This is a genomic window from Cryobacterium sp. MP_3.1 (genome assembly GCF_035984795.1).
Taxonomy (GTDB): domain Bacteria; phylum Actinomycetota; class Actinomycetes; order Actinomycetales; family Microbacteriaceae; genus Cryobacterium; species Cryobacterium zongtaii.
Genome location: NZ_JAXCHV010000011.1, coordinates 1 through 113,724, shown reverse-complemented (window position 1 = coordinate 113,724; position 113,724 = coordinate 1). Strand labels below are relative to the sequence as shown.

105 protein-coding genes, 4 tRNA genes and 1 riboswitch are annotated in these 113,724 nt (G+C 68.8%); of the genes, 40 read left to right on the top strand and 69 right to left on the bottom strand.

The window, feature by feature from the left end:
* Positions 1-132: 132 nt before the first annotated feature.
* From ndk to RCH12_RS09545, 5 genes are all read right to left on the bottom strand, one after another.
* Positions 133-552: a nucleoside-diphosphate kinase gene (gene ndk / locus RCH12_RS09565; protein WP_088456374.1), complete on the bottom strand. Its 420-nt coding sequence runs from the start codon at positions 550-552 to the stop codon at positions 133-135.
* Entirely contained in the window at positions 549-905 is a 357-nt protein-coding gene (locus tag RCH12_RS09560; protein ID WP_103431971.1) for a DUF4233 domain-containing protein, read from the bottom strand. Before RCH12_RS09560 ends, ndk begins: the two co-directional genes overlap by 4 nt.
* On the bottom strand, positions 902-2,272 hold the full coding sequence (locus RCH12_RS09555) for a bifunctional folylpolyglutamate synthase/dihydrofolate synthase (protein WP_327016723.1): 1,371 nt from the start codon (positions 2,270-2,272) through the stop codon (positions 902-904). The genes RCH12_RS09560 and RCH12_RS09555 overlap by 4 nt, the downstream gene beginning before the upstream one ends.
* A complete protein-coding gene (ileS, locus tag RCH12_RS09550) occupies positions 2,265-5,693 on the bottom strand; it encodes an isoleucine--tRNA ligase (protein WP_327016722.1) in 3,429 nt (1,142 codons plus the stop codon). The genes RCH12_RS09555 and ileS overlap by 8 nt, the downstream gene beginning before the upstream one ends.
* Positions 5,694-5,946: 253 nt before the next feature.
* Positions 5,947-6,567 (bottom strand): TetR/AcrR family transcriptional regulator, encoded by a 621-nt coding sequence (locus tag RCH12_RS09545; RefSeq protein WP_243399227.1) that lies wholly within the window; start codon positions 6,565-6,567, stop codon positions 5,947-5,949.
* Positions 6,568-6,692: 125 nt separating this feature from the next.
* Between RCH12_RS09545 and RCH12_RS09540 the strand changes: the two genes are divergently transcribed.
* The 5 genes from RCH12_RS09540 (at position 6,693) to RCH12_RS09520 (ending at position 13,308) form a co-directional block, all read left to right on the top strand.
* Positions 6,693-8,375: an ABC transporter substrate-binding protein gene (locus RCH12_RS09540; protein WP_327016721.1), complete on the top strand. Its 1,683-nt coding sequence runs from the start codon at positions 6,693-6,695 to the stop codon at positions 8,373-8,375.
* The gene (locus tag RCH12_RS09535; protein ID WP_442784572.1) at positions 8,360-9,349 is read left to right on the top strand and encodes an ABC transporter permease; all 990 of its coding nucleotides are present in this window, start codon (positions 8,360-8,362) and stop codon (positions 9,347-9,349) included. The genes RCH12_RS09540 and RCH12_RS09535 overlap by 16 nt, the downstream gene beginning before the upstream one ends.
* 80 nt (positions 9,350-9,429) lie before the next feature.
* The gene (locus RCH12_RS09530; RefSeq protein ID WP_103432148.1) at positions 9,430-10,230 is read left to right on the top strand and encodes an ABC transporter permease; all 801 of its coding nucleotides are present in this window, start codon (positions 9,430-9,432) and stop codon (positions 10,228-10,230) included.
* Positions 10,227-11,993 carry an ABC transporter ATP-binding protein gene (locus tag RCH12_RS09525; RefSeq protein WP_327016720.1) on the top strand — a complete coding sequence of 589 codons (1,767 nt, stop codon included), beginning with the start codon at positions 10,227-10,229 and terminating at the stop codon, positions 11,991-11,993. The genes RCH12_RS09530 and RCH12_RS09525 overlap by 4 nt, the downstream gene beginning before the upstream one ends.
* A gap of 52 nt (positions 11,994-12,045) precedes the next feature.
* A complete protein-coding gene (locus RCH12_RS09520) occupies positions 12,046-13,308 on the top strand; it encodes a hypothetical protein (protein WP_327016719.1) in 1,263 nt (420 codons plus the stop codon).
* 15 nt (positions 13,309-13,323) lie between these two features.
* Here RCH12_RS09520 and RCH12_RS09515 read toward each other — a convergent pair whose 3' ends face one another.
* The 3 genes from RCH12_RS09515 to RCH12_RS09505 are packed head-to-tail and all read right to left on the bottom strand — an operon-like array spanning position 13,324 to position 15,139.
* On the bottom strand, positions 13,324-13,902 hold the full coding sequence (locus RCH12_RS09515; protein WP_327016718.1) for a hypothetical protein: 579 nt from the start codon (positions 13,900-13,902) through the stop codon (positions 13,324-13,326).
* Positions 13,899-14,492 carry a hypothetical protein gene (locus RCH12_RS09510; protein ID WP_327016717.1) on the bottom strand — a complete coding sequence of 198 codons (594 nt, stop codon included), beginning with the start codon at positions 14,490-14,492 and terminating at the stop codon, positions 13,899-13,901. The genes RCH12_RS09515 and RCH12_RS09510 overlap by 4 nt, the downstream gene beginning before the upstream one ends.
* Positions 14,489-15,139 carry a hypothetical protein gene (locus RCH12_RS09505; RefSeq protein ID WP_327016716.1) on the bottom strand — a complete coding sequence of 217 codons (651 nt, stop codon included), beginning with the start codon at positions 15,137-15,139 and terminating at the stop codon, positions 14,489-14,491. Before RCH12_RS09505 ends, RCH12_RS09510 begins: the two co-directional genes overlap by 4 nt.
* 184 nt (positions 15,140-15,323) lie before the next feature.
* Here RCH12_RS09505 and RCH12_RS09500 point away from each other — a divergent pair, with 184 nt between their 5' ends.
* The 4 genes from RCH12_RS09500 (at position 15,324) to RCH12_RS09485 (ending at position 20,318) form a co-directional block, all read left to right on the top strand.
* Positions 15,324-16,943 carry an HNH endonuclease signature motif containing protein gene (locus RCH12_RS09500; protein ID WP_327016715.1) on the top strand — a complete coding sequence of 540 codons (1,620 nt, stop codon included), beginning with the start codon at positions 15,324-15,326 and terminating at the stop codon, positions 16,941-16,943.
* 66 nt (positions 16,944-17,009) lie between these two features.
* Entirely contained in the window at positions 17,010-19,592 is a 2,583-nt protein-coding gene (valS, locus tag RCH12_RS09495; protein ID WP_327016714.1) for a valine--tRNA ligase, read from the top strand.
* Between the two features lie 10 nt (positions 19,593-19,602).
* Positions 19,603-20,049, top strand: a complete 447-nt coding sequence (locus RCH12_RS09490; RefSeq protein ID WP_327016713.1) for a GNAT family N-acetyltransferase — start codon at positions 19,603-19,605, stop codon at positions 20,047-20,049.
* Between the two features lie 2 nt (positions 20,050-20,051).
* Entirely contained in the window at positions 20,052-20,318 is a 267-nt protein-coding gene (locus RCH12_RS09485) for a hypothetical protein (RefSeq protein ID WP_327016712.1), read from the top strand.
* Between the two features lie 36 nt (positions 20,319-20,354).
* Here the strand turns inward: RCH12_RS09485 and RCH12_RS09480 are convergent, their stop codons facing one another.
* The 3 genes from RCH12_RS09480 to RCH12_RS09470 all read right to left on the bottom strand — a co-directional run bounded on the left by RCH12_RS09480 (position 20,355) and on the right by RCH12_RS09470 (position 23,933).
* Entirely contained in the window at positions 20,355-21,566 is a 1,212-nt protein-coding gene (locus tag RCH12_RS09480) for a thiolase family protein (RefSeq protein ID WP_442784571.1), read from the bottom strand.
* Positions 21,547-22,992 carry a class I adenylate-forming enzyme family protein gene (locus RCH12_RS09475; protein ID WP_327016711.1) on the bottom strand — a complete coding sequence of 482 codons (1,446 nt, stop codon included), beginning with the start codon at positions 22,990-22,992 and terminating at the stop codon, positions 21,547-21,549. The genes RCH12_RS09480 and RCH12_RS09475 overlap by 20 nt, the downstream gene beginning before the upstream one ends.
* Positions 22,993-23,087: 95 nt before the next feature.
* A complete protein-coding gene (locus tag RCH12_RS09470) occupies positions 23,088-23,933 on the bottom strand; it encodes a class I SAM-dependent methyltransferase (protein ID WP_327016710.1) in 846 nt (281 codons plus the stop codon).
* A 67-nt stretch (positions 23,934-24,000) separates the two neighbouring features.
* Between RCH12_RS09470 and RCH12_RS09465 the strand changes: the two genes are divergently transcribed.
* Complete coding sequence (locus RCH12_RS09465; protein ID WP_327016709.1) at positions 24,001-26,046, top strand: M3 family metallopeptidase; 2,046 nt, start codon at positions 24,001-24,003, stop codon at positions 26,044-26,046.
* Between the two features lie 135 nt (positions 26,047-26,181).
* Here RCH12_RS09465 and clpX read toward each other — a convergent pair whose 3' ends face one another.
* The 5 genes from clpX to RCH12_RS09440 all read right to left on the bottom strand — a co-directional run bounded on the left by clpX (position 26,182) and on the right by RCH12_RS09440 (position 30,619).
* Positions 26,182-27,462, bottom strand: a complete 1,281-nt coding sequence (clpX, locus tag RCH12_RS09460; RefSeq protein ID WP_088456390.1) for an ATP-dependent Clp protease ATP-binding subunit ClpX — start codon at positions 27,460-27,462, stop codon at positions 26,182-26,184.
* Between the two features lie 158 nt (positions 27,463-27,620).
* The gene (locus RCH12_RS09455) at positions 27,621-28,307 is read right to left on the bottom strand and encodes an ATP-dependent Clp protease proteolytic subunit (protein ID WP_370028119.1); all 687 of its coding nucleotides are present in this window, start codon (positions 28,305-28,307) and stop codon (positions 27,621-27,623) included.
* Between the two features lie 12 nt (positions 28,308-28,319).
* The gene (locus RCH12_RS09450; RefSeq protein ID WP_088456392.1) at positions 28,320-28,919 is read right to left on the bottom strand and encodes an ATP-dependent Clp protease proteolytic subunit; all 600 of its coding nucleotides are present in this window, start codon (positions 28,917-28,919) and stop codon (positions 28,320-28,322) included.
* Positions 28,920-29,084: 165 nt separating this feature from the next.
* Complete coding sequence (tig, locus tag RCH12_RS09445) at positions 29,085-30,488, bottom strand: trigger factor (protein ID WP_103431985.1); 1,404 nt, start codon at positions 30,486-30,488, stop codon at positions 29,085-29,087.
* Between the two features lie 54 nt (positions 30,489-30,542).
* A tRNA-Pro gene (locus RCH12_RS09440) sits at positions 30,543-30,619 on the bottom strand.
* A 207-nt stretch (positions 30,620-30,826) separates the two neighbouring features.
* On the opposite strand from RCH12_RS09440, the gene RCH12_RS09435 reads away from it, so the two are divergent.
* Positions 30,827-30,900: transfer RNA gene (locus RCH12_RS09435), tRNA-Gly, on the top strand.
* 28 nt (positions 30,901-30,928) lie between these two features.
* Here the strand turns inward: RCH12_RS09435 and RCH12_RS09430 are convergent.
* Complete coding sequence (locus RCH12_RS09430) at positions 30,929-31,882, bottom strand: oxidoreductase (protein WP_327016708.1); 954 nt, start codon at positions 31,880-31,882, stop codon at positions 30,929-30,931.
* Positions 31,883-31,885: 3 nt separating this feature from the next.
* On the bottom strand, positions 31,886-32,872 hold the full coding sequence (locus RCH12_RS09425) for an L-lactate dehydrogenase (RefSeq protein WP_103431987.1): 987 nt from the start codon (positions 32,870-32,872) through the stop codon (positions 31,886-31,888).
* Between the two features lie 151 nt (positions 32,873-33,023).
* Here RCH12_RS09425 and RCH12_RS09420 point away from each other — a divergent pair, with 151 nt between their 5' ends.
* Positions 33,024-33,713 (top strand): hypothetical protein, encoded by a 690-nt coding sequence (locus tag RCH12_RS09420; protein ID WP_103431988.1) that lies wholly within the window; start codon positions 33,024-33,026, stop codon positions 33,711-33,713.
* Between the two features lie 21 nt (positions 33,714-33,734).
* Here RCH12_RS09420 and RCH12_RS09415 read toward each other — a convergent pair whose 3' ends face one another.
* From RCH12_RS09415 to RCH12_RS09385, 7 genes are all read right to left on the bottom strand, one after another.
* On the bottom strand, positions 33,735-34,433 hold the full coding sequence (locus RCH12_RS09415; protein WP_103431989.1) for a response regulator: 699 nt from the start codon (positions 34,431-34,433) through the stop codon (positions 33,735-33,737).
* Positions 34,433-35,884 (bottom strand): sensor histidine kinase, encoded by a 1,452-nt coding sequence (locus RCH12_RS09410; protein ID WP_327016707.1) that lies wholly within the window; start codon positions 35,882-35,884, stop codon positions 34,433-34,435. The genes RCH12_RS09415 and RCH12_RS09410 overlap by 1 nt, the downstream gene beginning before the upstream one ends.
* Before the next feature lie 79 nt (positions 35,885-35,963).
* Entirely contained in the window at positions 35,964-37,445 is a 1,482-nt protein-coding gene (locus RCH12_RS09405; RefSeq protein WP_327016706.1) for an amidohydrolase, read from the bottom strand.
* Complete coding sequence (locus RCH12_RS09400) at positions 37,442-38,128, bottom strand: FMN-binding negative transcriptional regulator (RefSeq protein WP_327016705.1); 687 nt, start codon at positions 38,126-38,128, stop codon at positions 37,442-37,444. Before RCH12_RS09400 ends, RCH12_RS09405 begins: the two co-directional genes overlap by 4 nt.
* Before the next feature lie 65 nt (positions 38,129-38,193).
* Positions 38,194-39,180, bottom strand: a complete 987-nt coding sequence (locus tag RCH12_RS09395; RefSeq protein ID WP_327016704.1) for an Fpg/Nei family DNA glycosylase — start codon at positions 39,178-39,180, stop codon at positions 38,194-38,196.
* A 41-nt stretch (positions 39,181-39,221) separates the two neighbouring features.
* Positions 39,222-39,710 carry a ribose-5-phosphate isomerase gene (locus RCH12_RS09390; RefSeq protein ID WP_103431994.1) on the bottom strand — a complete coding sequence of 163 codons (489 nt, stop codon included), beginning with the start codon at positions 39,708-39,710 and terminating at the stop codon, positions 39,222-39,224.
* A 41-nt stretch (positions 39,711-39,751) separates the two neighbouring features.
* Positions 39,752-40,378: a mycothiol-dependent nitroreductase Rv2466c family protein gene (locus tag RCH12_RS09385; protein ID WP_103431995.1), complete on the bottom strand. Its 627-nt coding sequence runs from the start codon at positions 40,376-40,378 to the stop codon at positions 39,752-39,754.
* 283 nt (positions 40,379-40,661) lie between these two features.
* Here RCH12_RS09385 and RCH12_RS09380 point away from each other — a divergent pair, with 283 nt between their 5' ends.
* From RCH12_RS09380 to RCH12_RS09370, 3 genes are all read left to right on the top strand, one after another.
* Positions 40,662-42,236 carry an MFS transporter gene (locus RCH12_RS09380; RefSeq protein ID WP_103431996.1) on the top strand — a complete coding sequence of 525 codons (1,575 nt, stop codon included), beginning with the start codon at positions 40,662-40,664 and terminating at the stop codon, positions 42,234-42,236.
* A 167-nt stretch (positions 42,237-42,403) separates the two neighbouring features.
* A complete protein-coding gene (locus RCH12_RS09375; RefSeq protein WP_327016703.1) occupies positions 42,404-43,948 on the top strand; it encodes an SDR family NAD(P)-dependent oxidoreductase in 1,545 nt (514 codons plus the stop codon).
* 107 nt (positions 43,949-44,055) lie between these two features.
* The gene (locus tag RCH12_RS09370; RefSeq protein WP_327016702.1) at positions 44,056-44,811 is read left to right on the top strand and encodes an exonuclease domain-containing protein; all 756 of its coding nucleotides are present in this window, start codon (positions 44,056-44,058) and stop codon (positions 44,809-44,811) included.
* A gap of 7 nt (positions 44,812-44,818) precedes the next feature.
* On the opposite strand, the gene RCH12_RS09365 is transcribed toward RCH12_RS09370, so the two are convergent.
* On the bottom strand, positions 44,819-45,856 hold the full coding sequence (locus RCH12_RS09365; RefSeq protein WP_327016701.1) for a DUF2332 domain-containing protein: 1,038 nt from the start codon (positions 45,854-45,856) through the stop codon (positions 44,819-44,821).
* Between the two features lie 102 nt (positions 45,857-45,958).
* Between RCH12_RS09365 and pepN the strand changes: the two genes are divergently transcribed.
* From pepN to RCH12_RS09345, 4 genes are all read left to right on the top strand, one after another.
* Complete coding sequence (pepN, locus tag RCH12_RS09360; RefSeq protein WP_327016700.1) at positions 45,959-48,502, top strand: aminopeptidase N; 2,544 nt, start codon at positions 45,959-45,961, stop codon at positions 48,500-48,502.
* A gap of 116 nt (positions 48,503-48,618) precedes the next feature.
* On the top strand, positions 48,619-49,764 hold the full coding sequence (locus RCH12_RS09355) for a mechanosensitive ion channel family protein (RefSeq protein ID WP_327016699.1): 1,146 nt from the start codon (positions 48,619-48,621) through the stop codon (positions 49,762-49,764).
* On the top strand, positions 49,754-50,194 hold the full coding sequence (locus tag RCH12_RS09350; protein ID WP_088456408.1) for a globin: 441 nt from the start codon (positions 49,754-49,756) through the stop codon (positions 50,192-50,194). The genes RCH12_RS09355 and RCH12_RS09350 overlap by 11 nt, the downstream gene beginning before the upstream one ends.
* A 54-nt stretch (positions 50,195-50,248) precedes the next feature.
* Positions 50,249-51,934, top strand: a complete 1,686-nt coding sequence (locus tag RCH12_RS09345; protein WP_327016698.1) for an FAD-binding dehydrogenase — start codon at positions 50,249-50,251, stop codon at positions 51,932-51,934.
* 25 nt (positions 51,935-51,959) lie between these two features.
* On the opposite strand, the gene RCH12_RS09340 is transcribed toward RCH12_RS09345, so the two are convergent.
* Entirely contained in the window at positions 51,960-52,637 is a 678-nt protein-coding gene (locus RCH12_RS09340; RefSeq protein ID WP_103432002.1) for a hypothetical protein, read from the bottom strand.
* 64 nt (positions 52,638-52,701) lie between these two features.
* On the opposite strand from RCH12_RS09340, the gene RCH12_RS09335 reads away from it, so the two are divergent.
* On the top strand, positions 52,702-53,577 hold the full coding sequence (locus tag RCH12_RS09335) for an acyl-CoA thioesterase (protein WP_103432003.1): 876 nt from the start codon (positions 52,702-52,704) through the stop codon (positions 53,575-53,577).
* 60 nt (positions 53,578-53,637) lie between these two features.
* The gene (locus tag RCH12_RS09330) at positions 53,638-54,054 is read left to right on the top strand and encodes a QcrA and Rieske domain-containing protein (protein ID WP_103432004.1); all 417 of its coding nucleotides are present in this window, start codon (positions 53,638-53,640) and stop codon (positions 54,052-54,054) included.
* 23 nt (positions 54,055-54,077) lie between these two features.
* On the opposite strand, the gene RCH12_RS09325 is transcribed toward RCH12_RS09330, so the two are convergent.
* Genes RCH12_RS09325 through RCH12_RS09310 form a run of 4 tightly spaced genes read right to left on the bottom strand, consistent with a single transcriptional unit; the run spans position 54,078 to position 57,315 of the window.
* Positions 54,078-54,554: an acyl-CoA thioesterase gene (locus RCH12_RS09325; RefSeq protein ID WP_103432005.1), complete on the bottom strand. Its 477-nt coding sequence runs from the start codon at positions 54,552-54,554 to the stop codon at positions 54,078-54,080.
* A gap of 7 nt (positions 54,555-54,561) precedes the next feature.
* Complete coding sequence (ettA, locus tag RCH12_RS09320) at positions 54,562-56,244, bottom strand: energy-dependent translational throttle protein EttA (RefSeq protein WP_088456413.1); 1,683 nt, start codon at positions 56,242-56,244, stop codon at positions 54,562-54,564.
* 5 nt (positions 56,245-56,249) lie between these two features.
* Positions 56,250-56,762 (bottom strand): DUF6993 domain-containing protein, encoded by a 513-nt coding sequence (locus RCH12_RS09315; protein ID WP_327016697.1) that lies wholly within the window; start codon positions 56,760-56,762, stop codon positions 56,250-56,252.
* A gap of 46 nt (positions 56,763-56,808) precedes the next feature.
* Positions 56,809-57,315: a single-stranded DNA-binding protein gene (locus tag RCH12_RS09310; protein ID WP_103432008.1), complete on the bottom strand. Its 507-nt coding sequence runs from the start codon at positions 57,313-57,315 to the stop codon at positions 56,809-56,811.
* Positions 57,316-57,513: 198 nt separating this feature from the next.
* On the opposite strand from RCH12_RS09310, the gene RCH12_RS09305 reads away from it, so the two are divergent.
* The 4 genes from RCH12_RS09305 to RCH12_RS09290 all read left to right on the top strand — a co-directional run bounded on the left by RCH12_RS09305 (position 57,514) and on the right by RCH12_RS09290 (position 60,637).
* Positions 57,514-58,521: an aldo/keto reductase gene (locus tag RCH12_RS09305; protein WP_103432009.1), complete on the top strand. Its 1,008-nt coding sequence runs from the start codon at positions 57,514-57,516 to the stop codon at positions 58,519-58,521.
* Positions 58,522-58,614: 93 nt separating this feature from the next.
* Positions 58,615-58,956, top strand: coding sequence for a hypothetical protein (locus RCH12_RS09300; RefSeq protein ID WP_327016696.1), 342 nt, complete (start codon positions 58,615-58,617; stop codon positions 58,954-58,956).
* 32 nt (positions 58,957-58,988) lie between these two features.
* Positions 58,989-59,807 carry an EI24 domain-containing protein gene (locus RCH12_RS09295; RefSeq protein ID WP_327016695.1) on the top strand — a complete coding sequence of 273 codons (819 nt, stop codon included), beginning with the start codon at positions 58,989-58,991 and terminating at the stop codon, positions 59,805-59,807.
* Positions 59,808-59,950: 143 nt separating this feature from the next.
* Entirely contained in the window at positions 59,951-60,637 is a 687-nt protein-coding gene (locus RCH12_RS09290) for a hypothetical protein (protein ID WP_243399229.1), read from the top strand.
* A 102-nt stretch (positions 60,638-60,739) separates the two neighbouring features.
* On the opposite strand, the gene nadE is transcribed toward RCH12_RS09290, so the two are convergent.
* Complete coding sequence (gene nadE, locus RCH12_RS09285) at positions 60,740-61,561, bottom strand: ammonia-dependent NAD(+) synthetase (protein ID WP_103432011.1); 822 nt, start codon at positions 61,559-61,561, stop codon at positions 60,740-60,742.
* 159 nt (positions 61,562-61,720) lie between these two features.
* Here nadE and RCH12_RS09280 point away from each other — a divergent pair, with 159 nt between their 5' ends.
* The gene (locus tag RCH12_RS09280; protein WP_327016694.1) at positions 61,721-62,809 is read left to right on the top strand and encodes a YeeE/YedE family protein; all 1,089 of its coding nucleotides are present in this window, start codon (positions 61,721-61,723) and stop codon (positions 62,807-62,809) included.
* A 63-nt stretch (positions 62,810-62,872) separates the two neighbouring features.
* On the top strand, positions 62,873-63,100 hold the full coding sequence (locus tag RCH12_RS09275) for a sulfurtransferase TusA family protein (protein ID WP_088456421.1): 228 nt from the start codon (positions 62,873-62,875) through the stop codon (positions 63,098-63,100).
* 55 nt (positions 63,101-63,155) lie between these two features.
* On the opposite strand, the gene RCH12_RS09270 is transcribed toward RCH12_RS09275, so the two are convergent.
* From RCH12_RS09270 to RCH12_RS09260, 3 genes are all read right to left on the bottom strand, one after another.
* Positions 63,156-63,228, bottom strand: a tRNA-Arg gene (locus RCH12_RS09270).
* A 54-nt stretch (positions 63,229-63,282) separates the two neighbouring features.
* A complete protein-coding gene (locus tag RCH12_RS09265) occupies positions 63,283-63,543 on the bottom strand; it encodes a thioredoxin domain-containing protein (RefSeq protein ID WP_103432013.1) in 261 nt (86 codons plus the stop codon).
* Between the two features lie 8 nt (positions 63,544-63,551).
* Entirely contained in the window at positions 63,552-63,770 is a 219-nt protein-coding gene (locus RCH12_RS09260; RefSeq protein WP_103432153.1) for an SCO4848 family membrane protein, read from the bottom strand.
* A 74-nt stretch (positions 63,771-63,844) separates the two neighbouring features.
* On the opposite strand from RCH12_RS09260, the gene orn reads away from it, so the two are divergent.
* The 4 genes from orn to RCH12_RS09240 all read left to right on the top strand — a co-directional run bounded on the left by orn (position 63,845) and on the right by RCH12_RS09240 (position 66,347).
* Positions 63,845-64,465: an oligoribonuclease gene (gene orn, locus RCH12_RS09255; RefSeq protein ID WP_088456424.1), complete on the top strand. Its 621-nt coding sequence runs from the start codon at positions 63,845-63,847 to the stop codon at positions 64,463-64,465.
* Between the two features lie 46 nt (positions 64,466-64,511).
* Positions 64,512-64,587, top strand: a tRNA-His gene (locus RCH12_RS09250).
* Between the two features lie 67 nt (positions 64,588-64,654).
* Complete coding sequence (locus RCH12_RS09245; RefSeq protein ID WP_103432014.1) at positions 64,655-65,005, top strand: metallopeptidase family protein; 351 nt, start codon at positions 64,655-64,657, stop codon at positions 65,003-65,005.
* A gap of 34 nt (positions 65,006-65,039) precedes the next feature.
* Positions 65,040-66,347, top strand: coding sequence for a D-alanyl-D-alanine carboxypeptidase family protein (locus tag RCH12_RS09240; RefSeq protein WP_327016693.1), 1,308 nt, complete (start codon positions 65,040-65,042; stop codon positions 66,345-66,347).
* Between the two features lie 78 nt (positions 66,348-66,425).
* Here RCH12_RS09240 and RCH12_RS09235 read toward each other — a convergent pair whose 3' ends face one another.
* The 9 genes from RCH12_RS09235 to RCH12_RS09195 all read right to left on the bottom strand — a co-directional run bounded on the left by RCH12_RS09235 (position 66,426) and on the right by RCH12_RS09195 (position 73,950).
* The gene (locus RCH12_RS09235) at positions 66,426-66,686 is read right to left on the bottom strand and encodes a hypothetical protein (RefSeq protein ID WP_103432016.1); all 261 of its coding nucleotides are present in this window, start codon (positions 66,684-66,686) and stop codon (positions 66,426-66,428) included.
* 9 nt (positions 66,687-66,695) lie between these two features.
* Positions 66,696-67,313, bottom strand: coding sequence for an ATP-binding protein (locus tag RCH12_RS09230; RefSeq protein ID WP_327016692.1), 618 nt, complete (start codon positions 67,311-67,313; stop codon positions 66,696-66,698).
* A complete protein-coding gene (locus RCH12_RS09225; protein ID WP_442784570.1) occupies positions 67,300-68,094 on the bottom strand; it encodes an energy-coupling factor transporter transmembrane component T family protein in 795 nt (264 codons plus the stop codon). Before RCH12_RS09225 ends, RCH12_RS09230 begins: the two co-directional genes overlap by 14 nt.
* Complete coding sequence (locus tag RCH12_RS09220; protein WP_327016691.1) at positions 68,091-69,653, bottom strand: ABC transporter ATP-binding protein; 1,563 nt, start codon at positions 69,651-69,653, stop codon at positions 68,091-68,093. The genes RCH12_RS09225 and RCH12_RS09220 overlap by 4 nt, the downstream gene beginning before the upstream one ends.
* A gap of 10 nt (positions 69,654-69,663) precedes the next feature.
* Positions 69,664-70,266, bottom strand: coding sequence for an ECF transporter S component (locus RCH12_RS09215; protein WP_327016690.1), 603 nt, complete (start codon positions 70,264-70,266; stop codon positions 69,664-69,666).
* Positions 70,267-70,373: 107 nt separating this feature from the next.
* Positions 70,374-70,482, bottom strand: a riboswitch (TPP riboswitch).
* Positions 70,483-70,565: 83 nt separating this feature from the next.
* Positions 70,566-70,892: a hypothetical protein gene (locus RCH12_RS09210; RefSeq protein ID WP_088456430.1), complete on the bottom strand. Its 327-nt coding sequence runs from the start codon at positions 70,890-70,892 to the stop codon at positions 70,566-70,568.
* Between the two features lie 9 nt (positions 70,893-70,901).
* Complete coding sequence (gene dinB / locus RCH12_RS09205; protein ID WP_327016689.1) at positions 70,902-72,185, bottom strand: DNA polymerase IV; 1,284 nt, start codon at positions 72,183-72,185, stop codon at positions 70,902-70,904.
* An 84-nt stretch (positions 72,186-72,269) separates the two neighbouring features.
* Positions 72,270-72,887, bottom strand: coding sequence for a hypothetical protein (locus RCH12_RS09200; RefSeq protein ID WP_103432020.1), 618 nt, complete (start codon positions 72,885-72,887; stop codon positions 72,270-72,272).
* Positions 72,888-72,915: 28 nt separating this feature from the next.
* Entirely contained in the window at positions 72,916-73,950 is a 1,035-nt protein-coding gene (locus tag RCH12_RS09195) for an LLM class flavin-dependent oxidoreductase (protein ID WP_327016688.1), read from the bottom strand.
* 229 nt (positions 73,951-74,179) lie between these two features.
* On the opposite strand from RCH12_RS09195, the gene RCH12_RS09190 reads away from it, so the two are divergent.
* Positions 74,180-74,770: a TIGR03086 family metal-binding protein gene (locus RCH12_RS09190; RefSeq protein WP_327016687.1), complete on the top strand. Its 591-nt coding sequence runs from the start codon at positions 74,180-74,182 to the stop codon at positions 74,768-74,770.
* A 111-nt stretch (positions 74,771-74,881) separates the two neighbouring features.
* Here RCH12_RS09190 and RCH12_RS09185 read toward each other — a convergent pair whose 3' ends face one another.
* The 11 genes from RCH12_RS09185 to RCH12_RS09135 form a co-directional block, all read right to left on the bottom strand.
* A complete protein-coding gene (locus tag RCH12_RS09185; protein ID WP_442784573.1) occupies positions 74,882-75,988 on the bottom strand; it encodes a VIT1/CCC1 transporter family protein in 1,107 nt (368 codons plus the stop codon).
* A complete protein-coding gene (locus RCH12_RS09180; RefSeq protein WP_103432023.1) occupies positions 75,988-76,299 on the bottom strand; it encodes a hypothetical protein in 312 nt (103 codons plus the stop codon). The genes RCH12_RS09185 and RCH12_RS09180 overlap by 1 nt, the downstream gene beginning before the upstream one ends.
* A complete protein-coding gene (gene gatB / locus RCH12_RS09175) occupies positions 76,299-77,834 on the bottom strand; it encodes an Asp-tRNA(Asn)/Glu-tRNA(Gln) amidotransferase subunit GatB (protein WP_103432024.1) in 1,536 nt (511 codons plus the stop codon). The genes RCH12_RS09180 and gatB overlap by 1 nt, the downstream gene beginning before the upstream one ends.
* Positions 77,834-79,381 carry an Asp-tRNA(Asn)/Glu-tRNA(Gln) amidotransferase subunit GatA gene (gene gatA / locus RCH12_RS09170; RefSeq protein ID WP_327016686.1) on the bottom strand — a complete coding sequence of 516 codons (1,548 nt, stop codon included), beginning with the start codon at positions 79,379-79,381 and terminating at the stop codon, positions 77,834-77,836. Before gatA ends, gatB begins: the two co-directional genes overlap by 1 nt.
* A 4-nt stretch (positions 79,382-79,385) precedes the next feature.
* Positions 79,386-79,682 carry an Asp-tRNA(Asn)/Glu-tRNA(Gln) amidotransferase subunit GatC gene (gene gatC / locus RCH12_RS09165; RefSeq protein ID WP_088456438.1) on the bottom strand — a complete coding sequence of 99 codons (297 nt, stop codon included), beginning with the start codon at positions 79,680-79,682 and terminating at the stop codon, positions 79,386-79,388.
* A 36-nt stretch (positions 79,683-79,718) separates the two neighbouring features.
* A complete protein-coding gene (locus RCH12_RS09160; protein WP_327016685.1) occupies positions 79,719-81,167 on the bottom strand; it encodes an alpha/beta hydrolase in 1,449 nt (482 codons plus the stop codon).
* 245 nt (positions 81,168-81,412) lie between these two features.
* Positions 81,413-81,643, bottom strand: a complete 231-nt coding sequence (locus RCH12_RS09155) for a hypothetical protein (RefSeq protein ID WP_103432027.1) — start codon at positions 81,641-81,643, stop codon at positions 81,413-81,415.
* A 153-nt stretch (positions 81,644-81,796) separates the two neighbouring features.
* A complete protein-coding gene (locus tag RCH12_RS09150; RefSeq protein ID WP_327016684.1) occupies positions 81,797-82,801 on the bottom strand; it encodes an NAD-dependent epimerase/dehydratase family protein in 1,005 nt (334 codons plus the stop codon).
* A gap of 87 nt (positions 82,802-82,888) precedes the next feature.
* Positions 82,889-85,210: an NAD-dependent DNA ligase LigA gene (gene ligA, locus RCH12_RS09145; protein ID WP_327016683.1), complete on the bottom strand. Its 2,322-nt coding sequence runs from the start codon at positions 85,208-85,210 to the stop codon at positions 82,889-82,891.
* Complete coding sequence (gene mnmA, locus RCH12_RS09140; protein ID WP_207795530.1) at positions 85,203-86,384, bottom strand: tRNA 2-thiouridine(34) synthase MnmA; 1,182 nt, start codon at positions 86,382-86,384, stop codon at positions 85,203-85,205. Before mnmA ends, ligA begins: the two co-directional genes overlap by 8 nt.
* Positions 86,385-86,387: 3 nt before the next feature.
* A complete protein-coding gene (locus RCH12_RS09135) occupies positions 86,388-87,596 on the bottom strand; it encodes a cysteine desulfurase family protein (RefSeq protein ID WP_103432031.1) in 1,209 nt (402 codons plus the stop codon).
* An 89-nt stretch (positions 87,597-87,685) separates the two neighbouring features.
* On the opposite strand from RCH12_RS09135, the gene glgX reads away from it, so the two are divergent.
* From glgX to RCH12_RS09120, 3 genes are read left to right on the top strand one after another with little or no spacing between them, the layout of a single operon-like run.
* On the top strand, positions 87,686-89,743 hold the full coding sequence (gene glgX, locus RCH12_RS09130) for a glycogen debranching protein GlgX (protein WP_327016682.1): 2,058 nt from the start codon (positions 87,686-87,688) through the stop codon (positions 89,741-89,743).
* Entirely contained in the window at positions 89,740-90,231 is a 492-nt protein-coding gene (gene ybaK / locus RCH12_RS09125) for a Cys-tRNA(Pro) deacylase (protein ID WP_103432033.1), read from the top strand. The genes glgX and ybaK overlap by 4 nt, the downstream gene beginning before the upstream one ends.
* Positions 90,228-90,725, top strand: coding sequence for a hypothetical protein (locus RCH12_RS09120; RefSeq protein ID WP_327016681.1), 498 nt, complete (start codon positions 90,228-90,230; stop codon positions 90,723-90,725). Before ybaK ends, RCH12_RS09120 begins: the two co-directional genes overlap by 4 nt.
* Here RCH12_RS09120 and glgP read toward each other — a convergent pair.
* Positions 90,647-93,235: an alpha-glucan family phosphorylase gene (gene glgP, locus RCH12_RS09115; protein WP_327016680.1), complete on the bottom strand. Its 2,589-nt coding sequence runs from the start codon at positions 93,233-93,235 to the stop codon at positions 90,647-90,649. The two genes, RCH12_RS09120 and glgP, sit on opposite strands and share 79 nt — an antisense overlap.
* A 94-nt stretch (positions 93,236-93,329) precedes the next feature.
* Here glgP and RCH12_RS09110 point away from each other — a divergent pair, with 94 nt between their 5' ends.
* The gene (locus RCH12_RS09110) at positions 93,330-95,408 is read left to right on the top strand and encodes a maltotransferase domain-containing protein (RefSeq protein ID WP_207795531.1); all 2,079 of its coding nucleotides are present in this window, start codon (positions 93,330-93,332) and stop codon (positions 95,406-95,408) included.
* Positions 95,405-97,621, top strand: coding sequence for a 1,4-alpha-glucan branching protein GlgB (gene glgB / locus RCH12_RS09105; RefSeq protein ID WP_327016679.1), 2,217 nt, complete (start codon positions 95,405-95,407; stop codon positions 97,619-97,621). Before RCH12_RS09110 ends, glgB begins: the two co-directional genes overlap by 4 nt.
* Before the next feature lie 83 nt (positions 97,622-97,704).
* On the opposite strand, the gene RCH12_RS09100 is transcribed toward glgB, so the two are convergent.
* Positions 97,705-98,670 carry a tetratricopeptide repeat protein gene (locus RCH12_RS09100; protein WP_103432037.1) on the bottom strand — a complete coding sequence of 322 codons (966 nt, stop codon included), beginning with the start codon at positions 98,668-98,670 and terminating at the stop codon, positions 97,705-97,707.
* The gene (locus RCH12_RS09095; RefSeq protein WP_327016678.1) at positions 98,667-100,475 is read right to left on the bottom strand and encodes a hypothetical protein; all 1,809 of its coding nucleotides are present in this window, start codon (positions 100,473-100,475) and stop codon (positions 98,667-98,669) included. Before RCH12_RS09095 ends, RCH12_RS09100 begins: the two co-directional genes overlap by 4 nt.
* 269 nt (positions 100,476-100,744) lie before the next feature.
* Between RCH12_RS09095 and RCH12_RS09090 the strand changes: the two genes are divergently transcribed.
* Both RCH12_RS09090 and RCH12_RS09085 read left to right on the top strand, forming a co-directional pair.
* Complete coding sequence (locus RCH12_RS09090; RefSeq protein WP_327016677.1) at positions 100,745-102,358, top strand: hypothetical protein; 1,614 nt, start codon at positions 100,745-100,747, stop codon at positions 102,356-102,358.
* 28 nt (positions 102,359-102,386) lie between these two features.
* Positions 102,387-103,436 carry an AI-2E family transporter gene (locus tag RCH12_RS09085; RefSeq protein ID WP_327016676.1) on the top strand — a complete coding sequence of 350 codons (1,050 nt, stop codon included), beginning with the start codon at positions 102,387-102,389 and terminating at the stop codon, positions 103,434-103,436.
* A gap of 120 nt (positions 103,437-103,556) precedes the next feature.
* Here RCH12_RS09085 and RCH12_RS09080 read toward each other — a convergent pair whose 3' ends face one another.
* The 9 genes from RCH12_RS09080 to rpsB form a co-directional block, all read right to left on the bottom strand.
* The gene (locus RCH12_RS09080) at positions 103,557-104,285 is read right to left on the bottom strand and encodes an alpha/beta hydrolase (RefSeq protein ID WP_327016675.1); all 729 of its coding nucleotides are present in this window, start codon (positions 104,283-104,285) and stop codon (positions 103,557-103,559) included.
* Positions 104,286-104,339: 54 nt separating this feature from the next.
* On the bottom strand, positions 104,340-104,639 hold the full coding sequence (locus RCH12_RS09075; RefSeq protein ID WP_327016674.1) for a hypothetical protein: 300 nt from the start codon (positions 104,637-104,639) through the stop codon (positions 104,340-104,342).
* A 55-nt stretch (positions 104,640-104,694) separates the two neighbouring features.
* Positions 104,695-105,405: a lytic transglycosylase domain-containing protein gene (locus RCH12_RS09070; RefSeq protein ID WP_327016673.1), complete on the bottom strand. Its 711-nt coding sequence runs from the start codon at positions 105,403-105,405 to the stop codon at positions 104,695-104,697.
* A 105-nt stretch (positions 105,406-105,510) separates the two neighbouring features.
* Positions 105,511-106,059, bottom strand: a complete 549-nt coding sequence (locus tag RCH12_RS09065) for a DivIVA domain-containing protein (protein ID WP_240632194.1) — start codon at positions 106,057-106,059, stop codon at positions 105,511-105,513.
* Between the two features lie 46 nt (positions 106,060-106,105).
* Positions 106,106-107,086, bottom strand: a complete 981-nt coding sequence (locus RCH12_RS09060; protein ID WP_103432042.1) for a phosphatidate cytidylyltransferase — start codon at positions 107,084-107,086, stop codon at positions 106,106-106,108.
* Positions 107,087-107,100: 14 nt separating this feature from the next.
* Positions 107,101-107,655, bottom strand: coding sequence for a ribosome recycling factor (gene frr / locus RCH12_RS09055; protein WP_088456457.1), 555 nt, complete (start codon positions 107,653-107,655; stop codon positions 107,101-107,103).
* A gap of 31 nt (positions 107,656-107,686) precedes the next feature.
* On the bottom strand, positions 107,687-108,403 hold the full coding sequence (gene pyrH, locus RCH12_RS09050) for a UMP kinase (RefSeq protein WP_088456458.1): 717 nt from the start codon (positions 108,401-108,403) through the stop codon (positions 107,687-107,689).
* Positions 108,404-108,594: 191 nt separating this feature from the next.
* Positions 108,595-109,422: a translation elongation factor Ts gene (tsf, locus tag RCH12_RS09045; protein WP_103432043.1), complete on the bottom strand. Its 828-nt coding sequence runs from the start codon at positions 109,420-109,422 to the stop codon at positions 108,595-108,597.
* A gap of 11 nt (positions 109,423-109,433) precedes the next feature.
* The gene (rpsB, locus tag RCH12_RS09040) at positions 109,434-110,360 is read right to left on the bottom strand and encodes a 30S ribosomal protein S2 (RefSeq protein ID WP_088456460.1); all 927 of its coding nucleotides are present in this window, start codon (positions 110,358-110,360) and stop codon (positions 109,434-109,436) included.
* Between the two features lie 324 nt (positions 110,361-110,684).
* On the opposite strand from rpsB, the gene RCH12_RS09035 reads away from it, so the two are divergent.
* Positions 110,685-111,410 (top strand): M23 family metallopeptidase, encoded by a 726-nt coding sequence (locus RCH12_RS09035; RefSeq protein ID WP_327016672.1) that lies wholly within the window; start codon positions 110,685-110,687, stop codon positions 111,408-111,410.
* Between the two features lie 24 nt (positions 111,411-111,434).
* On the opposite strand, the gene RCH12_RS09030 is transcribed toward RCH12_RS09035, so the two are convergent.
* Both RCH12_RS09030 and RCH12_RS09025 read right to left on the bottom strand, forming a co-directional pair.
* Positions 111,435-112,406, bottom strand: a complete 972-nt coding sequence (locus RCH12_RS09030) for a tyrosine recombinase XerC (RefSeq protein WP_327016671.1) — start codon at positions 112,404-112,406, stop codon at positions 111,435-111,437.
* Between the two features lie 112 nt (positions 112,407-112,518).
* Complete coding sequence (locus RCH12_RS09025; protein ID WP_327016670.1) at positions 112,519-113,487, bottom strand: phosphodiesterase; 969 nt, start codon at positions 113,485-113,487, stop codon at positions 112,519-112,521.
* Between the last annotated feature and the right edge of the window lie 237 nt (positions 113,488-113,724).

Below are 113,724 nucleotides of genomic sequence, written 5' to 3'. Positions count from 1 at the left end.
TCTCACCCGAAGACGGGTTTCCACTCGTTAACGAAGACACGGTCGTTGCAACTCCCAGAAGTACGGGGTGTTGCAACGACCGCTAGAACCCAAGCGACGTTTTCGGGGCCTTTCTCGCGGTTCGGGAGGTGTTCAGGCGAACCAGAGAGCCAGCTCGCGGGCCGCGGACTCGGGCGAGTCCGAACCGTGCACGAGGTTCTGCTGAACCTTCAGGCCCCAGTCCCGGCCGAGGTCGCCACGGATGGTTCCCGGTGCGGCCGTGGTGGGGTCGGTGGTGCCGGCCAGGGCGCGGAAGCCCTCGATGACGCGGTCGCCGGCAACACGCAGGGCCAGGATCGAGCCGCTTTCCATGAATTCGACGAGGGGTTCGAAGAACGGCTTGCCGGCGTGCTCGGCGTAGTGCTCGGCGAGGAGCGAGCGCTCGGCCTGCACGAGCTTGATATCGACGAGGGAGTACCCCTTCGCCTCGATCCGGCGGAGGATCTCGCCGGAGAGGTTGCGGGCCACGCCGTCGGGCTTGACCAATACGAGTGTTTCCTGAACGTTCGTCATGAGTTCTCCTTGTTGTGTCTTTCGACGTTCTGTCTGTCGATCCGTGTGCCGGTGATCATGCAGTAGACCCACATGCCGGCGAAGAGCGCCCCGACGAAGAACATCGCCGGGTTGAGGAATCCGGTGGCGACGACGACGACCTGGACGGCCCAGCCGATCAGGTAGGCCCAGTTGTACCGTAGCAACCCGAGGGTGGCGACCATGATCAGGCAGAGCAACGCTCCACCGCCCAGGGTGACCCAGGCTGGCAGATCGCTCAGCCCGAAGATCACGAGGGTGGCCAGGAACACCACGATCAGCTCGAAGCCGAGCACGATCGAGGCGAGTGAGCGGCGAACCGATCCGCTTCTCATACGGTCATCCAGTCCCCCGCGTCGGCCAACGCGACGGCGTCACCGACGAGGGTGATCGACCCGGCGACGAGCACGGCGCGCTTGGGGGCGTCCTGGGCCCAGCCGCGAGCTGCGTCGAGGGCCTGGGCGAGGTCGCCGAACCTGAACGTGTCCGCGTCGCCGACGTGTTCAGCGACGAGGTCGGCGAGGTCGTCGACCGGGATCGCCCGCTCGGAGTGTGACTGGGTCACGTGGAAGCGGGCCACGGCGGGACGCAGGGCCTCGATGATGCCCGCGGCGTCCTTGTCGGCGAGGATGCCGACGACCACGACGATCTCGTCGAAGTCGAAATAGCTCTCCAGCGCCGCGGACAGGGCCAGGGCCCCGTGCGGGTTGTGCGCGGCGTCGACGAGCACTGTCGGCTCGATGCCGACCAACTGCAGCCGTCCGGGCGAGGTCGCGGTGGCGAGCCCTTCCACCAGGATGTCTTCGACCAGGGCCTGGCTGCCCGCGCCCAGGAACGACTCGACGGCGGCGATGGCCACGGCGGCGTTCTGGGCCTGGTGGGTGCCGTAGAGCGGCAGGAACAGTTCGGAGTAGGTGCCGGCGATGCCGCGCACGGAGATGAGCTGGCCGCCGACGGCCACGTGGCTGGCGAGGAGGGCGAATTCGCTGCCCTCGCCCACCAGGGTCGACTCGGTGAGCTCGGCGGCCCGGGTCAGCTCGGTCATGGCCTCCGGCGGCTGCGCTGCGGTCACGACGGCCGCCGCGGGCTTGATGATGCCGGACTTGGTGCGCGCGATCTCGGCGATGGTGCTGCCGAGCCGCTTGGTGTGGTCCAGGGCAATCGGGGTGAACACGGCCACCTGGCCGTCGGCGACGTTGGTGGAGTCCCATTCGCCGCCCATGCCGACCTCGAGCACGACCACGTCGACCGGCGCATCCGCGAAGCAGGCGAAGGCCAAAACGGTGAGGGCCTCGAAGAAGGTGAGGGGTTCGTCACCGGCGGTGGCGAGTTCGGCGTCGACCATGAGCAGGTAGGGCTGGATGTCCGCCCAGTTCGCGGCCAGGGCCTCGTCGGTGATGGACTGCCCGTCGATCACGATGCGTTCGTTGAGTCGCACGAGGTGCGGGCTCACCAGCAGGCCGGTACGCAGGCCGTAGGCGCGCAGGATGCTCTCGATGATGCGGCCGGTGCTGGTCTTACCGTTCGTGCCGGTCACGTGGATGATCGGGTACGAGTTCTGCGGGTCGCCGAGCAGTTCGACCGCCCGGCGGGTCGCCTGCAGCCGCGGCTGGGGAGATCCCTCGCCCACCCTTTCGAGCAGTGCGGCGAGCACGGCGTCGCCGGCGTCACGGAATTCGTCGGGGTAGTAATCGTCAGACATTGATGGTTCCTTTGTCGCGGGCGACGGCAACGATGACCGGTCCGTGGTTCGCGTAGTGGTTGGCCTCGAAGCGCACGTAGTGCTCCACGATCGAGCCGGTCAGACCGGGCAGCCATTCGGACGGGGTGCCGGCGGCATCGGCCGGCGCCGAGTGCGTGCTGAACCGGATGGCCAGGGTTTCGCCGGCGACGTCGACGCCTGTCGCCAACGAGAAGGTGGCGGCGTCGGCCTCGTCGAAGAAGACCAGGTCCAGGCGGATGCGGTCACTGACCTCGAAACCGGCCGACTTGCGGGTGTCCTGCACCGCGCGGATGAGGTCGCGGGCCAGGCCCTCCGCCTCGAGTTCGGGCGTGGTGGTGGTTTCCAGCAATACGAATCCGCCGCCGGCGAGCAGGGCGAGCGCCGAACTGTTCAGCACCGACTCGGCGTCCGTGGCCGTGGAGGCGGCCTGCAGTTCCAGCTCGTACTCCCCCGCGACCAGTTCGATGCCGCCGGCGGTGACGACACCGTCGGTTTCGGACCAGTCGCCGGTGCGGGCGGCCTTGATGACCTGCTGCACCTGCTTGCCCAGGCGCGGGCCGGCGGCGCGGGCGTTCACCGTGAGCTTGGAGGTGATGCCGTAGCTCTCAGCGCTGTCGGCCTCCTGCTCGACCAGGGTCACGGCCTTGACGTTCAGCTCGTCGCGCAGGATGCCCTCGAAGCCGGCCAAGGCGGCCGCGGCGGTGGTGACCACGGTGAGGTTCGCCAGGGGAAGCCGCACCCTCAGGCCGGCCTTCTTGCGCAGCGACAGCACTGTGGAACTGACCAGGCGCACCTGGTCCATGGCCGTGACCAGGCCGGGGTCGGCCGGGAACACCGTGGCATCAGGCCAGTCGGTGAGGTGCACGCTGCGTCCGCCGGTCAGGCCCTGCCAGATGCGTTCGCTGATCAGCGGCAACAGCGGCGCGGCTACGCGGGTCACGGTTTCGAGCACCGTGTACAGGGTGTCGAAGGCATCCGCTCCGGTGCCGTCGGCGGTGACGCCGGCCCAGAACCTGTCGCGGGACCGGCGCACGTACCAGTTGGTCAGCACGTCGGCGAAGTCGCGCAGGCGCGAGGCGGCGAGGGTGCTGTCGAGGCGTTCGAGGTCGCCGGTGACGTCCTCGATGAGGTCGCGGGTCTTGGCCAGCAGGTAGCGGTCGAGCACATCGGTGGAGTCGGTGCGCCAGGTGGCGGTGTAGTCGGTAGCGTTGGCATAGAGCGAGAAGAAGTACCAGGTGCTCCACAGCGGCAGCAGCATCTGGCGGGTGCCCTCGCGGATGCCCTCCTCGGTGACGATGAGGTTGCCGCCGCGCAGTACCGGGGAACTCATCAGGAACCAGCGCATGGCGTCGGAGCCGTCGCGGTCGAAGACCTCGTTGACGTTGGGGTAGTTGCGCAGCGATTTGCTCATCTTCTGGCCGTCGTTGCCGAGCACGATGCCGTGGCTGACCACGTTCTTGAACGCGGGCCGGTCGAACAGAGCGGTCGAGAGCACGTGCAGCAGGTAGAACCAGCCGCGGGTCTGGCCGATGTATTCCACGATGAAGTCGGCGGGGTTGTGGCTGTCGAACCACTCCCGGTTTTCGAACGGGTAATGCACCTGCGCGAACGGCATCGAGCCGGAGTCGAACCAGACGTCCAGGACATCCTCGATGCGTCGCATGGTGGACTGCCCGGTGGGGTCGTCGGGGTTGGGCCGGGTGAGCTGGTCGATGTAGGGGCGGTGCAGATCGGTGGGGCGCACGCCGAAGTCCGCTTCGAGTTCGTCGAGCGAACCGTAGACGTCGATGCGCGGGTAGGCGGGGTTGTCGCTCTTCCACACCGGGATCGGGGAGCCCCAGTACCGGTTGCGGCTGATCGACCAGTCCCTGGCGTTGCCGATCCACTTGCCGAACTGGCCGTCCTTGACGTTCTCCGGAACCCAGTTGACCTCTTGGTTGAGGTCGACCATACGATCGCGGAAGTCGGTGACCCTGACGAACCAGCTCGACACGGCCTTGTAGATCAGCGGATTGCGGCAGCGCCAGCAGTGCGGGTAGGAGTGCTCGTAGCTGGCCTGGCGCAGCAGCCGGCCCTGCGACTTGATCAGCTGGGTGAGCGGCTTGTTGGCGTCGCTCCAGAGCTGACCGGCGACCTCGGTGACGGCGGGCAGGAATTTTCCGCCGTCGTCGAGCGAGAGGATGACCGGGATGCCGTAGGCCTGGCAGACCGTCTGGTCCTCCTCGCCGTAAGCGGGAGCCTGGTGCACGATGCCGGTGCCGTCGGAGGTGGTGACGTAGTCGGCGACCACGAAGCGCCAGGCGTTCTGGGTGCCCCACTCGCTCTCATCGGCGTAATAGTCGAACAGACGGTCGTAGGAGACGCCTTCGAGGTCGCGGCCGGTGATGGTGCGGCTGATGGCGGCCGTCGCGTCGGCGGCGCTCTCGTAGCCCAGGTCTTTGGCGTAGCTGCCGACCAGGTCGATGGCCAGCAGGTACTCGGCGCCGAGCACCTCGGTGGTGGGATCGGGTGCGCCGGCCTGCTCGCGCAGCACCTCGGCATCCGGCGTGCCGTTGGGGCCGGCGGGAACGACGGCGTAGACGATTTTGGGGCCGACGGCCAGGGCGAGGTTGGTCGGCAGGGTCCAGGGGGTGGTGGTCCAGGCGAGGGCCCGCACGGCGGTGAGGCCGAGGGTCTCGGCCTTGGCGCCGACCAGGGGGAAGGTGACCGTGACCGTCTGGTCTTGGCGCATCTTGTAGACGTCATCGTCCATGCGCAGTTCGTGGTTGGACAGCGGGGTCTGGTCGCGCCAGCAGTAGGGCAGCACCCGGTAGCCCTCGTAGGCGAGGCCCTTGGTGTGCAGTTCCTTGAACGCCCAGATCACCGACTCCATGAAGGTGATGTCGAGGGTCTTGTAGTCGTTTTCGAAGTCGACCCAGCGGGCCTGGCGGGTGACGTACTTCTCCCAGTCCTTGGTGTATTCGAGCACAGACTCGCGGGCGACGGCGTTGAACGCGGCCAGGCCCATCTCTTCGATCTGGCTCTTGTCGGTGATGCCGAGCTTCCGCTCCGCCTCCAGCTCGGCGGGCAGACCGTGGGTGTCCCAACCGAACCGGCGGTGCACCTGCTTGCCGCGCATGGTCTGGAAGCGCGGGAACAGGTCCTTGGCGTAGCCGGTGAGGAGGTGGCCGTAGTGCGGCAGCCCGTTGGCGAACGGCGGGCCGTCATAGAAGACCCACTCCGGCGCTCCCTCGCGGTTGTCGATGGAGGCCTGGAAGGTGCCGTCCTTCTCCCAGAAGTCCAGTACCTCGCCTTCGATCTGCGGGAAGTTAGGTGAGGGAACGACGGCTGCGTCCATGCGGGCCGGGTCGGCACCGGGGAGGCCGAACGCGTTGTCTGTGGGCTGCTGCGGGTACGTCATGCTTCTCCTGGACGAGGCGGTGTTGAGTCGCTGGCCTATTCCACGAGGACGCTCGCCCCGACAGGACGTTGCGCGGTACCACCTCGCTTGCCGTTCCTGGAAGTAGCGAACGACCGCTCAAACTAAGGCTGTGACGGGCCCGACCCGTTCGGCTCTACTTGTCGAGAACGTGCCGGGGCACGAACACGACGTTCTTCCGAAGACTCCCCGGTGATAGCCGGATCTGCGTCTGTCGATCAATACTATCTTGTCATCAAGCCTGATCCCGGTCCAGAACCGGGTGGAACCCCGCACAGACCGGGGAGATCGCGGCGTCCACGTAGCCGGCCAGCTCCCCGCGGCCCACGCCGGCGGCGGCCCACTCCCTGGCGGCCGCGACCGCCGCCGCCACCACCGCGTTGGAGAACGCCCGTCCGGCGAGGTCGGCCAGGGCGGCCTGCCCCGGCCTGGCGCCGACGAACTCGTGCACGAGACCCACCTGTACGAGAAATCTGGCCAGTGCGGATGCCTCCAGCTCGCTGCTCGTCGCCATCAACTCGTACTGGGTGAGCGCCCAGGGCACCCGGCCGGGCCCGAACCCCGCGGCCACCCGCAGCAGAGCCTGTCGCACCGATTGGGTGACCGGGGCGGCCCTGTCGCAATCGGCGAGGCTGGCGGGCAGCACGGCCAGGCCCGCATCGACATCCACCCAGAGCAGATCGCTTTTGGCCGAGAAGTAATTGAAGAAGGTATTGCGGCTCACCCCCGCCCGCCGGGCGATGTCTCCGATCGTGGTACCGGCGTAGGTCTGCTCCAGGAACAGCTCAGCCGCGGCCTCTTCGAGCATGGCCCGGGACGACGCCTGGGGTCGACCGGGGGCACGGGAATCGGACACGGCTCTCCTGTGTTCTACGATGAGACTCAACACATCCTGTTTTTGGACTGAGTCCAATAATGCCACAGCGGGCTTTCCCCGTATCTCCCCTGAACCGCACCGCTTTCGTGAAAAGAGACCGCCGCATGCCCCGTCCGGGAATCGTTCCTCCGCGCTCCACCACCCTCGCCGCCCTGGCCGGTGCCGCAGCCCTCGGCCTCGCCCTGACCGGCTGCACGAGCGCCGCGTCCACTGGCGGCAGCGACGAGCCGACCAGCGGCGGAACCCTGACCTACGCATCCGGTGACGCCGAGCCCACCTGCCTGGACCCCCACGTCGGCGGCAACTACCCGCAGGCCCTGGTCAGCTCCCAGTTCCTGGAGTCGTTGGTCTCCCTCGACGCCGACGGCACCATCATCCCGTGGCTGGCCGACAGCTGGACGGTGAGCCCCGACGGGCTCTCCTGGGAGTTCACGCTGAAGGACGACGTGACCTTCACCGACGGAACCCCGCTGGACGCCGCCGCGGTGCAGGCCAACATCGCGCACCTGCAGGACCCGGAGACCGGTTCATCGACCGGATACCTGGCCCTGGCCAAGGTCACCGGTACCGAAGCGGTCTCGGATTCCGTGGTGCGGCTCACCCTGGCCCAGCCCGACAGCGCCCTGCTCGAGTCGCTCGCCCAGCCGTGGCTGGCCATCGAATCCCCCACCGCGCTGATGCGCAGCCAGGACGAGAACTGCGCCGCACCGGTGGGCACCGGACCGTTCATCGTCGATTCCTGGGTGAAGCAGAACGCCATCACCCTGGTGCGGAACGAGGACTACAGCTCTCCCCCTGCCGATGCCGAGCACAGCGGGCCCGCGTACCTGGAAGAAATCGTCTGGCGATTCATCCCGGACTCGGCCTCCCGCTACGCCGCCCTGCAGGCCGGCGAGGTCGATGTGATCGACAACGCCCAGCCCGACACCATCAGCCAGGCGGGGGCCAGCGACACCATCGTTCACCTCGACGCGCCGCGCCCCGGCGCCTCGAATCGCATCGAACTGAACTCCGGCAAGGCGCCGTTCAACGACGCCGCGGTGCGTGAGGCGTTCATCCGCTCGGCCAACGTCGACGACGCCGTTGCATCGTTGTTCCAGGGCAGCGCCGAACGGTCCACCTCCGCACTGTCCAGCGTCGAACCGCTCGGGGTGTCCAGGCCGGATCTGTTCGATTACGACCCTGACGCCGCCGCCGAGCTTCTCGACGGTGCCGGCTGGGCGGAGAAGGACTCCGACGGCTACCGGGTCAAGGACGGCGTGCGGCTCACCGTGGTCTTCCCGGTCAGCACCAACCAGTCCATCCCCGCCGAACAGTCGCTGTTCGAGCAGATTCAGGCGACGGCCAAGGAGACCGGGTTCGACGTTCAGCTGACCAAGCTGGACCTCTCCAGCTGGTACACCGCCCTGGGCAGCAACGCGTACGACGCCGTCAGCGCGCCGTACACCAAGATCGGCCCCGACGTGTTGCGGATCCTGTTCCACTCCGACGGCATCACCCCCGCGCCCAGCGGCTACTTCGCCAATCACGCCCAGGTGAACGGCCCCGAACTGGACTCCCTGCTCACCGAGGCGAACCAGGTCTCGACAGGCTCGACCAACGGTGCTGACGCCGACCAGCGCGCCGCGTTGTATGAGGACGCTCAGAACCTGATCCTGGAGGGCTTCTACATCCTGCCGCTCTACGACCAGCAGAACCACTTCCTGCTCGGCTCGGCGGTCGAGGGCGCTCGGGCGCTGCCGACGGTGTCGACGCCGGCGTTCTACGACACGTGGCTGAACCGCTGACGACAGCCGCCCGGCCGGGCGCACGGCGGCGGCTCCGAGGTCTCGCCCGGCGACTCGCCGGCGCGGTCTTCGTATTGTGGGCCGTCGCCACCGTCACGTTTTTCGCCGTGCGACTGATCCCGGGCGACCCTGCCGAGGCCATCCTCGGCGGTCCGGGCTCGCAGACCTCACCGGAGGCACTCGCGGCGGTGCGCGCCGAATACGGCCTCGACCAGCCGCTGCTGGTGCAATACCTGCAGCAGCTGGGCCGCCTGGCCACCGGCGACCTCGGCCGGTCCTACGCGCTCAACATGGATGTCGGCCCGCTCGTGCTCAGCCAGCTCGGCGGCACCCTCCTCCTGGCCGTCCTCTCGCTCGGCGTCGCCTGGCTGATCGCCCTCGTCCTGGCCACCTGGTCCACAAGGCGCGGCCGCCTCGCGGCCCGGATCGGCACCGGCCTCGAGATCGTCGCTGCGGCCCTGCCGCACTTCTGGCTGGCCACCACCCTCATCGTGGTCTTCAGTGTCTGGTGGGGGGTGCTGCCCCCGATCAGCACCGCGGATGCCCGCGGCCTGGTGCTGCCCGTCGCCACCCTGGCCATCCCCCTGGCCGGTTTCCTCGGCCAGGTCATGCGCGAGAGCCTGAACACCGCCCTGGAATCACCGTTCGTGCTCTCGGCCAGGGCCCGGGGGGAAAGCGACCGCGGGGTGCTCTGGCGGCACGCCCTGCGGCACGCCGCCCTGCCCGCGATCAGCCTGTCCGGCTGGGCGTTCGGCTCCCTGATCAGCGGCGCCGTGGTGGTCGAGACGATCTTCGCCAGGCCCGGCCTCGGCCGCACCCTGCTCAACGCCGTCACCGTCCGCGACGTTCCGGTGGTGGTCGGCGTGGTCATGGTGGTCGCGCTGGCCTACATCCTGATGACCATCGTCACCGACCTCGCGTCCGGCCTGGCCGACCCACGGCCCACCGAGCACGGGATCGGAGCGCTCTCGTGAGCGAACTGGAGATTCAGGCGTCGGCGACCGGTCACGGTGCCGGCCGCGCCCCGGCATCCGCCCGCGGCGGGTTCGGCATCATGCGGGTCTCCGTGGTGGAGCTCGCTGCCGTGCTCGTCGCCATGTTGCTGCTCACGGCGGCGATCGCCCCGCGCCTGCTCGCCCCGGGCGACCCGCTCGCCATCGACCCGCTGGCCGCGTTCGGCGCCCCGTCGTGGGACCACTGGTTCGGCACCGACGAATCGGGCCGGGACATTTACACCCGCGTCGTCGACGGCGCCAGGGACTCCCTCCTGATCGGCCTCACGGCCACCGTGATCGGGCTCGGTCTGGGCGCTGTCCTCGGCACGATCGCCGGCACCCTCGGCGCCGCCGTGGACTTCACGGTCAACAGGTTCCTCGAGGTGCTGTTCGCATTTCCGGGGTTGCTGCTGGCCCTGCTGTTCATCCTGGTCTTCGGTCCGGGCCCCGCAAGCGCCATCGTCGCGGTGGGGCTCTCCACGGCGCCGGGCTACGCGCGCATCATCCGCGCCCAGCTGCTGCGGGTGCGCTCCTCGGCGTTCGTGGAGGCGGCCACCGTGCAGGGCCTGGGCCGCGGGCGGATCCTGGCCAGGCACATCCTGCCCAATACACTGGCGCCGCTGCTGGTACTCGGCACCCTCGGCATCGGCCAGGCCATCGTCTGGGCCGCCGCGCTGAGCTACCTGGGCCTGGGCGCGCAACCCCCGGCCGCCGAGTGGGGCGCCATGCTCTCCGCCGGCCGCACCTACATCACCTCGGCCTGGTGGATGAGCTTCTTCCCCGGCCTGTTCATCGTGCTCACCGCCGTGTGCGCGACGACCCTCGGCCGCGCGATCGAACGACGGATGAGGCACGCATGAACACCACAGACTCCCGAGACGCCGCCCCGCTCGCCACCGGCTCGCACCCGGCGGTCGCCCTGCGGGTGGGCAACCTGCGGGTGGGCTTCGATGATGCGTCCGCCGACGACGCCGTGCGCGGCGTCTCGTTCGAGGTCCGCGCCGGCGAGTGCCTGGCCATCGTCGGCGAATCCGGTTCGGGCAAGAGCGTCACCGCGCGCAGCATCCTCGGCCTGGCCGGAACCGGGGCCAGGGTCAGCGCCGACGAGCTCAGCCTCGCCGGGGAGTCCGTGCTCGGGCTCTCGGAGTCGACCTGGCGCCGCCGCCGCGGCCGGGATGTGGGCCTGGTGCTGCAGGACGCCCTCGCCTCCCTGGACCCGCTCCGCCCGATCATCCGCGAGATCGGCGACTCGCTGCGTCTGCACACCCGCCTCGACCGGGCCGAACGCAGCCACCGGGTGCTCGAGGTCCTCGACGCCGCCGGGCTGGCGCGGCCGGAGCTCTACGCGGGCCGGCGCTCCGGGGAGCTGTCCGGCGGCCAGCGCCAGCGCGCGCTGATCGCCGCCGCCCTCGCCCTCGATCCCCCGCTTCTGGTGGCCGACGAACCCACGACGGCCCTCGACGTGACCGTGCAGGCCCAGGTGCTCGACCTCCTCGAGCAGGTGCGTGCCCGGGGCACGGCCATCGTGCTGATCAGCCACGACCTCGCCGTGGTGAGCCGTATCGCCGACCGGATCGCGGTGATGCACGAAGGCCGCATCATCGAGACCGGCACAACGGCCGAGGTGCTGCAGACCCCCCGGCACGCCGAGACCCGGCGGATGCTGGCCGCGGTTCCCGTAGACAGGCCGCGCGGGTCCAGGCTCGCGCCGGCGACCGCCGCGCGGGAGCCCGTGGTGGCGCACCGGCCCCAGCGCCTCCCCGAGCCCCTCGCCGAGCGCCTCCCCGTCAGCGTTGCCGCCCGGCCCCCGGCGGCAGAGCCCATCCCCGAACCGGTCCTCGCCCTGGAGGCCATCGGTCTGTCCAAGTCGTTCCGGGGCCCGCACGGCACCGTGCACCGCGCCGTCGATGAGGTGTCCTTCCGCGTGCCCACGGGAAGCACCCTGGGCATCGTGGGCGAGTCCGGCTCCGGCAAGACCACCACGGCCAGGCTCGCCCTCGCGCTCACGGCCGCCGACGCCGGCGAAGTGCGCCTACTCGGCGAGGCGTGGAGCACTCTGCCCGAACGCGACCGCCGGGCCAGGCGCCCCCTGGTCGGCGCCGTCTACCAGGACGTGCTCGGTTCATTCGACCCCCGGTTGAGCGTGCGCGAGATCCTTCACCACGCCGTCGCCGCCACCGCCGGGAGCAGCACCGGAGGCGGGTCGGCGGGGCGCCGCGCCACGGCCGCCCGGGCGTCCGCTCTTCTTGACGATGTCGGCCTGGCCGCGACCCTGTTGGAGCGCCGGCCCACCGACCTCTCCGGCGGGCAACGGCAGCGGGTGGGCATCGCCAGGGCACTGGCCTCCGGCCCCCAGATCCTCATCTGCGACGAACCCGTCTCCGCGCTCGATGTCAGTGTGCAGGCCCAGGTCCTCGACCTGCTCGACGAGCTGCAACGCGAGCTGAAGCTGAGCCTGCTGTTCATCTCCCACGACCTCGGGGTGATCCAGCACGTCAGCGACACGGTGGCCGTGATGCAGAACGGTCGGGTCGTCGAGACCGGCACCGCTGCCGACGTGTTCACGGCACCGACGCATCCGTACACGCAAGCGCTGCTCGCGGCGGTGCCCCGCGTGCACTGACTGCGTCCCTGAAGCCCCTCCCTGAACCCGCGGGTACCATACGCTGAGCCATGTGTTCTCCATCGTGACCTCAACGCTTCGGCTGGCCGCCTCCAGGTGGCCGGTTCTGCTGGCGTTGTATCTGGCCGGATGGCTGGCGCGGTACCTTGTGATCGAGGTCGCCGCCCTGGTCGGGACCACGGACGCCCTCGTCGCGTTCCTCATCATGCCCGTAGCCATCCTCGCCCGGCTGGCGAGCTTCATCGGGATGTTCCTGGTACTGCGCTCCGGGATGCCCGCGTTCGACGATCTCGCCAGGAACGGTGACGACGCCATCGACCGCACCGATGATGCGCCGGCCGCGACGCGTCCCAGCATGCAGGACCTGTTCCTGGCGAGCGTGCTGCCCTTCTTCGCCTTCTACGCCGCCTGGCAGTTCCTGGCGGAGGACACCCTGCAGTACGCGGCCTCGGCGCTGGCTAAGATCAACCCGTTCGACGACACCGACAACTCGGCCGGGGTGCTCAACCTCGAACTCACCTGGGCGTCTGCAACGGCGATCGCGATCGCGTTCACCGGGCGGTTTCTGCTCAAGCGGTACAGCGCCAGACTGCCGCGCTGGAGTGCAGTGGTGACGGTGTACCTCGAGGCCGTCTGGGTCTATCTCACCTTGTTCCTGATCAGCAGCTACCGTGATGAGGTCGACTCGTGGGTCGCGAACCGGGCGGCGATGCACTGGATAGCAGATCTGCGCGCCGAGCTGGGAGACGTCTTCGCCCCCATCGGGGTCGCGTGGGACGGCATTGCCTGGGCGATCGGCGAGGCCGGCGCCCTCGTGCTGCTCCCGGTCGCCTGGCTCGCGCTCGCGGGCATCGTCTACGGCCGGGCCCTCACCACGGGCCCGCTGCTCCTCAGGGTGCCGCAGAATCGTTACTCCGACCGGGTGCGCACCCGCTATGCCCGCGTGCCCAGGGCGGTCTCACGACGGTTTGCGGATGTCGGAACCGGCTTCGTGGGCCGCTGGAAGCCGCTCGCGAACGCCCTGACGCTGGTGTGGCGGGCCGGGGTGGTTCCGATGGGTGTCTTCGTGCTCGCCTACACCGTGATCGAAGCCGCCGGGGCCTGGATCGGGTTCGGCGCGACCCGGCTGATCGGCGCCCACGACCTCGTGACGTGGTGGATGATCGTCGACGACGGCCTCATCTTCGCCATCGAGGTCCTCCTCGAGCCGCTGCGCATCTGCCTCATCGCCGCCGGCTACGACTATTGCCTGCGCCGGTTGGGCGAGCGACGCCAGGCGGCCGCCCTCGCGGAACCTGTCAGCACGCCCGCGTAACCCGCACGTGGCAGGTCAGTCCAAGGCGAACCTGGCGTACTCGGGCACGACGCCCGGGACGGAGATGTTGACGGTGAGGGACGAGGACTCTCCAGCCTCGGTGGGCACGACGAACTCCGCCACGAAGGAATACCGGGTGCTCAGGTCTGAGCTGCAGGAGGTGAGGGATGGCCCTCCACGGCCGAGGTCGATCGCACCCTGGCTGGCGTTCGTCCAGCTCCGCGTCACGGTCCCGCCACCGGATTCCTCCAGCCGTGCGGTACACCCGTCGGGCACGCCATCCGCCCCGGTGCTCGTCGGGTCAACCTCGACCGTGACCGATATCAGGTCGGTGCCGGCCGGGAGGTCACGCTCGCGCCCGGCTGCGCTGTCTGCGTTGACCCTGTCGGTCGCTTCGATGCGCCACCGTGCGTTGCCGTACTCGAGAGTTTCGCCTGCCGTGACGTTCACCGACCGGCTGGGCCCGTCCTCGACATACCGGATCCACTGGTTCGCGAACATGATCCCCAGCGTCGCCGGCAGGAGCACCAGAATGGCCAGCAACGCTCGGCCGTTGCGTCTCAGCCAACCCGCGCGCTCTCCGCCGCGACTCACCTGACGCCCCAATGGGGCAGGTCGACATCGATGCTCGGTTGCACGTCCAGTGCGGCCAGATCCACGGGCATCACGAGCAGGGAGTCGACGCGCGGGTCGGAATTCCTGGCGAGTTCGAGGGTGGCGCGTTGCGCAGCCGGAGCCGAGACGACGTCCGCGGGGAGTTCGAAAATGAGCGGGCCGGTCAGCGGGATGCCGGTGGCGGGACTGCCGGAAGCGAGGGTGGCGTCCCCCGGCCGGGTCGAGGCGCTGTATTCGGTGTCGCCCACCCGCAGCACGGCCGTGCCGAGGGCACTGACCCGGTCTTCCACCACAGCCTCGACGCTGAGCTCGACGACAACCCAGACGCCCGGCGTGCTGCCGGCCCAGCCGTTTCCGGCGCTCACCTCCTCCGTGATCGCGACGGAATGCACGGTGGCGCGAATGTCACGCCCGCTGGCCGGCTCCGCCAGCGTCGCCGCTACGACCATCGGTGAGTGCTGCAGCTCCCGGTTCGGCGTTGTGTGCAAGACGACCGACGCGACCGACAGGATGGCCAGCAGCGCCGCCCCGTTCGCGGCATACCGCCAGCGCGCGATCGGCGGGGTCATTCCGACACCCCGGCCCCGACGTCGCCCAGCTCCAGCTCGAGGGTGCCCGTCACGACCGGGTCGTCGTACAGTCCGCCGTAGGTGAGCTCGCCCTCGCTGATGAGCACGCGGTCGAGCAGGTGAACGGCGATAGAGTCGCCCTTCGCCACGGCGTCGCCGGCAACCTCCCAGATGAATGCGACCTCGACGGGCACGCCGGGTTGCGCGAACACCGTGCCGCTGCCGTCATCGATCACCAGGACGCGGGTCGGCGGCTCGGCCTGAGGCAAGCCGGACACCCCGCCCACCCGCATCCTGTCCGACTCGGCGGTGCCCAGTCGGATGGCCTCCCTGGTGGTGTTGTCCACCATCGCCCGCACGACGAGCAGCCGGTTGCCAGCGGCCGGAACCAGCAACTGCTCAGGAAAGGCGTCGATGAGCAGCGCCTGGCTGACGGTGACGGTGAGCTCGGAGCCGACGTGACGTTCACCGGCCGCGATGACCGGGGCAGCCTGGACCGGGGCGTCCTCGAGGCCGCCGAACAGGGCCGACAGCCCGAGGAGCACCGTCGTCACGCCGGTGACGAGCCACCGTGTCGGCAGCCGGTCGGCGAACTCGCGGACACGCTGACGCCAGGCGTTCTGCCCCGGTGCCGTGGTCTTCGTCACGCCGGGTGATTCGGGTGGACCGGCCTCTCGGTCATCCGGCACTGAGTCCCCCCTCGGTAGGCCATGGGGCCATCGTAGCGAGCGAATCGACCGTCGATGCGTTGTGCCCGTCGCTCCTCCACAGGCGGCCAGTTCGAGAACGTTTCCACCCCCGGTTCTGGACGGGTTGGAGTGTCGGTGGTGGGTGCGATTATCGGGGTATGAGCAGCCCGCTGAGCAGTTCCCGGCCGACCCGGATGACCCGGGTCACGACGCCCGCAGCCCCGATGCGGGCGCCCATGCGCAGGCGCACCGGGGTCGCCTCGCCCTGCAGGCGCAGGCGCAGGCCACCCTGGCGCGGAAGGTCGCCCAGGCCGGGAAGGCGCACCGGAGGATCGCGAAGGCGACCGCCGAACGGGCTCGTGCGCTCGCGGAGCTGCAGCGGTGGAGTTCCGACCCGGCCACCGCGAAACTCCTCAACCCCGACCACGCCGCCGAGTCGGCCCGCGGGCCGGTCCGCACCGACGCCGACGCGAGCCCGCGGAAGATCGCGGTGTGGGAGGACCAGGAGATCGCCCGCCGCACCATCACGACCGAGGTGGCCTGCTCGCTGCGGCTGGCCGATCGCACCGCGGAGAACCTGATCAGTGAATCGGCGATGTTCGCCGGCCCGATGCAGGCCACCCTCACGGCGATGAGCTCCGGCGAGATCAGTTACCGGCACGGGCAGGTGCTGATGGACCAACTCAGCTTCCTCCCGCGTGAGGAAGCGGCCGAGTTCGATGCGAGGCTGCTGCCCGAAGCGAAGGTCCTCACGGTGGGCAAACTCGCGGTGAAGGCGCGGCGGCTGCGGGAACGCGCGCACCCGGAGACGCTGACCACACGGGCCACCGCTGCGGTGGCCGAACGCGGGGTGTGGTGGGAGGGCCGGGCCGATGGCATGGGCACCCTGACCTGGTACGGCACCGCGGTGCAAACCCAGGCCGCGCACGACAGGTTGACCCGCATCGCCCAAGCCGCCCAGAACCAGGAGCGGCAGGACCCATCGATTCCCGAGAGGGGGCGGCGCACGATCGGCCAGATCTGCGCCGACGTCATGGCCGACCTGGTCCTGGACGGCGTCACCCCGACCGGCACCGGCGGCGGCATCCGCGGCAGCGTGATGGTCACCGTCCCGGTCTTCACCCTGATGGGCCGAACCATGGAACCGGGATTCCTCGAAGGGTACGGGCCGATCCCGGCCGACACCGCCCAGGAGATCGCGGCCGGAGCGCCCAGCTTCACCCGGCTGCTGGTACACCCGGAGACCGGGGCCGTGCTCTCGGTCGGCAAGGAACACTACCGGGTCCCGGCCGACACACGCCGGTGGTTGAGGCTGCGGGACGGCACCTGCCTCTTCCCCGGCTGCACCCGACCCGCCTCCCACAGCGATATCGACCACACCACCGCGTGGGAACACGGCGGACCCACCGACTCCGACAACCTGGCCCACCTCTGCCGCGACCACCACCGCGTCAAACACCACACCCTGTGGACCGTGGTGCAAGAACCCGGCGGGGTGCTGCGCTGGAACTCCCCCGCCGGGGAAACCCACCGCACCTACCCCGAAACCACCCTCGGACCACCACCCACCCTGGCCCCGACGACACAGCCGCCGGCTCCGCCCACGGTTCCGCCCGCACCACGGTCGGCGGAGCCCCCGACGAGCGACCTGCCCGAAGATCCGCCGTTCTGGACCTTGCCGCTCCTGGGAAAGCGCCCGAACACGGCCCGGATCAGCCCGTTCGAGGGGTGCCCGTGCGGCCCGGGGCGCAGAATCGGCTAGATTGGTTCAGCAGTACTGAAGGCACCTCACCATCGACACGGTGCCGCTGAACCGAATCGGAGTGTCATGACCAACGCTGACCGCGTTCCCGAAAAGCCCGCCCTCGAAGGGCTGGAAGCCAAGTGGGAGACCAGTTGGGAAGCACAGGGCACCTACCGCTTCGACCGCGCGGCCGCCACGAAGGAGTCGATCTTCTCGATCGACACTCCCCCGCCGACCGCCTCCGGCTCGCTGCACATCGGCCATGTCTTCAGCTACACGCACACCGACGTCGTCGCTCGCTTCCAGCGCATGCGCGGCAAGAGCGTCTTCTACCCGATGGGCTGGGATGACAACGGCCTGCCCACCGAACGACGTGTGCAGAACTTCTACGGCGTGCGCTGCGACCCGTCACTGCCGTACACGCCCGACTTCGTGCCGCCCTTCGCGGGCGGCGACGGCAAGAGCACCAAGGCCGCCGACCAGCTCCCCGTGAGCCGCCGCAACTTCATCGAACTCTGCGAACGCCTCACCGTCGAGGACGAGAAGCAGTTCGAGGAGCTGTGGCGCACCCTGGGCCTCAGCGTCGACTGGAACCAGAGCTACCGCACCATCGCGCCGGAGTCGATCACCGCCTCCCAGCTCGCTTTCGTCGGCAACGTCAACCGTGGCGAGGCCTACCAGGCCATGGCACCCACCCTCTGGGACGTCACCTTCCGCACTGCCGTCGCCCAGGCCGAACTCGAGGACAAGGAGATGCCGGCCGCGTACCACCGGGTCTCCTTCCACAAGCCGGATGGTTCCACCATCGAGATCGAGACCACCCGGCCGGAACTCCTCGCCGCCTGCGTCGCCCTTGTCGCGCATCCGGACGACGACCGCTACAAGCCGTTCTTCGGCAGCACGGTGCGCACCCCGGTGTTCGACGTCGAGATCCCGATTCTCGCTCACCACCTCGCCCAGAAGGACAAGGGCTCGGGGATCGCGATGATCTGCACCTTCGGCGACGTGACCGACGTGGTCTGGTGGCGTGAACTCGACCTTCCCAACCGGGCGATCATGGGCTTCGACGGCCGCATCATCGCCGAGGCCCCCGACGTCATCGTCACCCCGGCCGCGCAGGCCGCCTATGCCCAGCTCGCCGGCAAGACCGTCTTCTCGGCCAAGCAGGCCATGGTGGAGCTCCTCCGTGAGTCCGGCGACCTGATCGGAGACCCCAAGCCGATCGTGCACCCGGTCAAGTTCTTTGAAAAGGGTGACAAGCCCCTCGAGATCGTCTCCACCCGCCAGTGGTACATCCGCAACGGTGCCCGCGACGAGAAGCTCCGCGCCCGCCTGATCGAACACGGATCCGCTCTGCAGTGGCATCCTGAATTCATGCGCGTGCGCTACGAGAACTGGGTCAACGGCCTCACCGGTGACTGGCTTGTCTCCCGCCAGCGCTTCTTCGGAGTTCCCCTGCCCGTCTGGTACCCGCTCGACGCCGAGTCCAACCCGGTCTTCGACCAGCCGATCATCGCCACCGCCGACCTGCTTCCCGTGGACCCGTCCTCGGATGTGGCCCCCGGCTACACGGCCGAGCAGCGTGGAGCGGCCAACGGCTTCGTCGGCGAGGTCGACGTGATGGACACCTGGGCCACCTCGTCCCTCACCCCTCAGCTGGCCGGCGGTTGGGAGAGCGACCCCGAACTCTTCGACCTCGTGTACCCGTACTCGCTGCGTCCGCAGGGCCAGGACATCATCCGCACCTGGTTGTTCTCCACCCTCCTGCGCGCAGAACTCGAACACGGCGAATCGCCGTGGAAGCACGCGGCACTGTCGGGCTTCATCGTCGACCCCGACCGTAAGAAGATGTCCAAGTCCAAGGGCAACGTCGTCACTCCCGCCGACGTGCTCAACCAGCACGGTTCAGACGCCGTACGGTACTGGGCGGCGTCCTCGCGGCTGGGCACCGACGCGGCGTTCGACCCGAAGAACCCCACCCAGATCAAGATCGGCCGCCGCCTGGCGATCAAGATCCTCAACGCCAGCAAGTTCATCCTCGGCTTCGCCGGCGATGACGCAGCACCAGTGACCGAACCCATCGATGTGAGCATGCTCGCCCGGCTCGACGTCGTCGTCGGCCAGGCGACAGCCGCGTTCGACGCCTTCGACCATGCCCGTGCGCTCGAGACCGCCGAGAGCTTCTTCTGGACCTTCTGTGACGACTACCTCGAACTGGTCAAGGAACGCGCCTACGGCGAGCCCGGTCCGGAGCAGGCGTCGGCCGTTGCCGCGCTGCGTACCGCCCTGTCGACCCTGCTGCGCTTGTTTGCCCCGTTCGTGCCGTTCGCCACCGAAGAAGCCTGGTCGTGGTCCAACGACGACTCGGTGCACCGTGCCCAGTGGCCCGTCGGCTCTGGCAGGACGCCGGATGCCGACAGCCTCGCGCTGCTGGACCTGGCCAGCCGGGCGCTCACGGGCATCCGCCGGGCCAAGACCGACGCGAAGGCGTCACAGAAGTCTGCCGTCGTCTCCGCCACCATCGGCGGACCGGAAGCAGAGGTTGCCCTGCTCGCGCAGGTCGCCGCCGATTTGAAAGCAGTAGGCCGGATCACGGACTTGACCTTTGTCAAGGCCGATGAGCTGGTCGTAACTGATATCGTGCTCGCCACGGTGTCGGAAATCTAAGGAGAACCGCATGTCAATCAAGGTCCGCCCGCTGGGCGACAAAGACTTCTTCCCGTGGCTGGGCCTGCTCGAAGGGTATAGCGAGTTCTCCAAGAGCGACCTGACCGACCAGAAGGCTCTGCGTGTGTGGAGCTGGATCATCGACAAGAACCATGACCTCGACGGCGCTGTCGCGGTCGACGACAACGGGGATTTCGTCGGATTCACGCTCTACCGACCGTTCCCACGCACCCTCAGCGGCGACGTCGGACTGTTCATCGACGACCTCTTCGTCACCTCGGCCGTCCGTGACGGCGGGGTGAGCAAGTCCCTGCTGGAATTCGCCCGCGAGTACGCCAAGGCGCACAATTTCCGCACCCTGCAGTGGGTCACCACGGCAGACGACAAGTCCGCCAAGAAGCTCTACGACGAGGTCGGCACCCGCACCAGCTTGGTCACTTACCAGGCCGAGGTCTAACCATGCAGCTCGGAACTCGCTGGTCCCTCGGCGCAGAACCGCCGACCGGGCTGCCCGAGGTCGTCGTCATCGCCCTGCAGGCGGTCGAGGGCGACCTCGCGGCGCTGCCCGACGACACCAGCGCCTGGCGATGGACGTTGACCTGGCTGCAAGGCAACCCGGTCATCGAACTCGACGACGGCACCGTCATCCGGTTCGACCCGAAGGAAGACAGCGCCACCATCACGCAGCCCGCCATCGTCATGGACGATGACGAGGACTGGATCTAGTCTTCGTTCCGCCACTGCCCGTGTTCTCCTACCGCCTTAGCTCTCCCACCGCCACAGGGCGGCGAGCCCCAGTCCGCCCGCGATGCTCAGGGCGCTCAGGGACAGCTCACCCGCCGAAGCCCCGGCGCGGCACTGGCTGAGCAGGCGCAGGACCAGCAGCGCGCCGGACGCTCCGTAGGGGTGCCCGAGCGCGATGGCACCGCCCTGCAGGTTGGCGCGCTCCACCGGGACCGCCATCAGGTCCAGCGATGCCAGCGTCTGCGACGCGAACGCCTCGGTGAACTCGACCCGGCCCAGCTGCGCGGCCGATACACCGGTGCGGGCGAAGAGTCTGAGCGCAGCCGCCGCGCCGCCGATCCCGAGCAGGTTGGGGTCGACGCCCGCCGGCACCGCATCCACGAAGGCCAGGCAACCGGATGCGCCGAGAGAGGCCGCCCGCGCCCGGCTGGTGACAACCACAACCACGGCGCCATCCGCGTCGCCGCAAGAGTTACCGGCCGTGACAGTTCCCCCCGCAGTGAAGACCGCCGGGAACCGGGCCAGGAGGCTCCGGGTCAAGGTCGGCCGCGGTCCGGTATCCACCGAGACCGGCCCGTTCGCCGTCTCAACGTGGACGATCTCGGTCGCGAAGGCGCCCGCCTGCCCGGCCGCAACAGCGAGCCGGTGGCTGCGGAGGGCGAAGGAATCCTGCCGCTCGCGTTCGATGCCGTAGGCGGCCGCGACCGTCTCTGCCGCAACGCCCATGTCCGGGTCGCCGATGTCGTCGGGCGAGAATCGCACTCGGTCGTAGAAATCCGGGGCGCCGTCCGTGGAACTGAGCCGGTGGGCCCGCAGCGGCGCCGTGCTCGTGCTCTCGACTCCGCCCGCGAGGTACAGGCTGCCGGCACCGGCCTGCACGAGCCGGCAGGCGAGAACGATGGCCTCGAGGTCCGATCCGCACTGCCGGTCGATGGTCACCCCGGGAACGGCCGGCGGAAGTCCCGCCGTAAGCAGGGCCAGTCGCGCCACGTTGCCGCCGCCGGCCACGGCATTGCCGATGATCACGTCATCGACGTCTGCGGCGGGCAGGCCGCTGTCGGCCAGGACTGCCTCGAGCACCGGCGCCAGCAGCTCTGCGGCGGTCACGCCGCGGAGTGCCCCGTTGAAACGGGTGAACGCCGTGCGACGGCCCAGCATGATGACGGGCTGCCGGTCATCAGGGACGACACTCGGCGTGGGGCTGAGCGGATCAGCGGAGGCGAACGACACGGGGGTCCTCCTCCTCGATCCACCTGGCCAGCAGGCCGCGACTGACCTTGCCGGCCGGCGTCACGGGAAGCTCGGTCAGCCGGAAGAAATCACGCGGCCGGTGCTCGCCGGCCAGCGCTGAGATGCAGGCGTTCCGCAGCCGGGCGGCGTCCACCGCGGGCGGGGCGATCACAGCGGCGACGACCCGGGTGCCGACAACGGCATCGGGGCATCCCGTCACCACGGCGGCCTGCACTCCTGGCACCCGGTGCAGGGCGGCCTCCACCGCCTGCGGATACACATTGGTACCGGCGCTGACGATCATGTCGGCACGGCGACCCAGCACGTGCAGCACGCCGGACTCGTCGAGAAACCCTTGGTCGCCGACCGTGCACCAGGCGCCGACGCGGGTAAAAGCCTCGCCGTCATCACCCCACAGGTAGCCGTCACAGACGAAGTCGCTGGCAACCTGGATGGTTCCGGTCGCACCGGCGGGGAGCGGTCGGCCGTCGTCGTCCGCGATGCGGATGCTGACCCCGGGAAATGGTTGGCCCACGGCGCTGTCGGCACCGGCGCCGGCGCTGGCGGCAGCGTCGCCAGGGGCCACCGACGACGACGCGACGAAGCCCAGTTCGGCAGCGCCGTAATAGCTCACGATGGTGGCGTGGGGCGCCCACCGTTGCAGCAGCCCGGTGGTGGCCGCGTCGAGCCTGGCCCCACCGCTCACGATGCAGGTGAGGCCGCGATCCACCCGGCCGGCCGCCACCGCCCGGTCGGCGAGCATCCGCAGCACGGTCGGAACGGCCACCAGCCTGCTGATCCGTTCCCGCTCGAGGCAGCCCAGCACGGCCGCCACATCAAACCTCTCCAGGGCATGGAAGCTGCCGCCGGCCTGCAGCGATTCGGCCAACGCGTAGAGGTTGAGGCTGGCCGTGAGCGGACCCGGCGCGAGAGTGCGGTCATGCCGGGTGAGGTGCAGCACCTCGGCGCTGTGCTCGAGTGACCGCTGCCAGGACCGCCGCGTGCGGCGGAAGGCCTTGGGCAGGGAGGTTGTTCCCGAGGTGAATCCGTAGAGGAAGGTGGACTCTGCCGGACCGTCGGTAAGACGCCCCGCGGTGCCTCCTCCAGGACCGGACGCACCCGGCGCATTGCGCGCATCGGAGTCGGTGGCGATGCCGCGTAGGCGCCCCTCGACCTCGGCGCGCTGCTCCGCCGGCCAGTGCGGGTCGAGCATGGCGACGCATCCGCTGCCCGACACAGCCGCGAGGAAGTCAGCGACGACGTCGATGCTGTTGACCCTGTTGAGCACGGTGAGGCCGGTGCTGCCGGGGTGGTCGAGAATGCCTTGGCGCAACTGGGCATAGCTGACCTTGTCGTCGTCAACGGCCACGGCGACCTGGTCGGGGAACGACTCGGCCCAGAGTTGGACTGACGTGAGAATGGGCATCGGTACCATTTCTACCGCACTGTGCTGTTCCACTGCGCTGTGCTGTCCTATTGCACTGTGCTGTCCTACTGCGCTGTGCTGGTTCCTCGGCCATGTTAAGACGGACGGGCGGCGATGATCTCCCCGTGCGGCATGGCGAACCAGCCGTCCGGATCCTGAGACCACCGGTGCCACGCTGCACTGATCTCGTGCAGGTCGCTGAGCCTGGCAGCGCCGGATTCGATGGCGTGAGCGGCGAAGTCCGCCTCGATCGACCGCGCCGCCCAGGATTCGCCCCACCATTCTCGCTCCGCTTCCGACGAGAAACACCAGATCGATGCGCTGACGCTCACCGTGTCGAAACCGGCTTGCCTGGCCCAGGCTTTCAAGGCCCGGCCGGCGTCGGGGTCGCCGCCGTCCAGTTCGTGCACGGCCCGGTAGACCTGAAGCCACTTGGTGAGTCCAGGCGATTTCGGGTACCAGGCCACGGCGCCATAGTCCGCATCGCGGGCCGCGAGGATGCCGCCGGGCTTGAGGACCCGTCTCATCTCGCGCAACGCCGCCACCGGGTGCGGGAGGTGTTGCAACACTTGGTGCGCGTGCACGATGTCCACGGAGGCGTCCGCCGCCGGCAGCGTGTGAGCGTTCCCGACCGTGAACCGGGCGTTCTGCACTCCCCCATCGAAGGCCAGGCCTGCTGCCTGCTCAACGGCCAGTACCGACGGGTCCACGCCGAGAACGAGGCCAGGAGCGAGCCGCCGGGCCAGGTCGAGCGTGAGGGTGCCCGGCCCGCTCGAGACGTCGAGCAGGCTGAGACCGGGTCGCAGGTGCGGCAACAGGTAGCCGGCTGAATTCTCGGCCGTGCGCCAGGTCAGTACCCGCTGAGGGTGTTCCTGGCCGAACGGATGCCCGGCACGGGGTGCGGTCTCCTGTCGCTCCGGGGTGTCACCGACGCTATTCATGCCGACACTGTACGACGCCCGGGCCGGTTGTGAACCGCCCGCCAACCGTCGTCCTAGGCTGGGGACCATGGCCGACTCCCCGAATCCCTTCCTTGCTCCCAGCACCCTGCCGTACCAGCTGCCGCCCTTCGGAGAGATCCGCAACGAGCACTACCGTCCGGCGTTCGACGCCGGAATGGCCGAACAGCTCGCCGAGGTCACGGCCATCACAACGGATACGGCCGAGCCGACAATCGAGAACACCCTCGTCGCCCTCGAACGCAGCGGTCAGGTGCTGCAACGCGTTGCCACCGTGTTCTTCTCGCTGAGCTCGTCGGACTCGACCGACTTCGGCACTGCACTCGAAGAAGAACTCGCACCGCTGCTCGCCGCCCACACCGACGCCATCCGGCTCGACCCCGCACTGTACGCCCGGATCGCCGCCCTGTACGAGCGCCGCGATGCCCTCGACCTCGACCCGGAGACCGCATACCTGCTCGACCGGTATTTCACCGAGTACACGCTCGCCGGTGCCGGGCTCTCGGACGCCGACAAGATGACCCTGCGCGACCTGAACATGCGCCTGTCCACCCTCACCACCCGGTTCGAGAAGAACCTGCTCGCCGACACGAACGACCTCGCCGTCGTGATCGATGACGTCGCCGAGCTGGACGGACTCGGCGACGGCGAGATTTCGGCCGCCGCCGAGGCGGCCGCCGAACGCGGTCTGACCGGTAAGTACGTTCTCACCCTGGTACTGCCGACCAGCCATCCGTACCTCGCCTCACTCACGAATCGCACGGTACGCGAACGCCTGTTGACCGCCTCCCGCTCACGCGGCATCCGAGGCGGCCAGCACGACAACCGCGAGCTGGTGCTCGAGATCACCCGGTTGCGCGCCCGACGGGCCCGGCTGCTCGGCTTCGCCAGCCACGCAGCGTACGTCACGGCCGATGAAACCGCGAAGTCCCCCGAAGCCGTCGCCGAGATGCTGGACAGACTCGCACCCGCCGCCGCACGCAACGCTCGCGAGGAACAGCAGTCACTGCAGGCCGCGGTGCGGGCCGACGGCGGCGACTTCGAACTGGCGGCCTGGGACTGGGCGTTCTACACCGAGAAGGTACGACAGGCCCGATACGACGTCGACACGAGCGCCATGCGGCCCTACTTCGAACTGGAGCGGGTGCTGCACGACGGGGTCTTCTACGCTGCCACCCGGCTCTACGGGATCACCTTCACCGCACGGCCCGACCTCACCGCCTGGAATCCCGAGGCCCGGGTCTTCGAGGTCGCGAACGAGGACGGCTCCCCGGTGGGCCTGTACATCGCCGACTTCTACACCCGCGACGCCAAGCGCGGCGGTGCCTGGATGAACGCGCTGGTCTCGCAGTCCACTCTGCTGGGCACTCCCACCATCGTCACCAACAACCTCAACGTGCCCAAGCCCGCCGCCGGCTCCCCCACCCTGCTCAGCTTCGACGAGGTGACCACCCTGTTCCACGAGTTCGGTCATGCCCTGCACGGTCTCTTCGCGCAGGTCACCTACCCGCGCTTCGCCGGCACCAATGTCTACAGGGACTTCGTCGAATTCCCGAGTCAGGTCAACGAGATGTGGATGCTCTGGCCCGAGGTCCTGGCGAATTATGCCAGGCACTACCGCACCGGAGAGTCCATGCCGCAGGAGCTCGTGGACCGCATCCGCGAGTCGGCCACGTTCAACGAGGGATTCGCCACCAGCGAGTACCTTGCCGCCGCCCTGCTCGACCAGGCCTGGCACCGCATCACCGCCGACGACACGGTGGCGGACGTGGCCGCCTTCGAGGCGGCCGCGCTGGCCGCGGTGGGCCTGGACAACCCCGTGGTTCCCACCCGGTACGCGAGCACCTACTTCGCGCACACCTTCTCCGGCGGTTACGACGCGGGTTACTACTCCTACATCTGGAGCGAGGTGCTCGACGCGGACACCGTGGCCTGGTTCACCGAGAACGGTGGCCTGACCCGAGCCAACGGTGACAGGTTCCGTGACCGGCTCCTCGGCGTGGGCGGCAGCGGCGACCCGCTGGCCGCCTACAGGTCCTTCCGCGGTCGCGACGCGCACATCCAGCCGCTGCTCGACCGCCGAGGCCTCAACTAGCCACAACTGTTCCCCGTGCGGACAATTGTTGCCGGCACACCGGTCACAATTGCCCGCTTCGGCAACAGTTGCCTGGGCACACGCAGAACCGCCCCCGACGTGAGGTCGGGGGCGGTTCGGGGCAGACGGGACCGGTTACGCGGACTTCTCCTCGCGGCGAGCCGAGTGCAGCACGATGGTGGGAGCCGCGTTCTCGAGGACCGATTCGCGGGTGACCACGACGCGGGCGACATCCGTTGCAGACGGCACCTCGAACATGATCGGTCCGAGCACCTCCTCCATGATGGCGCGGAGGCCTCTGGCACCGGTCTTGCGCAGGACCGCAAGGTCGGCGATGGCCTCGAGCGCGGGCTGTTCGAAGTCCAGTTCCACACCGTCGAGCTCGAACATGCGCTGGTACTGGCGCACCAGGGCGTTCTTGGGCACCGTGAGGATCTGCATCAGGGCGACCTGGTCGAGCTGGGTGACGGTGGTCACCACGGGCAGCCGGCCGATGAATTCGGGGATCAGCCCGAACTTGTGCAGGTCTTCCGGCAGCACCTCACTGAAGAGGTTGATGTCATCGCCCTTGCTGTGCAGCGGGGCGCCGAAGCCGATGCCCTTCTTGCCGGCACGCTGGGAGATGATGTCGTCGAGCCCGGCGAAGGCGCCGGCAACGATGAACAGCACGTTGGTGGTGTCCACCTGGATGAACTCCTGGTGCGGATGCTTGCGGCCGCCCTGCGGCGGCACCGAGGCCACGGTTCCCTCGAGGATCTTCAGGAGCGCCTGCTGCACGCCCTCCCCCGACACGTCGCGGGTGATCGACGGGTTTTCGGCCTTGCGGGCGATCTTGTCGATCTCGTCGATGTAGATGATGCCGGTCTCGGCGCGCTTCACGTCGTAGTCGGCGGCCTGAATGAGCTTGAGGAGGATGTTCTCGACGTCTTCACCCACGTAGCCGGCCTCGGTGAGGGCCGTGGCGTCCGCGACGGCGAACGGCACGTTGAGCCGCTTCGCGAGGGTCTGGGCGAGGTAGGTCTTGCCGCAACCGGTGGGGCCGATCAGCAGGATGTTGGACTTGGCGATCTCGACGTCGTCATGGATGGCGTCGGCCGCGGTCAGGGTGGCGCGGCTGCGCACGCGCTTGTAGTGGTTGTAGACGGCCACGGCGAGGGCTCGCTTGGCGGCTTCCTGCCCGATGACGTACTCCTCGAGGAATCCGAAGATCTCGCGGGGCTTGGGCAGCTCGAATTCGCTGCCGACTTCTTCGGCTCCGGCCTCGGCCAGACGTTCTTCGATGATCTCGTTGCAGAGCTCAACGCATTCATCGCAGATGTACACGCCGGGTCCGGCAATGAGCTGCTGCACCTGCTTCTGGCTCTTTCCGCAGAAAGAACACTTCAACAGGTCGGCGCTCTCGCCTATTCGGGCCATCCGTGAGCCTCCTCCATCAATGACGCTGAATTCGAGCCTAGCTTGTGCGTGTGACAGATGCGTGCAGCCACGGAACAATGCGAAACGGCGCGCCGCCTCGGGGCGACGCGCCGTTCGGCGAACAGGCTGACCAGAGGGCCAACCCGTTTGTTGCGGTACTACTTGACCAGCGTGGGCACGTTCTTGCGGCTGGTCAGGATCTGGTCGATCAGACCGTATTCGAGGGCCTCTTTCGAGCCGAGGATCTTGTCGCGGTCGATGTCCTTGTGGACCTGCTCCTTGGTGCGGTTGGAGTGACCGGCGAGGGTCTCTTCCAGCCATTCGCGCATCCGCTGGATCTCGGCCGCCTGGATCTCGATGTCGGAGGCCTGGCCGCCGCCCTGGCCGCCGGCCGACGGCTGGTGGATGAGGATGCGGGCGTTCGGCAACGCGAGGCGCTTGCCGGGTGTTCCACCGGCCAGCAGCACGGCGGCGGCGGAGGCCGCCTGGCCGAGGCAGACCGTCTGGATGTGCGGACGGATGTACTGCATGGTGTCGTAGATCGCCGTCATCGCGGTGAAGGACCCACCGGGCGAGTTGATGTACATCACGATGTCGCGGTCGGGGTCCTGGCTCTCGAGGACCAGGAGCTGGGCCATGACGTCGTCGGCCGAGGCGTCGTCAACCTGCACGCCGAGGAAGATGATGCGGTCCTCGAACAGCTTGGCGTACGGGTCCTGACGCTTGTAGCCGTAGGCGGTGCGCTCCTCGAAGGTGGGGAGGATGTAGCGCGACTGCGGGGCCTGCGGGGCCATTCCGCCGGGTGCCATTCCGCCGGCCTGGTGGCCAAAATTAGTGAATTCCATTTTCTGCCCGTCCTACTTCTTGTTCACTGAGTCGTCGGTGCCGCCGCCGCCGACAACCTGCGTCGCAGATTCGCGCAGGTGGTCAACGAATCCATAGTCCAGGGCTTCCTGGGCGGTGAACCAGTTGTCGCGGTCGTTGTCGATGAGGATCTGCTCGACCGACTTGCCGGTCTGCTCGGCCGTGAGCTCGGCCATCCGCTTCTTCATGTCGAGGATGACCTTGGCCTGGGTCTGGATGTCGGCCGCCGTGCCGCCGAATCCACCGGACGGCTGGTGCAGCAGCACGCGCGCGTTCGGGGTGATGTACCGTTTGCCCTTGGTGCCGGAGGAGAGCAGGAACTGGCCCATCGAGGCCGCCAGTCCGATTCCCACGGTGACGATGTCGTTCGATACGAACTTCATGGTGTCGTAGATTGCCATGCCCGCGGTGATCGAGCCACCGGGTGAGTTGATGTAGAGGAAGATGTCCCGCTGCGAGTCCTCTGCGGCCAGCAGCAGGATCTTGGCACAGATCTCGTTGGCGTTGTCGTCCCGCACCTCTGAGCCGAGCCAGATGATGCGGTCGGCCAGCAGTTTGTCAAAAACGCCGGGTGTAAGTGCCATTTCGGCCATGTCGCGCTCCGTTTCGCTTGTCGCTTCAGAATGAATCTATAGGGTCCAACGCGCGCAAAAGGCTCTGTTCGCCCTCGGCAGATTCACGCCGTCGGCGCCACACGCAGAACGGGCCGGATGTCCGCAGACATCCGACCCGTTTACCAGCGCCATCAGGCGTCTGGGTTACTTCTTTGCAGCAGCCTTCTTCTTCGGCTTGGCCTTGGCGGCCGGGGCCTCCTCGGCTGCTTCGTCAGAGGCGGCTTCGTCAGAAGCAGCTTCGTCGGTGGCCTCATCGGCTGCAGGCTCGTCGTCGACGACGGCCGTGAACTCGGACAGGTCGACGGAGGCACCGTTGGAGTCGGTGACCTCGGCCTTGCCCAGGGCGATCGCGAGGGCCTTGTTGCGGGCAACCTCGGCGACCATGGACGGGATCTGGCCGTTGCCGGACAGGGCCTGAACGAACTCGCTCGGGTCCATGCCGTACTGCGAGGCACCCTGGATCAGGTACTGGGTGAGCTCGTCCTGGCTGACCTTGACCTTCTCGGCCTCGGCGATGGTGTCGAGCAGGATCTGCTGACGGAAGGTCTTCTCGCTGGCCTCGGTGACCTCGGCGCGGTGGGTCTCGTCTTCGAGGCGGTTCTCGCCCTCGAGGTGACGGTGCACCTCGTCGGCGATGATGGCCTCGGGGATCGGGACCTCGACGGAGGAGAGCAGCTGCTCGATGAGCAGCTCGCGGGCCTGGTTGCCCTGGCCGAAGACCTTGGAACGGCCGACCTGAACCTTGAGGCTCTCGGTGAGCTCGTCGATGGTGTCGAACTCGCTGGCGATCTGCGCGAAGTCGTCGTCGGCGGTGGGAAGCTCGCGCTCCTTGACAGCGATGACGGTGACGGTGATCTCCGCGGTCTCGCCCTCGTGGTCGCCGCCGAGCAGCTTGGAGGCGAAGGTGGTGGTCTCACCGGCGGTGAGGGACTCGAGGGCCTCGTCGATGCCCTCGATGAGGTCGCCGGAGCCGACCTCGTAGGAGATGCCGCTGGCGTTGTCGACCTCGACACCGTTGACGGATGCGACGAGGTCGATCTGGGCGAAGTCGCCCGAGGTGGCGGGACGGTCGACCGTGATCAGCGTGCCGAAGCGGCTGCGCAGGGTGTTGAGCTCTTCGGTGACCTCGTCGTCGGAGATCTCGACGGCGTCGACGGTGAGCTTGATGCCCTCGTAGACGGGCAGGTCGATCTCGGGACGCACGTCGACCTCGATGGCCAGCTGCAGGTCTCCGGAGAAGTCCTTGTCGCTGGGCCACTCGACGATGTCGGCCTCCGGACGGCCGAGCGGGCGCAGCTTGTGCTCGTCAACGGCCTTGCGGTAGAAACCGTCGAGGCTCTCGTTGACGGCGTGCTCCAGCACGGCGGACTTGCCGACGCGCTGGTCGATGATCGCGGGCGGAACCTTGCCCTTGCGGAAGCCGGGGATGTTGATGTCTTCGGCGATGTGCCCGTAGGCGTGGGTGATGCTGGGCTTCAGCTCTTCCGGAGTCACCGAGATGGTGACCTTGGCGCGCGTGGGGCTCAGCTTTTCTACCGTGGACTTCACGTTTAAATCTCCTGTGTTCGACAGATTATGTTCGACAGATGTGCAGGGGGGTGATGGTCGGGGCGACAGGATTCGAACCTGCGACCTCTCGGTCCCAAACCGAGCGCTCTACCAAGCTGAGCTACGCCCCGGATGTCATCTCACCCGTTGGGGCCACCAACTTGGCACGCATACTCACGCGACAGGCGGATTGACCTCCGTCAGTCTAGTGCACCACCCGCAGCCCGGGGCGTCCCTGAGCGGATTCCGGGCGCGTTCCGGGGTGTTTGTCGGCGCTGGGGGAAATCGCGCACCGAAACCTGTACTACGATATTCGAGTGCCAGCAGGTGTGGCACATGGGGATGTAGCTCAATGGTAGAGCCTCAGTTTTCCAAACTGATGGCGCGGGTTCGATTCCCGTCATCCCCTCCATATTGCAAGGGTCTCGGGCCCTTCCGGGTCAGGCGAAGACGTAGGTCACGCCGGTGAGGCGCTCGCTCTCGGTCCAGAGGCGGCGAGCGTCATCGGTGTTCTGTGCGCGCTTGGAGCGTGTCACCGGCACCGGATGCCCGTGCTGCTGCCCGAACCCTTCCGGCCCGACGAACGAGTTGCCGGCCAGCCCGGGCAGGGTGGCCGCGTACAGCGACGGCAACGCACCCCACACGGCCGGCTGGGCGAATTCCCGGGTCAGCGTCGCCATCAGGCGGCTGCGCCGGGTGGTGGTCTTCGCACCGCGCATGGCAGGACCTGCGGTCTGCAGGTTCGTCAGGGCGAAGCCCGGATGCGCAGCCATCGCCCGCAGGGACAGCTTCGCGGCCGCCGACCGGCGCTGCAGCTCGCTGGTGAACAACAGATTGGCGAGTTTGCTCTGCCCGTACGCCGGCCACGGCCGGTAGCGCCTGGTGCCCATCAGGTCGTCGAAGTTCATCCGTCCGATGCGGTGCACCGTCGACGACAGCGTCACCACGCGCGCATCCGGGCTGGCCACCAGCAGCGGCAGCAGCCGCCCGGTGAGTGCGAAGTGACCCAGGTGGTTGGTGCCGAACTGCATCTCGAAGCCATCGACGGTGCGCCGCTCGGGCAGGTTCATCACACCGGCGTTGTTCACCAGCAGGTCGAGACGACCGGGGCCGGCGATGAACTCCTCGGCGAAGGCCTCAATCGAGACCAGGCTGGCCAGGTCGAGCAGCCGTACCGACAGATCGGCGTCCGGCAGGCGATCCCGCATCCGCTGCACGGCCGCCGCTCCCCTGGCTGCGTTCCGCACGGCCAGGGTCACGGATGCGCCGTGCGCGGCCAGCTGCGCCGCTGTCACGAAGCCCAGACCCGAGTTGGCTCCCGTCACGATGGCGGTGCGGCCGGTGAGGTCGGGAATCTTGTCTTCGGTCCAGCCGTAACCGAGTTTCGGTTCCACGGGTCAGGCCAACCCGAGGGTGTCGAGGGAGGCGCGGAGGGTGGCGGCGGAGTGTTCGAACAGCGCCTGCTCCTTGGCCGAGAACGGCACGTCGATGACGCGCGCGATACCGCTGGCGTCGATGACGCTGGGCACCGACAGGGCCACCCCGCTGACACCCCGGTAGTCGGTGAGCACCGAGCTGACCGGCAGGATGGCTCCCTCGTCACGCAGCACCGCCTCGACGATCCGGGCGCCGGAGAGGCCGATGGCGTAGTTGGTGGCGCCCTTGCCCTCGATCACCTTGTAGGCGGCGTTCTTGACCTCGTCGGCGATCGACTCGAACTCGGCCTCGGAGAACGGCACAGATCCGCTTCCCTGCGCCGGTCCGGTGGCGCCCCGGGCCAGCATCCAGTCGGCCAGCGAGATCGGCCCGATACGCGCCTGCGACCAGAGCGGGAATTCGGAGTCGCCATGTTCGCCGACGATGAGGGCGTGCACGTTGGAGATCGCCACACCGACCCGTTCGGAGAGCATCCAGCGCAGCCGGGAGGAGTCGAGCACGGTACCGGAGCCGAACACCCGCGCCGGCGGCAGGCCGCTGAACTGCTGGGCGGCCACCGCGAGCACGTCGACGGGGTTGGTGACGAGGACGAAGATGGCGTCGGGGGCCCGCTCGACGAGCTTGGGCATCAGGTCGCGCAGGATCTCCACGTTCACGCCGGCCATCTCGAGGCGGGACTGGCCGGGATGCTGGCGGGCGCCGGCGGTGATCACGACGACGTTGGCGCCGCTCACCACGTCGAGGTCATCGCCGCCGGTGACCCTGGACGCCCCGGTGAACTGGGTGCCGTGTGCGAGGTCGAGCACCTCGGCGGCCACCTTGGCCGAGTTGATGTCGTACAGAGCCACCTCACGGGCGGACTCGCGGATCAGGGCCGCGTAGGCCAGGGATGTGCCGACGGCGCCGGCGCCGACGATGGCCAGTTTGGAGTTCTCAATCACGCTCATGGTCCCAGTGTCCTCTATCGCGGGTCCGCTCCCTCACGCCGGGTGCCCTGTCACGCCTGGTGCCCTGTCACGCCTGGTGCCCTGTCACGCCTGGTGCCCTGTGCGGCCTGGTGCCCTGTGCGGCCTGGCGGATGCGGGCCACTATGGCTGCATGCCCGACGAGGAACCGGCGCCGGCCCGCCCGAACCCGGAGGTACCGCCCGCAGTGCGCGCCCAGCTGCTCGCCACCGAGCACTGGAGCCTGCTGGCTTCGCGCAGCACCACCCAGGGTGAGGTGCTCACCCGCATCAGCATGTTCCTGTACCTGGTCTCGGCCGGGCTGGTGAGCCTGGCCCTGGCCGGGCAGGCCACCCAGTTCGACGAGGGCTTCCCCGGTTTCGCCCTTACGGTGCTCGGCATCATCCTGCTCGTGGGTGTCCTCACCCAGGTACGGGTGACGAATGTGAGCATGGAGGACCTGGCCTACGTGCTGGCGATGAACAGGTTGCGGGCGGCGTACGTGGAGCTTGACCCCGGGGTCGCGCCGTACCTGATGGCGTCCCGGTTCGACGACCTGCCCGGCACCCAGACCACCTACTACTTCCTGGGCGGCAAGCCGAGGAATTTCAGCCAGGTGCTGGGCAGCAGCATGATGTTCATCATCGCGGTGAACTCCACCCTGCTCGGCCTGTTGCTGGCCGGGATCACCCTGGGGCTTGGCCTTCCGCTGCTCGTCTGCCTCGCGATCTCCGTAGTGGGCGGCGTGGGCTTCCTGGCCGGCTCGATCGTGGTGGGCGGCACCCGCTATCTCGGCTTCTGGCGGCGGTACACGCCGTTGTTCCCGTCTCCCCCTGCCGAGTGATCCCTGCTCTGCGCCGGCCTGCTAGCCCTGCAGGAAGGCCAGCACCGCGAGCACCCGGCGGTGATCGGACCCGGTGTCGTCGAGCCCGAGCTTGACGAAGATCGCGGTGACGTTCTTCTCCACCGCGCCGACCCCGATCACGAGGCGTTCGGCGATGCCCACGTTGGTGCGCCCCTCCGCCATCAGGCCGAGCACGTCACGCTCCCGCGGGGTCAGCGCCGCCAGCGGACTGGTGCGGCGGGCCAGCAGTTCGCGCACTACCTGCGGGTCGAGCACCGTGCCGCCGGCGCTCACCCTGGCGACGGCATCCTGCAGCTCGTCGAGCGACGCGACCCGGTCCTTGAGCAGGTAGCCCAGGCCGCCCTCCCCCGACGCCAGCAGCTCCTGCACGTAGGTGCCCTCGACGTACTGGCTGAGCAGCAGGATGCCGATCCCCGGCAGCCGGCGCCGAAGCTCGATCGCGGCGCGCACCCCCTCGTCGCGGAAGGTGGGCGGCATCCGAACGTCGAGCACCGCCAGGTCGGGCCGCAGGGCTTCTACCTCGGCGAGCAGGGCGTCGGCGTCGCCGTAGGCGGCCACGGTGTCGAAACCTGCCTCGGCGAACAGCCGCACCAAACCCTCACGCAGCAGCACGGAGTCCTCTGCCAGGACCAGGCGTAGCGGTGCGGTCGGGGTGGGACGCTGGAGTGTGCTCACCCGTTCAGGATAGGGCGCACTCATCACCGAACGACGGAGCTGCCCAAGTCGTGCACCACAGGGATGTGCGCGCCCACCGCGGTGGGGCCGCCGTGCGGGCTCCGCACCGACAGGATGCCGCGCAGGCCCTTGAGGCGTTCGTCCAGGCCGGCCAGACCGTGGCCGTCCTGCAGCACCGCGCCGCCGCGGCCGTTGTCGATCACCCAAAGGTCCAGCCAGGTGGAGTCGTCCTCCGGGACCCGGCGGAGTTCCAGGTGCAGCCGGATGCCGGTGGCCCCGGCGTGCTTGGCCACGTTGGTGAGCAGTTCGGCGGCGATGAAGTAGCTGCTGCGCTCGATCTCCGAGGGCAGCCGCAGGTCGCGGTCCACCTGCAGTTCCAGCTGAACGGGAACGGTGCTGCGAGCGGCCAGCGACTCCAGGGCCACGATCAGGCCGCGGTCCTGCAGGATCGGCGGCACCAGTCCGCGGGAGAGTGCCCGCAGTTCCTCGAGCGTGTCGCGCGCCTGTTCGCGGGCCTCGACGAGAAGCCGGCGCGCGGCATCCGGGTCGTCGTCGAGCCGGCGTTCGGCGCTGGCGAGGTCCATCTGCAGGCGCACCAGGCGCTGCTGGGGCCCGTCGTGGATGTCGCGTTCGAGCCGCCGCAGCGACTGGTCTTCGGCCGAAACGGCCGCGCCGCGGGAGGCGCTGAGGTCGGCGACCTCGCGCTGCAGGGCCTCGGATGACCAGGCGCCGAGCATCACGCTGGCGATGCCCTGGTGCATCAAGACCATGCCGCGGGTGACGAACGGCAGGGTGAGCAGGAAGGCCAGGCCCAGGGCGGCATTCAGCACGTTCTCGGCGGCCAGGTTCTGGCCGCTGTCGGGGCCGAACGAACCGGTGATCAGATCGAAGAGCCCCACGGACTCGCTGTCGTTGGGCAGCGACCAGCTCCAGATCCAGTAGGTGAGCCCGCCGAGCGCGCCGGACAGCCACACGATGACGATCGACCAGGACACGACGCCCACGATGAAATTCACGATCATGCCGTGCAGCAGGTACAGCCAGTAATGACCGGACACCAGCGGGCCGAGGATGGCGCGCAGCGGCGTCGCGGGTTCGCCGCGCGGTGTCCACTGCGGCGGGGTGATGGCCGGCTGGCCGGCCCAGCGCAGCCGGGTGAGCTCGACGACGCCGAAGCCGCGGGCGGCGTACAGGGCGGCCACGACGATGAACAGGCCCACGAACAGGGCCACCAGGCTCACTCCCGTGGCGAACAGGGTCACCAGGACGGTCAGGGACACGATGACGATGGGCAGGGTCGGCAGCAGGAAGCCGAGCTCCCTGGGCGTGCGCGCCCACAGGCTGAGATAGCCGGTCGGGCTCTGGCCGCTCTCGGCGGGCTTGCTGGCGGGCTGCACAATGCTCAGCGTGGCAGAGTTCGGGCTCTCGGTGGTGTCACCGGCGCCCGTGGCGGAATTGAGGGTGTCGTTGGTCATGGTTCCAGCGTGCTCTCGGCGGCGGCCTGCGCCCATCCCCTCAGCCGCCGGAACGGTGTGGGGGGTTATCCCCCGCACCTCAGAGTGTGCTGTGCGTGAACCGGCCACCGAGCAGTGTCGCGGCCACGGGCATCCGTCGCAGATCGGCCACCGACGCCACAAACGGGTCGATCTCGCAGATCGCGAGGTCGGCCGTCTGGCCCACACCGATGCCGTGCCGGCCGCGGGCGGATGCCGCCAGCGCGGCCTGCCGGGAGATCGCCTGGTCGGGGTGCCAGGCGGCGCGCTCGCCCCGGCTGCGCCCCACGGCGGCCGAGATGGCCACCCACGGGTCGAGTGGTGCGACGGGTGCGTCGGAGCCGAGCGCCAGCTGTACCCCGGCGGCCAGCAGGTCGGCCAGCCGGAACGCCCGTTCGGTGCGGCCGGCCCAGTACCGGTCGGCCACGTCGCGGTCGTCGAGGGCGTGTTCGGGTTGAACGCTGGCTGTGATCCCCAGGCGGGCGAACCGGGCCACATCGGCCGCGGTGAGCAGTTGTGCGTGCTCGATGCTGCCGGTGCAGCCCACGGCCTCGAAGGCGTCGAGGGCGAGACTGTTGGCGTTGTCGCCGATGGCGTGCACGGCGGGGCGGATGCCGGCGGCGGCGGCCCGCCACATCAGGGCCTCGAGCTCGTCGGCGGGCACGGTGAGCATGCCACGGTCGTGGTCGCCGGAGAGTCCGGGGTAGGCGTCGAAGCAGTACGCGGTGCGGGTGTTCAGCGAGCCGTCGGTGATCACCTTGTACGGGCCGACGGTGAGCAGCCCCCCGGTGCCGTCGATCACCTGGCCGCTGGTGAGACCCTGCGCGATCGCGTCGTCGAGGTGGTGTGTGTACAGGCCGAAATCGACCCGCAGGCTGTCGGTTCCCGCATCGATGCGGCGCCGCCAGACGTCGAGGTTCCAGGTCATCTCCAGGTCGACGATGCCCACCACACCACGGGCGGCCGCAGCACGGGCGGCCTCGTCAGCCCACGCGTCGAGGTCGGCGTCCGGCACGTTGTCGATGGCGTGTTCCACCGCGAAGGCGTCGTCTTCGCGCAGCAGCCCGGTCTGGTGGCCGGCGAAACCGTAGACCGCGAGGGCGGCGGAGTTCAGCCAGCAGCTGTGCAGGTCGCCGCTGACGAGCACGACCGGTACCGGCCCTGAGGCGGCGTCCAGCAGGGTACGGCTCGGGGCATCCGGCCACAGGGCATCCCGAAAGCCGAAGCCGACGAGTCTGTCGTGCTTGCCTGCGGCCGGCACCGCGGCCAGCCGGGCGGCGACCATATCGGCGGCCGCCCTGGCGCTCGTCGCGTCGGACACGTCGAGCCGCCTGGCGGTCTGGGACCACTGACTGAAGTGCACGTGGTTGTCCCAGAGCCCCGGTGTGATCCAGCGTTCGCCCAGATCAACCGTCTTGGTCGCCGGCGAGTGGCCGCTCGCGGGTGCGAGGTAGCCGATCGAGGTGATCAGGCCGTCGTCGACGCGCACGTCGACGAGGTCGTCGCTGCCGGGCAGGCGGCCGTTGCGCAGAACCAGGCTCATTCGGCGGCGCTGTTCTCGGCGGCGCTGTCCTCGGCGGCGCTGTTTGCGGCGGCGTTGTCGCGGGCCCGGCGCATCCGGGCGGCCAGCGCCGGGCTCGCGTACGGACCGTCACCGTCGAGCTCGGCGAGGATGCGGTCCACTGTGGCGGCCGGCTTGTTCTGGCTCATTTTGTCCTTCGCCGTGAAGTGGGTCACCCGCAGGCGGAACCCCACGGTACCGGCGACGATGCGGGCGGCGTAGTCGGCGTTCTCCGGGGTGCCGTTCATGCGCCGGGGCTCGTCCATGCGGTCCTCGAAGTGGTCGACCAGGGCCGCGAGTACCCGCAGGTTCTCGGCGTCGGAGAGGATCTCGGGAGTGCCGTGCAGGTGCGCGGTGACGAAGTTCCAGGTGGGCACGGCGGGGCGGGCGTCGTACCAGCCGGGCGAGATGTAGCCGTGCGGGCCCTGCACGATCACGAGGATCTCGTGCGCGCCCAGCTCGTGCAGCTGCTCATCGGGCCGACCGACGTGGCTGAGCAGCACGATCTCGTCGTCGGCGGCCGCCGTGTCGAGGATCACCGGGTAGTGCGAGGCGACGAGCTCGCCCGCCTCGGTGGAGCTCACCAGGGTGACCCAGGGGTACTCCTGAATCAGACGGCGTACCTCGTCGACCTGGTCGAGCGCGAAACTGGGGTTGGTTCTCACGGGCGGGCTCCTGGGGTGCGGGCGGGGTCAGCGATGACAGACGCAGGTGCGGCGGATGGGACGGGTCAGGCCTGGCAGGACGGGCAGTAGTAGAGCTTGCGGGCGCCCATCTCCTCGAGGGTGACGTGGGTGCCGCAGATCCGGCAGGGCAGGCCCTCGCGCTTGTAGACCCAGTGCCGGTCGGCGCGGTTCTTCATCGCGAGTCGGTAGTCCTCGCCGGTCAGGTCGTCCATGGTCATCATCTGGCCGGTGTTCACACCGATGGCCAGCAGATGCGCCCAGTCCCGCCAGAGGGCCCGCAGGCTCTCCTCGGTCAGCGACTTGCCCGGGGCGTGCGGGTTGATCTTCGCCCGGAACAGCAGCTCGGCGCGGTAGACGTTGCCGATACCGCTGACGACGGACTGGTCCATCAGCAGCAGGCCGATACGGGTGGGCTTCTTGCGCACGGTGTCCACGAAGCGCTGTTCGGCCTCCGGGCTGTCGTCGAGCTGCGGGTCGGGGCCGAGCCTGGCCAGCACAGCGTCGACCTGGGCGGGGTCGAGCACCTCACAGGCGGTCGGGCCGCGGAGGTCGGCCGAGACCGTGTCGGTGAGCAGGCGCACCCGCACCTGGCCGACGGGTTCGGGCGGGAAGGTGTCGAGCTGGTCGATCTCCTTTTCTTGCTCGGCCATGCGCACCCGGGTGCGGCGGGGCGCACCGATGCTGTGCATGGAGTTCTCGCCCGCTGAATCCAGCACCGGCGCGAGGTCGGTGCCGCGCTGGTTGGTCTGTCCCATCCGGCCGTTGCTCGAGGCGATCGTGGCGTCCATGATGATGTCGCCCGCGAAGTCCCAGGCACCGTACATGCCCAGATGCACCCGTAGCCAGAGCCCGTTGTCGAACTCCAGGAACATCTGTTTGCCCACGGCGCGGGCATCCGTCATGACGTGACCGCTCAGTTGTGCCGCACCGGCGGCGAACCGGCCCTGCGGCGACGAGAGCTGCACCGGGCGGCCCACGAAGTTGCGCGCGAATTGCCGGGTGATGCGATGGACGGAATGACCCTCTGGCACGGCGATGCCTTTCCGACTCGGTGGATCAGGTGAGGTACAGCTCAGTTGCTCAGGACGGTGCCGGCGATGGTGCCGGTGGTCTCGTATTCGGCCAGCTGGTCGATGCGGCGCTGGTGGCGTTCCTCGCCGGGGAACGGGGTGGCGATGAAGGCGTCGATGAACGCGATGACGTCCTCGATGGGGTGCTGGCGGGCGCCGATCGCAATGACGTTGGCGTTGTTGTGTTCGCGGGCGAGGGTCGCCGTGGCCGCGTTCCAGACCAGCGCGGCGCGGGCGCCGTGCACCTTGTTGGCCGCGATCTGCTCACCGTTGCCGGAGCCGCCGAACACCACGCCGAGAGCCTCGACGCCGGCCGCCTGGTCGGCGACCACGGCCGCCGCCGCGCTGATGCAGAACGCCGGGTAGTCGTCGAGCGGTTCGTAGCTGGTGGGCCCGTGGTCGATGACCTCGTGCCCGGCCGCACCGAGGTGGCTGATCAGGAGGGTGCTGAAGTCGAGGCCGGCGTGGTCGGTGGCGATGTGGATGCGCATGATGAGCAGTCTATTTAGTCGGGCGGGATGCTGCGGCGCTGCTACTCGGCGGCCGCAACGAGGGCGGGCGCGAAGATCGGGTCGCGGGTGCGGCTGCGCTTGATCTCGAAGAAGCCGTCGTAGCCGGCCACCGCGACCACGCCGTCCCACAGGGCCAGCGCCTGATCCCCGGTCGGTGCCGGCGAGATGACCGGGCCGAAGAAGGCAACGTCGTTCACGGCGATCACCGGGGTGCCGACGTCCTGGCCCACCCGGTTGATGCCGTCGAAGTGGCTGGCGCGCATCTGCACGTCGAACTCGTCGCTCTCGGCGTAGCGGGCGAAGTCGGCCGGCAGGCCCACCTCGGCGAGCGCCGCGGGAATCACGGAATCGGCATCCGAGTTGCCCTCGTGGTGGATGCGGGTGCCCAGCGCGTCGTAGAGAGCCTTGACGGTCTCCTGACCGTGCAGCTCCTGGGCGGCCTGCACCAGACGGGTGTATTTGAGGGCCCGGGGGAAGAACGCGCGGTACTCCTCGGAGACGTCGGTGTTTTCGTTCAGCACCGCGAGGCTCATCACCTGCCAGCTCACCTCGAAGCCGCGCAGATCACTCACCTCGTCCACCCAACGAGAAGTCATCCAGGCCCAGGGGCAGGAGGGGTCGAACCAGAAGGTCACAGAGTCGCTCATCGACCCAGCCTAAGCGAGTCGAAGGTCCCGAAAAGCCGCCGAAGCCGCACGCACCGAAGCCGGCTAAAACCCTGTCCAGAGCGGCTATCGAAGGAGAAATGCCTGATTCTGAGGCAAATTGCGCTAAAATTGACTCTTATGCCCATCGAGGGGCGGCCCCGCATCCGGGGCACATGACCTCCATCTGAGGCAGCTCACGACCTCCATTCGAGGCTCGACCTGCCTGCGCAAGAGTCATGTCATGACCTCCACAAGAGGCATCTCTACTGTCAGAAAGTGACACATGTCAAACGCTATCAACGGTGCTGATCGCACCGTGAAGAAGATCAAGAAGCCGCTGTTGCGCCGGAAGCTCAAGGTCTCCGACGTGAACGTCGTCGACCGTCCGATGCTGAAGAAGGCGCTCGGCGGCACGATCGTCGGAAACACCATGGAATGGTACGACGTCGGAGTCTTCGGCTACCTGATCACCACGATGGGTCCCGTCTTCCTCCCCGAAGCCGACCCGACCGTGCAGACCCTGTTCCTGCTCGGCACCTTCGCCGCCACCTTCATCGCCCGCCCTCTCGGTGGCGTGTTCTTCGGTTGGCTCGGCGACAAGCTGGGCCGCCAGAGGGTGCTCGCCATGACGCTGATGCTCATGGCCGCCTCCACCTTCGTGGTCGGCATCCTGCCCGGCTACGCCCAGCTCGGCATCTGGGCAGCGGTACTGCTCGTGCTGACCAAGCTCGTGCAGGGCTTCTCCACCGGTGGCGAGTACGCCGGTGCCACCACCTTCGTCAGCGAGCACGCTCCGGACAAGAACCGCGGCTTCCTCGCCAGCTTCCTCGACATGGGCAGTTACCTCGGCTTCGCGATGGGTGCCGCTCTCGTGTCGATCCTGCAGGTGACTCTCGGTCAGGCCGCCATGGAAGAGTGGGGCTGGCGTCTGCCGTTCCTGCTCGCCGGACCGCTGGGACTGATCGCCATCTACTTCCGGATGAAGATCGAGGAATCCCCCGCCTTCCAGGCCAGCCTGGACGCTCAGGAAGTCAACGCCAAGAACCCCGACTTCGTTGAGGACGACAGCATCCCCAAGGGACCTGTTGCCATCTTCAAGAACTACTGGCGCGGCATCGTCCTCGCGATGATCCTCGTCGCCGCCGCGAACACCGTCGGATACGCGCTCACCTCGTACATGCCGACCTACCTCACCAGCACGATGGGGTACGACGAGCTGCACGGCACGCTGCTGACCATCCCGATCCTCGTGATCATGGCCTGCTGCATCCCGCTCACCGGTCGCCTGAGCGACAAGATCGGCCGTCGCCCAGTGCTCTGGATGGGTTCGATCAGCGCCGTGGTCTTCGCCATCCCCGCGTTCCTGCTCATCGGTATGGGCTCCGTCTTCACGACCCTCGCCGGTCTGGCCCTGATCGCCCTCCCGGTGACGTTCTACGTCGCCAACCTCGCCTCGGCACTGCCGGCCCTGTTCCCCACGGCCAGCCGCTACGGCGCGATGGGCATCGCGTACAACTTCGCCGTCGCCATCTTCGGTGGCACCACGCCGTTCATCATCGCGGCGCTCATCGCCGCTACCGGTGACGACATGATGCCGGCCTACTACCTGATGGCCACCTCGTTCATCGGTGGAATCAGCATCTTCTGGCTCAAGGAATCCGCCAACCGCCCGCTGCCCGGCTCCATGCCGAGCGTGGAATCGGTCGAAGAGGCACACGAGCTCGTTGCCGGTCAGTTCGAGAACCCCCTGCTCGACCACGACGAGATGCCGTTCGACGCCACCTTCGAGCCGCCGACCTCGTCGATGGACCTGAGCGCGCTCAAGACCGAGACCGACTCGGAGCCGGCCAAGGTCTAGCTCCACCTCGCACCGCCCCGTCCTCTTCGGAGGACTGCTTTTCACAAGCAACTGTGGCCGGTGCGGACAATTGTTACCCGCACACCGGGCGCAATTGTCCGCACCGGCCACAGTTGTCTGTTCGCCCGGCTGTGTGAGGGGCGGATGCGCCGTCGTAGAATTCTCTGATGACCACCGAGCAACACCCGCAGACCACACCCGTAGAGCCCGCATCCGTCGCGTCCGTCGATGATGCCCCCACCGGCGACGCATCCGCGACACCCGCGATCGACCCCCACGACCTCGAGGTGGCCCTGCGTGTGCTCGCGTCCCTGGCCACCATCGACCCGGATGACCCCGACTTCGTCACCGTGCGCCAAGCCACCGCCAAGATGTTCAAGTCGGTGAAGACCGTGCGCCGCCACGAGAAGCGCCAGCTGATCGCGGATGCGGACCGTGAGGTCATCGCGGCAACCGCGACGGGAGCTCCCACCCGCATCGACGACGAGACAATCGGCGCCCAGCTGCGGCTCGGCACCGACAGGCCCTCGGCCGGCGAACTGCTCGTTCCGCGCGCCTGCTACATCTGCAAGCAGAAGTACACCCTCGTCGACGCGTTCTACCACCAGCTCTGCCCGAGCTGCGCTGCGATGAGCCACACCAAGCGCGACGCCCGTACCGACCTCACCGGCAAGCGCGCCCTGCTCACCGGCGGCCGCGCCAAGATCGGCATGTACATCGCGCTGCGGCTGCTCCGCGACGGCGCGCACACCACCATCACCACCCGCTTCCCGCGCGACGCGGTGCGCCGGTTCAGCGCCATGCCCGACTCCAAGGACTGGCTGCACCGCCTCCGCGTTGTCGGCATCGACCTGCGCGACCCGGCCCAGGTGATCGGCCTGGCCGACTCCGTCGCCGCGCAGGGTCCGCTGGACATCCTGATCAACAACGCCGCGCAGACCGTGCGCCGCTCCCCCGGGTCCTACTCCCCGCTGGTGGAGGCAGAGTCCTCCCCGCTGCCGGACGGCGAACTGCCCGAGATCGTCTCGTTCGGGCACACCAACGATGCGCACCCCACCGCGCTGGCCGCGTCCGTGGCCAGCCACCCGATCCTCGCCGCCGCCGCCACCGGCGCCGCCCTCACCGCCGACGACCTCACCGCGCTGGCCTTGGCCCCCGGGTCGTCCTCGCTGGCACGGCTGGCCGCGGGCACCGCCATCGACGCGGGCGGTCTGGTGCCCGATCTGCACGAGGAGAACAGCTGGACGGCCAACGTCGAAGACGTCGACCCACTCGAGATGCTCGAGGTACAGCTGTGCAACACCACGGCCCCGTTCCTGCTGGTGAGCCGTCTGCGCGCCTCGATGGCGGCATCCGAGGCTCGGCGCACCTACATCGTGAACGTGTCGGCAATGGAGGGCGTCTTCGGGCGCGGTTACAAGGGTCCGGGGCACCCGCACACCAACATGGCCAAGGCCGCCCTGAACATGCTCACCCGCACCAGCGCCAAGGAGATGCTCTCCGACGGCATCCTGATGACCAGCGTCGACACCGGCTGGATCACCGACGAGCGCCCGCACCCCACCAAGATCCGCCTGGCCGAGGAGGGTTTCCACGCCCCACTCGACCTGGTTGACGGCGCCGCCCGGGTGTACGACCCCATCGTGCGCGGCGAGGCCGGCGAAGACGTGCACGGGGTCTTCCTCAAGGACTACCGCCCCGGCACCTGGTAGGGCTGCCGCACCACCCCTGCCGCGCGAAATGTTCATCTCGCGAGAGGATGCGCGGCACTCCCGGCCGCCTCACCGGGAGTGTCGGTGGGCGCCGATAGGGTCGGAACGTGCAGACATCTACCGCCAAGACCGCGATCGCCGACATCCCCTCGCTGTGCGTGTTCGACCTGGAGACCACGGGTGTGAACACCGACGAGGACCGCATCGTCACGTGCTTCATCGGCCGCGTCATGCGCGACGGCACGGTGAACGGCTCGTACAGCTGGCTGCTCAACCCCGGCATCCCCATTCCGGAGGGAGCGTCCGCCATCCACGGCATCACCGACGAGGTCGCCCAACGTGACGGCGTCGACCCGGCCACCGCCATCGCCGAGATGCTCACGATACTGCGCCGCAGCATCGACGGAGGCCGCCCGATCGTGGCCTACAACGCCAGCTTCGACCTGTCCATGCTCAACGCCGAGGCCCGCCGGTACGGCCTGGCGCCCATCGAGGACTTCGGCCCGGTGCTCGACCCCTACGTGATCGACAAAGCCGTGGACCGCTACCGCAAGGGCAAGCGCACCCTGGTGGCCACCGCCGAGTACTACGGCGTGCTGCTCGAGGGGGCCCACGACGCCGAAGCGGATGCCGTGGCCACCGGCAGGGTCGCCTGGGCCCTGTTGGCCAAGACCGAGGAGACCGACCTGTACACCCTGCACGACCGCCAGGTCGGTTGGGCCAGGGAGCAGGCCGAGAGCTTCCAGACCTACCTGCGCAAGTCCAAGGGCGACGACCTGATCGTCATCGACGGTGCCTGGCCGATCCGGGCAGGCGCCGACCGTGCCGCGGTTACGCCCGTGCTGGTCACACCGGCGATCTAGCCTGCCCTCAGCCGAGCCGATGCACCGCGCGACCGTGCGGCTGGGCTAGCGCGACCGCCCGGCCATCCACCGACAGCACGAAGTCAGCCGAACCGGATGCCGCGGGCAGCGTCGACGGCAGCGTCCCGGCCACCCCTGGCACCACGGTGCGCCCCTCGTTGGCCAGCCAGCGCACCCCGCGATCGGCCCTCAACCGGGCCATGGTCGCCACGAACCGATCCCGGTCGGCCTCGTCGAGATATGCCAGCACCGCCGTGTGGAACACCACGACGGTCGCATCCGGCGGGGCCTCGGCCACGAGAGCCGCGACCTTCTCGTTGAGGTCGCCGCGCACCAGCCGGGGCGGGGCCGTCCGGGCGACCTGCACGGCCGCCCGCAGCCGGGCCCGCCGGTCATCGTGCTCCGGCCAGATCAGAGCCTCCAGCCAGGCCACGTCGGCGGGATCGGTCACGTCGAGCGGGGCGAGGTCGATGCCGGCCCGCCACACCACGCGAGGCAGCCGGCTCGGCACGGGAACTGAACCGGTCACCGCGCACTCCAGCAGCACCGGGCTGGGCCCAGCGGGCGCCTCAAGCAGCGCCGCGCCGTCGCCGGGGCCGTCAGCACGGTGACCGCCGGGCCGATACCGATAGCTGTAGAGATCCGGCAGCAGGCAGAGGCCGGCCGACGCCCCCACCTCGATCAGGGCGAGCGGCCCCGGCAGACTCCCGAGGGCCGGGAGCAGCACCGCGCATCGGCCCGGCTCGTTGGTCTGGGTCGCGTGGCTGCGGCACGTCTGCTCGACCACCGCCCAGTTCTCGGCCAGCCAGGCCCGGAAAACCGGGTACCCGCCGGCATCGGCGCCGTGGAACCTGGCCGCGCTGAACACCAGGTTGGGTTGCCGTTTGGTCGGCGGCAGCCGGTCGATCAATCCGATCGTCGCCACATCGAGCGCCACCCCCGCCGCCCAGGCCTCGTAGCAGGCGCTCAGCCCCCGGGCCTCCACCTCGGCGAAGGCTCGATAGCGCAGCGCGGTATCGGCGCCGGCATCCGTGCTGGTTCTCATGCCGGCAGCCTAATCAGGCGCGCCACCAGCGCCACCGTGGCTAGGCTTGTTCTCTATGCGGATGCGCCAAAGCGCTCTCGCGAAACGAAGATGGAGAAACCGTTGCCCGGAGAAAACCTCACCAGGATCGAAGCCCAGGAGCGCAAAGCGCTCGTCAGCGTGACCAGTTACGACGTCACCCTTGACCTGACGACGGGTCCCACGACCTTCGCCAGCACCACCACGGTCGCCTTCAGCGCCGTGGCCGGTAGCTCGACCTTCATCGACGCGATCACCGAGAGTGTGCACAGCGTCACCCTCAACGGCGCCTCGCTTGACCCGGCTGTCGTCAGCGACGGCGTCCGCATTCAGCTTGACGACCTCGCGGCCGAGAACGTGCTCACCGTCGTCGCCGACGCCGCGTACACGAACACCGGCGAGGGCCTGCACCGTTTCGTCGACCCCGTCGACAACGAGGTGTACCTGTACAGCCAGTTCGAGGTTCCAGACTCCCGCCGCGTCTTCGCGGTGTTCGAGCAGCCAGACCTCAAGGCCGCCTTCACCTTCACCGTCACCGCGCCCGGCGCCTGGGAGGTCATCTCCAACTCGGCCACGCCAGAGCCCACGGATGCCGGCAACGGCAACAAGACCTGGGCGTTCGAACCCACCCACACCATCTCCAGCTACATCACCGCCCTCGTGGCCGGTCCGTACGCCGTGGTGCGCAGCGAGCTCACCTCCAGCGACGGCCGCATCATTCCGCTGGGCCTGTTCAGCCGCAAGAGCCTGTTCGAGTACCTGGATGCCGACTACATCTTCGAGAAGACCCGCCAGGGCTTCGCCTACTTCGAGGAGAAGTTCGACTTCCCGTACCCGTTCGACAAGTACGACCAGATGTTCGTGCCGGAGTTCAACGCCGGTGCGATGGAGAACGCCGGCGCGGTCACCTTCACCGAGACCTACGTCTTCCGTTCCAAGGTCACCGACGCGATCAAGGAACGCCGGGTCGTCACGATCCTGCACGAGCTGGCGCACATGTGGTTCGGCGACCTGGTCACCATGAAGTGGTGGAACGACCTGTGGCTGAACGAATCGTTCGCCGAATGGGCGTCCACCATCGCCACCGCCGAGGCCACCGAGTGGACCGAAGCCTGGACCACCTTCGCGGCAATGGAGAAGAGCTGGGCGTACCGTCAGGACCAGCTGCCCTCCACCCACCCGGTCGTGGCCACCATCACCGACCTCGAAGACGTGCAGGTCAACTTCGACGGCATCACCTACGCCAAGGGTGGATCCGTTCTCAAGCAGCTCGTCGCCTGGGTCGGCATCGACGCGTTCTTCACCGGCGTCGCCTCCTACTTCAAGAAGCACGCCTGGGGCAACACCGAGCTCTCCGACCTGCTCGTCGAGCTCGAGGCCGCCAGCGGCCGTGACCTCTCCGGCTGGGCCGCCCTCTGGCTCGAAACCGCCGGCGTCAACACCCTGCGCCCGCAGATCGAGGTCGACGACGCCGGGGTCATCACCGCGTTCGCCGTGCTGCAGACCGCTACCGAGGATTACCCCACCATCCGCCCGCACCGCCTCGCGATCGGGTTCTACGACCTGGTCGACGGCGCCCTCGTGCGCACCCACCGCGTCGAGCTCGACGTCGACGGCGTGCAGACGGATGTGCCGGAACTCGTCGGTCGTACCCGTGCCGATCTGATCCTGCTCAACGACGACGACCTCGCCTACGCCAAGGTGCGCCTCGACCCCGCCTCGCACGCCGTGGCGCTCGAGCACCTCGCCGCGATCGAGAGCCCGCTGGCCCGCTCGCTGGTCTGGGGCTCCGTCTGGGACGCCACCCGCGACGCCGAGACCTCCCCGCGCGACTTCGTGAAGCTGGTGCTGGGCAACGTCGCCACCGAGACCGAGTCAACGACGCTCCGCACGGTTCTCGGCCAGGTGTCCCTCGCCGGGCAGTATTACGTGGCCCCGGAGCACCGCGACGCCACCGTCGCCTCGGTCGGCGACGCACTCTGGGCCTTGGCCCAGGACGCAGAGGCCGGCAGTGATGCTCAGTTCCAGTTTGTGAAGTTCTTCGCCTCCGTCGCCGAGACGCCGGCCCAGCTGGCCGCCGTTGCGGGCCTTCGCACCGGTTCGTTCAAGCTGCCGGGCCTGGACATCGACACCGACCTCAGCTGGGAGCTGCTCGCGGCGCTGGTCGCCGGCGGCGAAGCCGGTGAGGCGGAGATCGCCGCCGCCCTGGCCGCGGACAACACCGCCACCGGTGCCCAGTCCGCCGCCAACGCGCGCGCCGCGATCCCCACCCTCGAAGGCAAGCAGGCAGCCTGGGCCTCGCTGATCGACGTGGACACCGCACCGAACACCATCGTGCGGGTCACCGCCGCCGGATTCCTGCGCGCACACGACACGAGCCTGCTCGAGCCGTTCGTCGGCCAGTACTTCGATGTGCTGCAGAAGGTGTGGGCCGAGCGCAGCTACTCCATCGCCGAGAAGCTGATCGTGGGCCTCTACCCGTCGCCGCTGTCGAACCAGGCCCTGGTCGACGCGACCCGGGCGTGGTTGGACGCCAACCCGGAGCCCGCGGCGCTTCGCCGTCTCGTGGTTGAGAACCTCGCCGGCGTCGAACGCAGCCTGCGCGTGCAGGCCCGCGACCAGGAGTAGTCCGCCGGCACCACCGGACAACGGCGCCGCCTTCGATGATTTTCATCGTGGCGGCGCCGTTGTCGTATGGCACCTTCAGGAAGCGCCGAGTCGGCGCTCGGTAGACTGGTCGATCTATGAACTGGGACACTTTTTGGGCTACGGCCGACTACATCTGGAACCTGACCATCGTTCAGGTCGTCGTCATCATCATCTTCGCGCTGGTCGCCCGCTGGGTGTTGCTCTTCGTGATCGGGCGGGTCGTCACGCAGATCGTGTCCGGGGTGAAGAAGGGCCAGAACGTCGACGACACCCAGTCGCTCGACGTGTCACCGGTCACCGCGGTGCGTGTCGTGCAACGCACCCGCACGCTCGGTTCGGTGCTGACCAATATCGTCAACGTGCTCATCGTGGTGGTGACGATCCTGCTGATCGTGACCGAAATCAATCCGGGCATCCTCGGGTCATTCGCCTTGCTCACCGCCGCTCTCGGCGCCGGCCTGGGTTTCGGCGCCCAGAACATCGTGAAGGACGTGCTCAACGGTCTGTTCATGGTGATGGAAGACCAGCTCGGCGTGGGCGACGTGGTGGACCTCGGCCTGGCCACCGGAGTCGTCGAGTCCGTCGGCATCCGCATCACCCAGGTGCGCGACATCGAGGGCACCCTCTGGTTCGTCCGGAACGGCGAGATCCTGCGCACCGGAAACATGTCCCAGGGCTGGGCCCGCGTCATCGTCGACCTGGCCATCCCCTACTCGTCGGATGTCGAGGCCGTGCAGGCCGAACTGCTCAAGGTCGCCCGCGCCTTGGCCTCCAGCCGCAAGTGGCGCGGGGCGATGCTCGGCAAGCCCGAGATCTGGGGCCTCGAATCCATCTCGGCGGAGGCGCTCGTTGTGCGCCTGGTCGTGCGCACCCGGGTGGGCGCCCGCTGGGACTTCGCCCGCGACCTGCGGCTCCATCTCAAGAAGGCCCTCGACGGGATGGGCTCAGGACTGACCCCGCTCAACAGTGTGGTGATGGCCGCGGCCGACGGATCGGTGTCCGCCGGAAGCAACAACGGTGACGGCACGGCAGACGGCGCCCCGGTGGATGCCGCGGCCCAGGCCGCCGCCGCGCTCCCGAGCACCGACACGGCGCCCTTCGAACAGCCCGTCCCCGCACGCCGGGTTCGTGCCCCGCGCCGGCCGAAGAAGACCGCGACGGACCAGCAGCCCGATTCCGGATCGACCGGCACGCCAGGCGGCGCCGCGGCCACCGAACAGGAGAAGCCCGATGACAAGTGACAACATCCCGCTCGGAGTACACCTTCGGTCGAGCGAGAACGCCGCCGCCGTGAGCCCGTCGTTCTACCAGGAGGTCGGCGGCCGGCCGTTCTTCGAGAAGCTCGTCGCCGAGTTCTACCGCGGCGTCGCCGGCGACCCGGTCCTCAAACCGATGTACCCGGAGGAGGACCTCGGCCCAGCTGCGGAGCGGCTGACCGGTTTCCTCGAGCAGTACTGGGGCGGGCCGGGCACCTACAGCGAGCAACGCGGACACCCGCGGCTCCGCCAGCGGCACCAGCCGTTCAAGGTGAACCCGGATTCCCGGGACCGCTGGTTGCTGCACATGCGGAACGCCGTCGACTCCTGCGACCTGCCCCCGCTGCAACGCGCCACCCTGTGGGACTACCTCGAGCGAGCCGCACACGCTATGGTCAACACCTTCGACGCGTAACACTCGAACCGCACCATCCGCCCCGCAGCACCCCTCACTGACAATGGAGTCACCATGAGCCCAGCCCGCCCCGGCCTGCCCACGCATCCGAACACCACCGCCGATGTAATCGTGGTCGGGGCCGGCCTGGCCGGCCTGGTGGCCACGGCCGAACTCGTGGAGGCGGGAAAACGGGTGCTGCTCGTCGACCAGGAGAACGCCGCCTCGCTCGGCGGTCAGGCCTGGTGGTCGTTCGGCGGGCTGTTCCTGGTCGACTCCCCCGAACAACGCCGAATGGGCGTCACGGACTCCCTGGCTCTGGCCCGGCAGGATTGGTTCGCCAGCGCCGGCTTTGATCGCGGTGAAGACTACTGGCCGACCCGGTGGGCCGAGGCGTACCTCAACTTCGCCGCCGGCGAGAAGCGGGCCTGGCTCAAGGAACGCGGCGTGACCTTCTTCCCGGTCGTCGGCTGGGCCGAACGTGGCGGGTACACCGCCCTGGAACACGGCAACTCGGTACCCCGCTTCCACATCGTCTGGGGAACCGGGCCCGCGATCCTGGAGCCGTTCATCACCAGGGTCCGTGAGGGGGTGCGCGCCGGCCTGGTCACCACCCTGCACAGGCATCAGGTCGACGAGTTGATCGTCGAGGGAGGCGCCATGGCGGGAGTGCGGGGCAGCCTGCTCATCCCGAGCGCTGCGGCGCGCGGTCAGGCCAGCAGCAGGGAGGTCGTCGGCGAGTTCGAGCTGCGGGCGTCCGCGGTGATCGTCACCAGCGGTGGGATCGGCGGCAACCACGACCTGGTGCGCGCCCAGTGGCCGGCCCGGCTGGGACCGGCACCCGCCAAGCTGCTCTCCGGTGTGCCCGCCCATGTCGACGGCCGGATGCTCGGGATCACCGAGAAGGCCGGCGCCCGATTGATCAACGGCGACCGTATGTGGCACTACACCGAGGGCATCGTCAACCACGACCCGGTTTGGCCGGCCCACGGCATCCGCATCCTGCCCGGCCCGTCGTCGCTGTGGCTGGACGCCACCGGAAAACGCCTGCCGGCCCCGCTGTTTCCCGGTTTCGACACCCTCGGCACGATGGAACACCTGCTCAAGACCGGCCACGAACACAGCTGGTTCGTGCTGACCCAAAAGATCATCGAGAAGGAGTTCGCGCTCTCGGGCAGCGAACAGAACCCCGACCTCACCGGCAAGGACCTCCGCCTGCTCGCCCAGCGGCTCGGATCGGGCGCGCCCGGCCCGGTGGAAGCGTTCAAGAGCAAGGGTGAGGACTTCGTGGTGGCCGATACCCTGCACCAGCTGGTCAAGGGCATGCAGCAGCGGTCCCCCGAGGTACACATCAATGCCGCCCAGGTGGAACGGGAGATTCTGGCCCGCGACAGGGAGCTCGACAACGACTTCAGCAAGGATGCCCAGATCAACGCGATTCGCCAGGCCAGGCACTATCGCGGCGACAAGCTCATTCGGGTGGCGAGCCCGCACAAGCTGCTCGACCGCGCCAACGGACCGCTGATCGCGGTGAAGCTGCACCTGCTCACCCGGAAGAGCCTGGGTGGCATCGAAACCGACCTCTCCGCCCGGGCACTCGGCGCCGACGGGCAACCGGTCCCCGGACTCTACGCGGCGGGTGAGGCCGCCGGCTTCGGCGGGGGCGGTGTGCACGGCTACCGTTCGCTGGAGGGCACCTTCCTCGGCGGCTGTCTGTTCTCCGGCCGCACCGCCGGCCGGGCGGTCGCCGCCGCGCTCTAACCCGTCCCGCACCCGGGTGGAGGGGTCAGGCGCGCAAGGACCAGGGCTTGCGGCGAACCAGGATGTGGCCGCGGGCTGTGCTCAGACGCGTCCAGGGACCGGTCTCGAAGAGCTGCACCGGCTCATCCGCCGCCAGGAAACCCAGGCTCACCGCGGCGAACCCGGCACCGGCGGGCACGAAGTCCAGCGCCTCGATCGGGCGGCCCCAGACCTCGGACCGTACCCGTTGGACGATCTGCTCACCGGTGCCGGTCGGGATGACCGACGCGACCTCGGCGATGCCGTCGCGGGCGGCGGCCTCCAGCACAGCCGGTGCGGCGCTGCCATGGGATGTCCAGCCGCCCTTCGGCGGCGTGATGCCCGCCCAGGTGACCGAGGACACCTGCAGCGGCACGGTGACGGTGACCGGCGCATCCGCGTCGGTGACGGCCGCCTCGAGGCGCAGCAGCCGATCCAACAACGACCGCACCGGTACGACGACGTCGAGGTCGACAGGTTCGGTGAGCGCGAAGGTGCGCAGGCCCAACACCGTGGGGCTCGAGTCCAGCAGACCACGCGGGTACAGGATCGCCGTGTACACGGCGAGCACGCCCGCCGCGGAGACGAGCCGCACCGAGCCGTCCTCCACCCGGCTGGCGCGCGAAAGGTAGACCTGGAGGTCGCCGAGGGACAGGGAATCTGAGAGGGAAAATGACTGGCTCATCTGCTGTCTAAACTACCAAGGTACGTCGGTGTCCCGCGGACCCGAGCTCGAACAAGGAGGCAGCATGCACGAACCGCTGGAGGGTCTTCTGGCCGCTCTCGACCTGACCGACACCGGTGCCCGCACCAGTGAGGACATCTTCACCGGCCCGTCGCAGTGGATGCCGCAGGGTCGCGTCTTCGGTGGCCAGGTGCTCGCGCAGTCACTTGTCGCCGCCATGCGCACAGTGCCCGACGAACGAAACGTGCACTCCATGCACGGGTACTTCCTGCGCCCCGGCGACGTCAACCACCCGATCACCTTCTCGGTCGACCGTATCCACGACGGCCGGTCGTTCTCCACTCGACGCACCCAGGCGTACCAGAACGGCGTGCCGATCCTGTCGATGATCGCGTCGTTCCAGGACACCGACGAGGGTCTCGAGCATCACATCGAGATGCCGACCGACCTGCCCGACCCCGAGTCCCTGCCGACCACCGCAGACACCCTTGGTCACATCGATCACGACTTCGCGCGTGCCTGGGCCAACGACCGCCCGTTCGACATGCGCCACGTGCCCTCGTCGATCTACCTCACCGTGGACGGCGAACACACCAGCAAGCAGATGATCTGGATGAAGACCTTCGAGCCCATCCCCGACGACCCTGACCTGCACCGCGCCGCACTCGCCTACGTCAGCGACTATTCGATCATGGAACCCGTGATGCGCCGGCACGGCCTGCCCTGGGCCACCCCCGGCCTCAAGGTCGCCAGCCTCGATCACGCCATGTGGTGGCACCGCTTCGGCCGGGTCGACGAGTGGATGCTGTACGTGCAGGACTCCCCCTCCGCTCAAGGCGGCCGGGGACTGTCCACCGGCAGCATCTACAGCCGCGACGGCCTGCTGCTGGCCACGGTGGCCCAGGAGGGCATGGTGCGGGTTCCCAAGCCCCGCGACTAGGCTGCAACCTGTCCGAGCCAGTCCGTCCGAGCCCGTTCGTCCGAGCCCCGCAGGAGCATTATGACCCTCGACGCTGACCTCACCCGCCGTACCCTTCTCGTGGCCGGAGGCGCCGGTACCGCCCTGGCCCTGGCCGCCTGCGCACCCGGCGACCCGAACACGAACACCGATACCGGCACGGCCACCCCGGCCGAGGTAGCGGTGCTCTCCGACATCCCCGTTGGCGGTGCCATCGCTGTCATGTTCGACGGGGCGCAGATCATCGTGTCGCAGCCCACCGCCGGCGAGGTCGTGGCGTTCAGCGCCATTTGCACCCACCAGGGCTGCATCGTGGTTCCGGAGAAGAAGGGCCTGAACTGTCCCTGCCATAAGTCCCTCTTCGACACCGCCACCGGCGCGGTCCTCCAGGGACCGGCCACCGACCCCCTCCCGGCGGTCACGGTCACCCTCGACGGCGACAAGGTGCTCGCCGGCTGACCCGTTCACGCTCGTGAACGGGGCTACTTGCGGGTGAAGGGGACCGCGGGCTCCAGGTACGGGGTCCAGGCTGCTCGTTCGACGTCGTTGATCTTTCGAGGGCGCTCCGTCGCCGCATCCACCAGCACGATCGTGGTGGTCGCGCGGGCGTACAGCGGCGCGGACTCCTGCCCGGCCGGGCCGTACACCTCGTAACACACATCGAGGCTGGCGCCGCCGAGCTTGCCGATCCACAGCTGCACGTCGATGGGCTCCCGCAGATACGGGATCGGCGCGAGGTACTCGATCTCCATCCGGGCGATCAGGGTCAGCGTCGCCGCCCCCGGTCGTCCGTCCAGCACCGCGGTTCCGCGCGCACCGGACGCACCGGCCGCCTCGTCGTTGACCCAGAACGCCTGGATGCGCGCCTCCTCGAGGAGGCGCAGCATCTCGGCGTTGTTCACGTGGGCGTAGGCGTCGAGGTCGGACCAGCGCAGCCGGATGGGAACATGCAGCCGCATGGGGGTCCTAGTCGCGCGTCAGTTTGCGGTACGCGGACCGGTGCGGCTTGGCCGCGTCCGGGCCGAGTCGCTCGATCTTGTTCTGCTCGTAGGACTCGAAGTTGCCCTCGAACCAGTACCAGTTGCCCGGCGCCTCAGCAGTGCCCTCATACGAGAGGATGTGCGTGGCGATGCGGTCGAGGAACCACCGGTCGTGAGTGATGACCACGGCGCAACCGGGGAACTCGAGCAGCGCGTTCTCGAGCGAACCGAGGGTTTCGACGTCGAGGTCGTTAGTCGGTTCGTCCAGCAGCAACAGGTTGCCGCCCTGCTTGAGCGTCAGCGCCAGGTTCAGGCGGTTGCGCTCACCACCGGAGAGCACACCGGCCTTCTTCTGCTGGTCGGGACCCTTGAAGCCGAACGTGGACACGTAGGCGCGAGACGGCACCTCGGTCTTGCCGACCTGGATGTAGTCCTGGCCGTCGGAGACGACCTCCCACAGCGACTTGTTCGGGTCGATCCCGCCACGGCTCTGGTCGACGTAGGAGATATCGACGGTCTCGCCGATCTTGAGGTCACCGGCATCCAGCGGCTCGAGGCCCACGATGGTCTTGAACAGGGTCGTCTTACCGACACCGTTCGGGCCGATCACGCCGACGATGCCGTTCCGCGGCAGGGTGAAGGAGAGATCTTCGACCAGCACCCGGTCGCCGAAGCCCTTCTTGAGCTTCTTGGCGTCGATGACCTGGGCGCCCAGGCGGGGCCCGACGGGGATCTGGATGTCTTCGAAGTCGAGCTTGCGTCCGCGCTCGGCCTCGTTCACCATCTCCTCGTAGCGGGCCAGGCGGGCCTTCGACTTGGCCTGACGGCCCTTGGCGTTGGAGCGCACCCATTCAAGTTCCTCGGCGAGGCGCTTGGAAAGCTTGGCGTCCTTCTTGCCCTGCACCTGCAGGCGTTCCTGCTTCTTCTCCAGGTAGGTGGAGTAGTTGCCCTCGTAGGGGTACAGGTGGCCGCGGTCGATTTCGGCGATCCACTCGGCCACGTGGTCGAGGAAGTACCGGTCGTGGGTGACGGCGAGCACGGCGCCGGGGTACTTGGCGAGGTGCTGCTCGAGCCAGAGCACGCTTTCGGCGTCGAGGTGGTTAGTCGGTTCGTCGAGAAGGAGCAGGTCGGGCTTCTGCAGCAGGAGCTTGCAGAGAGCCACGCGGCGCTTCTCACCACCGGAGAGGTCGACGACGGGGTAGTCGCCCGGCGGGGTGCGCAGCGCATCCATGGCCTGCTCGAGCTGGGAATCGAGGTCCCAGGCGTCGGCGGCGTCGATCTCTTCCTGCAGGGTGCCCATTTCGGCGAGCAGGGTGTCGAAGTCGGCGTCGGGCTCGGCCAGCGCGGCGCTGATCTCGTTGAACCTGTCAACCTTGGCCTTGATCGGGCCAACGCCTTCCTGCACGTTCTCCAGCACGGTCTTGGTTTCGTCGAGCTCCGGCTCCTGCATGAGGATGCCGACGGAGTAGCCCGGCGAGAGCCTGGCCTCACCGTTGCTCGGGGTATCGAGCCCGGCCATGATCTTCAGGATCGTGGACTTACCGGCACCGTTGGGGCCCACCACGCCGATCTTGGCTCCGGGGAAGAACGACATTGTGACGTCGTCGAGGATGAGCTTGTCGCCGATTGCCTTGCGCGCACGCACCATCGAGTAAATGAATTCAGCCATAGTGTTTACCAGTCTATTTGGCGCGTGGCTCCGACGAGACACGTTCCGGTTGCGAGCAGGGGGGCGACGACGCTGTGGTAGCCGCCGGTGGAGGGACCGTTCTGGCCGATCAGGCACTCTCCGGCGATGTTCACGGAGAACTGGATGGAGTCCGCCGGTTCACCCTTGGTAGTGGTGTCGGCGGTGACCTCCATCGTCGTTTTGTCGAAGCCGGCGGCGACCAGGGCGTCGATGTAACTGCGGCCGGCCACGTTGGGGTCGGCGGCGAGCGCCGCGGTGATGACCGCGTCGAAGTAGGGCAGATTCTCAGCGGCGGTGCCCTCCGGCATGAGCGCCGGCGGCGCAACCTCCGTCGGGGTGGGGCTTGCCGTCGCGGTCGCTGTCGTCGTCGGCGTCGGGCGGGCGGCGGGGGCGGCAGAGCAACCGGCCAGGCCCAGGCCGAGACCAAGGACAAGACACGTTGCCCAGGTCGTCGCTCTGCGGCTGCGCCGCACGGGTGCGTCCAAGATCCTGGCCACGCGTAGTCCTCCCCCACGGCCGCACGCTGCGACCGAGAAGTCGAGTCTAAGCGGACCGTGTTTCCGATTCCCCCTGCCCGGCGTCAGGTTCGGCCGGCCCGGGATCCGGGTCGGCCGAAGCGGCCGTGGCCTCGCCCGCAGTGCCACCCGCTGCGCCGCCCGCCGGGTCGGCATCCCGCTGCTCGGCGGCGGACGGTGCGGTGCTTCGCATCAGCGCCGTCGTTCCCCAGGTCAGGTTGTGGCCCACGGCGTCGGCCTCCACCTCCACCGAGGTGCCGGTCCGGTCCTCGTTCTCCCAGTCCCGGATGCGCAGGCGCCCGGTCACCAGCACCGGCTCGCCCTTGTGTACCGACCGCTCCACGTTGTGGGCGAGCTGCCGGAAGCTGGAGACGGTGTACCAATTGGTGTCGGCGTCCACCCAGGCGTTCTTCACCCTGTCAAAACGGCGTTGCCGGCAGGCCAGCCTGAATGAGGTGATGGCCAGGCCTGAACTGGTGACGAGGTGGCGCGGGGTGGTGGCCACGATTCCGGTCAGGGCGATGGTGTCGGTCACGGGAGTCTCCTGGGCGGCACGAGGCTGGTGGCGATATCGGACGCGACCCGGGAGCAGTCCTCGTGCCGGGTTCGTGTTCCCGGGCCGCGCTGCACTCACCCTCCCCGTTCCGGCACCTCCTCCGGGGACTGGCGCCCAGGGTGTGCAGAACCCGAGCCGCAGCCGCCTGGGGAGGAAGCGCGGATCTAGAGTGAGATCATGACCTTCGATGCTGCAGAGAACCGTTATTCCGAGATGCCGTACCGCCGAACCGGGCGCAGCGGCCTGAAGCTGCCCGCCCTGTCGCTGGGGTTGTGGCACAACTTCGGCCACGAGCGCCCGATCGACACCCAGCGCGGCATCCTGCGCCGGGCCTTCGACCTCGGCGTGACGCACTTCGACCTGGCCAACAACTACGGCCCGCCTCCCGGTTCCGCCGAAACCAACTTCGGGCGCATCTTCGCCGAGGACTTCCGTGGGTACCGCGACGAGATGATCATCTCCAGCAAGGCCGGCTACGACATGTGGGCAGGCCCCTACGGCGACTTCGGCTCCCGCAAATACCTGCTGTCGTCGCTGGATGCCAGCCTCGGCCGGCTGGGAATGGACTACGTCGACATCTTCTACTCCCACCGCCCCGATCCCGAGACCCCCATCGAGGAGACCATGGGCGCCCTGGCCACCGCGGTGCAGTCGGGCAAGGCCCTCTACGCGGGCATCTCGAACTACAGCCCGGAGCAGACCGTAGCGGCCTACGCCGCCCTGGCCGAGCACAAGATCCCGCTGCTGATCCACCAGCCGCGCTACTCGATGTTCGACCGGCACATCGAAGAGGGACTCTTCCCGGTGCTCGACGACCTCGGCATGGGCAGCATCGTCTTCTCCCCCCTCGCCCAGGGCCTGCTCACCGACCGCTACCTCGACGGTGCCGTGCCGTCGGACTCCCGGGTGGCCACGAGCCGGTTCCTCAACGAGAGCTCACTCAGCGCAACCTACCTCGAGCGCGCCCGCGCCCTGAACACCATTGCGGCCGACCGCGGCCAGACCCTGGCCCAGCTCGCGGTCACCTGGATCCTGCGCCAGCCGCAGGTCACCAGCGTGCTCGTGGGCGCCAGCAGCATCGGCCAGCTCGAGCAGACCGTTGCGGCGCTCGAGGCGCCGGCGCTGGACGCCGATGAGATCGCCGCCATCGAGCCGTACGCGGTACACGGCACCGGCATGAACTAACCCACGCCGGTCCCAGGCACGGGCGAGGGGCGGATGTCGGTGGCCGGTTCTACGGTGAGGCCAACGGCATCCGCCCTCGCATTGGAGCACACCATGAGCACTGGGACCATGAGCACTGCCACCATCAGCACTTCTGCCAGAGCTGTCCAGCCCCGCACGGTCCTCCCCGCGACGGCACGACCGACCACCATCGCCCACGCCGCCGGCCCGGTCCGACCGAGCAACTCCGCCCGGTCGAGCGGTCCCAGCCTGGTCGCCGTGCGCGACGGGCTGTGGCGGGTCGTCGACCGGTCCGGCGCGGTCCTGGGGCACATCGAGCGTGAGACGCACGCCGACGGCGAGCGGTATCTCGCCCGGCGCCTGGTGATGCCCACCCGGCGCATCGAGCTCGGTGCCTTCTGGCGCATCGATGACGCGGCCGACTGCTTCCGCTGACTCCGCCGTACCCACCCCGGTACGCTGAAACGATGTTGCCCCAGCCCACACCCGTCCCCCCAGTTCCGGCCCGGCACGGGCTGGTTCCCGACCTCCTGGAGGGGGTGGGGTACCTGGGTCGTGGTTTCGGAATGTGGATCACCTCCCCGAAGCTGATGCTGCTCGGCGCGCTGCCGGCGGTGGCGGTCGGTGCCGTGTACCTCGTGGGCATCGTGCTTCTGCTCGTCAATCTCACCTCGATCGTCACGTGGGCGACCCCGTTCGCCGACGGCTGGGCCGAGCCCGTCATCCTCACGACGCGGGTGGCCGCGGCGCTGGTCTTTGTGCTCGTGGCCGCCCTCTTCGTGGTCTACACGTTCACCGCCGTGACCCTGATCGTCGGCGACCCGTTCTACGAACGGATCTGGCGCGCCGTCGAGACCAACCTCGGCAACCCGCCCACCGCACCGGAGCGCGGCTTCTGGGGGTCCCTGGGCCGTGCCATCGGCGACGGCCTCCGGCTCCTGATCCCCGCCGTCGGTGTAGGCCTGCTCCTGTTGGCCTGTGGCTTCATTCCGTTGGTGGGGCCGATCATGGTGGCGGTGCTCGGTGCCCTGTTGGGCGGCTGGTTGCTGGCGGTCGAGCTCACCGGATTCGCCTTCGACGCTCGCGGGTTCACTGTGCGCGAACGTCGTCGCGCACTGCGCACGCGACGCGGCATCGCGCTGGGCTTCGGAGCGGCGTCCTACCTGCTGTTCCTCGTGCCGTTCTTCGCAATCGTGGCCATGCCCTCCGCCGTGGCGGGTGCCGCCATGCTCAGTCGCGACGCCCTCGACCGGTCGACCAGCGCGTCGGCCGGCCGGAAGGCCTGACCGCGCCGGAGTCCCGGTTTGACACCGCGTATCGGCCACGCCGCCACGGTTCCCGGCGATGCGCCGGCCCACGAGGTAGCGTTCCGCACATGCAGTGGTGGAATGATTTCGTAACCTGGCTCACAGCGACCAGGAACCAGCCCATGATCTTCAGCGCAATCGTGCTGATCGTCGCCATTATCGTGGCCAGCCTCCTGGCGGCCTGGATCGCCCGCGGGGCCATCAAGCGCCTGCTCGCCCAGCACGACCGCGAGCTGCGGGCCGCGGCCATCGGCTCGATCGTGGATGCCGCGACCGAGGCATCCGTGTGGAACTCGCTGACCCCGCAGGAGCAGGTGATGAACGACCGTGCCGTTGGCATGGCCGACATCCAGATCCGGCTGCTGCCGATCAAGGGATCGAGCATCGCGGCGGACTGGGCAGCGCACCAGCTGGCCGAGCTCAAGCGCACCTCGGCCACGTTCGGCTACCAGCTCGAGCCGGCCCTCGTGGAGTTCCGCGACCGCCTCATCGACTGGCAGAACAAGCCGTCCCGAGCGCGCAAGATCTTCCAGGGCGACCTCGAGCGTTGGAAGTCACAGAACACCTCCACCGAGAAGAGCCTCCTGGCCGAGCAGGATGCCTGGGTGGCGCAGCAGCACCACGACCAGTTCGCGACCCCCGCCGCACCGGCGCAGGCTCCGACCGCGCAGCCGCTGGGTTATGTCCCCGCCGCGGCTCCCCCCGGGGCCGTATCGTCGTCAGCCGCGTCTCCGTCTACGGAGACCCAGCGACTCCTGGACGACGTTCAGGCCCTCGAAGTGCGTCCAGCACCGCTGCCGCACCCCTAGTCCCCGCTATCCAGGAAAACGCCGGTCCGCTCTCGCGGACCGGCGTTTTTCGCGGCCGGGCTGCGGCGCACACCGCGGCGGACCGGCGAGGCCGCATCGGGGCTATTTCCACCACTCGTCGAACATGGATGCCGGAACCTGGCGCTTGTGCTCGGTGGTCAGGTAGCGCCGCTCGATGGCCTCGGCGACGTGGTCCTCTACGGGCTTGCCCTCGAGGAAGTCGTCGATGTGCTCGTACTGCATCCCCAGGTTCGCCTCGTCGGTCTGACCGGGGTTGTCGTCGAGCAGGTCAGCGGTCGGGGCCTTCAGGTAGAGCTGCTCCGGGGCGCCGAGCGCCATCAGCAGCTGCCGGCCCTGGCGCTTGGTCAGACCGGTCAGCGGCAGCAGATCGGCGCCGCCGTCACCGAACTTGGTGAAGAACCCGGTGACCGCCTCCGCCGCATGGTCGGTGCCGACCACGAGCAGGCCCTGGGCGCCGGCGAGAGCGTACTGCGCGATCATCCGGGCGCGCGCCTTGACGTTGCCCTTGTCGAAGTCCGGCATCGGGGTACCGGTGCTGTCGGCGAATTCGGCTTCGAAGCCATCCACCGCACGCTGGATGTTGAACGTGAGGTTCGATTCCGGATTGATGAACTCCAAGGCGAGTTGGGCGTCGTCCTCGTCGCGCTGCACCGCGTACGGCAGGCGCACCGGCACGAATCGCAGGGCATGCCCCTCGACCGTGAGTTCTTCGATCGCCAGCTGGCACAGACGCCCGGCCAGGGACGAGTCCTGTCCTCCACTGATCCCGAGGATCAGCCCCTTCGCCCCGCTGGCAAGCAGGTAGTCCTTGAGGAAGTCGATGCGCCGCCGGATTTCAGCGGCCGGGTCGATGACCGGGGTCACGTGCAGTTCCTTGATGATTCGCACCTGTTGTTCTCGCATCTGACGAATCTATCAAGTCGCGGCGGGCGGATGTCTGAGGGACGCCTGCACATCCGCCCGGTCACACGGCGACTCATTGGCCCGGTCCGCTCGGCCGCACTCGTAGCGTCGTAAGTGCTTCCGACACCGCGTTGGAGGTGAAACGAATGGGGAAGCTGCATGCTGGTCACCGGATTGCTCGTCGGGATAGCCCTCGGATTTGTCATGCAGCGGGGGCGGTTCTGTGTGACGGGGGCGTTCCGGGACCTGTGGGTCACGGGCAACACGAGGTGGCTCACCGCGTTCCTCATCGTCATCGCCGTGCAGAGCGTGGGCGTTTTCACCCTGGACGCCCTGGACGTCATCGCATTGTCTTCCGGCCCGTTCCCGTGGCTCTCCACCATCGGCGGGGCCTTCATCTTCGGGTTTGCCATCGTTCTGGCCGGCGGTTGCGCGACGGGAACGTACTACCGCGCCGGTGAGGGCCTGGTGGGCAGCTGGCTGGCCCTGATCTTCTACGCGCTGTTCTCCGCCGTGTCCAAGACCGGTGCGCTCGCCCCCGCCGTTACCGCCGCCCGCGGTGTCACGGTCGAGGCGTCCACGGTGCACGGCGTCCTCGGCGTGTCACCATGGCTCCTCGTGGCGGTTCTCGCCGTTGCAGTGGCCGCACTGGCCCGCCATCACCTGCGTCGCCGTCCGGCCGCACCGATGGCCGCCCTGCCCGCTCGGAGGAGGGGCATCGCCCACCTGCTCTTCGAGAAGCAGTGGGGTGCCTTCAGCACCGCCCTGGTCATCGGAGTCCTCGCCATTCTCGCGTGGCCGCTCAGTTGGGCAACCGGCCGCGAGACGGGCCTGGGCATCACGGGCCCCTCGTCGAGCATCGTCAACTACCTCGTCGCCGGCGACGCCGAAGTGATCGACTGGGGGGTCTACCTCGTCATCGGCATCCTGCTGGGCTCCTTCATCGCCGCGAAGGCCAGCGGCGAATTCCGGGTGCGGATTCCCGATGCACTCACCACTGTGCGCAGCATCGGCGGCGGTGCGCTGATGGGCATCGGCGCCAGCCTGGCCGGCGGCTGCACCATCGGCAACGCGATGGTCAACACCGCCACCTTCCAGCTGCAGGGCTGGGTGGCGTTCGCGTTCATGATCGTGGGAGTGGGCGCTGCGACCCGTCTGTTCATCACGGGACCGTCCAAGGCCCGGCTGGCGGCCGCCGGCCAGGCAGCCGCGCCCGCCGCGCCCGCGCCTGCATCGGTGCGCTCCTGACGGTCCGATGACCGCACCACTTCCGAGCAGCACCCCGTTCCGATCAGCAAGGAGACAACCATCATGGCTCAGCACGTTCTCGAAACCGACGGCCAGGTCTGCCCGTTCCCCCTCGTGGAGGCCAAGGAAGCCATCGCCCTGCTGGCGATCGGCGACGAGCTGGTGATCAACTTCGACTGCACCCAGGCGACGGATGCACTGCCGCGGTGGGCGGCGGAAGCCGGCTACCCCGTGACGAACTTCGACAGGGTCGGCAGCGCGGCATGGACCATCACGGTGCAGAAGGCCTGAGCCCCGCCGGCCGGAAAAAAACAACCCCGCCGGCAGGACCGGCGGGGTTTCGCTGTGCCCCCGGCAGGATTCGAACCTGCGACAAAGAGATTAGAAGGCTCCTGCTCTATCCCCTGAGCTACGGGGGCGCATAGCGCTTCAACGATACCGCAGTCCGGACCGCTGCCCCCGCGGCGTCGCGTTCAGAGTGCCTTGGCCGTTGCGACGAGCACCTGAGCGAGGGTCGGAACGCCCGTGGCGCGGAACACCTCGTCGCCGGCGGCGTTCTGCACGATGATCGTGGGAGTGTTGCGGATTCCGGCGGCCTCGGCCTCGGCATTGTCGTGCGCCACATCGAGCTCGCGCACCGAGGCGGCCGGCACCAGTCGTTCGACCTCGGCCAGAACGGCACGGGTCTGCAGGCACGGCTCGCAGAATGCCGAGGAGAAGAAAATGAGTTCCATGACGGCTCCTAACCGTTGACCAGGGCGAGAACGGCCACAACCGCGGAAGCCGCCGCCAGCAGCAGCGACACCCCGACCAGCACCGCGTGCACGATCAGGAACGACGTCGGCTTGCCGGCCGCATCCCGCGCCCTGCCGTCCTGACTGACCCTCTTGTAGAAGCGTGGCCAGACCACGACGTTCCAGACGGCGTTGAGCAGAAGCAGGATGGCGAGTGTTGTAAGCATCATCATCAGTCTACGAGCGCCGGGCCGCGAGCCGATCAGGGAGCCGCGTCGGGGCCCACCGCTAGACTCGCCCCATGACAAACAGCAGTGACCGGTTGGTATGGATCGATTGTGAAATGACCGGGCTCGACATCAACAATGACGAATTGGTGGAGATTGCGGTGGTCGTCACCGACTTCGACCTCAATATTCTCGACCCCGGCCTCGACATCGTGATCAAGCCCGACGCCTCCGCCCTGGCGAACATGGGCGACTTCGTGCGCAACATGCACACGTCCTCCGGCCTGATCGAGGAGATCCCCAACGGCGTGAGTGTGGCCGAGGCCGAGTACCAGGTGCTCGAGTACGTCCTGCGTTTCGTTCCCGAAGACCAGCGCGCGCCCCTGGCCGGAAACTCGATCGGCACCGACCGGGCGTTCCTGACCCGGTACATGCCGCGCCTGGACAAGCAGCTGCACTACCGCAACGTCGACGTGTCCTCGATCAAGGAACTCGCGCACCGCTGGTTCCCGCGGGCTTACTTCAACGCGCCGGCCAAGGACGGCGGCCACCGCGCCCTCGCCGACATCCTCGAGTCCATCCGCGAGCTCGCCTACTACCGCAAGAGCGTCTTCGTGGCCGACCCCGGACCCACGAGTGCGGAAGCAAAATCGCACGCAACGGCCGTTGTGAACATCTTCACCCAAAACGTGTAATAGAATTCTTGAGTTGCCTTCGCTTGAGAAAGTGGAGCGGCACTTGGTGGGTATAGCTCAGCTGGTAGAGCGCCTGGTTGTGGTCCAGGAGGTCGCGGGTTCAAGCCCCGTTACTCACCCCAAAGAAACAAGAAGTCCCGGCCCGACAGGCCGGGACTTTTTGCGTGCACCACATGGCATGCTGAGTGGATGCTCACGCTCAGCCACGACGACTTCGAACGCCTCGTCATCGATCAGCTCGACCTGCTCCCCGACGACATGGTCGACGGCCTCGAGAACGTGATCTTCGTCGTCGAGGACCGTCCGGAGGACGGCACCCTGGACACCCTCGGCCTCTACGACGGCGTTGCCCTCACCGAACGCGGCCAGTACGGTTTCGGCGAGATGCCCGACCGCATCATTCTGTTCCGTGAGCCGCTGCTGGCCATCGTCGAGGATCTGGACGAGCTGCGCGACGAGGTTCACGTGACCCTTGTTCACGAGATCGCTCATTTCTACGGCATCGACGACGACAGGCTGCACGAGCTGGGTTGGGCGTGAGCCGCAGCCTGAGCGCGGTCGGCTACCCTGAACCATGAGTAGATTTCGACCTGGCCGTGTCCTCGGCATCTCGGTGGGAACTCTCGTGATCTTGATGATCGGCGTGTACGGGCCGGCCACCTTGCTCGGCCCGCTGCCCAGCGCCACGGTCACCGTCACCGCGCCGACCAGCGCCGTGCCGGCGTCCACCCCGGTGCTGCCCGCCGCCGGCTCCAGCGGCCTGCTCGCCGTCACCGCAGTGGACGACACCGCTACGGACGACACCGCGACCGGCGGCGACGCCGCCGAGCCTGCACCCGCGACGCTCGGCGTGGACACCATTGCCATCGGCGGCGGCAACGACCCGGTGCCGATGGCATCCGCCGCCAAGATCATCACGGCCCTCGTCGTGCTGGACGCCAAGCCCCTCGCGGCCGGCGAACCCGGACCGGCCTACTCCCTGGTCACCGCCGACTACCAGGACTACCTCGACTACACGGCCCAGGATGCCCGCACCGTCATCGTGTTCCCCGGCGAGAGCTGGACCGAGCGCGAGATGCTGCAGGCCATGATCCTCGGCTCCAGCAATAACCACGCCGACACCCTGGCCCGTTGGGCGTTCGGCTCCGTCGATGCCTACCTCACCGCCGCCAACGCCTGGCTGGCCGCCAACGGCATGCCGAACACCACGGTGGTCGACGCCAACGGCCTCCTCGACGGCAGCGCCGGGACCGGCACCGACTTGGCGCGCGTCGCGGGCCTGGCCGCGACGAACCCCGTGATCGCGGACATCATCGCGCAGCCGGCATCCGCTCTGGTCGGCCAGCGCGGCGTCAGGAACACCACGGAGTACCTGCCCGAAGAGGGCATCACCGGTATCTCGCGCAGCTACACCGACTCCGGCGGGGTCTGCTTCCTCTTCACCGGCACCGTCGTCGCCGGCGAGAAGGCCTTCACCTTCGCGGGTGCCTTCCTGGGCGAACCGGACTACGACACCCTCACGGCCGACCTGACGGCCCTGATGGCGTCGGCGCGGGCCGGGGTCACGGAGCTTCCGATCCTGGCGGAGGGTGACGGATACGCGACCCTCACGACGGCGTGGGGCGATTCGGCCGATGCCGTCGTCGCCACCCCCAAGACCCGATTCGGCTGGCAGGCCGCCGCCGGCACCGACCCTGTCGTGACGCTCGACGACGTCACGACGGGCCGTGCGGGAGCCAAGATCGGCCGGGTCACGGTGGATGCGTTCGGTGAGAGCGTCTCGTCGACGTTGGAACTCGACACCAGTCTGACCGACCCGGGTCCGGGCTGGCGCCTGCTGCACCCGGTCCCCGTGGTCAGCGCCCTCGTCGCCAGCTGGTAGTCAGCGGTTCGGCGTCAGCGGTTCGGCGTCAGCGGTTCGGCGTCAGCGGTTCGGCGTGACCGGTTCGGCGTGACCGGTTCAGACCGGAGCGTCGTCCGATTCGACGGGATCGCTGTCCGACGAGTCGAAGGCGTAACGCACGTGCAGCTTGCCCTGCACCTCTCGGCTGTCGACCTCGTCGTACCAGAACAGCGATTCCATGCTGTCGACGGCGGCGACCATGCTGATCCGGGCGTCATGCTTGCCGTGCAGGAGCACCCGGCTGTCGGTCTGGCCCTCGAGGGGGCCGTCGATGAATTCCACGGTGTACTCGGTGTTCTCACTCTGCGGGGTAGTCATGACCCCAACTTACTGCTCAGGCCCGGTTTTCGCCTCAGGCGCCGCCGGAGCGTCCGCGCCCGGCGGGGTGCCCGTGAGACTGACGCCGGCCGATAGTTGGGGCCGCTCCCGGGCTCGGTAGGACTCCCAGTCGTGCTGCCACTGGTCCCAGTGCGCCTCGAACCCGCCGCCGTCGCGGGCCAACGCCCGCCGCTTGCGGATGCCGTCGTCGGCATCCAGCCACACCCTGACGTCGCTCAGGGACGCATGCGCCCGGGCCAGGGCACCGCAGCCCTCGATCACGAGCGGCCGGTCGGGGTCGACGCTATGCCATTCGGCCGGGACCGCCGCCGCCCAGTCGTACCGCTGCCAGGCGGCCGGCCGGCCGGCGTGCCGGGCGCCGAGCACCAGCCGGCCGACGTGGTCGATGGCGGCGTCCAGCCCGCCCCAGCCCGGGTAGATGTCATCGAGGCGCACCAGTGTCGGCGCCACCGGTCCCGGCCAGGCGGCCAGCACGGCGTCGGCGAGGGTGCTCTTGCCCGCGCCGCTGGGACCGTCGATGAGGATCACGGCCCGGTCGCCGACTGGATTGCGGTTCAGCGCCCTGACGGCGGCGAGCACCGGTGCGACCAGGTCAGGCGAGCACAAAATGCCACGTCCCCGCCAGAACGGCTGCCGAGATCGCCGCGGCGGCGATGGCAGCCCCGATGAGGACGACCAGTGTGTCGCGCACGCCGAAGACCGACTCCCTGGCCCAGGTGCGCGGTTCGTCGCTGCCGAAACCCCGGGCCTCCATGGCCGTGGCGAGTTTGCTGCCCCGTCGCACCGAAAGAACCAGCAGAGCGAAGGCGAGTCCGCCGAACCGGCGGGCGCGGCCGCGCAGGCCGCCGCCGTCGCCCACCCCGCGGGCCCGCCTGGCCAGGGCCAGGGAGTGCCAGTCGTCGATGAACATGCCCACCAGGCGCAGCCCGGCCAGGGCGCCGAGCACGAACCGGGCCGGCAGGCGCAGCACCTGCGCGAGGCCGTCGCCGAGGTCGGTGGGATCGGTGGTGGCCAACAGCACGATCCCGGGGATGCCGATGGCCAGGATCCGCAACCCGATCGCCAGGGCCAGGGCCACGGACCCCTCGGTCACCGATACGAAGCCGGCGCTGAACAGCATGGCGCCGGAGTCCTGTCCGTAGAGCACGGTGGTGAGCACGGCGAAGGGAACGGCGATCCACACCGGTGCGGTGCGAAGCCAGAACTGGCGGGCGCTCAGCCCGCACCAGGCCAGCAGCACAGCCTCGAGTGCGAGGGCGACCGCGGCCGAGACCCAATCGATGGACAGCATCAGGGCGCAGCTGATCAGCAGCGCCACGGCGAGTTTGGCGACCGGGTTCACTCCGGCGATCGCACTGGGCCGGATCTCCGGCGTCATCAGGCTCACGACGCCTCCCTTCCGGCGGGCGCGCGCAGCCCGGCGGTCACGCTACGGCCACTCGCCGGCCCGGTTCCCGGCACCAGGGTGAGGCGCGCATCCGCCAGCGCGGCCACGAACTGCTCATCGTGCGTGACCGCCAGGACGGCGGTGCCGGTGTCCAGCAGTTCGGCGAGGAGGCGCACCAGCTCGGCCCAGGTGCGGGAGTCCTGCCCGAAGGTGGGTTCGTCGAGCACGAGCAGCCGCGGCCGGGTCGCCAGCACCGTCGCCACGGACAGCCGACGCTTCTCGCCGCCGGACAGAGTGAACGGGTTGGCGTCGGCGAGGTGGTCCAGCCGCAGTCTGTGCAGCAGCGCGTCCACTCGCTCCGTTTGCTCGGCCCCGGCCAGACCGAGGGCGCGGGGGCCGATGGTGAGCTCGGCACGCACGCTCCCGGCGAGGAACTGGTGCTCGGGGTCCTGGAAGACGGTACCGATGCGCGCCAGCAGGTCGCGGGAACGCCATCGGTGCGGGAGCGGCCCGAGTCCCGCGGCGAGGGCATCCGTTGCGGTCAACCGCCCGCCGGCGGGGGCGAGAAGCCCGGCCAGGGTGAGCGCGAGAGTCGACTTGCCGGTGCCGTTGGGTCCGGTGAGAGCCGTGGCCGTGCCGGCGTGCAGGGCGAGGTCGAGGCCCTGTGCGACGACGACGGCCTGTCTGCGGGCGAACGGCACCCGTCCGACGGCGAGGTCATCGGCGCTGAGCAGGACCTCCGCGCCGGGAGCGTGGGAGCGGGGGCGCCGGTCGGGCGTCGCGGGTGGGAACCGGGGTATCCACACTCCGGCGGTGGCGAGCCGTTCCCCTTCGGCGCTGAGTACGCTGTCGGTGGGTCCGTCGGCGAGAATGCCCCCGGCCGGGTCGAGCACCACGATGCGGTCCACGACGTGCTCCCAGACCGCGACGCGGTGCTCGATCACGATGAGGGTCGCACCCGACGCCTCCACGGAGCGCAGCACGGCGTCGCGCACCTCGACGACACCGTCAGGGTCGAGGTTGGCGGTGGGTTCGTCCAGCAGCACCAGGCCCGGGCGCATGGCCAGCACCCCGGCCAGGGCCAGGCGCTGCTTCTGGCCGCCGCTGAGCGCGCTGGTCGGGTGGCGCAGAGGCAGGTCCAGGCCCACGTCAGCGAGGGCCTGACCGACTCGCGGCCAGATTTCGGCGCGCGGAACGGCGAGGTTCTCACAGCCGAAGGCGACGTCGTCGCCCACCCTGGCGAGCACGACCTGGGAGTCCGGGTCCTGTAGCACCAGGCCCACCCGGCCGCGGGACGCGCTGGGGCGGCGGCCGTCGATGAGGAGTTCGCCGGTCTCGTCGCCGTCCTCGTCATCGCCGAGCACACCGGCGAGAGCGTGCATCAGTGTGCTCTTGCCGGCGCCGCTGGGTCCGAGCACGAGCACCCGCTCCCCCGGGCGGATGTCGAGATCGAGCCCGGAGACCGCCGGGCGGGACCGGCCGGCGTGCCGCCAGCCCCAGCCGGAGGCCGTGACCCTGGCGCCTGTCACGGCCGGGCCTCGGCGACGCGGAGCGGGCATCCGGTGCGGGTCACCGGGCGGGCTGGGTGTCGACCCGGTCGGTCCGGCCCGATTCGCGACCGGCGGCGAACCTGCTCAGCGCGCCGGTGCGGGCGAGTCCGCGCACTGCCAGCCAGGACAGCAGCCCCGCGAGCACTGTGCCGGAGACGACGGCGGAAACCAGGTAGACGATCTTGGGCCCGATGTCGAGGGCCGCGTAGCTGGTGAAGGTGGTGTCGAGCAGACCCACGGCGATGCCGGCGCCGGCGCCGGCCAGGAGGGCGACGCCCAGGCGCCAGTTGGCGTACACGAACAGGGCCAGCACGATCTCCGCGCCCAGCCCCTCGACGACACCCCAGATCAGGGTGGAGAAGCCCCACTGGGTGCCGATGAGCATCGAGACGACGGCGGCGACGACCTCGGTGTAGACGGCCGCACCGGGCTTGCGGATGATGAGCCCGCCGAGCACCCCGGCGAACAGCCAGCCGCCGGCCAGGAGCCCTTCGAGCCCGGGGGTGAAGGCCAGGAGCGCGCTCAGCGGCGACCAGGCCAGGCCCCATGCCCAGAAGATCACGCCGCTGGCGACGCCGATGACGCTGGCCACGACGATGTCGACGACCCGCCATTTCAGCACCCGCGGTTTACGCGACGTGGCGGGAGTGGCGGCGGACGAAGTCCTGGAAGACTGGGTGTTGATTGACGCGTGCACTGTACGTGCCCTTTCCGTAGAGGAATACTGGGCACGGGATTGAGAAGCCTCCCTGCGCTGGCATGATCCAGATCAGGTTCGACGGTCGAAGCTGAAGTAGCTTCCTCTCAGCCCGGTTCACCGGACTCCCGTGTTCAGCTTCGAGTATAGAACTCCCCGGGCGCATCCGGGCACTGCACGTCGTCGCGCGACATTTTCTGCGCGCGACGATCTCGCTGCGGGTGCTAGCGCTTGAGCGCGCGGATGATCCGCGCGATGGCCTTGCCGGCGACCCAGACGAAGGGGATGCCGACGGCCAGCAGCGAAATCACATTCGGTTCGAAGCGGGCCGCTCCGCCGGACTTCACGTATGCGCCGATCGGGATGGCCATGCCACCGCCGCCACCGCCGGCCGCCGCGGACTCGTCACCTTCGCCGCCACCGCCGAAGCCGTACTGCACCAGGGCCACCGGAACGATGGTGACGCCCTCGATCTGCACGGGGTCTCCGTAAGCCGACCTGACGCCGATGGATCGTGCGTTTTCTGCGAGCTTCAAGGCGAGATTAGTCATGGTGAGAGGCTACTCCCCCTCCCCCTGCGGCGTCGCGGCGTTCGGTGTTCCGAACGGATGCACATCGCGCTTCGGAGCGCTCCCGCCGCCCAGCTGCGAGGCCGGCCGCACGATCCCCCGACCGAACCGGGCGGTGACGGTGTCCACGGCCAGTTCGGCTTCCCGCCAGTCGTCGTCATCGTCCCACAGTCCCATGCCGGCGCCGTCGCCGGAGCCGAGTTGCTCGGCCCGCACCCCGATCAGGCGCACCCGGATTCCGCGGGCGGCGAGCACGTCGAAGCTCGCGGCGACCTCCTCGTAGATCCGCCGGCCCACGTTGGTGGGCTCGGCCAGGGTGCGCGACCGGGTCACCGTGCTGAAGTCGGCGTAGCGGAGCTTGAGCACCACGGTGCGCGCGACGAGGCCGTTGCCGCGCAGCTTGGCGGCCACCGCATCCGCTTGGCGGAGGAGTTCGCTGCGCAACCGGGCGACATCGGTGACGTCATGCTCGAAGGTCACCTCGTGGCCGACGCTTTTCTCCTCGCGTTCGAGGTTGATCGTGCGCGGGTCGATGCCCCAGGACAAATCGTGCAATTTGTGCGCACTGGCGACGCCGACGGCACGCTGCAGCATCTCGAGGGGGGCGTGCGCGATATCCCTCACGTGCCGCAGCCCGAGCCCCAGCAGCGTCTGTTCGGTGCTGGCGCCCACACCCCAGAGGGCGCCGACGGGCAGCGGATGCAGGAAAGCGATGGTGTCCTCCGCGGGGATCACCAGCAGCCCGTCGGGCTTGGCCCGTCCGGAGGCGAGCTTGGCCACGAATTTGGTTGACGCGGCGCCGACCGAGCAGGTGAGTCCGGTCTCGGCGAACACGCGGGCGCGGATCTCCCGCCCGATCTCGGCGGGTGAACCGTGCACACGCCGGGCGCCCGCGACATCCAGGAACGCCTCGTCGATACTGAGCGGCTCGACCATCGGCGTCATGTCGGTGAAGATGCCCATCACCTGGCGGGACACCTCCACGTACCGGCCCATGTGCGGCTCGAGCACGATGGCGGCCGGGCAGCGGCGCAGGGCGATGGCCATCGGCATGGCCGAATTGGCGCCGTACTTGCGGGCGACGTAATTGGCTGCGGTCACCACGGACCGACCGGAGCGGTGGCCGATGACGACGGGCAGGTGCACGAGTTCGGGGTGGTCGAGCAACTCGACGGACGCAAAGAACGCATCCATGTCGATGTGCAGCATGGTGGCGGTTGTGTCGTCGACGTCGGCGCCGGTGGTCTGCCGGTCGCTGCCATCCTGCCTGCTCACGCCGCACCACACCCTTCTGCCGCTCGGGCCGGAATCAACTCGAAGCTACCTTCGAGAGTACAGGCAGAGGGGGTCGGCATCGAGCTAGAAACCGCCGAAATCTCCACCGCCGCCGAAGTCGCCGAATCCGCCGGAGTCACCACCGAAACCGCCGCCGGAGTCACCACCGAAATCGCCGCCGGAATCGCCGGAGTCCGCCGTGGTCTCGGCGCCCGGGTCGGTGCCGCCGTCACCGGCCGCATCCCCCTCGCCGCCCATATCGGGCAGGAACGCACCCACCAGTGCCGAGCCGACGACGTAGCCGGCCACGGTACCGAGCAGGGAGGCGCCGAGCATGCTGCCGAAGCCGGGGCCCTGCCGGCCGCCGGCCTGGTCGCCGCCGAAGACCCGGTCCAGGGTGCCCGGCTGGCGGAGTTCGGCCCGGGTGGCGGACCTAGCCAGGGTGGCCGGTTCGGCGTTCGCCGGGCGCTCACCCTCCATCGCGTTCTCGGTCAGCTGCTGGAAGAGCAGGTCGCGCTGCTCGTCGGTGAGCTTGCTGAACGCTTCGGTGTGCACCTGTTCGATGGTCTCCGGCGGTGCGGTGCGCAAGAGGTACCGGTAGCGTTCCACGGCGATCTCGTCGTCGGTGCGCTGCGGGGCCGGCGCGGTGCGGGCCGGCTCCGGTTGTTCGGGTCGGCCCAGGAGGCGATCGAGAAATCCCATGAGTCTGCTCCTTCGCTTTGGTGTCAGCCTAGGCGGCACCCGCCCGGACCGACAGGACCGTCGCCAGCGACTCCAGCGCTTTCACAGGGTCGGGACCGGCCGGGATGAGGACAACGCTCGTGGCTCCGGCGGCGTGCAGCTCATCGATGCGGCGGCGAGCGGATGCGGCGGTGCCGACCACCGCGAGCTGATCGACCCAGCTCTCGGGCATCGCCGCCGCGAAGTCAGCCCGGCTGGCGCTGGCCGAGCGCAGGGCGGCGAACTCCTCCGCGAAGGGCAGCACCGTGATGTGCGGGGCCCAATCGGGGTCGCCGATCCACTCCAGAGCCGGGCGCACCAGATTGCGGGCCACGACGGGGTCCTCGTCGACGGCGGCCGCGTTGTAGGCCACTACGTGGCGGGCATCCGACGGGGGCCGGAGGCCGGGGAACCCGAAGCCCTCCGGCGGAGCGTCGCGGCCGGCATCGAGGGCACCGATCGCGGCAGCGAGGTACTCGGGGGTGACGGGCTCGGCCAGCACCACCCCGTCGGCGCAGGCGCCGGCCAGTCGCAGGGACTTCGGTCCGCGCACGCCCGCGAGGATCGGCGGCACCGTGGACGGCGGACCGGCCAAGGCCACGGCATCCGCCTGGACGTAGCGGCCGGCCGTCGTGATGGAGGCCCCGCGCAGCAGGGCACGCATGAGGTCGATGTTCTCGGCGAGCATGGCCAGGGGGCTGGTCGGCCAGCTGCCGGTCTGCCGCATCCAGACGGGCATGCCATGCCCGATGCCCACCTGCAGTCGACCCGGGAAAAGTTCGGCGAGGGTGGCGATCTCGAGGGTCGCGAAGCCGGGGTTCCGGGCCGCGGCGGGCAGGATCCCGATTCCCACAACTATGGTCGTGGTGGCGGCCAGAACCACCGCAGCTTGGGCGATGCCGCCGCGGAAGAAGCAGTCCTCCACCACCCAGATCTCGGTGAAACCCAGTTCCTCGGCGCGGCGCGCGTAAGCCACGAACTGCGCCGCGGGCAGGTCTCGCGGCAGCATGACCGCGATGGAACCCGGGGCATTGGAAGCTGGCATGTGGACCTCGTCGCGGTAGGGCCGAGGACAGAGCCCGGCGGTGTTCTCTGTCGAACCTAGCTTCTACGGCGGAACTTCTCGCACTGGCGGGGAGATTTCCGGCGGACCCGGAATGCCCGAGCGCCCAACGTCGTTGCACCCAGCACGGACTTTCCCCTCTGGGCGGATGCCGCACGACAATCAACGAAGTGAGCCCACTGTGCCTGAAAAGACTCTGTCCGAAAATGCTGTGCTTGACACCACGTCCGCCAGCGCAGCTCCGGCGATCGACTGGTACACCCTGCAGAAACAGGCGCACCGTGAATTCGGCCGGCGCATTGCAGCCGTGGACGACTGGAACGCTCCGACGCCCGACAAGGAGTGGACCGTCGATGATCTGGTGCGCCACGTCGTTCGGGAGCAGCAGTGGATCCCGCCGCTCCTGGCCGGGCTGACCCTGGACCAGGCCCGGCGCCGCGTCGACCCGCTCGGGGACGACCTCGTTTCCGAGTGGCACACGCACTCCGCACTGGCCACCGCGGCGTGGCAGGCGGCGTCGCCGGATGCGTCGGTGCAGCTCTCCTACGACACCGTCACGGTGCTGGACTACCTGCGCGAGCAGGTCTCCGACGTGACGATTCACTCCTGGGACCTGGCCAGGGCGACGGCGGCCGACGAGATCCTGGACTCTGCTCTGATCGAGGCGGTCTGGACGGTGTTCGAGCCGCAGCGGGATGCGCTGGAGGCCAGTGGCCTTTTCGATTCCCCGGTTCCGATGCCCGAGGACGCACCGCTGCAGTCCCGGCTGCTGGCCCTCACCGGCCGCGACGACCGCCGCTGAGCGCCGCCCCGTCCGCCCGCGCCGACCAACTGTTGCTCGTTCGGACAAGTGCGCCCGGCACACCGGGACCAGTTGTCCGCACCGGCAACAGTTGCCGCGCGGGGCCTGGCGCTAGGCGACGGTGGTGCCGAACAGCAGGCCGAGCAGGTAGGTGACCCCGGCGGCTCCGAAGCCGATCACCAGCTGACGCAGCGCACGCTTCAGCGGCGGACCACCGGAGAGCAGTCCGACGACGGCGCCGGTGGCCAGCAACGCGAGGCCCACGAGGACCGCGGCGACGACGATCGCAGCGACGCCCTGCATGCCGAACAGGTACGGCAGCACCGGAAGCAGGGCCCCGGAGGCGAAGAAGCAGAAGCTGGAGATCGCGGCGCCCATGCCGGTGCCGATGGCTTCGTGCTCGTCGACCAGTGCGGCGGTCGAGCCGTCGAGCCGGCTCACGTCGAGCGCACCGGTGGCGACGGCCACGGTGCGCAGCACCTCACGGGCGTGCACCTCGGCGTCTTCGGGCGTCATGCCCTGGGCCCGGTACACGAGGGTCAGTTCGTTGGCGGCCTCGTCCAGGTGTGAGAGCACGCTGCGCGTGGCCGGGTTCGGGGTGGACGCCTCGAGAAGCTCGCGTTGGGACCGCACCGACACGTACTCCCCCGCACCCATCGACAGGGCTCCGGCCAGCAGGCCGGCGATGCCGGTGAAGAGGATGGTCGCGGTGGGCACCCCGGTCGCCCCGATACCCAGCACCAGGGCAAGGTTGCTCACCAGACCGTCGTTGACGCCGAAGACCGCGGCCCTGAAGGTGCCGGACAGCCGCTGGCGGCCGCGGGCGGCCAGGCCTCGCACGACCTCCTCGTGGATACGCTCGTCTGCGGCCATGGCGCTGGTGGCGTCGGCATCCCCGTCGTAGGGCGACCGGGCCTCGGCGCGTTGGGCGAGAGCGAGCACGAAGACGGAGCCGAACCGGCGGGCCAGCAGGCCCAGCACCCGGGTGCGCAGCGCACCCTTCCGGGGCGCTCCGACCCGCTCGCCGAGCAGGTCGCGCCAGTGCGCCTCGTGCCGGCCCTCTGCCTCGGCGAGGGCCAGCAGAATATCGCGTTCCTCGCCGGAACGCCGGCCGGCCAGGTCACGGTAGACGGCGGCCTCGGCCTGTTCATCGGCCAGATACCGCCGCCACCGACGAATGTCGGCCTCGGCGGGCTGGTTGAGGTCGGCCACGGCTATCACGACTCCGGAGCTGCCTCGAGGGAGCCCTGCGACACCCGGGCCGACTCGTGCGGGCCGGTGCCGTCGAGACCATAGAACGGTTCCTCGAAGTGCACCACCCACACCGCTTCCTTGCCCACGACGGGCGCGTACAGCGCCGAGCCGACGAGTTCGCCTGGCGCGGTGATGACCCCGATCGGGTCCTCCACCGTCGAGTCGGGGTAACGGCTGCGGTCAAGCCGCACCACCACCTGCATCCCGACGCCGAACACCGCGGCCGCCCCCTCGGCTGACGGGGCGTCCGTGGGCCGGCGGCTCCAGAGCGCCATTACTCCACCGACTCCGACGGCGCAGACTCCACCGGAGCACTGCCGGCGCGTTCGAGCACCAGTTCGCGCACCCTGGCGGCATCCGCCTGGCCGCGCATGGCCTTCATGACCGCGCCGATGACGGCGCCGGCGGCCTGCACCTTGCCGTCGCGGATCTTCGCGAGCACGTCGGGCTGGCCGGCTAGGGCCTCGTCGATGGCAGCGATCAGCGGCCCGTCATCGCTGACGACGGCCAGTCCGCGGCTGGCGACGACCTCGCTGGGGGTGCCCTCGCCGGCGATGACGCCCTCGAGCACCTGGCGGGCCAGGCGGTCGGTGAGGGTACCGTCGGTGATCAGTTCGATCAGCGCGGCCACCTGGGCCGGGGTCACGAGGCTCTCGGCGGTCACGCCGGCGGCATTGGCCAGACGGGCGATCTCGCCGGTCCACCACTTGCGGGCGGACTGCGCGGGTGCACCGGCGGCGATGGTGGCCTCCAGAACATCGAGGAGGTCGGAGTTGACCACATCCTGGAACTCGAGGTTCACGAAACCCCAGGCGGCCTGCAGCCGCTTGCGGCGGGCCGCGGGCGGCTCGGGCAGCGTGGCGCGCAGCTCTTCGACCCAGGCGCGCGACGGCGCGACGGGCACCAGGTCGGGCTCGGGGAAGTACCGGTAGTCGTCGGCGTCGCTCTTGGGCCGGCCGGCGGAGGTGACGCCGGTGTCCTCGTGCCAGTGCCGGGTCTCCTGGGTGATGGTGCCACCGGCGTGCAGCAGCGCGGCCTGGCGCTGGATCTCGTAGCGAACGGCGCGTTCGACGCTGCGCAGCGAGTTGACGTTTTTGGTCTCGGTGCGGGTGCCCAGAATGTTCGAGCCGCGCGGACGGAGCGACACGTTGGCGTCGCAGCGCACGTTACCCTCCTCCATCCGGGCGTTCGAGACGCCCAGCGCCTTGACGATCTCGCGGATGGCGGCGACGTAGGTCTTGCCGATCTCGGGTGAGTCGGCTTCGCCGCCCTCGATCATCTGGGTGACGATCTCCACCAGCGGCACGCCGCCGCGGTTGTAGTCCACCAGCGAGTAATCGGCGCCCTGGATGCGTCCGGCGGCGCCACCCATGTGGGTGAGCTTGCCGGCGTCGTCCTCCATATGCGCGCGCTCGATGTCGACCGTGACCTGGCGGCCGCTCTCCAGCTCGATGGTGAGCTGACCGTTGAACGCGATCGGCTCGTCGTACTGCGAGGTCTGGAAGTTCTTCGCGGTGTCGGGGTAGAAGTAGTTCTTGCGGGCGAACCGGCTGGTCTCGGCGATCTCGCAGCCGAGGGCCAGGCCCAGGCGGATCGAGGACTCGATGGCCTGACGGTTCACCTGCGGCAGCCCGCCGGGCAGGCCCAGGCAGGTGGGGCAGGTGTTGGTATTGGCACCGGACCCGAATTCGTTGGCGCAGCCGCAGAACATCTTGGTCTTGGTGTTGAGTTCGACGTGCACCTCGAAGCCGAGCACCGGCTCGAACAGTTCGAGGGCCTTGTCGTAGTCCATCAATTCGGCCTTGGCCATCAGACGGCTCCCCCTTCGGTTGCGAACATTTCGATGTTGGCCAGCGCGGGCGCCTGGCTGAGCAGGGTGTGCCCCCAGTGTGCCTCGAGCAGCTGCTCGACGGCGGCGCCGAAGGTGTACAGGCGGGCGTCCGCGCGGGCGGGCGCCATCACCTGCAGGCCGACCGGCAGGCCGTCTTCGGGCGCGAGGCCCATCGGCAGGCTCATGCCGGGGATGCCGGCGAGGTTGGCCGGGATGGTGGTGATGTCGTTGAGGTACATCGCCATCGGGTCTTCGGTCTTCTCGCCGAACTTGAACGCCGTGGTGGGCGCGGTGGGCGAGACGAGCAGGTCGACCTTGTCGAACGCGGCGGCGAAGTCACGCTGGATGAGCGTGCGCACTTTCTGGGCACTGCCGTAGTAGGCATCGTAGTAGCCGGCGCTGAGGGCGTAGGTGCCCAGGATGATGCGGCGTTTGACCTCGTCGCCGAAGCCGGCGTCGCGGGTGGCGGCCATGACGCGCTCGCTGGTGAGCGGGCCGTCCTCGGGGTTGACCCGGATGCCGAAACGCACGGAGTCGAAGCGGGCCAGGTTGCTGGAGGCTTCGGCGGGCAGGATCAGGTAGTAGGCGGAGACCGCGTACTCGAAGTTCGGGGCGCTCACCTCGCTGACGATGGCGCCGGCCGCGGACAGCAGGGCCAGGGTCTCCTCGAAACGCTGCTTGACACCGGCCTGGAAACCCGCACCGTTGAGTTCCTTGATCACGCCGATCCGCACCCCCGTGAGGGCACCGTCGGCCAGCCCGGCCTGGGCGGCGGCGGCCATCGACGGCCACGCATCCGTCAGCGATGTCGAGTCGAGCGGGTCGTGCCCGCCGATCACATCGTGCAGCAGCGCGGCGTCGAGCACCGTGCGGGTAACCGGGCCGACCTGGTCGAGCGAGGAGGCCAGCGCGATCGCGCCGTAGCGGGACACGCCGCCGTAGGTGGGCTTGACGCCGACGGAACCGGTGACGGCGGCGGGCTGACGGATGGATCCGCCGGTGTCGCTGCCGAGCGCCAACGGTGCCTCGAACGCGGCGACGGCGGCCGCGGAGCCACCGCCGGAGCCGCCGGGGATGCGGTCAAGGTCCCACGGGTTGTGGGTGGGGCCGTAGGCGGAGTGTTCGGTGGAGGAGCCCATCGCGAACTCGTCCATGTTGGTCTTGCCCAGCGGGATGAGGTCGGCGTCGCGGATGCGCCGAACCACGGTGGCGTCGTACGGCGGGATCCAGCCCTGAAGGATCTTCGACCCGGAGGTGGTGGGCATGTCGTGCGTGGCGAGCACGTCCTTGATGGCGATCGGAACGCCGGCCAGCGGGCCGAGCTTCTCGCCGGCGGCGCGACGGGCGTCGACCCTCGCGGCGGTGGCCAGGGCGGCGTCGCGGGCCACGTGCAGGAACGCGTGCACATCGGGCTCGACGGCGTCGATGTGGTCGAGGTGGGCGCGCGTGACGTCGACGGAGCTGACCGAGCCGTCGGCGAGCAGACCGGCCAGGGCGGCGGCGGTCTGGTTGATGAGACTGGTCACGTTGTTACTCCTCGTCCAGGATGGCGGGCACGCGGAATTTGTCGCCGGCACGGTCGGGGGCCCCGGACAGGGCCTGGTCGACGGTGAGCGACGGCACGACGACGTCGTCACGGAACACATTCGTCAGCGGCATCGGGTGGCTGGTCGCCGGGACGTCGGGCGTCGCGACCTCGGCGACCCTGGCGACAGAGTCGACGATCTGGCCGAGTTCGACCGTGAGGCGATCGATTTCTGCCGAGCTGAGGTCGATCCGGGCGAGGTTGGCCAGATGCGCAACCTGCTCGGCCGTGATTTCAGACATGAAACTCCCAAGAAAATCGAAGCGGAAGCTCCAATTCTATTCGTCGTCGTCGGTTGCCAGGTCCGCGTTGTCGGTGCCGATGAGCGCCATGTTGTGCAGGGACTCGCTTCCGGGCCTGAAATAGTCGTTGTGGCCGAGGGATCCGCCGAGCCAGGCGCCGGTGACGGTGTCGGTCGCCCCATCCACGCCGAGTGCCCTGGCACCGTAGGAGGATGCGCCGGGATCGCTGCCGAAGAACGCCGAGCTGACAGCCGGGTCCCAGTCCGCTTTGCCGACGAAGACGTTCCCGTTGGCGACCTCGAGCTTGTCGGCGGACTGGATTTCGCTACCCGGTGACCCGACCACGACGAGGGCGTCCACCTGCACGGAGCCGTTGGCCAGCGCCATGAGCGAGACCGTCGAACCATAGGAGTGCGCGAACACCGAGATGAAGGGCTGGTCCGCTCCCCTGCTGGCACGCACGCCGGCCCACGAGGTCTCGAGGAAGGCGGCGCCGGCCACCGCCCGGTCACGCCAGCCGACGGAGAACACGTCGGGCGCTTCATAGCCGATCCAGGCGATCGTGGCCACGGTCTTCGCGGTGGTCGCCGCGGCATCCGGGTACCCCGACACAAGCCGGCTGTCGGTGGCGGAAGCCGGGGTGACGGACGCTCTGCCTTGTGCGGTTGTGGTGGCGGCCGGTGCCTTCTTGCGTGCGGCCAGGACCGCACGCTGTTCGCGGTAGACGTCGTCGGCCACGGTGGTCCAGTTGACCATCGCCGGCTCGACCCGGTAGTTCATTCCGGGCACCAGATAGCCGATGTAGTCGGCGGTGTCCGGGTTGCCCAGGGCGATCGCCGCCCGCCCCGACCCGTTGGGGTCGAGCAGGATCAGGCTGCGTTTGGGCCCGCCGTCGCTGCGTTTCAGGGCCAGCTCGACCTGGCTGAGCACGGCAACCCGGCCGCTGGCCAGGGAGCGCTCGGCATCTGACGAGTGGCCGGCGATGACCCGCTTGGCCTCGGCGAGAGAATCACTGAGGTAACGCTCGTTCGCGCGACTGCGCTGCGCCAGCGGCACGCCGTCGAGGTTGCCGACCAGCCGCGGGGTCGCCGTGGTGAGGGCCGCCCGCTGGGTGGAGTCCAGCAGCGTCCACCAGGCCGACACCACCGTGGCTTCGGGCGGGGTCGCCAGCACCGAATCGACGCGGGTGGGGTATTCGGCCACGAAGCTCTCCAGCTCCGCGACGGCGAGCTGGGACATGCCCACGAGCAGATTGGACCCCGTCATGGTGCGCAGGGAGGCCACGTCGATGTCGATGGCGGCGGCCGACTTCACCTCGAGCTCAGCCGAGGCCGGCGAGACGCCCGCATCACTCTGACGGTCGGCGACCCGGGTGGAAACGGTCTCGTAGACGCTGACCTGCGAGGATTCGGGCATCAGGACGGGCCCGCCCACCCCGACGAGGGCGAGCGAGGCAGTCAGCAGTGCAGCGGCCTCGAATAGCACGACGCGTCCCGTCCCCTCCCGAACGAATGAACAGCAAACAGACTCGACGCCCCTGGCAAGTCATGCGCTCTCAGCTTATCGAGCCGCGGGCGCTGCCACTGCCCCTCGTTCAGGGCGATCGGACACTTTTCGGCGCAATTCGGCGGCTGCGTTTCCGGCGAGTTTCCGGCGGGGGTACATCCGGTCACGGTGAGGTGAATTCTCGGGGCTCCACAAACCTCGGCGGCGCAGCAGACTGGCGGGGCTCAGAGGATGACGCTGCCCACCACCAACGTGCCGATGACCACGATCACCCCGACCAGCAGCCCCGTCGCGCGGCCGATCCGTCGGCGGCTGACGGATCCCTTGCGCCAGGAGGATCGGGACACCCGATCCAGATTCGGGAACAGCGCCTGGAACGGTGGCTCGCCGGGCTGGAGGAGCTCAGGCACCGTGGGTTCCTCGGTCGGACGGTCATCATCCTTGATGGGGGTCATGGCCGCAGCCTAGTCCCGGCGCCGGTTCCGGCCGCCGCGTGCGCCGGTCGCAACTGTTGCCCGTGCGGACTTCTGCGCCCGGTGCGCCGGACGCAGAAGTCCGCTTCGGGAACAGTTGCGGGGCCAGGGGTCGGGCGGGCGGGCGCGGGGGTCTCAGCCGGCGGCGCGGGCGGCGAGTAGAGCCACCTCGTCGGCGTCGGACAGTCCCGCCCGGCGCGGGCCCTGCGGCACCCTGAGGCGCTCCCAGCGCAGCGTGTCAGCGAGGGTCTCGGCCAGCGGGCGGGTGACCAGTCCGGCGGCGCGGGCGGCACCGCTGTCACGGGCATTGAACCCGGCGTAGTCCGGCAGGGGCAACCAGAGCGGCAGGGACCGTGGTCCCGACCACGGCCCGACCTCGTGATCCAGCAGCCATCGGGCATCCGCGCCGACGACCGGGCCGGTGTGTCCGGCCACTCTCCTTGCCACGGCCAGGTGTTCGGCCAGCGACACGGTCTCCCCCGTCGCGTTGAACACCCCGGCTGTGCGGTCCTCGGCGGCGTCGACGATCCATTCCGCCAGGTCGCGCACGTCGATCACCTGAACCAGGAGCCCCGGAACGTCGGGCACCAGCACACTCCCGTCGGCACCGGCGGGCTCGCTGAACCGCAGTGGCCAGTATCCGCTGCGGTCGGAGACGTCGCCGGGTCCGCCGATCAGACCCGACCGCACGATGAGCGATCTGTCGGCGCCGAACCCCGCAAGCAGCCGGTCCTCGCAGGCGACCTTCGCCTCGCCGTAGGTCTCCATCGACTCCATCACGTCACCGCCCTGCGCACCGACACGTTCAGCGCTCTCGTCCTGGCCCGGCACGGCGGTGTCGGCGTAGACGTTGCCAGACGACACGAAGGTGTACGAGGCGGCCCGGGCGCCCAGCGCCGCCACGGCCGAGGTGACCTGCCCGGGCTGCCGCGACACATCCACGACCACATCCCAGTCTTCCGCCGCCACCTCCGCGTACGCCCCGGCCTGGTCGCGGTCGCCCCGAACGAAGCGGATGCCGGCCGGAGCGTTCCCGGATTCGCCCCTGGCCAGGCAGGTGACCTTGTGACCGTGGTGCATCGCCGTCGTCGCGATGGTGCTGCCGAGCCAGGCCGTTCCGCCGAGAATGAGGAATCGCATGCGGCCAGCTAACCCAACCAGCGCTCCCCGCGGCAAGAGAGTTTCGCTCTGGGCACACTGGGACGACGAGCGACCGCCGGCGTGAGCCTAGTCGGTGTCGCGGCCGGGCTCGGCCGCGGCGACCGACTCCGGTTCGGCGCCGGTGTCGGCCGGGGCATCCGCCGGGGCGGCGTCCGGCAGGCCGGCCGGGCCGTGTTCGAGCAGCAGCCGGAACTGGTCGGCATCGATGATGCGCACGCCCAGGGCTTCGGCCTTGGCCAGTTTGGAGCCGGCGCCGGGGCCGGCGGCCACGTAGTCGGTCTTCTTCGACACGCTGGAGGCGTTCTTGCCGCCGGCGGCGATGATCGCCTCCGAGGCACCCTCTCGGGTGAAGCCCTCCAGCGAGCCCGTCGCCACGACGGTCAGCCCGGTGAGCACTCCCCCGGCCGCCGCCGCCGCACCGGGGCCCGCATGCCCCGGCGTCGCGAACTGCACCCCGGCCGATGCCCATTGCTCCACGATGTCGCGGTGCCAATCCACCTCGAACCAGTCGATCACGGCGTCGGCGATGATGCCGCCCACCCCGTCGACCTCGGCCAGCTCGTCACGCGACGCCGACCGGATGGCGTCGAGAGAGCCGAAGTGGTTCGCCAGGGCCCGTGCGGCCACGGGCCCGACGTGACGGATGTTGAGTGAGACCAGGATGCGCCAGAGCTGCTTGGTCTTGGCCAGTTCGATCTCGGCGATGAGCTTCACGGCGTTGGACGACGGTTGCGGGCCGTCCAGACCCGCCTTCTTCTCGGCCGCGGAGGGGTTCCGCCGGAACGGGGTGCGCTGACGCACCGTGCCGTCCTCGTCCTCGCGGGGCAGGCCGGTCTCGGGGTCCCGCACGACCACGCTGATCGGCAACAGATCCTCGATGGTGAGATCAAAAAGCCCGGCCTCGGTGTCCAACGGCGGGGTTTCGGGAACCGTGGGCTGGGTCAGCGCGGCCGCGGTCACCTCGCCGAGCACCTCGATGTCCAGGGCACCCCGCGAGCCGATGTGCTCGACCCGGCCGCAGACCTGGGCCGGGCAGCTCCGCGCGTTCGGGCAGCGCAGGTCGATGTCGCCGTCCTTGGCGGCCTTCAGCCCAGTGCCGCAGACCGGGCAGTCTGCGGGCATCACGAATTCGCGTTCGGTGCCGTCGCGCAGCTCCACGACCGGCCCGAGGACCTCGGGGATCACGTCGCCGGCCTTCCGCAGCACCACGGTGTCGCCGATCAGCACACCCTTGGCCTTCACGACATCCTGGTTGTGCAGGGTGGCCTGGCGCACGACGGAACCGGCGACCCTGACGGGTTCCATCACGGCGAACGGGGTGGCCCGACCGGTGCGACCCACGCTCACGACGATGTCGAGCAGCTTCGTGTTCACCTGCTCCGGCGGGTACTTGTAGGCGATCGCCCAGCGCGGCGCGCGGTTGGTGGCACCGAGTTCGTCGTGCAGGGCGAGCTCGTCCACCTTGATGACGATGCCGTCGATCTCGTGTTCCACGCTGCCGCGGTGCTCGCCGAAGTACTCGATGAACGCGGATGCCTCTGCCGGCGTCGCGACGACCCTGTAGTGGGTGCTGGTGGGCAGACCCCAGCCGGCGAGCAGGTCGTACACGGCGGACTGCGACTCGGCGCCGGGCTGGGCCCACGCGCCGATGCCGTGCACGAGCATCCGCAGCCGGCCGAGCCTGGCCTTCATCAGGGCGAGCTGGTCGGCGTTCTTGCTCTCGGCCTTCTGCCGGAGCGACCCGCTGGCCGCGTTGCGAGGGTTGGCGAACACCCGCTCACCCGCGGCGCTCTGCGCGGCGTTCAGCTCACGGAAGGACTCCACGGGGAAGAACACCTCCCCGCGCACCTCCATCAGCGGCGGATGCCCGGTGCCGGTCAGGCGCGCCGGGATACCGGGCACCAGGGCGATGTTCTCGGTGACGTCCTCGCCGACCACGCCGTCGCCGCGGGTCGCGGCGCTGACAAGCACCCCGTTCTCGTACCGGAGGTTGATGGCCAGGCCGTCGATCTTGAGTTCGCAGAGGTAGTGCACGGCTCGGTTGGCGCTCACCTGCACCTTCGCCGCCCACGCCTCGAACTCCTCGATGGAGAACACGTTGTCGAGGCTGAGCATCCGCTCGGCGTGCTGCACCGGGTCGAACAGGGTGGTCTCGGCGCGGCCGCCGACGGTCTGGGTGGGGCTGTCCTGGCTGGCGAGTTCGGGGAAGAGCCGTTCGAGTTCTTCGAGGCGATGGATCAGGCCGTCGTAATCGGCGTCGGAGACGATGACCTCGTTGCGCTCGTAGTAGGCGTCGCGGGCCTCGAGGATGCGCGTGGTCAGGCCGGCGGCCTCCTCGCCGGCGGCCGCCAGCGCGGCCGCCGGTGACGCGCCGGTGGCGTCAGGCATCGACCGTCGTGGAGTCAGCGGCAGCAACGCTGCCGACGGGAACGGCACTGACGGTGCGGTCGATGGTGCACTGGCCCAGCACCCTGGTGCCCACGTAGACGACGGCGGTCTGGCCCGGCGCCACGCCGGTCAGCGGCTCGGTCGGCAGGATGCGCAGCTCGGTGTGCGCCTCGACCGGCGGTGTCGCAGAGGGGTCGGCGGGCACGTTGATGACCTGGGCAACGGCGGGCTCCGGATCGGCGTGGGCACGGATCTGCACGTCGCAGGCGAATTCGATCTCGGGGTGCTCCGGGGGCAGTCCGGCCCAGGTGTACGTGGTTCCGGCGATCTCCTTGATCGCCAGGGCCTCCTTGGGGCCCACGACCACCGTGTTCGTGATCGGGCGCACCTCGAGCACGAAGCGGGGCTTGCCGTCGGCGGCGGGAGTACCGATCGAGAGGCCCTTGCGCTGACCCACGGTGAACGCCACGGCGCCCTCGTGCTGCCCGAGCTTGTTGCCCTCGCGGTCCAGGATGTCGCCGGTTTCCGGGGCGACCCGTTCGCCGAGCCAGCCGCGGGTGTCACCGTCGGGGATGAAGCAGATGTCGTAGGAGTCGGGCTTGTTCGCCACCGAGAAGCCGCGTTCGGCAGCCTCTGCGCGCACCTCGGCCTTGGACGGCGTGTCGCCCAGGGGGAACATCGAGTGGGCGAGCTGCTCCTTAGTGAGCACGCCCAGCACGTAGGACTGGTCTTTGGCCCAGGCGCTGGCCCGATGCAGTTCCCGGTTGCCGTCGGCATCCGTCACGATCGAGGCGTAGTGGCCGGTGCAGACGGCGTCGAAGCCGAGCGCCAGGGCCTTCTCGAGCAGGGCGGCGAACTTGATCTTCTCGTTGCAGCGCATGCACGGGTTGGGGGTGCGACCGGCGGCGTACTCGGCGATGAAGTCGTCGACGACGTCGAGCTTGAACCGTTCGGAGAAGTCCCACACGTAGTACGGGATGCCGATGATGTTCGCGGCCCGTTGGGCGTCCATCGAGTCTTCGACGGTGCAGCAGCCGCGGCTGCCGGTGCGGAGCGTGCCGGGCATGCGCGACAGGGCCAGATGCACCCCGACCACCTCGTGTCCTGCCTCGACCGCGCGGGCTGCGGCCACGGCGGAATCCACCCCACCGCTCATTGCTGCCAGAATCTTCACTGGTTAAGTGTACGCACGCGGCGCCGAGTCGGCCATTCCCGCGCCGATCGCCTGCGCCCAGGCCACCGGCAGCGCCGTCAGGAAGGCGTCGACGTCCGCCTGGGTCGAGGTGCGGCCCAGCGTGATCCGCAGTGCGCTGCGGGCCTCGGCCTCGCTGCGGCCCATGGCGCGCAGCACGTGCGACGGCTCGGGGATGCCGGCCTGGCAGGCGGATCCCGTGGAGACCGACACCCCGGCGACGTCGAGCAGGAACAGGAGCGAGTCGCCCTCGCAGCCGGGGAAGGTGAAGTGGGCGTTGCCGGGCAGACGCCCGGTCGGGTCGGGGTCGCCGTTGTAGACGGCGGAGGGCACCGCGGCCCGCACCCCGGCGATCACGCTGTCGCGCAGCTCCCGGAGGCGCAGGTTTTCGGCGTCGAGCTCGGCCGTCATCGCGGTGGCGGCCACCGCGAACGACACCGCCGCTGCCACGTCCTGGGTGCCGCTGCGTACCTGGCGCTGCTGGCCGCCGCCGTGGATCAGCGGCACCACGGTGATCGTGCGGGACAGCACCAGGGCGCCGATGCCGACGGGCCCGCCGATCTTGTGCGCCGAGACGCTCAGCGCCGAGACTCCGGTGGCGTGCAGGGCGGCGAAGTCGATGGGCACGTGACCGTAGGCGGAGATGGCGTCCACGTGCACCGGGATGCCGTGTGCCGCGGCGAGCGCCGCCACCTCCTGGACGGGCTGCAGGGTGCCCACCTCGTTGTTGGCGGCCAGCAGGGTCACCAGGGCCACATCCTCGGGGTTCTCGGCGATGGCCGCCTCCAGCGCGGCGAGGTCGATGCGGCCCAGCGCGTCCAGCGGGATCCACTGCACCGTGGCGCCCTCCTGCTGCGCGAGCCATTCCACGGTGTCCACCGTGGCGTGGTGCTCTCCGCCGGGCACAAGGATCCGGGTGCGGGGCGCTCGGGCCCAGTACAGGCCCTTGACGGCCAGATTCACCGATTCGGTGCCGCTGCCGGTGAAGACGATCTCGATGGGGTCGGAGTGCACGCTGGCGGCGACCCGTTCGCGGGCCTCCTCGAGCATCCGTTTGGCGTTCTGGCCCTGGCTGTGGATGGACGCCGGGTTTCCGACGACGGCCATCGCCTCCGCGTACGCGGTGATGGCGGCCGGCAGCATCGGTGCCGTCGCGGCATGGTCGAGATACGCGTGGTCGAAATGCACCGACATGTGCTCGCCTCCTGGCTGGTTCGGGTCCCGTGGATGGGCCGGTGCGGGCTGGTCTTTATACACCGTCCGCACTGATTACTCTAGATCTCATGACTTCAGCTGACTCCCTCCGCAATCTGGGCGTCCGCGCTACGAGCAATGGCGGGGAACTCCGCGTCTGGTCCGAACACGCCGAGGCCATCGAACTGTGCATCTTCGACCACACCGACCCCAACTGGATCGTGCGCACCGTACCCATGGTGCGCGACACCCACAACGTCTGGGTCGGTCGTAGCCGCACCCTCACCGCGGGTCGCCGCTACGGCATCCGGGTCTCCGGTCCCGCCGGTCCCACGCACTCGTTCCACCCCGAGAAGACCCTGATCGACCCGTACGCCCGGGGTCTGGCCCGGGTGGGACCCGACCAGTGGCAGTCCACCATGGTCGACGACGCCTTCGACTGGGCCGGAGCCGTCAAGCCCAACACGCCGATGGATCACACCGTCGTCTACGAGACGCACGTCCGGGGCCTGAGCAAGCTCAACCCGGCCATGCCCGTTGAACTCCGCGGCACCTACGCCGGTCTGGCGCACGAGAGCACCATCGCGTACCTCAAGAACCTCGGGGTGACCGCCGTGGAACTGCTGCCGGTGCAATCGTTCGTCTCCGAACAGCGCCTGATCAAGCAGGGCCTGTCGAACTACTGGGGCTACAACACCCTCAACTTCTTCACGCCGCACGCCGACTACGCCACCCAGGCCTCCCAGTCCGAGGGGCCGGAGGCGGTGCTACGCGAGTTCAAGGGCATGGTCAAACTGCTGCACGAGGCCGGCCTCGAGGTCATCCTCGACGTCGTGTACAACCACACCGCCGAGGAGGGCCCGGCCGGACCGGTCACGAGCCTGCGGGGCATCGACAACGCCACCTACTACCGGCAGAACGCCAAGGGTCATTACATCGACGTCACCGGCTGCGGCAACACGGTCAACTTCGGCCACGACGTGCCGATGCGACTGGTGCTGGACTCCCTGCGGTACTGGGCCAACGAGGTGCAGATCGACGGGTTCAGGTTCGACCTGGCCGCGACCCTCGGTCGCGACGAGAACGTGCACTACACGCCGGACCACCCTCTGCTCACCGCCATCCGCGACGACCCGGACCTGGCCGGGGTGAAGCTCATCGCGGAACCGTGGGACGTGGGCATGGGCGGCTGGCAGACCGGCAACTTTCCGACCGGCTGGTCGGAGTGGAACGACCGGTACCGCGACCGGATGCGGTCCTTCTGGCTCACCGACGTCGCCGCCGTACGCAACCACTCGACCTCCGACAGCGGCATCGGCCGGTTCGCCTCCCGTCTGGCCGGGTCGGCCAACACCTTCTCGTTGGAGCGCGGCCCGGTCGCCTCGCTGAACTTCATCACCGCCCACGACGGTTTCACCATGGCGGACCTCACCGCGTACAACGTGAAGCACAACGTGGGCAACGGTGAAGCGAACCGGGACGGCACCGACGGGAACAACTCGTTCAACCACGGTGTCGAGGGGCCCACTCGTGATGTCACGGTGCTGCGTACCCGTCGGCGGGCGATGCGCAACCTGCTTGGCACCCTGCTGCTCTCCGCGGGTGTGCCGATGCTCACCGCCGGGGACGAGTTCGGCCGCAGCCAACGCGGAAACAACAACGCCTACTGCCACGACAGCGAGCTCACCTGGCTGGACTGGAACTTCGACGACTGGCAGCAGGACCTGCACCGGATCACCCGGCAGTTGCTCGCCCTGCGCCGGGAGAACCCCGCTCTGCGCCCCGTGCGGTTCGGCCGGCCGGGCCAGACCACCCCCAGCGCCAGCCAGATGGACTGGTACAACGCCGCCGGAGCGTCGATGTCGGAGGCCGATTGGAACTCCCCCCAGGAACGCACCCTGCAGTACCTCGCGGCGAGCACCCCCGAGCACGAGGCATTCAACCGCATCCTCCTGATCGTGCACGGCCTGGAGTCGCCCACCGAGGTGACCCTGCCCATCCACTCCGGGGTCTCCAGCTACACGGTGCTCTGGGACTCCAGTCACGACGACATCCGCGAGGTGCAGAGTTCGCACATGCCGGGCGCCCGCCTCACCATGGGGGGCACCTCAATGCTGCTGTTGCGGGCCGAGGAAGCCCGGGCATGACCAAGCCGGATGCCGGCGGCACTCCCGCCACCGTGGCGCTGCTACACGCCGGCATCCGGTTCACCGCCCACCACTACCCGCATGATGCGGCGGTGGCCGGCTACGGCCTCGAGGCGGCAGACAAGCTCGGGCTGGATCCCGACCAGGTGTTCAAGACCCTCCTGGCCGACGTCGACGGCGCCCTCGTCGTGGCGATCGTCCCCGTCTCCGGTCAGCTGGACCTCAAGGCTCTCGCCGCGGCGGTCGGCGCGAAGAAAGCCGTCATGGCCGACCCCAGGCTGGCCGAGCGCAAGACCGGCTACGTCGTGGGCGGCATCAGCCCGATCGGACAGAAGACGCGGCTGAGCACGGTGCTCGACGAGACGGCCGAGCTCTTCGACACCGTCTTCGTCTCCGGCGGCCGCCGCGGCTTCGACATCGAGCTCTCCCCCGCCGACCTCATCTCCGTCACCGCCGCCGTCATCGCACCGATCGGCCGGGACCGATGACCGAGCCGGTGCCTGACGCTGCGGAGCCCGAGCAGTCGGACGCCGCGATCATGGCCGTGATCGACGCCGAGTTCCGGCCGGATGCCGCGTCGAGAGCCGCACAGCGCCGCATCAGGGCACTGATCGTGACCAGCATCGTGTTCCTGGTCGGCGGCTGCCTGGGATCGCTGGCCGCGTTGCTCGACAGAGATTTCAGGGACGCAACCGAGACCGCGTTGCTCCTGAAGCTCGTCAGCTGGCTGGTCGTCGCCTGCGCGCCCAGCGTCTGGCTGCTGGTTGTCTCGGCCACGCACCGCGGGAGGGAAGTGACCCGCGGTACGGCCGTCTCCGGGCTGGCCGTCGGCTCTATCTGCCTGGCCGTCGCGCTGCTGGTGATCGGCCCTCCCGCGGTTCGTGCGGGCGTCACCGCATCGGGTCAGCCGGCGACGGCCACCAGCCCCATCTCGGCCGCGCTGATCAGCAGGTCGTTCCGCGGCACAACCCTGACGGTGTAGCCGAAGCCACCGGACCTGTCGAGTTCGACGGTTCCGGTGAACAGGGTCGGCGCGCCGGGCGTCACGGTTTCGGTGGCGTCCTGCCCCAGCACGTCGTTGATCGGCTCGAGGGCCTGGGTGCTGACGTCGGTGAGGTCGTCGCCGCCGGTGCTCCTGCCGTAGACGACCTGTACCGTCACGTCCTCAGGGGCGAGGCCGTTCAACTGCACGTGCGCGCGCAGGCGCAGTTCATCGCCCACCTGCGGCACCGGGGCGACGCCGCCGGACTCCACGTGCTCGACGGCCACGCCGGGCCAGGCTCCCCCGATGCGAGCCTTCCACTCCGCCAGTTCGCGGGCCGCCCGGTAGTTGTTGGCCGAGAGTCGCGCCTCGGAGACACCGGCGGGGCGGTAGAGCTTCTCCACGTATTCGCGCACCATCCGGCCGGCGTTCAACTCGGGCGAGAGCCCGGCCAGGGTCTGGCGGATGTTGGCGACCCAGCGTTCGGGCACGTCATCGGCGTTGCGCTCGTAGAACGGCGGCGCCACCTGGTGTTCGATGAGCTCGTACAGGGCGTCGGCCTCGAGGCGGTCGCGTTCGGCGGAGTTGGTGCTCGCGTCGGCGGAGGGAATGGCCCAGCCGTTCTGGCCGTCGAAATACTCCGGCCACCAGCCGTCCAGGATCGACAGGTTGAGGGCACCGTTCAGGGCCGCCTTCATGCCGGAGGTGCCGCAGGCCTCAAGCGGGCGCAGCGGGTTGTTCAGCCACACGTCGGTGCCCGGGTACATCAGCTGGGCCATACCGATGTTGTAGTCGGGCAGGAACGCAATGCGGGTGCGCAGCTCAGGATCGGCGGCGAACTGCACGATCCGCTGGATCAGCCGTTTGCCCTCCTCGTCGGCGGGGTGCGACTTGCCGGCGATGACGATCTGCACGGGGTGCTCGGGGTGCAGCAGCAGGGCGCGCAGCCGCTCGGGGTCGTGCAGCATCAGGGTGAGCCGCTTGTAGGTGGGCACCCGACGGGCGAACCCGATGGTGAGCACATTGGGGTCGAAGACCTGGTTGATCCACGCCGGCACCAGACCGCCGGGGTTCTGCACGAGCCAGGCCGCGCCGATGCGGCGACGGGCGTCCTCGACGAACTGGCGGCGCATATCGCCGCGCACCTCCCAGAGGTCCTGGTCGCTCACCGCGGGCGATGCCCAGTCGGCCGTGGAGGTGTCGGTGGTGCCGAGCCGGTTCGCGGCGAGGGCCTTCAGCGCCGGGTCCGTCCAGGTGGGCGCGTGCACCCCGTTGGTGATCGAGGTGATCGGCACCTCGCTGGCGTCGAAGCCCGGCCAGAGGCCGCTGAACATGCGCCGGCTCACCTCGCCGTGCAGCTTCGAGACGCCGTTGGCGTGCTGTCCGAGCCGCAGGCCCATGATGGCCATGTTGAAGACATCCGGCGACCCGCCCGGGTAGCTCTCGGCGCCCAGACCCAGCAGGTCGTCCACGGCCACACCGGGCAGCAGGTCGGTCTCGAAGTAGCGGCGCACGAGGGAGGTTTCGAACCTGTCGATACCGGCAGCCACCGGGGTGTGCGTGGTGAAAACGGTGCCGGCACGGGCTACCTGCAACGCCTCGGCGAAGCTCAGACCCTCACCGATGAGGCTGGAGATGCGTTCCAGGCCGAGGAATCCGGCGTGTCCCTCGTTGGTGTGGAACACCTCGGGCTCGTCGCGGCCGTTGAGGTGGCTCCACAGGCGCACGGCCCGGGCCCCGCCGATGCCGAGCAACAGTTCCTGCAGCAGCCGGTGTTCGCCGCCGCCGCCGTAGAGCCTGTCGGTCACCTGGCGCAGTTCGTCGGTGTTCTCCGGGATATCGGTGTCCAGCATCAGCAGCCGGATGCGGCCGACCCTGGCCTCCCACACGCGAGCGTGCAGGGTTCGGTCGTCCGGCAGGGCGAGGGACACCTGCACCGGTGAACCGTCCGCCCGGCGCAGCACCGACAGGGGCAGACCGTCGGGGTCCAGCAGCGGGTAGCTCTCCAGCTGCCAACCATCGCTCGAGATCGCCTGGCTGAAGTAGCCGGCCTTGTAGAACAGGCCAACGCCGACGAGTGGAACACCAAGATCCGAGGCGCTCTTGAGGTGATCCCCGGCCAGGATACCCAGGCCGCCGGAGTACTGCGGAAGCGCCGCCGCGATGCCGAACTCGGGCGAGAAGTACGCGATCGACGCCGGCTTCGCCCCCTCGAGGCCCTGATACCAGCGCGGTTCGTTGAGGTAGGCGCGCAGGTCGTCGCGCACCAGGTTGACGCCGGCGACGTAGTCGTGGTCCAGGGCGAGTTCCGCCAGCCGGGCCGGGTCGACGGCGCCGAGCAGGGCGACGGGGTCGGTGCCGATGCTGCGCCACAGCTCCGGGGCGATGTGCTCGAAGAGCTGCCGGGTGGGCTCGTGCCAGGACCAGCTCAAGTTGCCGGCCAGCTCATCGAGCGCGGCAAGCGACTCTGGCAGGACTGCACGGACGGTAATTTTACGGATCGCCTTCACGAACCTTACTTTAGGGGCGCAACGTGTCCACCGGGTAACAGGTGTGCGCGCGTGTGACCACCGATTCGGCCCCCGTTCGCGCTACGGTCGTCTTGTGGCTAAGACACCAAAACGAACCGGTACCGCCCTCTCAACTCCGAGCATCGCGGATGTTCCGACCAAAGTCGGTCGAATCCCCGTCCTCGACCTGTCCCCGCAGCTGAACGACAATCTCTGGCCGGCGAAGGCTTTCGCCGGCGAGGTCGTGCCGTTCGGTGCGACCGCCTTCAGGGAAGGGCATGACGCCATCGGCGTGATGCTGCATCTCACGGCGCCGGACGGCACCCAGACCCAGCATCCGATGCGCCCCGGCGCCCCTGGCACCGACAGGTACGAGACCCAGGTGCGCCTGGACCTGCAGGGCTCGTACACCTACAGGGTGCGTGCCTACGCGGATGACTTCACCACCTGGGTGCACAACGCCGCCATCAAGATCCCCGCCGGCATCGACGTCGAGCTGATGTTCCTGATCGGTTCGACACTGCTGGCCTCCGCCGGCAAGGACCTCAAGCGTCCCACCGTGGAACGTCGGCTGTTCGCGGCCGCCGCCAAGACCCTGGCCAACACCAAGCTCCCCCTCGCGGTCCGGCTGGCCGTCGTCACCGATCCGGCCCTGGCCGCGGCAGCAGTCGTGCGCCCCCTCGCCAGTCTCGACTCGTTCTCCGCCGAGCGCACCGTGCGGGTCGAACGCACCCGCGCCGGCGTCGGCTCCTGGTACGAGTTCTTCCCCCGCTCGGAGGGCGCCGTGCGGCGAGAAGACGGCAGCTGGCAGAGCGGGACCTTCCGCACCGCGGCCGCCCGCCTGCCCGGCGTCGCCGCGATGGGCTTCGACGTGTTGTACCTGCCGCCGATCCACCCGATCGGCCGGTCCTTCCGCAAGGGCCCGAACAACACCCTCGACGCCGGCGAGAACGACCCGGGTTCGCCGTGGGCGATCGGCTCGGCTGCCGGCGGCCACGACGCCATCCACCCGGAGCTCGGCACCATTGACGACTTCAGCTTCTTCCTCGACGCCGCCCGCACGGAGGGCATCGAGGTCGCCATCGACCTGGCCCTGCAGGCCTCGCCGGACCACCCCTGGGTCACCGAGCACCCGGAGTGGTTCACCACGCTGCCGGACGGCACCATCGCCTACGCCGAGAACCCGCCGAAGAAGTACCAGGACATCTACCCGATCAACTTCGACAACGATCCCGCCGGCATCCGTGCCGAGGTGCTGCGCTTGGTGCGCTACTGGGTCGGCGTTGGCGTGAACATCTTCAGGGTCGACAATCCGCACACCAAGCCGTTGGACTTCTGGGAGTGGCTGATCGGCACCATCAACCGCGAATCGCCCGACGTGGTGTTCCTGGCCGAGGCGTTCACCCGTCCGGCGCTGCTGCAGGGCCTGGCCAAGGTCGGCTTCCAGCAGTCGTACACCTACTTCACCTGGCGCAACACCAAGGAGGAGCTCGAGGAGTTCTTCGACGACCTGGCCCACGACACCGCGGACTTCCTGCGCCCGAACCTGTTCGTGAACACTCCCGACATCCTCTCCGAGTACCTCCAATTCGGCGGACCGGCGGCGTTCAAGATCCGTGCGGCCCTGGCCGCGACGGCGGCGCCCACCTGGGGCCTGTACGCGGGCTTCGAACTGTACGAGAGCGTCGCCCGTCCCGGTGCCGAAGAGAACATCGACAACGAGAAGTACGAGCTTCGGCCCCGCGACTTCGCGAAGGCCGAAGCGCTCGGCAGGTCGCTGGCGCCGTTCCTGGCCCAGCTGGGGCGCATCCGTGCCGCCCACCCGGCCCTGCGTCAGCTGCGCAACCTCGACATCCACTCCAGCGACGACGACTCGATCCTCGTCTACAGCAAGTACCTGTCCGGTGAGTTCACCGACGACGGTCGCACCGACGCCCTCATCATCGTCGCCAACGTCGACCCGCATTCGGTGCGCGAGACCGTGGTGCACCTGGATGTGACCAGGTTCGGTCTCCCCCTCGGCTCCCACTTCGAGGTCGAGGACCTCATCACCGGCGCCGTGTGGACCTGGTCCGCGGACAACTTCGTGCGCCTGGACGCCTTCACCGAACCCGTGCACATCCTGCACGTGCGGATCCCACAGGCACCGAACCAGAACGGACTGGCCGAATGAAACACGCCACCGGCCGACCCGCCGACGAACTGCCCACCTTCTCAGCGCACATCCTCGAGACGGTCTCGCTCGGCTCGTACTACAACCCGCACGAGGTGCTCGGCCAGCACCTGCTGGACCTGCCGAACATCACCGACCCGATCACGGTCATCCGGGTCCTGCGTCCCCTGGCCATCGAGGTCGTCGCAGTGCTGTCCACCGGCGCCCGCGTCGAACTGTCCCATCTGGGCTACGGCATCTGGCAGGGTGTCAGCACCATCGGCCCGCAGGACTACGAGATCGAGGCGCACTACGCGAATGGTCCGGCCTGGATCAGTGACGATCCCTACCGTTACCGGCCCACGCTCGGCGAGCTCGACCTCCACCTGATCGGCGAGGGCCGGCACGAACGGCTCTGGGACGTACTCGGCGCCCACGTGCGCACCTTCACCGGCGTGACCAAGCCCGTCAGCGGCACCTCGTTCTCGGTCTGGGCGCCACACGCCCGTGCCGTGCGCGTGATCGGTGACTTCAACAGCTGGTACGGCGTGCTGCACTCGATGCGCAACATGGGCAGCACCGGCGTCTGGGAACTCTTCGTGCCCGGCCTGGCCGCTGGCTCCAACTACAAGTTCGAGATCCTCACCCAGGCCGGTGAGTGGGTGCAGAAGGCCGACCCGATGGCCCGTTACACCGAGGTGCCGCCGCTGACCGCGTCGGTGGTGGGCGAGACCGCCTACACCTGGCAGGATGCCGCCTGGCTGGCCGAGCGCAGCGCCACCGACCCGCACAACCGGGCCATGAGCGTGTACGAGATGCACGTCGGCTCCTGGCGGCCCGGGCTGGGCTACCGGGCCCTGGCCGACGAGTTGATCGGCTACCTCGAGGAACTCGCCTATACGCACGTGGAGTTCATGCCGCTGTCCGAGCACCCGTTCGGGGGCTCCTGGGGCTACCAGGTCACCGGCTACTACGCTCCGACGAGCCGGTTCGGCCACCCCGACGACCTGCGCTACCTGATCGACCGGCTGCACCAGGCCGGCATCGGCGTGATCATGGACTGGGTGCCGGGACACTTCCCCAAGGATGAGTTCGCCCTGGCCCGCTTCGACGGGCAGGCCCTGTACGAGCACCCCGACCCGCGCCGCGGTGAGCAGATGGACTGGGGCACCTACGTCTTCGACTTCGGTCAGATGCAGGTGCGCAACTTCCTCGTCGCCAATGCGCTGTACTGGCTCGAGGAGTTCCACATCGACGCCCTCCGGGTGGACGCTGTCGCCTCGATGCTGTACCTGGACTACTCGCGCAAGGACGGCGAGTGGGAACCCAACAAGTTCGGCGGCCGGGAAAACCTCGAGGCGATCAGCCTGCTGCAGGAGATCACCGCGACGGCCTACAAGCGCAACCCCGGCACCATCATGATCGCCGAGGAGTCCACCAACTGGCCCGGTGTCACCGCGGCCACCTCCGGCGGCGGCCTGGGCTTCGGGCTGAAGTGGAACATGGGCTGGATGCACGACTCGCTCGAGTACATGAGCGAAGACCCGATGCACCGCGCCTACCACCACAACGAGATCACCTTCTCGTTCGTCTATGCGTTCAGCGAGAACTTCCTGCTGCCGATCAGCCACGACGAGGTCGTGCACGGCAAGGGCTCCCTGATCGGCAAGATGCCGGGCGATCCGTGGCAGCAGCTTGCCAACGTGCGGGTCTACCTCGCGTTCATGTGGGCGCACCCGGGCAAGCAGCTCCTGTTCATGGGGCAGGAGTTCGGCCAGCGGTCCGAGTGGAGTGAAGAGCGCGGACTGGACTGGTGGATGCTCGACCAGCCCGGTCACCGTGGCCTGTTCAACCTCGTCGGCCAGCTCAACCGGGTGTACCGGGACACGCCCAGCCTCTGGGAGCGTGACAACGAACCCGGCGGGTTCGAGCTGCTCGACGGCGGCGCCGCTGCAGAGAACGTGGTCAGCTTCGTGCGCTGGGACCACGACGGCACGCCGGTGGTCTGCCTGTACAACTTCTCCGGAGCGCCGCACACCGGCTACAGGGTGGGGCTGCCCCTGCCCGGCGCGTGGGAGGAGATCCTCAACACGGATGCCGAGAACTTCGGCGGCTCCGGGGTGGGCAACCTCGGTGAGGTGACGGCGTTCGCCGAGCCGTGGGCCGGCCGGCCGGCATCCGCCACCCTCACCCTGCCGCCGCTCGGCGCCCTCTGGCTGCGCCTGCGCCGCTGACAGCGCTCAGGCCACGCGAAAGCGCCCGTATGGTCGCCTCAGTCGCCTGAGGCTGCCACACGGGCGCTTTCGCGTTCCCGCGATTAGTAGAGCAGCGCGGTGAGGCGTTTGCGGGCCGGCGGCACGCGCGGGTCGTCGGTGCCGACAACCTCGAACAGCTCGAGCATGCGCTGGCGGATGACGTTCTTGCCCGCAGCATCCTGGCCGGGGAACAGGCCCAGCAGCCTGTCGAAGGCGTCCTCGATGTGTCCGCCGGACAGGTCCAGGTCGGCCACGAGGAGTTGAGCCTCGAGGTTCGCCGGGTCGTCAGCGGCGGCCGAACGCACCTCGGCGATGGTCTTGCCCTGCAGCCGGGCGAGCAGGCTCACCTGGGCGAGACCGGCGGCAGCCATGGTGTCGCGCGGGTCGCGGGCCAGGGCGAGCTTGTAGATGTCGATGGCAGCGGCGTAGTCGCCGCGTTCGATGGCCTCGTAGGCCTCGCGGTGATGCGGCGGAAGTTCGGGTTCAACGGGCTCGGCAGACGGGCCGGCGGGCGACTCGGCGGCCTCGGCCACCCCGGTCACACCGTGCTGAGCGGCCAGCTCCAGCACCCGCTCGAAGACCTCGCGGATCTGCACCACGGGAAGTACCCCGTCGAAAAGCTGCACCGGCTGACCGTTGATCACGGCGGCGAGGGTCGGCACCGACGTGGCCTGGAACGCCTGGGCGAGCTGCGGGTTCGTGTCGATGTCGACGGTGGCCAGCACGAAGCGGCCGTTGTACTCCCTGATCAGGTTTTCGATCACCGGCGTGAGCTGGGTGGCCGGCTCGCTCCAGGTGGCCCACAGGTCCACAATCACCGGAACGATCTTCGACAGTTCCAGCAGCTCCGCGAAGTTGGTGTCGGTACCCTCGAGCACCAGGTTCGGTACCGGAACGACACCGGCGACGGCGCCATCCGGCGCGGTCCCGGTGCTCACGCCGGCCGCGGCCGCCGGTGGGCGGTTCACGAGCGAGGACAGGTCGACGGCGCCGCGCAGGTTGGCGCCGGCTGGGGGGACAACGGTCATGGAAGCTCCACGGAATTGATCAGTCCCTGACTAAAGCCAAGGAGAACGATTTTGTCGGTTGAATTGGCGGCAGGCACGTGAAACAGGAGCTGCTCGCTGTAGGTGCTCTGGATTCCCTTGGTGGTCTCCTCGATACCGGAGAGCGCCTTGCTCGGGCCTTCCTTCGGGGTGATGGTCGCCTTGCCCGCGACGGGAGTCACCGTGGTGATCTCGTTCACGCTCACGGCCACGATACTGCCGGAGTCGTTCGTGGCGAGGGCAATGATCTCGCCACTCCCGACGGCGTTGGTGAACTCCATCGTGCCGGTGTCCTCCAGCTCCAACAGCTGCTTTTCCTTGTACTCCAAGCCCAGCTGGGTGCGGGCGGTGTCGCCCTTGGCTTCGAAGAGCGGGAACGACGGGCTCGCCTCGCCTTTCAGCAGGATGTCGGCGTAGGCCGGGCCGACGGCGTTGGGCGCCATCGACATGAACTTGTTGTCGGGGGCGATCAACGGTGCGCCGATGGTGGCCGGGGCCACACTCGGAACCTTGGCGGATGCCTCGAGCTGGACGGCGTACTCGACCAGGTAGTTCTCCCGCGGAGATTCCTGCTTGAGAATAAGCGCCATGGTGGGCACCGAGGCCTCATCGGCCGACTGCAGCACCGTCATGACCACGCGCGGCCAGGCATCGGTCTGCTGCGGAAGCGTCAGCGTCAGCGGGGAATCCGGCAGCGCCACGGTCGCCGCGTACGACGCATCGGCGGCGCGGACCTTGTAGTTGGCCAGACGCTGCTCCAGCGCGGGGCCGGTGAACCGGGTGGCCAGGCTGTCGGCGTCCAGGTTCGCGTCGGCCTCCGCCGTCAGCGCAACAATGTCGCCAACGATGCGCTCGAGTTGCGGCACCGTCACAGCGGGCTCCGGAGCCTCGTCGGCCACGGGAGCCTCGGTGTCCTCTGCGCTGGGCGAGGGCGTCGCCGTTGCGGTGGCGGCGGCCTCCGGAGCGGCGGTCGGCCAGAATTCCGGCGAACATCCGCTGAGCACCAGGCCGGAGACCAGAACAAGGGGAACGGCGATCATGGACCGGCCGATCGACCGGCGTGGACCGGTGATCTCGCTCGCCTTGATGGTCTTGGGGCGCGGCACCCGGGGCAGCCTGGGCATGCGCGGCCCGCGCGGCACGTTGCGCCGCGGGCGGCGGGACCGGCGGAAGTGCAACAGGCCCAGCAGGTAGATCACGAAGCCGAGCAGACCGATGAGAGCTCCCCCGACGATCAGCGGACCGGCCCACGGTGTCGCGTTGTCCGTCGGCCAGGCCACGGTGATATCCGTCGGCGCCGGGGCGGTCCCGTCGGAGGCGACAAGCACCGAGATCCCTTCCGGCGCACTGATCGTGGTGGTCAGCGACCGGTCACCGGTGTACTCCTCCAACCACAGGTCGGAGCCGGCAGGGTCGGTGGCCAGCGGGGCCGCTTCCGTTTCCGCCGCCGGCGTGACGGCGGTTCCCGTCGCCGGGGTGACCGTCAATTTCCCGGTATCGGCATCGAGGCCCACCGCCGCGTACTCGTCAGCGCCGATCCAGGCCTGGATGTCCGCGGTACGCGCGTAGGCGACGAAGACGCTGTCGGAGCCGGAAACCGTGATGGTCTGGCTGCCCGGGAACGCGCCCAGTGCCGTACCGTCGATCACCGCGTATGGTGCACCGTCGGCGACAGTCGCGCTCAGGCTCGTGGAAGCAGGTTCGAGAAAGACTGTCCGCTGCGCGATGCCGAATGCGATCATCAGCGCGGCGAGGACGAATGCCAGAATGGCAAAGACGAAACGCACGTAAAACCCTCCTGTGTTGCCTGCCGATGGCTGCGAATCACAACGCCTGCCACCGCTTGTCGGGGCCGGGAAGCAACAGACACGGACGTCTTACGATAGTGGACGCTCCTGAGAGGTGCCTAATAGCCACTTTTCGCGTGATTCCCCTCCCGCCATGGTCTCCTTTCCCCCGAAGGCGGGATGGGGAGCAGAGTGTCCGGGCACTAAAATTGCACGGTCTGCTCCGTCCGTATCTGACTCGGGGTCAGGCCCATTTATGAGGAGACAACGTGGCGACCGACGAGGCTGACTTCACCCAGGTATTCCGGGGGTACGACAAGGACGAGGTCGACAAGGCCATCCAGGGACTTCGGCGAGACCTGATCCAGGCCAACGCCCAGAGCACCGAGTCGGCCAAGGAAGTCAAACGGCTGGGTGCCAGAATCGACGACCTCAATGCCGAGATCGAAGAGGTCGGCAGTCCCACCTTCTCCGGGCTGGGCACCAAGCTCGAGAACACCCTGCGCGTCGCCGAGGAGCAGTCAACCCGGGTCATCGCCCAGGCCGATATCGACGCCGAGAAGCTGCGCGCCTCCGCATCCGCCGAGATCGACGCGCTGAAGCGCCAAGCCTCCGAACACGCCGAACGAACGGTGTCCGACGCCACCGTCAAGGCCCACCGACTGCTCACCGATGCCCAGGTCGAGGCGGACGATCTGCTCAGCCGCGCTGGGCAGACCCACGAACAGCTCACCCAGGATGCCCTCCAGGAGGCCGCGGCGATCCGCGGCGCCGTCGCCACCGAGGCGGCGGAGCTCCGGGCCACGGTCAAGCGTGAGGTCGCCGCCATTCGCTCCGAGGCCGAGCGGGAGGCCGCTGAGGTGCGGGTCGTCGCTCAGCGCGAGGCCACCGAAGCGAGGGAGATCGCCGCAGGTCTCACCCGGGAAACCGAATTGACGCGCGCGGAAGTGGCCCATGAGCTGGACCAGCAGCGTGCCGACCTCGCCCGCGAAACCGAACAGGCCCGCATCGACCTCGCCACCGAGACCGAACAGGACCGCATCGACCTGGCCCGGGAGACCGAACAGGCCCGCATCGACCTGGCCCACGAGACCGAGCAAGCCCGCTCCGACCTGTCCGTGGAGATCGAGCAGGGGCGCACCGACCTCGCCCGGGAGATCGAACAGGCTCGCGCGGATCTCACCATCGAAGGTGAGCAGGCGCACACCGACCTCGACCGGGAGCTGGACCGAGATCGGGCGGCAGTCAACCGCGACCTCGACAAGGCCCACGCCGACCTCGCCGCCGAGATCGAGCAGGCCAGAGCCGACCTCGCCCGGGAACTCGAGCAGACCAAGGCCGACTTCGACGCCGACAGCGAGCAGGCCAGGATCGATCTGGACAACCATCTCACCGCCACCCGCAAGCGCGGCGAGCACGAGGCGGCCAAGCTGCGACGCGAAATCGACCAGATCCGAGCCGACCTCGAGGTGGAGCTCAAGGCGCGCAGGGACGAAGCCGAGCAGGACCACCTGGCCCGTCACCAGGCGGCCGTCGCTCAGACACAGCGTTACCTGGACGACTCCTCGGCTCAGCTCGCCGTCACCAACGCCCGCACCGTGGAACTCCGCGCTCTCAACGAACAACTGGACACCGGTGCCCGCGCCGACGCGAAGACGGCGAAAGCGAAGGCCAACGACGAGGCCGAACGCATCGTGCGGGATGCCGAGGATCGCGCGGCGGCCCTCGTCGCCGAAGCGGAGACACGCACGCGTGAACTCGTCAGCGACGCTGAAGACCGTCTGGCGCAGATTAGGATTGAGCGCGAGTCGGTCGCCGGCTACTTCGAAAGCCTGCGCAGCGTTCTGACCCAGGCGGAGAAAGTGAACGCTGACCAGGACTAGTCACAACGCCGAGCAAGTGGAGACAACAGTGAAGATCCAAAACGCCTTCCGGCTCGGCCTGGTGGGAACCCTGGGTGTCGGCCTCGGGGTGCTGATCCTGAGTTCGATCGTCTCGCTGTCCACGATCATCACCTATATCGGGGCGGCCCTGTTCCTGGCCCTGGGACTCGACCCGGCCGTCTCGTGGCTGGAGAAGAAGAAGTTCCCGCGGTGGGCCGCCATCCTCACGGTGCTCATCGCCGTGCTCGGCGCGCTGACCGGGGTGATCTTCGCCATCGTCCCGATCATCGCCGACCAGATCTCCAACCTGTCTGAGCGCATTCCGGCCCTGGTGAAGTCGGTGAATTCAGCGACGTTCCTCGTCGACCTGCAGAAGCAGTTCCCGGCCCTCGACGTGCAGGAGATCGTCGAGGCGGTCACGAAATATCTCGGCGGCAACCTCACGGAGATCACGTCCACCATCGTCCAATCCGGTTTCGCCATCGTCAGCGGCTTGTTCGGCGGCCTGATCATCCTGATCCTGACCCTGTACTTCACGGCGTCGCTGAACACCATGAAGCGAGCCACCTACCAGCTGGTCCCCGCCTCCAAGCGGGAACGCTTCGCGGACCTGAGCGAGCAGATCACCACGGCCGTCGGCCGGTTCATCGTTGGACAGGGCGCTCTGGCCGCCTGCAACGGTGTCTTCAGCTTCATCTTCCTGTCGATCATCGGCGCCCCCTTCCCGGCCCTGCTGTCGGTGATCGCGTTCCTGTTCTCGCTCATCCCGCTGGTCGGCACCATCACCGGATCCGTCATCATCGTCGCCACCTGCGCGATTCCCGGTATCGGCAGCTCCTGGCTGACCGTGCTCGTCGCGGGCATCTACTACCTGGTCTACATGCAGCTCGAGGCCTACGTTCTCAGCCCGAACATCATGAACCGCGCCGTCGCCGTTCCCGGCGCCGTCGTGGTGGTGGCAGCCCTGGCCGGCGGGTCGCTGCTGGGCATCCTCGGCGCCCTGATCGCGATCCCGGTCGCGGCATCCGTCATCATGATCATCAAGCAGGTCGTCATCCCCCGCCAGAACGAGCTGTAAAGCCTCCGGAGCGCCCTGTCGAGCGGCGTGGTGCTCCTGAGCGGCGGACGGCCGCCGGTCGCTCACGCGGCGGCTCAGAGCTCGGCCGCTCGGAGCCGGGCGGCTCAGAGCCCCGGCGGCCTAGAGTTCGCCGGCCCAGGTATCCGGCAGCGGCCCGGCTGCCGGGTTCACCGCGGCGACGATTTCGTTGAGCACCCGGCGGGTCTGGCTCTCCCCCACCCACAGATGCTTCGCGCCGTCCACACTGATCAGTCGGGCGTTCGGAACGCTCGCGAACCGGGTGCGGGCCTCGGCGGGCCGAAGGTAGTCGTCGTGTTCGGGCACCAGCACCACGAGTTCGCGCTCATCGCCCGCCCAGGCCGCCAGTTCGGCATCCGTTGCCCGATGCAGCGGTGGTGACAGCAGGATGGCGCCGCGGATCGGGTGATCGAGGCCGTACTTGATCGCCAGTTCCGTGCCGAACGACCAACCGACCAGCCAGGGGTCAGGCAGGCCACGCTCGGTGACGAAGGCCATGGCCGCGGCCACATCGGCACGTTCGGCGTCGCCGTGTCCGAAGCTGCCCCCGCTGGTCCCGCGCGGTGAACTGGTGCCGCGGGTATTGAAGCGCAGCACGGCGAGCTCGGCCAGCGCCGGCAGCCGACCGGCAGCCTTCCGCAGAATGTGCGAATCCATGAACCCGCCGTGCGTGGGCAGCGGATGCAGGGTGACCAGGGTGGCGACGGCGGGCCGGTTCGCCGGCGTGGCCAGCTCGCCCACCAGGGTGAGGCCGTCGTCGGTGTGCAGCTCGATCTGCTCGCGGGTTGCGGGCAGGTCGATGCCGCCGCGGATCTCGACTGGTCCGGCCATGGTGGTGCTCCTCGTCGGGGGGGGGGGGGTGAACGCGTGCGCGAAACGCTCGGGTTACTTGATCTTCCAGCAGTGCAGGTGCCAGTGGCGCCGGGCGGCGAGGTCCGCCGCGTCGCCGGTCACACCGTCCCCGCGCCAGGTGACCATATGGGCCACTCCAGGGTTGATGTCGAGCAGGCAACCGGGGCAGAGGTAGGTCTTCCCCGCCTGGGCGGCGCTGATCGGCTGCACGTGCCACACGCCGTCGCGCTTCACCTCGGTGCGGCGCCAGCCGGCGAGCATGCGCGAGAGATCATCGGACTCGTCTTCGCCGGTGCCGGCTCTGCGGCCCTTGGGGCGGTTGCTGCGCGGCATGGTGCAAGTCTAACCCTGGCTCGCCGGGCCCAGCTGGGCCGGTCCGGTCGGGTGACTAGTACCAGCCGACGTCGACGGAGTGGCCCCAGGCGCCGCAGGGAGTGCCGTAGCGGCCGCTGATGTAGCCCAGGCCCCATTCGATCTGGGTACCGGCGTTGGTTTCCCAGTCGGAGCCGGCCGAGGCCATCTTCGAACCGGGCAGTGATTGCGGGATCCCATAGGCGCCGCTGCTGGAGTTCATCGCGTTGACGCGCCAGCCGGACTCCTTGTTCCACAGCGACACCAGGCAGCTGTACTGGTCTTCGCCCCAGCCGCGGGACGCGACGGCGCCGTAGGCGTACGCCTGGGCGGAGCCCGGGTCGGGGACGGCAGCCGGTGCGGCGCTGACGGGGCCCGGCGACGTCGTCGACGCGGCGGCCACGGGGGCCGGTGCGGGTTCCGGCTCGGGTTCGTTGATGGTGTAGCTGTCGATGACGACGGCGTTGGCCACGGTGCTGGCCACGAGCAGGGACTGAGCGGCCTCGCCCTTGTACCGGTCGGATGCGGCGCCGGGCACCTGGAAGTACGGTGACGCCGTCGCTCCGGAGTACGGGTCGACCACGGTGACGAGCACGAAGGCGGCCGCGGCGGTGAAGGCGAACAGCGACAGCGCCACGTGGCTGCGTGAGCGCGGGCGGTGCATGCTCCGCGGGATCGGCCGGGCGGGCGTCTGCACGGCCAGGGCCCCGAAGGGTGCACGAAGCGAATTGCTGCCCGGTGTGCTCACCGGCGTCGCGCCCGAAACGGGCGCGGAAATGTTGAGATGTCTACCCACGATGATTCGACACTAACCCATCTCGCGGGTAACGACCAGGTAACGACACGCGATGTGTCACCGAACGGCGAGCATCACGTCCACGACACTGTCGAGAACCAGGTCGACCTGGGCCTCCCGGTAACCGGTCCGCTGCGGGCGGAAGACCGCCGTGCGCACATCGTCGACGGTGACCGGGTGGCCGTCCTGGAAGTAGGTGACGAGCTTCGCGGCGAGGCGGTCGACATCGGCTTTGTTGTAGCCGGTGCTGAAGATACTGGTGCGGGAGAACCGGTGACCCGCCGGTCGGCCGAGGCGGTTGATGATCACCTGCGCGGTCTGACGGGCCTCGTCGAGCCAGGCCTGCGAGCCGGATTCGCCGGTGGCCCGTTCCCGCTCCCGCAGCGCGAAAGCGTCCTCGAGACGCTCCAGCGCCGCGTCGACGTGGCTGGGCGAATAGCCGCCCTTCTGCATGGCGAAGGCCGTGTGACGGATGTCGGCTGCGGTGAGCTGGTCCGTCCCACCGGCATCGTCGTACGCGTGTCGAGTCGACTCGAGGAACTCCTCCACCTGCTTGAGGTTGTAGCCGAGCATCTTCTTGCTGGTTCGCGGAAACGTAGTGCTCACCGCCTCATTCTGCCCCACCGGACGCCGAGTGTCGAAAGCAGCCGGGTCAGGCGAAGATGAGGTAGAGCGCATAGGCCGCGGCCGCTGACGGCAGGATGGAGTCCAGACGGTCCAGGAAACCGCCGTGGCCCGGCAGCCAGGAGCTCATGTCCTTGATACCCAGGTCCCGCTTGATCAGCGATTCCGCCAGGTCACCGAAGGTCGCTGTGATCAGGATCACCACGCCGAAGATCGGACCGAACCACCACGGCTCGCCGAGCATGAAGATGGCCAGCAGAATACCGACGACCACACACACGATGGCCGCTCCGGCGAAGCCCTCCCAGGTCTTCTTGGGACTGATCGAGGGCACCATCCGGTGTTTGCCGAAGGAAAGGCCTGCCGCGTACGCGGCGGTGTCAGCGGAGATCACCAGCAACAGGAACGCGAGCGTCCACCACTGGCCGCCCTCCTGGGTGACCAGAAGCACGGCGAAGCTGGACAGGAACACCACGTAGACCTGGATCAGGAAGCCGCCGCCGATGTCGGCGAGCACCACGCTGCGGGGTGCGCGGTGCCTGGGGAAGGCGAGCATGGCCAGCCGCCACAGGGTGATCAGCAGGATGCCGCCCAGTGTCGCGAGCCACTGGCCGCCGGCACCCCAGTAGAACGCGGCGGGCACGACGGCCACCGCCGACGCCAGCACCGGGATCCGGGGCACCTTCCGGCCGCCCCGGCGCAGCGCCTCGGCCAGTTCGAAGGCCGTGAACCCCACGACCACGAAGGCGACGATCATGAACAGCTCTTTGATGAAGATCAGGCTCACGAGCATCGCGCCGCCCAGGACCAGCCCGATCAGGGTCGCCAGAATCAGGTTGCGCCCTGTGCGGGCCTCGATGCGTTCGTTCGTCGCATCCAGCTGCGCCTTGGTGGCCTGTACCTGGCGTTCGATGTCGGCCTTGGTGGACTGCACCTGTGCCCGAAACTCGGCGCGGCCGGTGCCGCGACCCCGCTGGGGTGGCTGGGTGGGCCCTGGCTGATCCGTCATTCGCTTAGCCTCCGCTAGATAGCGAGGAGTTCGGCTTCCTTGCGCTTGAGGGCGTCGTCGATCGCGTCGATGTGAGTCTTCGTGATCTGCTCGAGCTCCTTCTCGCCACGGGCCACGTCATCGTCGCCGACCTCGCTCTTGAGCGCGTCGAGTTCGTCCTTGGCCTTGCGGCGGAGGTTGCGAACGGAGACCTTGGCATCCTCACCCTTGGTCTTGACGATCTTGACGTACTCCTTGCGGCGGTCGTTCGTCAGCTCGGGCAGCGAAGCCCGGATGACGATACCGTCGTTGCCGAGGTTGGCGCCGAGGTTCGGGGTGTCCCGAATGGCGTTCTCGATGTCGCGCAGGGCGCTCTTGTCGTACGGGGTGATCAGGAGCGTGCGAGCTTCCTGGTTCTGCAGCGAGGCAAGCTGCCCCAGGGGCGTCGGGGTGCCGTAGTAGTCGACCAGGATCTTCTGGAACATCTGCGGGTTTGCTCGCCCCGTACGCACGGTGGCGAAGTCTTCCTTCGCGGCCTCGACGGCCTTATCCATGCGCTGGGTGGTGTCGGTCAGGACATCCGTAATCACGGTGACTCCTTCTTCGGTGGCTTCAATAATCCTAGTTGGAGACGAGGGTTCCCAGTTCGGCGCCGAGAATGGCGGCCGTCACGTTGCCGTGCGGAGCCATCCCGAACACCCGCATGGGCATGCTGTTGTCCATGCACAGGCTGAAGGCCGTCGAGTCGACGACCTTGAGGCCGCGCTGGAGCGCATCCTGGTAGGTGATGCTGTGGATCTTGTGTGCGTCGGGGTTGGTGCGCGGGTCGTCGGAGTAGACACCGTCGACGCCGTTCTTGGCGACCAGGACGACCTCGGCACCGATTTCAAGGGCGCGCTGCGCGGCCACGGTGTCGGTGGAGAAGTAGGGCAGTCCGGCGCCGGCGCCGAAGATGACGACGCGGCCCTTTTCCAGGTGACGCTCGGCGCGTCGCGGGATGTACGGCTCGGCGACCTGGGTCATGGCGATGGCGGACTGCACGCGGGTCTCCGCGCCGGCCTGTTCCAGGAAGTCCTGCAGGGCGAGGGCGTTCATGACGGTGCCCAGCATGCCCATGTAGTCGGCGCGGCCTCGGTCCATGCCGCGCTGGGAGAGCTCGGCGCCGCGGAAGAAGTTGCCACCGCCGACGACGATCGCGATCTCCACGCTCTTGGCGGCCTCGGCGATTTCCCGGGCCAGGCTGCTGATGACGTCGGGGTTGACACCGAGGCTTCCGGCCCCGAATGCTTCGCCCGACAGTTTGAGGAGGACTCTGCGCTTGGTACCTGTATCTGACATGCCCGTGAGCGTCCTTCCGTTGTGGATCGTGATTCTAAAACTACCGGTTGAGCACCGGTGGGCTATACCCCTGCTGCGGCCCGCCTGGAGCCGGGCAGAGAAGAAGGAGACCGGATTGCCGAGGCGATCCGATCTCCTTCTGTCTCATGCTGCCTTACTGGTTACTGCTGTGCCGGTTGCGGCGGAGCTGGTTACGCGCCGACCTTGAACCGGGCGAAGCCGGTGACGGTCAGACCCGCGTCAGCGAGCACCTTCGCCACGGACAGCTTGTTGTCCTTGGCATAGTCCTGCTCGAGAAGTGCGACCTGCTTGAAGTACGCGTTGACGCGGCCTTCAACGATCTTGGGCAGCGCGGCGGCCGGCTTGCCCTCGTTCTCGGAGATCTCGGTGACGATGCGACGCTCGGCCTCGACGGCTTCTGCGGGGACGTCTTCGCGAGCCAGGTATTCCGGGTTCGCGAACGAGATGTGCTGGGCGATGCTGCGCGCGGTTGCGGCATCCTCACCGGTGTAGCCGAGAACAACACCGACCTGCGGGGGCAGGTCCTTGCTGGTCTTGTGCAGGTAGATCTCGAAGTTGTCACCGGTGACGGCTGCGACGCGGCGAAGTTCGAACTTCTCACCGATGATCGCGGCTTCGCCGTTGATGAGGTCTCCGACGGTCTGGCCATCCGCCGGAGCGGCAAGCGCCTCGGCGACGTTGGTGGCGCCGGCAGCGGAAACCGCGTCCAGAACCTTCTCGGAAAGAGCGCCGAACTTCTCGCCCTTGGCGACGAAGTCGGTCTCGCAGGCGAGCTCGAGCAGGTAAGCGGTGTTTCCGATCACCTTGGCGGCCACGAGGCCCTCAGAGGTGGAACGGTCGGCGCGCTTTGCGTTGCCCTTTGCACCCTTGAGACGCAGGATCTCAACCGCGCGCTCGATGTCGCCATCGGCTTCGACGAGTGCGTTCTTGGTGTCGACCATGCCGGTGCCGAGGCGCTCGCGCAGGATCTTGACGGATTCGAGGTTGAAGTTTGCCATACCTGTTGTCCTTACTTGGTGTCGGCTACGGGAGCGTCGGCTGCAACCTCTTCGGTTGCGGCTTCGGCCGCTGCGGGCTCTGCTGCTGCGGGTGCCTCTTCTGCAACCTGCTCGGTGGCGACGGTTTCGTCGGCAACCTTCTCGGTGTCAGCGGAGGACTGCTCGGGCGTGGTCTCGGCCGGAGCTGCGAGCAGCTCGGCTTCCCACGCGGCGAGGGGCTCAACTTCGGCGCCCTCTTCCGGCTTCTGGTGACGCTGGATGAGGCCCTCGGCCGCGGCGTCGGCGATGATGCGGGTGAGCAGGCCAACGGAGCGGATGGCGTCGTCGTTACCCGGGATCGGGTACTGAACGTCGTCGGGGTCGCAGTTGGTGTCGAGGATCGCGATGACGGGGATGCCGAGCTTGCGCGCCTCGTCGATGGCGAGGTGCTCCTTGTTGGTGTCGACAACCCAGAGCGCGGACGGCGTCTTGGTCAGGTTGCGGATTCCGCCGAGGCTCTTGTGCAGCTTGACGAGCTCGCGCTTCTTGATGAGCATTTCCTTCTTCGTGAAGCCGCTCTTGGCGGTGTCCTCGAAGTCGAGCTCTTCGAGCTCTTTCATGCGGGCCAGACGCTTGGAAACGGTCTGGAAGTTGGTGAGAAGGCCACCGAGCCAGCGCTGGTTGACGTAGGGCTGGCCGACTCGCGTCGCCTGCTCCGAAATCGACTCCTGCGCCTGCTTCTTGGTGCCGACGAAGAGGATGGTGCCGCCGTGGGCGACGGTCTCCTTGACGAAGTCATAGGCCTTGTCAACGAACCCGAGCGACTGCTGCAGGTCGATGATGTAGATGCCGGAACGCTCGGTGAAGATGAAGCGCTTCATCTTCGGGTTCCAACGGCGGGTCTGGTGCCCGAAGTGCACGCCGCTGTCGAGCAGCTGGCGAATGGTTACGACGGCCATGAGCCGTACTCCTTATCCGACGTTTCTGCACAGCAGAAAACGCCCATCGGTTTGTGTCGTGATCGGATGATCACTACTCCTGGTGCCCGGCGCACAACCGCCCGACTTCGTGAAAAGTCAGGACCGAGTGGATGTGTTGGCCGAATGGGCACGCGTAGTCAGCGCACAAAGCGCTGCTCAGAGAACTCTAGCACCCGGCCGACCCCGGCCGCGCACCACTGCGCTCCCCCGCAGCCACTCCTCCACAGCCGGTTCTTTCACGCGTTTGGCACAGCCGGGCCCGCGGCGCGCCTCCCGACCTCGCCGTCGTCCGATGGTGGAGCCATGACAGCGACAGGACGCCCCGACAAACGCCTCGCCTCCACCCGTTCTCCCCTGCACAGGTTCCGGTCTCGCCGGCGCGCGGCGCAGGCTCCGTTCCGTCTCGCGGCGCTGCCGGTCTGTGCCGTCGCGGCCGCACTACTCACCGGCGCACCAAGCCTGTCCGGCTCGCCGGCGCCGGCGTTGGCTTCTGCGCCGGTGCCTGTCGTTGCGGAGCACAGTGCCGCGGCATCAGTTGCGGTTCCCGTGTCGGCGGCACCCGGTGCTGCCCTGCCCGGACAGGCGGCGCCGGCCGGATGGGCCTGGCCCGTCGGACCACCACGGGAGCTGACGCGTCCCTTCGAGGCGCCGGCCAGCCGGTATGCGGCCGGGCACCGCGGTATCGACCTCGTGGCCGGTGAAGGCCACCCGGTTCGCTCCCCCGCCGACGGGGTGGTCACCTTCGCGGGCACGGTCGTGGACCGGCCCGTTCTGTCAATCCAGCACGGTGAGGACCTGGTGTCCAGCTTCGAACCGGTCACGGCCACGGTGAGCGAGGGTGATCGGGTGCTGGCCGGGCAGGTCGTGGGCGTCGTGGCGACGGGTTCGCACTGCACCGCGCGCTGTGTGCACTTCGGGGTGCGCCGGCACGGTCAGTACATTTCGCCGATGCTCTTTCTCGGCGGGCTGGCGCGCGCGATACTGCTGCCACTCCCGCCGACCGGCCCGGTGCCGATCCCGGCCCGCTGACGCCCGCACTCTCACGGAGTGGCGTCAGGCGCGGGGGTGCGCGAGCCGGTAGCTCTGCTGCAGTCTCTCCGCCGAAACGTGGGTGTAAATCTGGGTCGTGCCGAGGCTGGCATGGCCGAGCATCTCCTGCACCGCGCGCAGGTCGGCTCCACCGTCGAGCAGGTGCGTGGCCGCCGTATGGCGCAGGGCGTGCGGACCTGCCGGGCCGGTGCCGGGCATCGACTCAAGCAGGGCCGCGACCAGGCGGTACACGGCGCGCACCCCGAGGCGCTGCCGATGGCTGCCGAGGAAGAGGGCGGACGGGTCGGCCCCGGCGGCCCGCCGAACGGCCATCGTGCCCCCCGTCGCCTCTGGCCGCGTCGTGTCGGCCGGAACCGCCGCGGCCAGCACCGGACGTGCCGCCCGCAGGTACCGCACGATGGCACTCTGCGCCGGCACGCCGAACGGCACAACGCGTTCCTTGTCGCCCTTGCCGGTGACGCGCACCGTCAGGCGGGACAGGTCGACGTCCCCCACATCGAGTCCGACGAGTTCGGAGACCCGCAGGCCGGACGCGTAGAGCAGTTCGATGATGGCCAGGTCCCGCACGGCTCCCGGGTCGTCGGCGCCAGCGGCGGCCTCGAGGCGGTCGAGCAGTTCCTGCATCTGGCTGCGATTGATCACCCGCGGCAGGGTGCGGCCGGGTTTCGGCGAACGCAGCCGCACGGCGGGGTCGCTGGGCAGCACGCCGTCCCGGGTGAGCCAGGCGGTGAAGCCGCGCGCCGAGGCGGAGCGCCGGGCGATGGTGGCCCGCGCAAGTCCGGCCTGCGTTCCCGTCCACAGCCAGTCGCGCAGGAGTTCCAGGGTCAGGCCGTCGACGGTGTCCACCGCCCGGTCTTCGGCGAAGGTGGCCAACCCGGCCAGGTCGGCGCAATACGCGCGCACCGTGTTCACGGAGAAACCGCGTTCGGTCGCGAGATAGCGGGCGAAGCCGTCGATCGCCGGGTCGAGATGCATGCCTCCAGCATCTCGCGCGCCGAGCGGGATGCCGGCACCGACGCGGGAATCGCCGTCATTCGCCCGCTCTCCCGCGCGGCGCGCACTCACAGTGATCCTCCCCCGGTCTCGGCTACCCGGCCGGCTGTGCGACGTGTCGGGAGAACGCCGCCAGCCGGTCTGTCGGGCTGAGCGCCTCCATCCGGTCAAGGTAGGCCGGATCGAAACGGGTGACCACGTCGAACGCGCCCAGGGGAACATTCGAGTGCACCACCTGGTCGGCATAGACGTGCACAAGGTTGATCGACTGGCCACCGCCGACACCGGTGAGCTGGCGTGGCGGGGCTGCCGCGTCGATCGTGTAGCAGGTGGCCGCGGCGACGGACACCGGGATCCCGGCGAACAGTCCCGTGGTGGCGTGGTGCAGGTGACCGCCGAGGATCGCGCGTACATCGCTTCCCACCAACACCTCGGCCAGCGCCGCCTGGTCGCGCAGTTCCAGGATGGTCATCAGCGGCAGGGCCGTGGGAACCGGCGGGTGGTGCAGGGCGAGCAGGGAACCGTGTTCGGCGGGTTCGCTGAGCACGTCGCGCAGCCAGGCGAGTTGGTCGGCGGTGACCTCACCGTGGTGGTACCCGGGCACGCTGGTGTCCAGGGAGATCACTCGCAGTCCGTTGACGTCGATGACCCTGTCGACGGGCCCGTCGTGGGCCTCGACACGCAGGAGTTCGGTGCGGAACGCCGCCCGTTCATCGTGGTTGCCCATCACCCAGACCAGTGCGGCGCCCATCCGCGCTGCGGACGCCTCGACGATGTCGCGCACCCGGCGGTACGCATCCGGCTCACCACGGTCGGCGATGTCCCCGGTGAAGACGAGGGCGTCGATGGCGAGGCCGGAGGCTTCCAGCTGCGCCATCGCGCGATGCACCGTGCTGTCCGTGTCGACCGCGTCGTATAGCAGCCGCCCGGAGCCGTCCGGGCCCGTGCCGAGGAAGTGAGTATCGCTGAGGTGCGCGATGAGGTGGGAGGCCGGCCGGTACTGGCCCATCTGTGCCGGCGGCGGAGCCGCGTTCTGCCCGTCCGTCGGTGTTGTTCCCGTCATGGCTGACCCCTCACACTCGTGGATGCTCGTCGTCGGGGCCGATGTGCGACTCCGTCACGAATCACCCTAAACGCACCCACCGACCGGCCCCGGCACGACCCGGCCACAACTGGTGCCGCTCCGGACACGTGCGCCCGGTGTGCCGGGGGTGGATTCAACCGGTCGATGCAACACTGCCGTTTTCTAGGTCCGAGAGTAGCTGATGGAGGGCCTCTCTCGGGGTGGCTGCGTCGAGTC

Excerpts from the sequence above, each read along its gene's own strand:
- ndk (WP_088456374.1), bottom strand. The coding sequence starts at position 552 with ATGACGAACGTTCAGGAAACACTCGTATTGGTCAAGCCCGACGGCGTG.
- RCH12_RS09560 (WP_103431971.1), bottom strand. The coding sequence starts at position 905 with ATGAGAAGCGGATCGGTTCGCCGCTCACTCGCCTCGATCGTGCTCGGC.
- RCH12_RS09555 (WP_327016723.1), bottom strand. The coding sequence starts at position 2,272 with ATGTCTGACGATTACTACCCCGACGAATTCCGTGACGCCGGCGACGCC.
- ileS (WP_327016722.1), bottom strand. The coding sequence starts at position 5,693 with ATGACGTACCCGCAGCAGCCCACAGACAACGCGTTCGGCCTCCCCGGT.
- RCH12_RS09540 (WP_327016721.1), top strand. The coding sequence starts at position 6,693 with ATGCCCCGTCCGGGAATCGTTCCTCCGCGCTCCACCACCCTCGCCGCC.
- RCH12_RS09530 (WP_103432148.1), top strand. The coding sequence starts at position 9,430 with ATGCGGGTCTCCGTGGTGGAGCTCGCTGCCGTGCTCGTCGCCATGTTG.
- RCH12_RS09525 (WP_327016720.1), top strand. The coding sequence starts at position 10,227 with ATGAACACCACAGACTCCCGAGACGCCGCCCCGCTCGCCACCGGCTCG.
- RCH12_RS09510 (WP_327016717.1), bottom strand. The coding sequence starts at position 14,492 with ATGACCCCGCCGATCGCGCGCTGGCGGTATGCCGCGAACGGGGCGGCG.
- valS (WP_327016714.1), top strand. The coding sequence starts at position 17,010 with ATGACCAACGCTGACCGCGTTCCCGAAAAGCCCGCCCTCGAAGGGCTG.
- RCH12_RS09490 (WP_327016713.1), top strand. The coding sequence starts at position 19,603 with ATGTCAATCAAGGTCCGCCCGCTGGGCGACAAAGACTTCTTCCCGTGG.
- RCH12_RS09485 (WP_327016712.1), top strand. The coding sequence starts at position 20,052 with ATGCAGCTCGGAACTCGCTGGTCCCTCGGCGCAGAACCGCCGACCGGG.
- RCH12_RS09475 (WP_327016711.1), bottom strand. The coding sequence starts at position 22,992 with ATGCCCATTCTCACGTCAGTCCAACTCTGGGCCGAGTCGTTCCCCGAC.
- RCH12_RS09470 (WP_327016710.1), bottom strand. The coding sequence starts at position 23,933 with ATGAATAGCGTCGGTGACACCCCGGAGCGACAGGAGACCGCACCCCGT.
- RCH12_RS09465 (WP_327016709.1), top strand. The coding sequence starts at position 24,001 with ATGGCCGACTCCCCGAATCCCTTCCTTGCTCCCAGCACCCTGCCGTAC.
- clpX (WP_088456390.1), bottom strand. The coding sequence starts at position 27,462 with ATGGCCCGAATAGGCGAGAGCGCCGACCTGTTGAAGTGTTCTTTCTGC.
- RCH12_RS09455 (WP_370028119.1), bottom strand. The coding sequence starts at position 28,307 with ATGGAATTCACTAATTTTGGCCACCAGGCCGGCGGAATGGCACCCGGC.
- RCH12_RS09450 (WP_088456392.1), bottom strand. The coding sequence starts at position 28,919 with ATGGCCGAAATGGCACTTACACCCGGCGTTTTTGACAAACTGCTGGCC.
- RCH12_RS09425 (WP_103431987.1), bottom strand. The coding sequence starts at position 32,872 with ATGAGCGTGATTGAGAACTCCAAACTGGCCATCGTCGGCGCCGGCGCC.
- RCH12_RS09420 (WP_103431988.1), top strand. The coding sequence starts at position 33,024 with ATGCCCGACGAGGAACCGGCGCCGGCCCGCCCGAACCCGGAGGTACCG.
- RCH12_RS09415 (WP_103431989.1), bottom strand. The coding sequence starts at position 34,433 with ATGAGTGCGCCCTATCCTGAACGGGTGAGCACACTCCAGCGTCCCACC.
- RCH12_RS09410 (WP_327016707.1), bottom strand. The coding sequence starts at position 35,884 with ATGACCAACGACACCCTCAATTCCGCCACGGGCGCCGGTGACACCACC.
- RCH12_RS09405 (WP_327016706.1), bottom strand. The coding sequence starts at position 37,445 with ATGAGCCTGGTTCTGCGCAACGGCCGCCTGCCCGGCAGCGACGACCTC.
- RCH12_RS09390 (WP_103431994.1), bottom strand. The coding sequence starts at position 39,710 with ATGCGCATCCACATCGCCACCGACCACGCCGGCCTCGACTTCAGCACC.
- RCH12_RS09385 (WP_103431995.1), bottom strand. The coding sequence starts at position 40,378 with ATGAGCGACTCTGTGACCTTCTGGTTCGACCCCTCCTGCCCCTGGGCC.
- RCH12_RS09380 (WP_103431996.1), top strand. The coding sequence starts at position 40,662 with ATGTCAAACGCTATCAACGGTGCTGATCGCACCGTGAAGAAGATCAAG.
- RCH12_RS09375 (WP_327016703.1), top strand. The coding sequence starts at position 42,404 with ATGACCACCGAGCAACACCCGCAGACCACACCCGTAGAGCCCGCATCC.
- RCH12_RS09365 (WP_327016701.1), bottom strand. The coding sequence starts at position 45,856 with ATGAGAACCAGCACGGATGCCGGCGCCGATACCGCGCTGCGCTATCGA.
- RCH12_RS09355 (WP_327016699.1), top strand. The coding sequence starts at position 48,619 with ATGAACTGGGACACTTTTTGGGCTACGGCCGACTACATCTGGAACCTG.
- RCH12_RS09350 (WP_088456408.1), top strand. The coding sequence starts at position 49,754 with ATGACAAGTGACAACATCCCGCTCGGAGTACACCTTCGGTCGAGCGAG.
- RCH12_RS09345 (WP_327016698.1), top strand. The coding sequence starts at position 50,249 with ATGAGCCCAGCCCGCCCCGGCCTGCCCACGCATCCGAACACCACCGCC.
- RCH12_RS09340 (WP_103432002.1), bottom strand. The coding sequence starts at position 52,637 with ATGAGCCAGTCATTTTCCCTCTCAGATTCCCTGTCCCTCGGCGACCTC.
- RCH12_RS09335 (WP_103432003.1), top strand. The coding sequence starts at position 52,702 with ATGCACGAACCGCTGGAGGGTCTTCTGGCCGCTCTCGACCTGACCGAC.
- RCH12_RS09330 (WP_103432004.1), top strand. The coding sequence starts at position 53,638 with ATGACCCTCGACGCTGACCTCACCCGCCGTACCCTTCTCGTGGCCGGA.
- RCH12_RS09325 (WP_103432005.1), bottom strand. The coding sequence starts at position 54,554 with ATGCGGCTGCATGTTCCCATCCGGCTGCGCTGGTCCGACCTCGACGCC.
- ettA (WP_088456413.1), bottom strand. The coding sequence starts at position 56,244 with ATGGCTGAATTCATTTACTCGATGGTGCGTGCGCGCAAGGCAATCGGC.
- RCH12_RS09305 (WP_103432009.1), top strand. The coding sequence starts at position 57,514 with ATGACCTTCGATGCTGCAGAGAACCGTTATTCCGAGATGCCGTACCGC.
- RCH12_RS09300 (WP_327016696.1), top strand. The coding sequence starts at position 58,615 with ATGAGCACTGGGACCATGAGCACTGCCACCATCAGCACTTCTGCCAGA.
- RCH12_RS09295 (WP_327016695.1), top strand. The coding sequence starts at position 58,989 with ATGTTGCCCCAGCCCACACCCGTCCCCCCAGTTCCGGCCCGGCACGGG.
- RCH12_RS09290 (WP_243399229.1), top strand. The coding sequence starts at position 59,951 with ATGATCTTCAGCGCAATCGTGCTGATCGTCGCCATTATCGTGGCCAGC.
- nadE (WP_103432011.1), bottom strand. The coding sequence starts at position 61,561 with ATGCGAGAACAACAGGTGCGAATCATCAAGGAACTGCACGTGACCCCG.
- RCH12_RS09280 (WP_327016694.1), top strand. The coding sequence starts at position 61,721 with ATGCTGGTCACCGGATTGCTCGTCGGGATAGCCCTCGGATTTGTCATG.
- RCH12_RS09275 (WP_088456421.1), top strand. The coding sequence starts at position 62,873 with ATGGCTCAGCACGTTCTCGAAACCGACGGCCAGGTCTGCCCGTTCCCC.
- RCH12_RS09265 (WP_103432013.1), bottom strand. The coding sequence starts at position 63,543 with ATGGAACTCATTTTCTTCTCCTCGGCATTCTGCGAGCCGTGCCTGCAG.
- RCH12_RS09260 (WP_103432153.1), bottom strand. The coding sequence starts at position 63,770 with ATGCTTACAACACTCGCCATCCTGCTTCTGCTCAACGCCGTCTGGAAC.
- orn (WP_088456424.1), top strand. The coding sequence starts at position 63,845 with ATGACAAACAGCAGTGACCGGTTGGTATGGATCGATTGTGAAATGACC.
- RCH12_RS09245 (WP_103432014.1), top strand. The coding sequence starts at position 64,655 with ATGCTCACGCTCAGCCACGACGACTTCGAACGCCTCGTCATCGATCAG.
- RCH12_RS09240 (WP_327016693.1), top strand. The coding sequence starts at position 65,040 with ATGAGTAGATTTCGACCTGGCCGTGTCCTCGGCATCTCGGTGGGAACT.
- RCH12_RS09235 (WP_103432016.1), bottom strand. The coding sequence starts at position 66,686 with ATGACTACCCCGCAGAGTGAGAACACCGAGTACACCGTGGAATTCATC.
- RCH12_RS09220 (WP_327016691.1), bottom strand. The coding sequence starts at position 69,653 with ATGCCCGCTCCGCGTCGCCGAGGCCCGGCCGTGACAGGCGCCAGGGTC.
- RCH12_RS09210 (WP_088456430.1), bottom strand. The coding sequence starts at position 70,892 with ATGACTAATCTCGCCTTGAAGCTCGCAGAAAACGCACGATCCATCGGC.
- RCH12_RS09200 (WP_103432020.1), bottom strand. The coding sequence starts at position 72,887 with ATGGGATTTCTCGATCGCCTCCTGGGCCGACCCGAACAACCGGAGCCG.
- RCH12_RS09195 (WP_327016688.1), bottom strand. The coding sequence starts at position 73,950 with ATGCCAGCTTCCAATGCCCCGGGTTCCATCGCGGTCATGCTGCCGCGA.
- RCH12_RS09180 (WP_103432023.1), bottom strand. The coding sequence starts at position 76,299 with ATGGCGCTCTGGAGCCGCCGGCCCACGGACGCCCCGTCAGCCGAGGGG.
- gatB (WP_103432024.1), bottom strand. The coding sequence starts at position 77,834 with ATGGCCAAGGCCGAATTGATGGACTACGACAAGGCCCTCGAACTGTTC.
- gatC (WP_088456438.1), bottom strand. The coding sequence starts at position 79,682 with ATGTCTGAAATCACGGCCGAGCAGGTTGCGCATCTGGCCAACCTCGCC.
- RCH12_RS09155 (WP_103432027.1), bottom strand. The coding sequence starts at position 81,643 with ATGACCCCCATCAAGGATGATGACCGTCCGACCGAGGAACCCACGGTG.
- RCH12_RS09150 (WP_327016684.1), bottom strand. The coding sequence starts at position 82,801 with ATGCGATTCCTCATTCTCGGCGGAACGGCCTGGCTCGGCAGCACCATC.
- ligA (WP_327016683.1), bottom strand. The coding sequence starts at position 85,210 with ATGCCTGACGCCACCGGCGCGTCACCGGCGGCCGCGCTGGCGGCCGCC.
- RCH12_RS09135 (WP_103432031.1), bottom strand. The coding sequence starts at position 87,596 with ATGTCGGTGCATTTCGACCACGCGTATCTCGACCATGCCGCGACGGCA.
- glgX (WP_327016682.1), top strand. The coding sequence starts at position 87,686 with ATGACTTCAGCTGACTCCCTCCGCAATCTGGGCGTCCGCGCTACGAGC.
- ybaK (WP_103432033.1), top strand. The coding sequence starts at position 89,740 with ATGACCAAGCCGGATGCCGGCGGCACTCCCGCCACCGTGGCGCTGCTA.
- RCH12_RS09120 (WP_327016681.1), top strand. The coding sequence starts at position 90,228 with ATGACCGAGCCGGTGCCTGACGCTGCGGAGCCCGAGCAGTCGGACGCC.
- glgB (WP_327016679.1), top strand. The coding sequence starts at position 95,405 with ATGAAACACGCCACCGGCCGACCCGCCGACGAACTGCCCACCTTCTCA.
- RCH12_RS09100 (WP_103432037.1), bottom strand. The coding sequence starts at position 98,670 with ATGACCGTTGTCCCCCCAGCCGGCGCCAACCTGCGCGGCGCCGTCGAC.
- RCH12_RS09080 (WP_327016675.1), bottom strand. The coding sequence starts at position 104,285 with ATGGCCGGACCAGTCGAGATCCGCGGCGGCATCGACCTGCCCGCAACC.
- RCH12_RS09075 (WP_327016674.1), bottom strand. The coding sequence starts at position 104,639 with ATGCCGCGCAGCAACCGCCCCAAGGGCCGCAGAGCCGGCACCGGCGAA.
- RCH12_RS09060 (WP_103432042.1), bottom strand. The coding sequence starts at position 107,086 with ATGACGGATCAGCCAGGGCCCACCCAGCCACCCCAGCGGGGTCGCGGC.
- pyrH (WP_088456458.1), bottom strand. The coding sequence starts at position 108,403 with ATGTCAGATACAGGTACCAAGCGCAGAGTCCTCCTCAAACTGTCGGGC.
- tsf (WP_103432043.1), bottom strand. The coding sequence starts at position 109,422 with ATGGCAAACTTCAACCTCGAATCCGTCAAGATCCTGCGCGAGCGCCTC.
- rpsB (WP_088456460.1), bottom strand. The coding sequence starts at position 110,360 with ATGGCCGTCGTAACCATTCGCCAGCTGCTCGACAGCGGCGTGCACTTC.
- RCH12_RS09035 (WP_327016672.1), top strand. The coding sequence starts at position 110,685 with ATGACAGCGACAGGACGCCCCGACAAACGCCTCGCCTCCACCCGTTCT.
- RCH12_RS09030 (WP_327016671.1), bottom strand. The coding sequence starts at position 112,406 with ATGCATCTCGACCCGGCGATCGACGGCTTCGCCCGCTATCTCGCGACC.
- RCH12_RS09025 (WP_327016670.1), bottom strand. The coding sequence starts at position 113,487 with ATGACGGGAACAACACCGACGGACGGGCAGAACGCGGCTCCGCCGCCG.